At 70.0% G+C, this 114,733-nt stretch carries 101 protein-coding genes and 1 tRNA gene (2 of these 102 only partly in view); 38 read left to right on the top strand and 64 right to left on the bottom strand.

Annotated features, from left to right (window positions below; all coding sequences use genetic code 11):
• On the bottom strand, positions 1-303 hold the beginning of the coding sequence (locus Ate02nite_RS42055) for a hypothetical protein (protein ID WP_203813532.1). The gene continues 1,620 nt to the left of window position 1, outside the view; 303 of the gene's 1,923 nt are visible here — the first part of the coding sequence; it begins with the start codon at positions 301-303; the stop codon falls past the left edge of the window.
• Between the two features lie 230 nt (positions 304-533).
• On the opposite strand from Ate02nite_RS42055, the gene Ate02nite_RS42050 reads away from it, so the two are divergent.
• Positions 534-857: a hypothetical protein gene (locus Ate02nite_RS42050; RefSeq protein ID WP_203813531.1), complete on the top strand. Its 324-nt coding sequence runs from the start codon at positions 534-536 to the stop codon at positions 855-857.
• Positions 858-962: 105 nt separating this feature from the next.
• Here the strand turns inward: Ate02nite_RS42050 and Ate02nite_RS49905 are convergent, their stop codons facing one another.
• The 6 genes from Ate02nite_RS49905 to Ate02nite_RS42020 all read right to left on the bottom strand — a co-directional run bounded on the left by Ate02nite_RS49905 (position 963) and on the right by Ate02nite_RS42020 (position 6,899).
• Positions 963-1,067 carry a zinc-ribbon domain-containing protein gene (locus Ate02nite_RS49905; RefSeq protein WP_354264032.1) on the bottom strand — a complete coding sequence of 35 codons (105 nt, stop codon included), beginning with the start codon at positions 1,065-1,067 and terminating at the stop codon, positions 963-965.
• 101 nt (positions 1,068-1,168) lie between these two features.
• The gene (locus tag Ate02nite_RS42040) at positions 1,169-1,372 is read right to left on the bottom strand and encodes a hypothetical protein (protein ID WP_203813529.1); all 204 of its coding nucleotides are present in this window, start codon (positions 1,370-1,372) and stop codon (positions 1,169-1,171) included.
• A 540-nt stretch (positions 1,373-1,912) separates the two neighbouring features.
• Entirely contained in the window at positions 1,913-2,167 is a 255-nt protein-coding gene (locus Ate02nite_RS42035) for a hypothetical protein (RefSeq protein WP_203813528.1), read from the bottom strand.
• Between the two features lie 180 nt (positions 2,168-2,347).
• Entirely contained in the window at positions 2,348-4,849 is a 2,502-nt protein-coding gene (locus Ate02nite_RS42030; protein WP_203813527.1) for a phospholipase D-like domain-containing protein, read from the bottom strand.
• On the bottom strand, positions 4,846-6,375 hold the full coding sequence (locus tag Ate02nite_RS42025) for a hypothetical protein (RefSeq protein ID WP_203813526.1): 1,530 nt from the start codon (positions 6,373-6,375) through the stop codon (positions 4,846-4,848). Before Ate02nite_RS42025 ends, Ate02nite_RS42030 begins: the two co-directional genes overlap by 4 nt.
• Before the next feature lie 266 nt (positions 6,376-6,641).
• Positions 6,642-6,899, bottom strand: coding sequence for a hypothetical protein (locus tag Ate02nite_RS42020; protein WP_203813525.1), 258 nt, complete (start codon positions 6,897-6,899; stop codon positions 6,642-6,644).
• A gap of 994 nt (positions 6,900-7,893) precedes the next feature.
• Between Ate02nite_RS42020 and Ate02nite_RS42015 the strand changes: the two genes are divergently transcribed.
• Entirely contained in the window at positions 7,894-8,271 is a 378-nt protein-coding gene (locus tag Ate02nite_RS42015; RefSeq protein ID WP_203813524.1) for a hypothetical protein, read from the top strand.
• 325 nt (positions 8,272-8,596) lie between these two features.
• On the opposite strand, the gene Ate02nite_RS42010 is transcribed toward Ate02nite_RS42015, so the two are convergent.
• From Ate02nite_RS42010 to Ate02nite_RS41970, 9 genes are all read right to left on the bottom strand, one after another.
• Positions 8,597-9,124: a Uma2 family endonuclease gene (locus Ate02nite_RS42010; protein ID WP_203813523.1), complete on the bottom strand. Its 528-nt coding sequence runs from the start codon at positions 9,122-9,124 to the stop codon at positions 8,597-8,599.
• Positions 9,125-9,128: 4 nt separating this feature from the next.
• Positions 9,129-9,767: a recombinase family protein gene (locus Ate02nite_RS42005; RefSeq protein WP_239148111.1), complete on the bottom strand. Its 639-nt coding sequence runs from the start codon at positions 9,765-9,767 to the stop codon at positions 9,129-9,131.
• Positions 9,768-10,009: 242 nt separating this feature from the next.
• The gene (locus tag Ate02nite_RS42000; RefSeq protein WP_203813521.1) at positions 10,010-10,726 is read right to left on the bottom strand and encodes a hypothetical protein; all 717 of its coding nucleotides are present in this window, start codon (positions 10,724-10,726) and stop codon (positions 10,010-10,012) included.
• Positions 10,727-10,955: 229 nt separating this feature from the next.
• Positions 10,956-12,905, bottom strand: a complete 1,950-nt coding sequence (locus tag Ate02nite_RS41995) for a hypothetical protein (RefSeq protein WP_203813520.1) — start codon at positions 12,903-12,905, stop codon at positions 10,956-10,958.
• Positions 12,902-13,477, bottom strand: a complete 576-nt coding sequence (locus Ate02nite_RS49265) for a hypothetical protein (protein WP_239148110.1) — start codon at positions 13,475-13,477, stop codon at positions 12,902-12,904. The genes Ate02nite_RS41995 and Ate02nite_RS49265 overlap by 4 nt, the downstream gene beginning before the upstream one ends.
• Complete coding sequence (locus Ate02nite_RS41985; RefSeq protein ID WP_203813519.1) at positions 13,474-14,742, bottom strand: hypothetical protein; 1,269 nt, start codon at positions 14,740-14,742, stop codon at positions 13,474-13,476. Before Ate02nite_RS41985 ends, Ate02nite_RS49265 begins: the two co-directional genes overlap by 4 nt.
• A 407-nt stretch (positions 14,743-15,149) precedes the next feature.
• A complete protein-coding gene (locus tag Ate02nite_RS41980) occupies positions 15,150-18,257 on the bottom strand; it encodes a type I restriction endonuclease subunit R (RefSeq protein ID WP_203813518.1) in 3,108 nt (1,035 codons plus the stop codon).
• A gap of 10 nt (positions 18,258-18,267) precedes the next feature.
• Positions 18,268-19,362: a restriction endonuclease subunit S domain-containing protein gene (locus Ate02nite_RS41975; protein WP_203813517.1), complete on the bottom strand. Its 1,095-nt coding sequence runs from the start codon at positions 19,360-19,362 to the stop codon at positions 18,268-18,270.
• Positions 19,363-19,444: 82 nt separating this feature from the next.
• Positions 19,445-21,022: a type I restriction-modification system subunit M gene (locus Ate02nite_RS41970; protein WP_203813516.1), complete on the bottom strand. Its 1,578-nt coding sequence runs from the start codon at positions 21,020-21,022 to the stop codon at positions 19,445-19,447.
• Between the two features lie 1,140 nt (positions 21,023-22,162).
• Between Ate02nite_RS41970 and Ate02nite_RS41965 the strand changes: the two genes are divergently transcribed.
• The gene (locus Ate02nite_RS41965; RefSeq protein ID WP_203813515.1) at positions 22,163-22,495 is read left to right on the top strand and encodes a hypothetical protein; all 333 of its coding nucleotides are present in this window, start codon (positions 22,163-22,165) and stop codon (positions 22,493-22,495) included.
• 349 nt (positions 22,496-22,844) lie between these two features.
• Here the strand turns inward: Ate02nite_RS41965 and Ate02nite_RS41960 are convergent, their stop codons facing one another.
• The 5 genes from Ate02nite_RS41960 to Ate02nite_RS41940 all read right to left on the bottom strand — a co-directional run bounded on the left by Ate02nite_RS41960 (position 22,845) and on the right by Ate02nite_RS41940 (position 25,216).
• Entirely contained in the window at positions 22,845-23,198 is a 354-nt protein-coding gene (locus tag Ate02nite_RS41960) for a hypothetical protein (RefSeq protein ID WP_203813514.1), read from the bottom strand.
• A gap of 44 nt (positions 23,199-23,242) precedes the next feature.
• Entirely contained in the window at positions 23,243-23,752 is a 510-nt protein-coding gene (locus Ate02nite_RS41955; RefSeq protein ID WP_203813513.1) for a hypothetical protein, read from the bottom strand.
• Positions 23,753-23,913: 161 nt separating this feature from the next.
• On the bottom strand, positions 23,914-24,831 hold the full coding sequence (locus Ate02nite_RS41950) for a tyrosine-type recombinase/integrase (RefSeq protein ID WP_203813512.1): 918 nt from the start codon (positions 24,829-24,831) through the stop codon (positions 23,914-23,916).
• Positions 24,824-25,054 (bottom strand): hypothetical protein, encoded by a 231-nt coding sequence (locus tag Ate02nite_RS41945; RefSeq protein ID WP_203813511.1) that lies wholly within the window; start codon positions 25,052-25,054, stop codon positions 24,824-24,826. The genes Ate02nite_RS41950 and Ate02nite_RS41945 overlap by 8 nt, the downstream gene beginning before the upstream one ends.
• A 77-nt stretch (positions 25,055-25,131) precedes the next feature.
• Positions 25,132-25,216 (bottom strand) — tRNA-Leu (locus Ate02nite_RS41940).
• Between the two features lie 188 nt (positions 25,217-25,404).
• Between Ate02nite_RS41940 and Ate02nite_RS41935 the strand changes: the two genes are divergently transcribed.
• The 8 genes from Ate02nite_RS41935 (at position 25,405) to Ate02nite_RS41900 (ending at position 36,701) form a co-directional block, all read left to right on the top strand.
• Positions 25,405-26,868 carry a tetratricopeptide repeat protein gene (locus Ate02nite_RS41935; RefSeq protein ID WP_275422998.1) on the top strand — a complete coding sequence of 488 codons (1,464 nt, stop codon included), beginning with the start codon at positions 25,405-25,407 and terminating at the stop codon, positions 26,866-26,868.
• A 212-nt stretch (positions 26,869-27,080) separates the two neighbouring features.
• On the top strand, positions 27,081-29,648 hold the full coding sequence (locus Ate02nite_RS41930) for a fibronectin type III domain-containing protein (protein ID WP_203813576.1): 2,568 nt from the start codon (positions 27,081-27,083) through the stop codon (positions 29,646-29,648).
• 13 nt (positions 29,649-29,661) lie between these two features.
• Positions 29,662-30,651 carry an AAA family ATPase gene (locus Ate02nite_RS41925; protein WP_203813509.1) on the top strand — a complete coding sequence of 330 codons (990 nt, stop codon included), beginning with the start codon at positions 29,662-29,664 and terminating at the stop codon, positions 30,649-30,651.
• Between the two features lie 260 nt (positions 30,652-30,911).
• Positions 30,912-32,039, top strand: a complete 1,128-nt coding sequence (locus tag Ate02nite_RS41920; RefSeq protein ID WP_203813574.1) for a DUF58 domain-containing protein — start codon at positions 30,912-30,914, stop codon at positions 32,037-32,039.
• 61 nt (positions 32,040-32,100) lie between these two features.
• Positions 32,101-34,503 (top strand): transglutaminase TgpA family protein, encoded by a 2,403-nt coding sequence (locus tag Ate02nite_RS41915; RefSeq protein ID WP_239148108.1) that lies wholly within the window; start codon positions 32,101-32,103, stop codon positions 34,501-34,503.
• Positions 34,504-34,605: 102 nt separating this feature from the next.
• Positions 34,606-35,667, top strand: coding sequence for a M4 family metallopeptidase (locus Ate02nite_RS41910; RefSeq protein WP_203813508.1), 1,062 nt, complete (start codon positions 34,606-34,608; stop codon positions 35,665-35,667).
• Positions 35,667-35,963 (top strand): protealysin inhibitor emfourin, encoded by a 297-nt coding sequence (locus Ate02nite_RS41905; protein WP_203813507.1) that lies wholly within the window; start codon positions 35,667-35,669, stop codon positions 35,961-35,963. The genes Ate02nite_RS41910 and Ate02nite_RS41905 overlap by 1 nt, the downstream gene beginning before the upstream one ends.
• Before the next feature lie 129 nt (positions 35,964-36,092).
• The gene (locus Ate02nite_RS41900; RefSeq protein WP_203813506.1) at positions 36,093-36,701 is read left to right on the top strand and encodes a DUF3455 domain-containing protein; all 609 of its coding nucleotides are present in this window, start codon (positions 36,093-36,095) and stop codon (positions 36,699-36,701) included.
• Positions 36,702-36,745: 44 nt separating this feature from the next.
• On the opposite strand, the gene Ate02nite_RS41895 is transcribed toward Ate02nite_RS41900, so the two are convergent.
• From Ate02nite_RS41895 to Ate02nite_RS41865, 7 genes are all read right to left on the bottom strand, one after another.
• On the bottom strand, positions 36,746-37,579 hold the full coding sequence (locus Ate02nite_RS41895; protein ID WP_203813505.1) for an alpha/beta fold hydrolase: 834 nt from the start codon (positions 37,577-37,579) through the stop codon (positions 36,746-36,748).
• A 2-nt stretch (positions 37,580-37,581) separates the two neighbouring features.
• Positions 37,582-38,121, bottom strand: a complete 540-nt coding sequence (locus Ate02nite_RS41890) for a hypothetical protein (protein WP_203813504.1) — start codon at positions 38,119-38,121, stop codon at positions 37,582-37,584.
• Between the two features lie 105 nt (positions 38,122-38,226).
• Entirely contained in the window at positions 38,227-38,913 is a 687-nt protein-coding gene (locus Ate02nite_RS41885; protein ID WP_203813573.1) for a DivIVA domain-containing protein, read from the bottom strand.
• Between the two features lie 81 nt (positions 38,914-38,994).
• Positions 38,995-39,615, bottom strand: a complete 621-nt coding sequence (locus Ate02nite_RS41880) for a TetR/AcrR family transcriptional regulator (protein WP_203813503.1) — start codon at positions 39,613-39,615, stop codon at positions 38,995-38,997.
• Positions 39,608-41,704 (bottom strand): acetyl/propionyl/methylcrotonyl-CoA carboxylase subunit alpha, encoded by a 2,097-nt coding sequence (locus tag Ate02nite_RS41875; protein ID WP_203813502.1) that lies wholly within the window; start codon positions 41,702-41,704, stop codon positions 39,608-39,610. Before Ate02nite_RS41875 ends, Ate02nite_RS41880 begins: the two co-directional genes overlap by 8 nt.
• Before the next feature lie 5 nt (positions 41,705-41,709).
• Positions 41,710-43,305 carry an acyl-CoA carboxylase subunit beta gene (locus Ate02nite_RS41870; RefSeq protein ID WP_203813501.1) on the bottom strand — a complete coding sequence of 532 codons (1,596 nt, stop codon included), beginning with the start codon at positions 43,303-43,305 and terminating at the stop codon, positions 41,710-41,712.
• Positions 43,302-44,996, bottom strand: a complete 1,695-nt coding sequence (locus Ate02nite_RS41865; protein ID WP_275422997.1) for an acyclic terpene utilization AtuA family protein — start codon at positions 44,994-44,996, stop codon at positions 43,302-43,304. The genes Ate02nite_RS41870 and Ate02nite_RS41865 overlap by 4 nt, the downstream gene beginning before the upstream one ends.
• A gap of 77 nt (positions 44,997-45,073) precedes the next feature.
• On the opposite strand from Ate02nite_RS41865, the gene Ate02nite_RS41860 reads away from it, so the two are divergent.
• The gene (locus tag Ate02nite_RS41860) at positions 45,074-46,219 is read left to right on the top strand and encodes an acyl-CoA dehydrogenase family protein (protein ID WP_203813500.1); all 1,146 of its coding nucleotides are present in this window, start codon (positions 45,074-45,076) and stop codon (positions 46,217-46,219) included.
• 59 nt (positions 46,220-46,278) lie between these two features.
• Here the strand turns inward: Ate02nite_RS41860 and Ate02nite_RS41855 are convergent, their stop codons facing one another.
• The 6 genes from Ate02nite_RS41855 to Ate02nite_RS41830 all read right to left on the bottom strand — a co-directional run bounded on the left by Ate02nite_RS41855 (position 46,279) and on the right by Ate02nite_RS41830 (position 53,334).
• Complete coding sequence (locus Ate02nite_RS41855) at positions 46,279-49,146, bottom strand: glycoside hydrolase (protein WP_203813499.1); 2,868 nt, start codon at positions 49,144-49,146, stop codon at positions 46,279-46,281.
• A 106-nt stretch (positions 49,147-49,252) separates the two neighbouring features.
• Positions 49,253-50,233, bottom strand: a complete 981-nt coding sequence (locus Ate02nite_RS41850; RefSeq protein WP_203813498.1) for a permease prefix domain 1-containing protein — start codon at positions 50,231-50,233, stop codon at positions 49,253-49,255.
• Positions 50,230-50,577, bottom strand: coding sequence for a PadR family transcriptional regulator (locus Ate02nite_RS41845; RefSeq protein ID WP_203813497.1), 348 nt, complete (start codon positions 50,575-50,577; stop codon positions 50,230-50,232). The genes Ate02nite_RS41850 and Ate02nite_RS41845 overlap by 4 nt, the downstream gene beginning before the upstream one ends.
• Before the next feature lie 69 nt (positions 50,578-50,646).
• On the bottom strand, positions 50,647-51,279 hold the full coding sequence (locus Ate02nite_RS41840) for a DUF3632 domain-containing protein (protein ID WP_203813496.1): 633 nt from the start codon (positions 51,277-51,279) through the stop codon (positions 50,647-50,649).
• A 3-nt stretch (positions 51,280-51,282) separates the two neighbouring features.
• Complete coding sequence (locus Ate02nite_RS41835; protein ID WP_203813495.1) at positions 51,283-52,146, bottom strand: DUF6910 family protein; 864 nt, start codon at positions 52,144-52,146, stop codon at positions 51,283-51,285.
• A 36-nt stretch (positions 52,147-52,182) separates the two neighbouring features.
• Entirely contained in the window at positions 52,183-53,334 is a 1,152-nt protein-coding gene (locus Ate02nite_RS41830; protein ID WP_203813494.1) for an LCP family protein, read from the bottom strand.
• 245 nt (positions 53,335-53,579) lie between these two features.
• On the opposite strand from Ate02nite_RS41830, the gene Ate02nite_RS41825 reads away from it, so the two are divergent.
• Entirely contained in the window at positions 53,580-54,353 is a 774-nt protein-coding gene (locus tag Ate02nite_RS41825; RefSeq protein WP_203813493.1) for an NPP1 family protein, read from the top strand.
• A gap of 138 nt (positions 54,354-54,491) precedes the next feature.
• Here Ate02nite_RS41825 and Ate02nite_RS41820 read toward each other — a convergent pair whose 3' ends face one another.
• The 6 genes from Ate02nite_RS41820 to Ate02nite_RS41795 form a co-directional block, all read right to left on the bottom strand.
• The gene (locus tag Ate02nite_RS41820) at positions 54,492-54,824 is read right to left on the bottom strand and encodes a cupin domain-containing protein (protein WP_203813492.1); all 333 of its coding nucleotides are present in this window, start codon (positions 54,822-54,824) and stop codon (positions 54,492-54,494) included.
• Positions 54,821-55,543, bottom strand: a complete 723-nt coding sequence (gene narI / locus Ate02nite_RS41815; protein WP_203813491.1) for a respiratory nitrate reductase subunit gamma — start codon at positions 55,541-55,543, stop codon at positions 54,821-54,823. The genes Ate02nite_RS41820 and narI overlap by 4 nt, the downstream gene beginning before the upstream one ends.
• On the bottom strand, positions 55,540-56,145 hold the full coding sequence (gene narJ, locus Ate02nite_RS41810; protein ID WP_203813490.1) for a nitrate reductase molybdenum cofactor assembly chaperone: 606 nt from the start codon (positions 56,143-56,145) through the stop codon (positions 55,540-55,542). Before narJ ends, narI begins: the two co-directional genes overlap by 4 nt.
• Positions 56,142-57,800 (bottom strand): nitrate reductase subunit beta, encoded by a 1,659-nt coding sequence (gene narH, locus Ate02nite_RS41805; protein WP_203813489.1) that lies wholly within the window; start codon positions 57,798-57,800, stop codon positions 56,142-56,144. Before narH ends, narJ begins: the two co-directional genes overlap by 4 nt.
• Positions 57,800-61,471, bottom strand: coding sequence for a nitrate reductase subunit alpha (locus Ate02nite_RS41800; protein WP_203813488.1), 3,672 nt, complete (start codon positions 61,469-61,471; stop codon positions 57,800-57,802). Before Ate02nite_RS41800 ends, narH begins: the two co-directional genes overlap by 1 nt.
• Before the next feature lie 64 nt (positions 61,472-61,535).
• The gene (locus tag Ate02nite_RS41795) at positions 61,536-62,726 is read right to left on the bottom strand and encodes an MFS transporter (protein ID WP_239148107.1); all 1,191 of its coding nucleotides are present in this window, start codon (positions 62,724-62,726) and stop codon (positions 61,536-61,538) included.
• A 185-nt stretch (positions 62,727-62,911) separates the two neighbouring features.
• Here Ate02nite_RS41795 and Ate02nite_RS41790 point away from each other — a divergent pair, with 185 nt between their 5' ends.
• Both Ate02nite_RS41790 and Ate02nite_RS41785 read left to right on the top strand, forming a co-directional pair.
• Positions 62,912-63,382 carry a hypothetical protein gene (locus Ate02nite_RS41790; RefSeq protein WP_239148106.1) on the top strand — a complete coding sequence of 157 codons (471 nt, stop codon included), beginning with the start codon at positions 62,912-62,914 and terminating at the stop codon, positions 63,380-63,382.
• Positions 63,379-63,708 (top strand): winged helix-turn-helix domain-containing protein, encoded by a 330-nt coding sequence (locus Ate02nite_RS41785; RefSeq protein ID WP_203813486.1) that lies wholly within the window; start codon positions 63,379-63,381, stop codon positions 63,706-63,708. The genes Ate02nite_RS41790 and Ate02nite_RS41785 overlap by 4 nt, the downstream gene beginning before the upstream one ends.
• Here the strand turns inward: Ate02nite_RS41785 and Ate02nite_RS41780 are convergent.
• The 4 genes from Ate02nite_RS41780 to Ate02nite_RS41765 form a co-directional block, all read right to left on the bottom strand.
• The gene (locus Ate02nite_RS41780) at positions 63,667-65,487 is read right to left on the bottom strand and encodes a sensor domain-containing diguanylate cyclase (protein WP_203813485.1); all 1,821 of its coding nucleotides are present in this window, start codon (positions 65,485-65,487) and stop codon (positions 63,667-63,669) included. The genes Ate02nite_RS41785 and Ate02nite_RS41780 overlap by 42 nt on opposite strands.
• 286 nt (positions 65,488-65,773) lie before the next feature.
• Positions 65,774-66,811 carry a hypothetical protein gene (locus Ate02nite_RS41775; protein ID WP_203813484.1) on the bottom strand — a complete coding sequence of 346 codons (1,038 nt, stop codon included), beginning with the start codon at positions 66,809-66,811 and terminating at the stop codon, positions 65,774-65,776.
• Between the two features lie 153 nt (positions 66,812-66,964).
• The gene (locus Ate02nite_RS41770) at positions 66,965-67,975 is read right to left on the bottom strand and encodes an alpha/beta hydrolase (RefSeq protein WP_203813483.1); all 1,011 of its coding nucleotides are present in this window, start codon (positions 67,973-67,975) and stop codon (positions 66,965-66,967) included.
• 93 nt (positions 67,976-68,068) lie between these two features.
• Complete coding sequence (locus Ate02nite_RS41765) at positions 68,069-69,880, bottom strand: rhamnogalacturonan lyase (protein WP_203813482.1); 1,812 nt, start codon at positions 69,878-69,880, stop codon at positions 68,069-68,071.
• A gap of 145 nt (positions 69,881-70,025) precedes the next feature.
• On the opposite strand from Ate02nite_RS41765, the gene Ate02nite_RS41760 reads away from it, so the two are divergent.
• Both Ate02nite_RS41760 and Ate02nite_RS41755 read left to right on the top strand, forming a co-directional pair.
• Complete coding sequence (locus tag Ate02nite_RS41760) at positions 70,026-70,715, top strand: ThuA domain-containing protein (RefSeq protein ID WP_438871324.1); 690 nt, start codon at positions 70,026-70,028, stop codon at positions 70,713-70,715.
• Positions 70,685-71,782: a Gfo/Idh/MocA family protein gene (locus tag Ate02nite_RS41755; protein ID WP_203813480.1), complete on the top strand. Its 1,098-nt coding sequence runs from the start codon at positions 70,685-70,687 to the stop codon at positions 71,780-71,782. The genes Ate02nite_RS41760 and Ate02nite_RS41755 overlap by 31 nt, the downstream gene beginning before the upstream one ends.
• A 278-nt stretch (positions 71,783-72,060) precedes the next feature.
• Here the strand turns inward: Ate02nite_RS41755 and Ate02nite_RS41750 are convergent, their stop codons facing one another.
• The 4 genes from Ate02nite_RS41750 to Ate02nite_RS41735 all read right to left on the bottom strand — a co-directional run bounded on the left by Ate02nite_RS41750 (position 72,061) and on the right by Ate02nite_RS41735 (position 75,057).
• Complete coding sequence (locus tag Ate02nite_RS41750) at positions 72,061-72,999, bottom strand: SDR family NAD(P)-dependent oxidoreductase (protein ID WP_203813479.1); 939 nt, start codon at positions 72,997-72,999, stop codon at positions 72,061-72,063.
• A 204-nt stretch (positions 73,000-73,203) separates the two neighbouring features.
• Positions 73,204-73,665, bottom strand: coding sequence for a DUF1203 domain-containing protein (locus Ate02nite_RS41745; protein ID WP_203813478.1), 462 nt, complete (start codon positions 73,663-73,665; stop codon positions 73,204-73,206).
• Between the two features lie 150 nt (positions 73,666-73,815).
• Positions 73,816-73,980: an SDR family oxidoreductase gene (locus Ate02nite_RS41740; protein WP_203813477.1), complete on the bottom strand. Its 165-nt coding sequence runs from the start codon at positions 73,978-73,980 to the stop codon at positions 73,816-73,818.
• A gap of 129 nt (positions 73,981-74,109) precedes the next feature.
• Positions 74,110-75,057, bottom strand: coding sequence for an FAD-dependent oxidoreductase (locus Ate02nite_RS41735; protein ID WP_203813476.1), 948 nt, complete (start codon positions 75,055-75,057; stop codon positions 74,110-74,112).
• A gap of 81 nt (positions 75,058-75,138) precedes the next feature.
• Here Ate02nite_RS41735 and Ate02nite_RS41730 point away from each other — a divergent pair, with 81 nt between their 5' ends.
• Positions 75,139-76,059, top strand: coding sequence for a LysR family transcriptional regulator (locus Ate02nite_RS41730; RefSeq protein WP_203813475.1), 921 nt, complete (start codon positions 75,139-75,141; stop codon positions 76,057-76,059).
• Here Ate02nite_RS41730 and Ate02nite_RS41725 read toward each other — a convergent pair whose 3' ends face one another.
• The 6 genes from Ate02nite_RS41725 to Ate02nite_RS41700 form a co-directional block, all read right to left on the bottom strand.
• Positions 76,060-76,698 (bottom strand): class I SAM-dependent DNA methyltransferase, encoded by a 639-nt coding sequence (locus Ate02nite_RS41725; RefSeq protein WP_203813474.1) that lies wholly within the window; start codon positions 76,696-76,698, stop codon positions 76,060-76,062.
• A gap of 66 nt (positions 76,699-76,764) precedes the next feature.
• A complete protein-coding gene (locus Ate02nite_RS41720) occupies positions 76,765-78,960 on the bottom strand; it encodes a YehQ family protein (RefSeq protein ID WP_203813473.1) in 2,196 nt (731 codons plus the stop codon).
• Positions 78,957-80,081, bottom strand: coding sequence for a VWA domain-containing protein (locus tag Ate02nite_RS41715; protein ID WP_203813472.1), 1,125 nt, complete (start codon positions 80,079-80,081; stop codon positions 78,957-78,959). The genes Ate02nite_RS41720 and Ate02nite_RS41715 overlap by 4 nt, the downstream gene beginning before the upstream one ends.
• Positions 80,078-82,393 carry a DUF5682 family protein gene (locus Ate02nite_RS41710; protein ID WP_203813471.1) on the bottom strand — a complete coding sequence of 772 codons (2,316 nt, stop codon included), beginning with the start codon at positions 82,391-82,393 and terminating at the stop codon, positions 80,078-80,080. Before Ate02nite_RS41710 ends, Ate02nite_RS41715 begins: the two co-directional genes overlap by 4 nt.
• Before the next feature lie 3 nt (positions 82,394-82,396).
• Positions 82,397-83,503, bottom strand: coding sequence for an ATP-binding protein (locus Ate02nite_RS41705; protein WP_203813470.1), 1,107 nt, complete (start codon positions 83,501-83,503; stop codon positions 82,397-82,399).
• Between the two features lie 8 nt (positions 83,504-83,511).
• Positions 83,512-87,216: a DUF4132 domain-containing protein gene (locus Ate02nite_RS41700; RefSeq protein ID WP_203813469.1), complete on the bottom strand. Its 3,705-nt coding sequence runs from the start codon at positions 87,214-87,216 to the stop codon at positions 83,512-83,514.
• Between the two features lie 140 nt (positions 87,217-87,356).
• On the opposite strand from Ate02nite_RS41700, the gene Ate02nite_RS41695 reads away from it, so the two are divergent.
• The 11 genes from Ate02nite_RS41695 (at position 87,357) to Ate02nite_RS41645 (ending at position 100,162) form a co-directional block, all read left to right on the top strand.
• Entirely contained in the window at positions 87,357-87,980 is a 624-nt protein-coding gene (locus Ate02nite_RS41695) for a GntR family transcriptional regulator (protein ID WP_203813468.1), read from the top strand.
• Positions 87,977-89,155, top strand: a complete 1,179-nt coding sequence (locus Ate02nite_RS41690; RefSeq protein WP_203813467.1) for a CaiB/BaiF CoA transferase family protein — start codon at positions 87,977-87,979, stop codon at positions 89,153-89,155. The genes Ate02nite_RS41695 and Ate02nite_RS41690 overlap by 4 nt, the downstream gene beginning before the upstream one ends.
• 8 nt (positions 89,156-89,163) lie before the next feature.
• A complete protein-coding gene (locus Ate02nite_RS41685; RefSeq protein WP_239148105.1) occupies positions 89,164-91,203 on the top strand; it encodes a hydantoinase/oxoprolinase family protein in 2,040 nt (679 codons plus the stop codon).
• A 3-nt stretch (positions 91,204-91,206) separates the two neighbouring features.
• The gene (locus tag Ate02nite_RS41680) at positions 91,207-93,078 is read left to right on the top strand and encodes a hydantoinase B/oxoprolinase family protein (RefSeq protein ID WP_203813466.1); all 1,872 of its coding nucleotides are present in this window, start codon (positions 91,207-91,209) and stop codon (positions 93,076-93,078) included.
• A 93-nt stretch (positions 93,079-93,171) separates the two neighbouring features.
• A complete protein-coding gene (locus tag Ate02nite_RS41675; protein ID WP_203813465.1) occupies positions 93,172-94,368 on the top strand; it encodes a homogentisate 1,2-dioxygenase in 1,197 nt (398 codons plus the stop codon).
• Positions 94,365-95,183 (top strand): hypothetical protein, encoded by an 819-nt coding sequence (locus Ate02nite_RS41670; RefSeq protein WP_203813464.1) that lies wholly within the window; start codon positions 94,365-94,367, stop codon positions 95,181-95,183. Before Ate02nite_RS41675 ends, Ate02nite_RS41670 begins: the two co-directional genes overlap by 4 nt.
• Positions 95,184-95,219: 36 nt before the next feature.
• Positions 95,220-96,098 carry a sulfotransferase gene (locus tag Ate02nite_RS41665; protein ID WP_203813463.1) on the top strand — a complete coding sequence of 293 codons (879 nt, stop codon included), beginning with the start codon at positions 95,220-95,222 and terminating at the stop codon, positions 96,096-96,098.
• Positions 96,099-96,115: 17 nt separating this feature from the next.
• Positions 96,116-97,438 carry a serine hydrolase domain-containing protein gene (locus Ate02nite_RS41660; protein ID WP_203813462.1) on the top strand — a complete coding sequence of 441 codons (1,323 nt, stop codon included), beginning with the start codon at positions 96,116-96,118 and terminating at the stop codon, positions 97,436-97,438.
• Positions 97,439-97,474: 36 nt separating this feature from the next.
• Positions 97,475-98,107: a class I SAM-dependent methyltransferase gene (locus tag Ate02nite_RS41655; protein WP_203813461.1), complete on the top strand. Its 633-nt coding sequence runs from the start codon at positions 97,475-97,477 to the stop codon at positions 98,105-98,107.
• Positions 98,108-98,119: 12 nt separating this feature from the next.
• Positions 98,120-99,652 carry a bifunctional AfsR/SARP family transcriptional regulator/alpha/beta hydrolase gene (locus Ate02nite_RS41650; RefSeq protein ID WP_203813460.1) on the top strand — a complete coding sequence of 511 codons (1,533 nt, stop codon included), beginning with the start codon at positions 98,120-98,122 and terminating at the stop codon, positions 99,650-99,652.
• 129 nt (positions 99,653-99,781) lie between these two features.
• Positions 99,782-100,162 (top strand): VOC family protein, encoded by a 381-nt coding sequence (locus Ate02nite_RS41645; RefSeq protein ID WP_203813459.1) that lies wholly within the window; start codon positions 99,782-99,784, stop codon positions 100,160-100,162.
• Between the two features lies 1 nt (position 100,163).
• On the opposite strand, the gene Ate02nite_RS41640 is transcribed toward Ate02nite_RS41645, so the two are convergent.
• From Ate02nite_RS41640 to Ate02nite_RS41630, 3 genes are read right to left on the bottom strand one after another with little or no spacing between them, the layout of a single operon-like run.
• A complete protein-coding gene (locus tag Ate02nite_RS41640; protein WP_203813458.1) occupies positions 100,164-100,565 on the bottom strand; it encodes an SRPBCC family protein in 402 nt (133 codons plus the stop codon).
• A gap of 23 nt (positions 100,566-100,588) precedes the next feature.
• Positions 100,589-100,987, bottom strand: a complete 399-nt coding sequence (locus Ate02nite_RS41635; RefSeq protein WP_203813457.1) for a DoxX family protein — start codon at positions 100,985-100,987, stop codon at positions 100,589-100,591.
• A gap of 50 nt (positions 100,988-101,037) precedes the next feature.
• Positions 101,038-101,475 (bottom strand): nitroreductase/quinone reductase family protein, encoded by a 438-nt coding sequence (locus Ate02nite_RS41630; protein ID WP_203813456.1) that lies wholly within the window; start codon positions 101,473-101,475, stop codon positions 101,038-101,040.
• A gap of 74 nt (positions 101,476-101,549) precedes the next feature.
• On the opposite strand from Ate02nite_RS41630, the gene Ate02nite_RS41625 reads away from it, so the two are divergent.
• The gene (locus Ate02nite_RS41625; RefSeq protein WP_203813455.1) at positions 101,550-102,227 is read left to right on the top strand and encodes a TetR/AcrR family transcriptional regulator; all 678 of its coding nucleotides are present in this window, start codon (positions 101,550-101,552) and stop codon (positions 102,225-102,227) included.
• Positions 102,224-102,826 carry a 4a-hydroxytetrahydrobiopterin dehydratase family protein gene (locus Ate02nite_RS41620; protein ID WP_203813454.1) on the top strand — a complete coding sequence of 201 codons (603 nt, stop codon included), beginning with the start codon at positions 102,224-102,226 and terminating at the stop codon, positions 102,824-102,826. Before Ate02nite_RS41625 ends, Ate02nite_RS41620 begins: the two co-directional genes overlap by 4 nt.
• 11 nt (positions 102,827-102,837) lie before the next feature.
• Here the strand turns inward: Ate02nite_RS41620 and Ate02nite_RS41615 are convergent, their stop codons facing one another.
• Both Ate02nite_RS41615 and Ate02nite_RS41610 read right to left on the bottom strand, forming a co-directional pair.
• Positions 102,838-103,098, bottom strand: coding sequence for an excalibur calcium-binding domain-containing protein (locus Ate02nite_RS41615; protein WP_203813453.1), 261 nt, complete (start codon positions 103,096-103,098; stop codon positions 102,838-102,840).
• Positions 103,099-103,194: 96 nt separating this feature from the next.
• Positions 103,195-105,246 carry a glycoside hydrolase family 99 protein gene (locus Ate02nite_RS41610; protein WP_203813452.1) on the bottom strand — a complete coding sequence of 684 codons (2,052 nt, stop codon included), beginning with the start codon at positions 105,244-105,246 and terminating at the stop codon, positions 103,195-103,197.
• 126 nt (positions 105,247-105,372) lie between these two features.
• Here Ate02nite_RS41610 and Ate02nite_RS41605 point away from each other — a divergent pair, with 126 nt between their 5' ends.
• Entirely contained in the window at positions 105,373-106,143 is a 771-nt protein-coding gene (locus tag Ate02nite_RS41605; RefSeq protein WP_203813451.1) for a class I SAM-dependent methyltransferase, read from the top strand.
• A 21-nt stretch (positions 106,144-106,164) separates the two neighbouring features.
• On the opposite strand, the gene Ate02nite_RS41600 is transcribed toward Ate02nite_RS41605, so the two are convergent.
• Together Ate02nite_RS41600 and Ate02nite_RS41595 are read right to left on the bottom strand one after the other, a co-directional pair.
• The gene (locus Ate02nite_RS41600; protein ID WP_203813450.1) at positions 106,165-106,884 is read right to left on the bottom strand and encodes a P-loop NTPase; all 720 of its coding nucleotides are present in this window, start codon (positions 106,882-106,884) and stop codon (positions 106,165-106,167) included.
• A gap of 14 nt (positions 106,885-106,898) precedes the next feature.
• Entirely contained in the window at positions 106,899-107,435 is a 537-nt protein-coding gene (locus Ate02nite_RS41595) for an ArsR/SmtB family transcription factor (protein ID WP_239148104.1), read from the bottom strand.
• 53 nt (positions 107,436-107,488) lie between these two features.
• Between Ate02nite_RS41595 and Ate02nite_RS41590 the strand changes: the two genes are divergently transcribed.
• Positions 107,489-108,118: an O-methyltransferase gene (locus Ate02nite_RS41590; protein WP_239148103.1), complete on the top strand. Its 630-nt coding sequence runs from the start codon at positions 107,489-107,491 to the stop codon at positions 108,116-108,118.
• Here Ate02nite_RS41590 and Ate02nite_RS41585 read toward each other — a convergent pair.
• On the bottom strand, positions 108,105-108,752 hold the full coding sequence (locus Ate02nite_RS41585) for a TetR/AcrR family transcriptional regulator (protein ID WP_203813448.1): 648 nt from the start codon (positions 108,750-108,752) through the stop codon (positions 108,105-108,107). The two genes, Ate02nite_RS41590 and Ate02nite_RS41585, sit on opposite strands and share 14 nt — an antisense overlap.
• A gap of 66 nt (positions 108,753-108,818) precedes the next feature.
• On the opposite strand from Ate02nite_RS41585, the gene Ate02nite_RS41580 reads away from it, so the two are divergent.
• The 3 genes from Ate02nite_RS41580 to Ate02nite_RS41570 are packed head-to-tail and all read left to right on the top strand — an operon-like array spanning position 108,819 to position 110,406.
• A complete protein-coding gene (locus Ate02nite_RS41580) occupies positions 108,819-109,112 on the top strand; it encodes a hypothetical protein (protein ID WP_203813447.1) in 294 nt (97 codons plus the stop codon).
• Positions 109,112-110,008, top strand: coding sequence for a methyltransferase domain-containing protein (locus Ate02nite_RS41575; RefSeq protein WP_203813446.1), 897 nt, complete (start codon positions 109,112-109,114; stop codon positions 110,006-110,008). Before Ate02nite_RS41580 ends, Ate02nite_RS41575 begins: the two co-directional genes overlap by 1 nt.
• Entirely contained in the window at positions 110,005-110,406 is a 402-nt protein-coding gene (locus Ate02nite_RS41570) for a hypothetical protein (RefSeq protein ID WP_203813445.1), read from the top strand. Before Ate02nite_RS41575 ends, Ate02nite_RS41570 begins: the two co-directional genes overlap by 4 nt.
• Positions 110,407-110,416: 10 nt before the next feature.
• On the opposite strand, the gene Ate02nite_RS41565 is transcribed toward Ate02nite_RS41570, so the two are convergent.
• Complete coding sequence (locus Ate02nite_RS41565; protein ID WP_203813444.1) at positions 110,417-111,127, bottom strand: NYN domain-containing protein; 711 nt, start codon at positions 111,125-111,127, stop codon at positions 110,417-110,419.
• Positions 111,128-111,186: 59 nt separating this feature from the next.
• Between Ate02nite_RS41565 and Ate02nite_RS41560 the strand changes: the two genes are divergently transcribed.
• On the top strand, positions 111,187-111,960 hold the full coding sequence (locus tag Ate02nite_RS41560) for an SAM-dependent methyltransferase (protein WP_203813443.1): 774 nt from the start codon (positions 111,187-111,189) through the stop codon (positions 111,958-111,960).
• Between the two features lie 43 nt (positions 111,961-112,003).
• Positions 112,004-113,101, top strand: a complete 1,098-nt coding sequence (locus Ate02nite_RS41555) for a S8 family serine peptidase (protein WP_203813442.1) — start codon at positions 112,004-112,006, stop codon at positions 113,099-113,101.
• Here Ate02nite_RS41555 and eccCa read toward each other — a convergent pair.
• Positions 113,046-114,733, bottom strand: the end of a protein-coding gene (gene eccCa / locus Ate02nite_RS41550) for a type VII secretion protein EccCa (RefSeq protein ID WP_203813441.1). It continues 2,272 nt past the right edge of the window; 1,688 of the gene's 3,960 nt are visible here — the last part of the coding sequence; the start codon falls outside the window, past its right edge; the stop codon is at positions 113,046-113,048. The genes Ate02nite_RS41555 and eccCa overlap by 56 nt on opposite strands.

Here is a 114,733-nt window from a genome sequence, read left to right as displayed (position 1 = left end):
TCCTCGCCCGGACAGCGGAGCCCAGATGTGCATCCCGCCACGCCGAGACTCGTCCACGACCATTCGGCCGCCCGCCGCGGTGAGCAGTTGCCGAAGGCCCTCAGCGTCACGCCGGACAGCATCCGGGTCACGGCTGTGCGACGGATCAAGATCGATGGGTAGCGACCACGCGAAATCGGTCTGGTCGTAGATGTGCAGCGCGGCCGGCGCGGCGGGCAGCGTTTCCGTCAGTTGCTCAACCTGGAAATACTGCAAGCGCCCGCGGACATGGTGCCCCAACTTCATGGTCGGTGCGCCCGTCAAGTGACTAGTGAGGTGCCGCCAAGCATCTTCGGCGTCGCGGCGGTCTGAGGTGAATCGTTCCCGCATGGGGCGGGGCATCGGCAGACCGGCACGCCGACTGGACTTCCGGCACTGCCCGGTGACGGCAGAAGGTCACGCCGTAGGGCCCCGCAGATCCGTCATCCGGTCAGTGGTCCGGCCTGCCGATATCAGACCTGTCCTGAAAAAGCGACTACGGAAGGAAACCCACCATGACCGCCGCGATCACGCTCACCATGACCGACGCCGAAGCCGACAACCTGTGCGTCTGCTGGTATCCACTGGACTGGCTCCTGGACCGCCGCGACGATTTCGAGACCGTCGCCGGCATGACCGACTCGGACCGTGCCCTCCTCGGGCAGTTCCTTGATGCCGCAGCCGGCACCGTCCACGAGACCGCCGACCGCTACCTCGACGCCTTCGTCCTGCGCGCCGCCCTACGCCGCCGCGACGGATACGCCGAGATCATGTGGGACACCGACCGCTGCCAGTACGTCGTCGTATCGACCGCTGCCTGGCACCTACCGACTAAATGATCAACAACGCGCCCGGGAGCGCCGGTTCCCACCGGTGCACCCGGCCGTGTAAGAACGGCTCGGGCAGTCTGACTCGATTAGCCGCCCTCGGGTCACGGCCGTCGCTCAGCAGGTCGGGCAACCAGGATCGTCGGTTCGTGTCCGGGCCGGCACTGTCGCCTGCCACTGGTGGTCGTGCGCGCACCGCCACCAGAACGGCCGGCTGCACATGTCCGCCCCGCAGCGGTGCACCACGTGACCCTCGATGAGGTGGAGATGGTCCGGGTCGACGGGATAGCCGCACGCCAGATGACGCAGAGTCCTCCCGCATGTCACCGGGACTGATCCTGGGTGGTGGCCCACCAGCCGCCCCCGCGGTACTCCAGAGCGATGCTGATCACGGACCCGTCCTCTGCGGTGATAGTGATCGCGACAGTGCGTACCGCCACAACGCTGCCATCGGTGGTGACGATCGTCGAGCCCGAGGCGAACGGGATCGGGGGGAAGGTCAGGCTGTCGTCGCGGAGGTCGTTCATCGGGGCTGGCTCCTGTGGTCGGTGATCATTGACGCCTTCAGCATGACCGAGAAGTCCGACATGTCTACCCGTCCAACGCAGCGCTGCGTCGAGGCTGAACTCCGGGCCGCACCGTGTTCAGGCCCCGCTGCAACGCAAGGAATCCGGGCCGCCTGGCCTCATGCGCGTTGCCCCAACCGGACCGTCCAGCCGATTGAGCCCGACGGGCTACCCGCCGATGGCCCGCTTCCCCGGCGTCTCGGTATCAGCAGTCGGCGCGACCTCCGCCGCATACCTGGTGAACCGGTGAGCCTCGCTGGCCCGGCCTGGTCACCCACACGGACCAGCGTCCCGGCGTCAGGCCACCGAGTCGGCTCAACGGTCAGCCGGCACCTCGGGCGTGTCCGACTCCCGCGGATCTCGTGTCACGCGCTGCCACCACGCCAGAACCGGCTTGCCTGTGCCGCAGCCCCGAAGTCGCGGCCCACACCGAAATGAGCGCCGCACTCTGGCCGATGAACGCAATCCCGAGCAGAGTGTTACCGGTGATCAGCATGCTGATCACCGGAACAGCGAAGGCACCGCTGAGCCGAGGTTCGCGATCTTGGTCGGCGGAACCCCGAGCCGCAGGTCATTGACGGCTGACGCGAGGAGGGTCAGGCCACCGCAGAACCACCAAATCCCCGACACGGTCACGCCGTCACGTAGTGCGTGGACCGCTACCTCGACGAAACCCACACCGACACCGACAGTCGACGACGCCAGGAGCACCGCAACCGCCCGGCCAGGCTCGGTCATGATCAGAGTGACTGCCATCGTTGCCACCGCCGCAGCGACCGCCAGGTAATCCGCCCACGACCCGGGAGTCACCAATGACCCGGCTGCTGCAAGGAGCACACCGCCGAGCAGGATACGAGTGCTGTACCGAAGGAGTGGTGCCCTTGCTGCCCTCGCCGCCAGTCGCCGAGGGGCAGGGCGCGCACTCGTGGGCCGGTTTCAGTGCTTGCCCATCTTGGCCCACGCTTCAGCGGGGTTCGCGACGATCGTGGTTTCGCTGGGTGGTGGCAGTGCGCGGTTACTGCCGAGACCGGCGATGCCGGCCATGAGGTTGCGCCAGACCGTGGCGCGCCATCCGGCGGGGACCGGCTCGGCCAGGATCAGCCTCCGTTGTCGGCGGTCCCACCAGCCGTGCACTTCGGTCTGGGCGTATACGGCGACGTGGGTGTTCGGGAAGTCGCTCAGGCGATCGAGGACGCTGATCGCCATCCGCTTCGCGTCTTTGGTGGTACGGACGACCACAGCGCCGTCGGTGGCGCGTTCCACGGTGCCGGGGATGTCGTACAGGGCGTCGAGGGCGTCGTCGAGTTCGTTGCGGTCGAGCAGCCAGGCCATGTCGGAGCGGATATTCGCCGCGGTGAACCGCGGTCCGAGGGTGTAACCACTCAACTCGCGGGCGTAACTCTCGTATGCCTCGTTAGGGGCACCGAGAATCCATTCTCCGTACTCCCGGAACTCGGCGAGACGTTCGTCGAAGTTCGCAGCGAGTTCTGAGTCCGTTTCACCGGCGAGCACCCCGTGGCGCAGCGCGATCAATCCGACGGCGGACAGGGCGGCGTGCTCGTGGGCCAGCGTGTCCTCCTCCTCGGCGTACCAGAGGCTGGTCAGACCGTCGTAGACCAGCCATGTCCAATCCTGAGGATGGGTCCAGAGGCCGCCGCCGACTGCCATCAGGAGGCTGCGGAAGGACGCGAGTTGAGCAGCGAGCGACCATTGCGCTGACTGCTCGACGAGCCGCTGAAACCACTGGCGAGCGTAGGCGCGTTGACGCTCGTTCTGGGCCTGGATCGCGGCTGCTGCGCTGAGCGGCGGACCGCCCTGCTCACCGGCCGGTTGTTGCTTGTCGCCGGTCTCCGGCGCGTCGTCGCCTTGGAGTTCACCGCCGCTGTCGCCGCCGGGTGGTGCTGGTGTGCGGCTGCGGGCCAAAGCGAGGTCGAGCATCGCCGATCCGACCGCCCGGCGAATGTCCTCCTCCACCCTGGTGCGGCGGCGTTGACGAGCGACCGATGACTCGTCGTCGTCAGCACGCGGCGGCAGAACCTCCGCGAGCCTGTGCAGGGATTCGAGCAACGCCTGCATCTGTTCCTCGTCCCCGAGCAGCTCCGGGAACGAGTATTGCTCCAGCGGTGACGGATGCCGGGCGCGCGACAACGCGCTGTGCACGTCGATGACCAGCGCGGTTCCGAGAAGTCCACCGTCGTCGGCGCGCACCGTGATCGTGCGAGCCAGATCGCCGGGTTCGTGGGCGAGCCGGTAGGTGTGGATCAGCCCATCCGTGCCGACATGTACGGCGTTCACCGCTGTACCGGCTATGTCGATGATCAGATGGTCGGGCACCGGACCGGTGGCCACCAGGACGGCTATCTCGATCCGGTCCGGTTCGGTCAGGACGTGAGCGGCCAGCACACGCACAGCCGGCACCGCCTGCGCAGGGCGGTCCGGGACGCGTAGCGGTAACTCGTCGAGGTCGGCCTCGACGACCTCGACGGCGTCCAGTACCGACTCCGTGACCTGCTGCAGAAGTGCCAATTCGCAGTTGCCTCGCTCGTCGGCCATCGATCGAAGCAACGCGGCCCGGGTGCAGTTCGCGCTGCCGGTGACGAGGGTTCCGGACGGGCCGGACCACCATTCGAAGACCTTGCCGTGGTGGTAACGCGATGTGGTCGGCTGGGTGATCCGTACGGTGCCGACGCGGTCCAGAACGCTCTGAAGCCTGCTCGGATCGGCTTGCGCGTCACGGGTCAGGAGAATGTCAACCGCGTTGGGCATGATCTTGGTGAGCATCATGGCCAGGGCGTCTGCCGGCGGATCGAAAAACGGGGAGGCTATGCCCAGCCAGTCCACTGGGCCGTCCGGCCCCGGGATCTGGTCAAGGATGGGCTGCCGGTCGTTCGTCAGCAGCAGCGGTTCGTCGGGTTCCGGGCGTGTGGGGCGGGTGGTGAGCAGGTCGGCCACCCGGTGCAGTCGTTCCCGGCCGAGCGGGGTGATCCAGAGGTGGTCGGGTAGCCGGCGCAGCCACGCGGCCAAATCTTCGACGATGACGGGCACGGTCGGGCCGTCGATACGCAGGTGGGTCCAGACCTCGGCGCTGTGGTGCCAGCCCTGCGCGGTCGCGTTGCCCGAGCCGATCGAGATCATCGCGTCGGTCGGCGAGGCGATCACCACCAACTTGGGATGAAATGCTCCCCCGGAACGGCACACCACCGGGACCGGCACGTAGTCGGTGACCGGCCCTGCGCCGGAGGAGAACCCAGGCTCGACGCGGTCGGCGTCGTACACAATCGTGACCCGGGCACCGCGGGCCCGCGCCTGCCGAACGCACACGTCCTCGACGAACGGCAGATCGCTGGTGTAGGTGAGGACCAGGATTTCCTCCGGGTCCGTGATCGGCATGTCGTGCAGGACCCGCGGCGGAGGCGCACCGACCAGGTCCTCAGTCACGGGGTCACCGCGCCGTGGTGAGGACCCCGTCCCCACAGACTGCCGTCCTCGGATCGTTCCAGAACGCCCAACTGAAGCAGGACGGTGGCGAACGTCTCCAGACGCAGCGAGGCCGGCGCGCTTCCTTCCTGCCCCTCCAGGCGCAGCCGGTCACCGATCACCCGCAACCTCGTTGGCATCCGCAGCCCGGTGCGGGTCCACTGCATTTTGTCCCGGCTGATCTTCTCCGCCCGGCTGAACAGGCCCAGAGCCAGCGATCGTGCCGCGTCCGGCAACGGCACGTCGGCGTGCTCGTCGATCCAGCCGCGCATCCAGCCGGGCCCCATACTCGTCTGGTCGTAGCGGACGAACGCGTCCCGGGCCGGCCCGTCATCCAGTTCACCGGCCCGCCTCGCGCCGACCGCCAACAGACGCAGCAACTGCAGCACCGACCAGCCGCCGCCGCTCTCCTCGACTTCACCGGTGAGGTCATGCTCCGCCGGTAACAGCCCGCCGCCCGCGGCAACCGTCGGCGGCAACCCGTCGCGCAACGCTTGCCGCACCGAGACCACCGGCAGACCACCGGCAAAGCCGTCAGCCGCCTCCTCACGCGTTCCCGGGTTCGCCAGCGGCGCGACCAGTGAAGCCCAAAGCATCCGCCATGCCCACACCGACCAGTTACGCAGCAGCGCCCCACGCCACCGCAAGGCATGCTCCGTCAGGTCATCGCCACCGAGCACCCCGTCCAGATCGGGCGTGTAGCAGCACAACCCGTCCAGCAACATGTCGATGTTGCTGTCGAACGGCTGTCCGTCGACAGCCGCGGCCACCACAGCGGCGCTCGCCCGGTGCACCGCGGCCAGCCCGGGATCAGGGCCGCCGGCATCGAAGTACACCCGCCGAAGGCTACGGCCATCCGTCGTCCCGCCCACCCGGCATAGACACAGATCGGCAGCGTCAGCCAGATCCGCGACGGTCAGCACGTCCGAACCATCGGCGAGGTCGACGACCCGGTCCAACGCCCTCAACGCTTGGGCGTCGGCTACCGGCCCGGGCTCCGGGATCACCCCAGGGGTGATCAGCCCGAGCGTGGCCTCGATCCCGCCGTACGTGCCGTGGAAGCCATCGGCGACCGTGCTGTACCGGCGCGACACCTCATCAAGATCCACAGCCCCGGACTCGTCGAGGGCCCTGCCGATCGTGTTCACGCCGTGCGGCCGACGCAAGCCGGCACGGCGTTGATGCGACTGCCGGTCGTCGTCGCCGTGATGAACCGAGACTGCCGCCAGGACGACCTCGCAACGACGCAGAAGTCGCCGGAACTCCCACCGATCCTCGCCCGACCAGCCGCGCCGTCTCGCCTCGACGGCGACCCGCGCATGAAGCGACAGATACCGTGCGTGCGGCGTCGTGGTGATCACGCCAGGAACCAACTCGGACGCGTGAGCGGCCGTCACCGCCTCCACCGCCAAGGGCTGCCGGCCCACATCGGAAGGGGTTTCCCCGATAGCAGACCACGCCGCGCCGGCCACCAGCATGCCCGTCATTTCCTTTCCAGGGCCACTTCACACCAGTCCCGTGCCGTCGACATTGGCACCGACCTGTTCGAAAGGCGAGGGCGTGGCGCTGCGTCAACTGGCCGCCTCACCAACTCGTTGACCGCCATCACGATCGCCGGCCACAAGGTCGGGGATCGGCTCGTGATCTTTTGCTTTCCGCAGGCTCGCCGATGATCTGCGCTGCACCCATTCTAGATGAAATCGCCCCTTGCGGTCGGCTGTGCGCGTCGGGCGCGCCGCTGCCCGGGAGGCGGTCAGCGCCACCGGGCACGTGGTAATTCGGGGAGGCCGCAGAGACACTGCGGGTGCGACGCCCGCACCCGCAGGGTGGGATCGTCGGCCGCTTCAACTGCTGCTCGCAGCGCTTGCAGAGCATCGTGCCGGTCGGCGATCCGGGCCACCCGCGGATGCAAAATTCGATGTGCTCGCATCGCCAGGTCGACGGCGCATTCATCGGCGATCTGCTCGTCGTCGACGATCTGAGCAAGATCGTCGAGCAGTGTCGTGATCATTAGGGCGGCCTCCGCGGGGCGAACATGACGGAGGCCGTTGACCCGGCGGACGGTGCGGGAAAGGGAAACTGTCGTTGTCATGCGAGCGTCATCGGCAGGCGAAGAGCCGACGTTGACCAGAGGCTGCCCGATCGTGTCGGCGCACCCGGCCGGGACAGCGTCGTCGTGGCTCACTATCCCGCCGCAACCAACGCGCAGCCGACCTGTACAGCCCCGGCGGTGCAGGCCGGCCTGGGATCTACCGGCGCGGCGGGCAGTCCGGCCCGGCGGCCCTCGATCCAACTGCCGGTCGGCGAGCCTTACCGTAGTGATCCGGACCCGAACCGCCGCGCGAACCCCTCTCGCCGCGGCGATCTTCGAGTTCACGGGTCTCGCGCCCCACGGGTTGGCCCGCCGGTGATGGTCGAGTGAACGAGTCCCTGATCGTCGCGTCCTGGGCCGGGGGCTCCGGCGCGCCCGATCCTGCCGAAGGGGACTACGGGAACACTCAGTGAGGAGTCCTGGAGCCCACGGTGCACCGTCCGTTCTTCTGCCGAGATCCGGCTGAGATAACGGACGGAACCTGACAAATAACTCCTAAGTTTGGCTCACTGAATCCTCCGTGAGGGCTCACCGTGGGAAAGGAACATGGAAGGGAATGGAAGGGAAGGGAGAACTTCCCTTACGCCGTCGGCGCAAGGCCGAACAGCCCGACCCGCTACGTATCGACGTCGGCACAGTTCAGGCGTCCTGACGCTTCGGCTCACGAACAAGGCGCAACCCAGGCAAACCCGCGCCGGGTAGACGGGTCATGAGCCTCCGGGTGGCCGGTTCGCAGAGAACCCAAATCGTTCCGCATCTCGCTTCCGGCAGCAGCCGACGCAACCGAAGTAGGTACTTCGGTTCCCCCTGCAGCCGTTCGCGATCACCGGTGCACAGCCGGTCCGCTCCAGCAGTCGACCTGCCGATGACTTACCCAGATCAGACAGGTCCCCCACTGCGAAAGGCCACCACAATGTGCATCAGCGCTACCGCGACCGCCGAGACCGGCGTCACCCTCTCCATCCACCTCTCCCACGGCACGGTTTTCGTGGCACTCGACGAACGGTCCGTCGCTCGCCTGCTCACCTTCTTCGAGGCCCCGATAATCTTCACGGTCGGCACCATCCGCGTTGACGCCAGCGGTCACTACCCGGCTCTCGCCGGGCCTTGTTTGCACACGAAGCAGTTCCCGGTCACCGGCCTGACCCTCGAACGCTCCGCCGACGGTTACACGCTCCACGCCAACCTCGCCAAGGGGAACTTCGGCCGCCCGGATGGCCGGTCCCCGGCGCTGTACACCGTGCCCGCTAAGGAACTCCACCGGCTGCTGACCACAGCCGGCGGCCGGTGATCACCGGCGACACAATGGCCGCGGCCCGCCGGGAACCTGAATGTATCGGCCAGTGCTCGCTTCCAGGACATCTCGGCGCACGACGCCGTCCGGCTCGACGATCCACGTGGGTGGAATGCAGGCTTGCGGCATACTCGGCCAGCCGGTAGGCCGCCCGGGCATTCACGGCCATCACCTCGATGACGAGCACCAGGCGGTCGTCCACAGAGTCATACCCTGCCGACCTGGCGGACCTGCGCGGACCGTCCAGCGGCGCGGTCGGCCCCTACCGAATCGGCTGGCCTGGTCAGGACAGTTCGCCGCGGCGAGCCGCGGACCCCGGCATTCAGACACCGACGACGTCATCGAAGGCGTCCGGACCGCTGGACAGCAGATCGGCAAGCGGTAGCGGCCCCGCCGGGTCCGGCACGTACTGCCGACCACGGACGTCAAGAGCGTGTCGGAGCACGGTACCGTCCTCCTCGACGATCCAGTAGCGCAAAATCCCGGCTGCGGCGTACTCGCCCCTCCTGGCGACCTGGTCGAACGCTTCGGTCCCTGGAGCGACGACCTCCACGATCTGCAGCAACCCGTCCGTGGCCGCGTAACCGGACTGCACCGACCGCGGCGGCTTACCCTTCGCCCACACCGTCACGTCCGGCACCCGCGCACCGGCGGCGACCTTTATGGCGCAGGAAATGACGACCTGCTCGGGCGACAGCCCCTGGTCCATCAGCCAGCAGACCAGTCGGCTCACCGTCAGCGCGCGCTCGGGATCGCCCGCCGGCATGATCGACAACGCCCCGTCGGCGCTCAGTTCGTACCGGTGCGTTTCGTCAGCCGCCGCCATGGCGGCAAGGGCATCCAGGTCCACCGGCTTACATCCCGTCCGCCGCGGCCGATGCGGCTGCCTGGTTCAGGTACCGCTGCAGCGAGGTCTTCGGGACTCCAACCCGCTCGGCGACCTGCCGCACACTCAGCGCCGGGTCCTGCGCCAGCAGAACCTGCGCAACGGTGATCTTGTCCGCGCTGTGGGCCCTCTTCCGTCCAACTTGCTTGCCCCGCGCGCGGGCAGCCTCGCGTGCGCCGGCGGCCCGCTCGTTCAGGAAGATCCGCTCCCACTCCGCGAACAGGGAGATCAACGCGATGGTGATCGATCCCATTGCAGAGGTGTCCCGCGAATCAACCGGCACAGGGTCGGCGAGGCTGCGAATGTGGATGCCCCGCTCGCGGAGGTCATGAATCAAATTCAGACACTCACGCAAATTACGCCCGAGACGGTCCAGCGTATGTACGACAATGACATCTCCGGCACGGGCGAACGCCAGACAGGCTTTCAATCCTTCTCGATCCATCGTCCGACCCGACTTGCGGTCGACGAAGCACTGTTCGCCCGGAATGCCCTCACGGGCGGCAGCATCGAGCTGCCTGTCCAGACTCTGCTTTGTCGTGCTTATCCGGGCGTAAAAGAGCGAAAGTCCGGTTTGCGGCGCGGCCTGAGTCTCGGCGTTTGCCACAGGCACACTAGAGGGACGTACCAACGATCCTGTCACCATCAGACGCTACCGTCCCAGTTCCTTACGTTGCAACGACCGAGTGGGTCAGGCCGGTGGGCCAAGAAAGTGGGCCACTGCAACCTGCGGAAACGCAGCCCGCTGGTGCTCGCGCGACAGTGGCCCAATCCGTTGGAGATGGGCCAGTCGGAAACGGCGTGGCCGGCTCTCAGGCGCGATGAGCCGGCCACCCATTGCAGCCTCGATCAGTAGCAGTCGTCGCCGGGTGACGTGACCTCGATTCCGTCAACGTCGGTCTCGCCTTCGCATGGGTAGCCGGTGTCGTGCAACTCGCGGACGAACGTCTCGTACGCCTTGTCCGCCGAGTCGTAGTCGCGGTAACCGGTGAGTTCCTCCACAGGTCCTTGGTGCTCGACGGCGAACCACGTCGTCTCGTCGTATGGGTCGATGTACTCGACGAGACGGGTGAACTCGATGTAGTTCTCGTCGGCCGACCAGTCGGTTAGCCGGTACACGGAGTTCGCCTCCTCGATCGCCTCCGTGTAGAGGCGCAGTTGCTCAGCACCCAGGACATCAGACAGGCAGCGCTTGTCGAGCGTCGCCGCCAACATCTCCCGAAGGGTCTCGGCCGGCACGGTGTACAGCAGCGGGGTTTGTCCGTCGTCGCGGCCGTGGTAGTCCTGGTCGAGGTTCGCGTGCAGGTCGTAACCGGTCGGGGAACAGAAGACGGTCATGCCGGTGACCGTCGCGTTCTTTGAGCCCTGACGGCAGCTTTGTGCCAGGGGAAACGCGCCCTTCGCGCGCAGGACGGTGGCCGTACCGACATGAGCCTTGGGGTCGTCGATGAAGGAGAGCAACGCGAGCGCCTCCTTTCCGTCGAGCACCAGCGACGCGCTGTCCCCATCGAGGTGGACGAGGAAGGTGGTGCCGGAGGGGGCAGAGGTGGTGGCGGTGATACACATTTTGTTGACCTTTCGCAGTTCCGGACGGTTCTGAACTGCGCATGTCATCGGCAGGCCAACTGCTGGACCGAACCACGTGCTGATGTCGCACCTGCACGGCGGTGCGGCGCGGCGATGGTGGTCGGCGTTCACTCATCAGCGTGAATTCAGTGATTCGATGCACGGTAGGTCACCGGGCAGGCCGGCCTGGTCCAGCAGAGCGGCACCCAGGCGGCGAAGCCGGGGTCGGTTACCGCCCTCCCGGATCGGCCTGCTCCTGAGTGCTTTGCCCGAGGGTCTGCACTGCGTTGGGCCCTGGATGACTGACGGTCGCGACGGTCGGGTGTTCGTAGTCGAAGTCGAACTCGGCGAAGTCGCGCTCGACTTCGGCGGGCAACTCGTTGTCGGCGACGATCAGTTGCATCTTGCCGGGGAGGGCGGTCGCGAGGTCGTGCAGCCGCCGGTAGAGGGCGAGGGCAATTCCGGGGTTGCTGTTGAGAGCCATGCGTGGGCTGTCGATGAGCAGGAATGACGGGTAGTAGGTGTCGCCCCGGCTGACTACGACGTAGAGGATGGACGTCCAGTAGGCGATCTGGACGGCGGTGATGATGCCGCCGCCCCGGCTGATCTTGGTGTACGGCTCGCCGTTGAGGATCGGCAGGTAGTTGGTCGGGTGGATGTACGCGGTCTTGATGGCGGGTACGCCGATGGTGCTCAACGCCCTGTTGAACTCGGTGTTGAGGTCATCGATGATCGAGCGTCGTCGCTGTTCGAGGGCTTCCTCGTGACGTGCGATCTCGGCACGGACTCTGTCCCGCTCGGCCGTCAGGCGCTCTTCGGCGGTGGTGATGTCGTCGACGCGGTCCCATTGCCGGAGAACCTGTTCCAGTTCGCGCTGGCGTGCCCGCGCGTTGGCGAGGGTGGTGTAGGCGTCGGTGAATGCCTGCAGGCGGGGGGTCACCCGGGCGGACGTGCGCCGCTCGATGTCGAGGGTGAGGGTCTTGACCAGGTTTTCGCGTTCGGCGACGGCGTCGTTGACGGCGCTGAGTTGCTCGGTGATGGCCCGCAGTTGGTCGTCCATCTCGCGGAGTTGGTCAGCTAGTTGCCGCTGTTCGTAGAGATCCTCGGGGGGGTCGGCGGTGACGGGGTCGTGTTGCAGGCATACCCGGCAAGCGCCGTCGGGTACTGGCCGGCCGGTCAGCGACTGCAGGCATCGGGGGCAGGTGACGAACTCGATGTTGGCGATGCGGTCGCCGGCGTCGCGCATGCGGTTGAGTCGGGCGAGGTCGCCTTCGACGCGGCGTCTCTCGGTGGTCAGTTCTCTGGACTGCCGGATCAGGGAGGTGACGGCTGCTTTGGCTTCCGCGCGCCTGTCCTCGGCGTCGTTGAGCAGGTCACGCATTACCTGGGTCTCGCGGTCGGTGACCGGGTTGATCTCGTCGCGGAGCAGCCGTAGCGCGGCCTCGGCTGCGATCTGTTCGTTGGCGGCGTCGCCGACGGCGTTGAGCGCTTCCTCTTTGCTGGTGGTGTTGGTGGTCGCCAGGAATTCCCGGATCGTCGCGGTCGCACGTTTCGCCCCGTCGACCTTGCCGTTGAGGATGGTGGCTTCCGAGCGCAGGGCTTGCAGGTTCTCGTCGGTCAGGCCGAACAGCAACTCGAAGACGGCCTTCCGTTTCGGCGCGAGGTACTGGTCCTGGCTTCTGGCGATCTCACGGTTCATGTCCGACTGTGGGACGTAGAGGTAGGAGAAGATGTCGGCGAAGGTGATCCGTGAGCCGGGTTTCGTGCTGTTGGTGGTTCTGGCGGCGGCGCGCATGTCGTCGGCGAAGCCGAGCGCTTGCATGAGCAGCGCGGACAGGTTGGGGCTCCGATCAAGGTCGGTGCTGTGGTCCGGTAGCCGTTCCTGACTCTTGAGATCGGTGACCCTGACGTTGCGGCGTTTGCCGGGGTCGATGCTGCGGACGAGCAGGTAGCGAGCGTCGCCGATAGTGACGTCGACGCTGACGTCGTGCACGGATTCGGTGAATACGGAGGCAAGCATCCCGTCGCAGCCGAAGCCGTATTTGACTGCCTCCAGCAGGCTTGTCTTCCCGACGCCGGTCGGGCCGGCCAGGATGGTCAGGTCCGCGGGGAAGGCGTACCGGGTCGGTCCGTCGACGGTGTCGAGGGTGACGGAGTTGAGCCGAAACGTCGTGGTCACCGGATCACCTGTCGATGCGGTCGGTCCATGAGGTCAGCGAGCCTCTGGTAGATCAGATCCTTCAATGTGTTACCGGTTAGGCCGCTCGACGCTTCGGCGATGGCCTGGCTGCGATCGGCGACGTCCGCCCATTGGTCACTGGCGGCCATCTCGGCGGCGAGCGTCTTGCCTGCGGGGGTGGGGACGAGCGCGACGCTGCTTCTGACCCCGCGGGTGTAGCGCAGCAGGCCGCGGCCGACGAGCGCGCCGATGATCGCGTAGTACCGGTCGTCCCAGGGGCCGTACTTGTACCGGGTCATCGGTGCTTCCACCGCGGTCGGGTCGTGGATGTCCTCGTCGGCGAGGTGCAGCCGCTGATCGTGCGGGTCGAGCGGGTCGAGGACCACGCTGGCTAGGGCTGGGTAGCGCAGCAGGAAGTCCAGTTTTGCCAGTTTGGTCAGGCCGTCGAGTTTGCGCTTGTGTCCTTGCTCGGCGGCCACCGCGGTGACCAGCAGCAGGACGCGGGCTTGGTGGTAGGCGAGGTCCTCGCGCAGCAGAGCCAGTTCGAGGGCGTCCGGATCTTCCGTGATCACGAGCCTGCTCCTTCCGCTGGCCGTCGGCGCGCCTGCTCGGAGGCGATGTCGAAACTGTCGCTGAACCAAACCTTGCAACGATTGGACAGTTCGCAGAGCCCGCCGAGGGCCAGGTCGGCGTCCATGTCGACCGGGAGCGTGTCCTGGTGCTGGTCGAGGTCGGCTTCGAGTTGCCGCCACAGGTCAGCACCCCACCGGCCGGCCGGCTTCTTCACCCGGTCGGTGGCGGCGTCGCTGATCCGCAGCAGCAGACGGTGCAGCCGCTGTTGCCGGGTACGCGCGCTCGGGTCGGCAGCCAGCGGATCACGCCAGAAGTCCGTGTAATCGGCACGTAACTGCTCGGCGCGTTCCACGGTGTTGTCGGTACAGCCTCCGACCTCCATCTTGATCGCCAGCCGGCTGGTGCGCATCAGGCGCGGCAGCGGGGCAAAGCCGGTCGGGTTGGCGATCGCGGTCCGGATGGCCAGGTCGATGTCGGTGAGCGTGACGATGCGGCTGGCCAAGTCTGCCTCGAACACGGCGGGTGTCGGCGATGCAGCACCCACAGGGTCGGCGAGGACTGGCGGGAGTCCGCCGATCGGGGTTGGTCCGGCGGCGCGCATGCGCGCCCGGAACACGGCGAGTACGGCCTCCCACACCGAGCCAGCGGGAGCGGTGCTGCCGAGCCGGTCGAGAACCGGCTGCGCGAACATCGCCGGCGCGGCGTACGGCGCGTACTTGCGGGGCACGCTGTCCTGGAACGTGAAGATCGACAGGAAGCGGATGATCTGCTGCCGGTGGTCGGCTGTCGGAATCGACTCCGGCGGGCCGCCGTTAGGTGATGTCCAGCGCTGCGGGAGGCCGTCGCAGTGCTTCAACAGCGCGCGACCGAAGCCGGTAAGGAGTTCCTCCTGCTCGGGATCGGGCAGGAACGGTTCGCCGTCGAGACGGCGCTGCCGCGCGGTCACGGCGATCTCCACCAGTTTGTGGGCGCGGTCGGAGGCTCCGGCGGTGGTGACCAGCCGGCAGGTGGGCTTCTCGCCCATCGTGAGCCACCGGTTGAACAGGTGCGCCACGCCGCCGTCGTCCGCGAGGGAGTTCAGGGTGCTGTAGGCACCGAACGGAAGACCGGGATGCTTGGCTGAGACGAGTTCCGCGTCCTCGTCGCGGAGGGCGACCCAGTCCTCGTGGTGCTCGCAAACGACCCGGGTCGTCCCGGAGGAGTTGAAGTTGCCGCCGGGGTCGAGTGCATCGAGATATAGGCGGAGCCCGTCGGCGGTGGCCATGACCGCCTGCCACTCGTACTGGTCAGCGGTCCGCGCACCGGCGTCATCCGGTGGTGTCTTCGTCAGGACGAGGTCAGCCGCCGAAGGCTCATCGTCACCAGCGCGCAATGGCCACCTGCACAGCATGGAGTAGTTGTCGCCGCACTCACCGTTTGATGATTGCTCGGCAGAGTTTGCCCGATCACAGCGCGTCGATCAGCGAACTGTCGCCTAGGCGACAGAACCGTCCACGAAGGACCCCTGCGAAGACCCGGTCGCCGTCGGGGGCGGCGTTCCTGGGTGCTGGCGAATGCAAGCGGTTCAACTCAGACGCGTCTGGCGAGGCCACCCACGTGCGCTCGCCCTGCCCGTAGCGAATCGCTGAACCACACCTTCGGCCAACCGGACCACCGGAACCCGGCGATTCGTCAGTCAACGAGGTAGTGGGCCTCGATGTAGGCGACGGTGGAGTCGTACGGCTCCCCGACCGGCTTCAACAGGTACTTGCGGAAGACCGCGGCGGTGGCGCGGCGAACCCCTCGGTTGCGGGCGTCCGCGTTGTCCCACGACTGGGCCAGGGTCCGGGTGACCACCTGGTCGATCTCCTCCGCCAGATTCCGCTCCGTGATGCTCAGGCCCGGCGGGGCGTGGTCACGGATGATCCGCGACAGCACGCCTACGTGGTCGTCGTCCAGCACGACGACGGCTTCATCGGGGTTCTTGCCGGCGTTCACGATCGCCTTCGCGATCCGGAGCGCTTCCGCCAGGAACTCCAGGGCATCCTGGGCATTCTGGATGATCCGGTCCCGCAGCATCCGGATGCGTTCCGCGAGCGCGGTGTACTTCGCGGACCCCTGCTCGACGTCCTTGTCGAGAGCGGCCTTGATCTGGTCAAGGATCTCCCGCGGCGACGGCGGCGTCTTGTCCTCGCCGCCACCTTTGCCGGTCCTGGGGCGGACGAGCGCCATCAACTCCTTGAGCACAGCGATGCCCTGAGCATCCAGAACGAGGGCTTCCTCCTGGGTAGCGACCACGGAGAAGGAATGCACGTGCGCGTTGATGATCTCCAGGACCATCGGCCCCAACAGACTCAGCCGTTCCCTGCGCTCCTCGTCGGAGGACTTCTTGAACAAGGTGGTGTACACGGAGCCGAACAGTGCGAAGCCGTCCTGGTACTTGGTGATCCGTCTGTCGGTGCTGATCAGCGGGTACAGCCGGGCCAGGAGCCGATAGTCCCGCGAGAACACCTCCGCCGCACCGGGGTTGGCGTCCAGGAACGTGTTGATCGCCCGTACGGACTCGTATCCGTGAACGGTGAGGTCGAGGTCGTCCACGTCCGCGAGTTGGTCCTCGATGCGGGCGAAGGTGGAGCGGAACTCCGCGACGAACTCGGTCACATCGGTGACGAACCCGCCGCCGCCCTCGCCGGCGTCGTCCGCGGTGGGGTCGACGATGGCCCGCTGGACCTCCTCGGCCAAACCGATGTAGTCGACCACCACCCCGCACGTCTTCACGAACCCGGCCGGGGACACCCAGGTACGGTTCGGCCGGGTAATCGCCTGGAACAACGAGTGGGCCTTCATCGGCTTGTCCAGGTACAAAGCACCCTCGTTCGGGGCATCGAAACCAGTCATCAGTTTCGCGGTCACCACCAGGAAGCACAGCGGGTCGTCCGGGGAAAGGAACCGCCGCTTCTGCTCCTCCTCGTCGGCCTCCGAGAGGCGGTAGGGCCGCATAGCCGGGTCCTCGTCCTTGGCGTCGGAGACCGAGATGTTCACCTCGGCGGTGATCCGCTCGTGCCTGCCGACCTCGGCGAGCACCTGTGACGCCTCGAACCCCGCCAGCAACTCGTTGATCTTGTCCGTGTACGCCACCGCCAACTCGCGGTTATAGGCGACGACCTGCGCCTTGAGACCATTGCGGTATGCACCGGCCAGGTAGTGATCGACGATGTCCTGACACACCGCCTCGATGCGATCGGGGTTGGAGAACACGGAGGTGAGCCGGCCGAACTTACGAGACAGGGCCTCGCGGTCCGGGTCGTCGATGTCGAAGTCGTCACCGAACTGGTCGAACTCGGCCTGCAGTTCCTCATCGTCCATCTCGAACGAGACCGGGTGAGGGTCAAGCATGACTGGCACCGTTGCCTCGTCCTGCAGCGACCGGGTCACCGAATACCGGTGCAACACCCGGCCCGGGTCGCGCTCGTCGCCGAACAGCGCGAAGGTGTCGGTCGAGAGATTCCGTACCGGCGTACCCGTCATACCGAAGAACTTCGCATTCGGCAGCGCTGCGCGCATCTGACCGGCCAGCGAGTCCGCCTTGACGATGACCTTTCCACCTTCACGGACGGCGGACTGCGTCCGGTGCGCTTCGTCGACCATCACGATGATGTTCCGGCGCGTCGACAGGTTCTTGCCGGCATCAGCGAACTTGTGGACCGTCGTCGAGATCACGCCACGCACGTCGTCGGCCAGCAGCGAACGCAACTCCTGGCTGGTAGCCGGCTGATGGAAGTAGGCGTGCCCCATCGCGGAGGTGAACACCCCGGAGGTCTGCCGGACGAGCTGCGTCCGATCCGACAGCAGAATGATCGTCGGCGAGTCGGTGCGGGTGTCGGCCAGCAACAGCGACGCGGCGAACACCATCAACAGGGTCTTCCCGGAGCCCTGGTGATGCCAGATCAGGCCCTTCGACCCCTCGTCCAGAACCCGCTGGTGGATCAGGTGCGCGGCCTCCATCTGGGGATAGCGAGGCAGGTACTTCTTGTCCGCCCCGCCACCGGAGGTGTCGAACAGCGCGAAGTTCGCCAGCATGTCCAGGACCGTCGCCGGTCGCAGCAACAATTCAACTGAGCGCTGCACGTCGTCCTGACCTGACAGGGACTCGTCGTCTGCCGTTGACCGGAACGGCTGCCACTCGTTTGTGGGCGCACCGGCAGCCCCGAACCGCAGTTTCAGCCCGTCGGTCGCGACGGCGAAGACGTTCGGGGTGAAGAACCACGGATATTCGGTGGCATACACGTTGTTGATATCCCGGGCGGCCTCCGCCCACCCGGACTTCGAGGTCGGCGACTTCACCTCGACCACCACCAGCGGCAGCCCGTTGACCCAGTACACCAGGTCAAACCGGCGAGGAGTCTTGCCCGGGACGGTGATCGTGACCTCGTCCGACACGACCAGCGAGTTGTCGTTCGGACACTCGAAGTCGATGACCTTCAGAGCCTGCCACGCCCCGTCGGCGTCCCGGAACTCCTGAAGCCCGCGCAGCAGGTGCATGACCTGCTCATTGGCGCGCACCAGCCCGCCCTCGACCGCGTTCACCGCGGCGACGATCTCCCCGACAACCGCGTCGACGTCGAACGCGTCGATCACACCCGGGTTGAGACGCACGATCGCGTCACGCAACTCGCTGACAAGCACCGTCTGCGTCGTCTCCCGCGGCAGCGCCCTGCCCGCAGTGAAGGTCCAGCCCATCGGCAGAGACCACTGGATCAACAGGTTCTGAAACTCACGCTCCCGAATGCCCTTCGCCACGGCCCAGACCTTACCCGGCGGACTCAATCTCGATGGTCCGGTCCAACAGCCCTGAGAGCAGTCCCAGGCGCAGGGAGCGGAGGCGCAAAGCCTCGGCTCGGGCCGCGACCACGACGTCGCTCACGGCGTCAAGTTGATCTGCGATCTGCTCCTGCGTCGCGACGTCCGGAAGTTGCACCGGCATCCTGACCGCTCGCATAGCAGTGATGTGCTTGATGTTGGTTCCTCCCGCGATATCGAGGAACGTTCCCGACTCGTAGGCCCACTGACACCAGTGATTCACGAACGCCGGGATGCTGACTCCTCGGATAGCCCGAAACCGCATGAGAGTCTTCTGGAAACAGATCGGTTCAGGTAGTTCTCCGCGCCACATCGCCGACATTCCAACTGCGGAGTGGCTTGCACTCCCTTCGGACACGAGCACATCGCCGGGCACTAAGCCGAAGACCTCGCGTTCGGTCGGATCGAAATTCATTTCCAAGACGTCGGACAGATTGAGTGCTCCGTAACCCACGTTCGCGGAGCGCAGGTACGGCGTCATGTAAGGCCCCGCAGCGTACTTCGGCGCACGCTGCCGCCCCATAGTGATCTCGAAAGCCTGGTCAGCGCGGACAACCGGAGTGTCCAGGCCGGTAATCAGGTGGGCGCGAAAACACCGCAGAACCGCCGTCAGCGCCGTCGCCTCAGCGTCCAGCGCAGCGATCTGCTTATCGACGGCTCGCACGACCTCAATGATGCGCGCTTGAACATCGAGCGGCGGTACGGGAACCGTCCATGCCTCGAAGTCGTCTTCCTTCCATCGAGCGCGCCCCTCGGAACCTGCACGCACCGCCCCGATCCGGCGCAGCACGTCCGGCTGTTGGAAGTGAAGGATCAGGAAGTTGGCGTCCATCTGCTCCGGATCTACTTCGTAGAGCGGGAACTCATTTGTCGCCAACGCACCATCTAGCCCGGCGGCAACGACATCGAACGCGCCCTTCTGGGTGTCGATCCGGTTGAACGTGAAATCTCCTTGGCGAGCCCTATACAGGACTTTTGCCTTGACAGTTTCAGTCGTTGCGACGCCTCTGTCGTACGCCCCCTTGCCGTACCACCGCACGCCCATCGTGCGATATTGAACGCCGGACTCTAGGCGAACTACCTCCCGCCGCTGGCGGGCGATCTTCCCGGCGGGGAGGTACCGCCATTCATTCATCGAAGCCCTCGATCCCGGCCTCGGCGAGAACAACAAGCATGCGCTGTTCACTCTTCTGACGCTCGGCTCGGGCGATGTTGTAGGCGTCGATGAGGGTACCGAGATCTTGCTGCTCGGCGGCGGCCTGCTTAATGTAGCGGCCGATGTTGAGGTCGTACCCGTTGGCAACGATTTCCGCGGTAGGTGCGAGACGTACCGCTAGGCCGCCATCACCGTCGGGGTCAACTGGCCTGCCGTCGGCGTCGAACTTCGAGTGGTAAGCCGTCACCGTGTCGGCGATGTCCGCCTCGGTGAGAATGTTGCGGTTCCTGCCTTTGGCGAACCTCTTGGAGGCGTCGATGAACAGCACGCCATGCTGCCGCTCAGGGGCCTTGGTGCCGGCCGCCCGGAACACCAGGATCGCCGTCGGGATGCTGGTGTTGTAGAACAGGTTGGCGGGCAGGCCGATGACGGCTTCGAGCAGGTCGTCATCCAGGACGCGTTGGCGGATGATCGCTTCTTGGCCGCCGCGGAAGAGGACGCCGTGGGGTAGGACAACGCCGGCGCGGCCCTTCTTCGGGTCCATCGAGGCGATCATGTGCTGAACGAATGCCCAGTCCGCTGACGCCTGCGGTGCGACCGCACCGATGGCGCGTGGGTCCTTGGTCCAAGGCTTCCACTTTAGGCTGTAAGGCGGGTTGGCGACGATCACGTCAAACTGTGCGATGGACCCGTCCGGCTTCTTGAGACGCGGGTCCTTCAGGGTGTCGCCGACCTCGACCTGGAACTGGGTGAGGTTGTGCATGAACAGGTTCATGCGGGCCACACCGGCGGTGTCTGCAACGGCTTCCTGCCCATACAGTTTCAGGGTGTAGCCACGCTTGCCCCGGGCCTTCAACAGATTCGCGGACGCGATGAGCATGCCGCCCGACCCGCAGGCCGGGTCGTACACCGACTCGAAGTTGTTGGGGTCCAGGACCTCGACGATCAGTTCGACGACCTCGCGCGGGGTGAAGAATTGGCCAGCGCGGGTGCCGGACCCGTCCGAGAATCGCTTCAGCAGGTACTCGTAGGCCCCGCCGAGCACGTCGTGGCTCATGTTGCCCTCGTGCATCTTCGGGACGCGGTCCATCGCCTGCATGACCGCCGCGAGCACTTCCCCCGAGAGCACCTCTTCGGCGGTCCAGGTCATGGACCCGAAGATGCGGGAGAACTTGTCCGGGTTGGCCGTCTCGATGGCCTGCAGCGATGCGCGGACGCGCTTGCCGAGCCCGGGCTGGGTGATGGTGGCGAGGATGGACGACCACGAGGCTCGCCGCTCCTGGACAGTGCCGCGGTAGATGACCGGGATCTCGAAACTCTGGTAGTCGCGGTACTCGATCTCGCGGGCTTCCTCGACGGAGAGGCCGCCCAGAAGGTCGTCGTTCTCGGCAAGAAACTGCTGGTGCTGGTACTCACCCTGGTCTGAAAGCCACTTCCAGAACATCAACGGAAAGACCACCGTCGAGTACTGCGCTTCAGGCATCGCCACGCGCAGTTCGTCGGCGGCGTCCCACAGCCTGCTCTCGATCTCCTGCTGGGTCACTGCCATAAGTCGGGACGTCCTTGCTCGTCGGAGGGGAGAGACCCGAGGGCCGCAGCGTTCCTGCTGATCGCCCTGATCAGGTCGTGCTGGCGCGGATACGCAGCGCGCGTCTTCCCGGGCGAACACATGCGCGGCAGTTTAGTTCCCGCGCTGCACGGCGGCGTCATCGGCGCGCGGTCCATTGAGTCGGCCAACGTGCGACGCACTCACGAGACGCCTTGGATCAGGCGCTCGATCGGCCTGTCTGCATCCAAGAAAGTCGTCGCCGCAACGCCCTCGTCGAACAGCGGTTGCCGAGCGACTTGTCGAACACTTCGAAGCCGACGCCGGGCTCCGGACCGCCCCGGCGGGCGGGGTGTTCAGCACCGAAGGAAAGTCGAGCACCCGAAGCAGATGTAGCGGCCCGACCACCTTGGGTGATCGGGCCGCTACATCTGCTATGTCATGTCGCGCCACCCCCGACCTGCGGGTCGGCGGCGCTGCTCACGGCCGGTTGCGGCGGGGCCGCATCAATTGGGCCGGGCTGAGCCGGTGCGGGAGCCTCGACTGGGTCGGGGTCTCCTCCTTTGGACGAGATCTTGATTCGGACCGCAAAAGGTTTCCAGTCGATCTCGACGTCTCGCAGATCCTTCCCCATCCGCCGTACGCAGAGGTACGCGAGAAGAACAAGGAGCGTCAGGACCGTGAGGGAGGCAACCGTCGCGATCGCGCCGGCGTCTCCCACTCTTGCGTCCTAGCGGGCGGTACTGGGCTTCATATAGAGGCCCCTTCGGTTGCAGGGACGGAATAGCAGCGATGATCGTGCCCAGACTCAGGGTCACATCAAGCCACTGGCAACTTCGTTGGTGACGAGCAAGGTATGCCCCAACAAAGTTGGGCGGTCCGCGGACGGGGCCGCCCCAAAAGGCGGGCCGTTGCTCGTCACCTCACCCTCTACCGGGGCGTTGCGCCCATTCGGCATACAGGGTGATCCGAGTGCTAACTCCGCACCCGGTCGGTCGCCGGCGGGACGTTGCGTACCGCTCGGCTTCGGCGGCTCCATCCCCCGTTGCGGCGTCAGGAGTGCCATGACCATGATGCCCGATCCATGCCCAAGATCGGAAATTCAACGCGACCCATGGAGGAGTGCGATCTAGGCTCCTTTCCATGGATCAACACGTCGCCGACGCCGCGGCGGCCGACGGTAATGCGGCGACCGCGCCGACGGCCGATCTCGCCGCGATCCGCGCCGCAGCCCGCACTCTTGGCCTTACGCCGCTCGCCGTCGAGACGCTGATCGAGGGAGCCCGGCGTGCCGGCGTGCCGTGCGGTGCCTGGGCGAGTACGGCGGTCCTTATTCATGACCAGATGGAACGAGAGGCCGACCGGGCCTGGCCGGAGGCCGAAGCAAGCCACATTGCTGCCGCGGCCAGGTGGCACGCGAGCCTCGACTCCGCGGACGCCGCCGCCCTCCGAGCGTTCGACGCACACTGGCCCTGACCTACCGCTGCTCGGGCACCACAGCCCTGCGGGCACGCACGGAGCGCCGAGTACAGCCCGGAACTCCGGCCGCAGGGTGCTGGTCTCATCGACTACCCACTCCATCAGCCTGGTCAGGCCCGACGTTGTGACACCCGTGACCTTGGCAGCCAGGTAGAGCCACTCGGCTGCCGGCCACTCGAATGTTGGCTTGGGCCGCCAGTTCTTACCGCTACCGACCTGGTACTGCGACCCTTGCCTGCATGCCACTGGCCGATCGCCGGTCCCCGAAGTCTCATGACGATCATGGGAGCACTTCGTATGGACAAAAAGTAATACAACCTGGCAGATCAGGCGTGTCGATGAACAGTTAGCCCAGATGCGGGTGAGCGTCGCGCCACCGCTCCGCGATCGGTCCGGGCAGGAGCGGCATGAAATCGTCCGCAGCGAGTTCGAGGATTTCGGCTGAAAGGTAATCGGCCAGATCCGCGGGCTGTCGAGCGTGCCGGATCACGGCGAGGCAGTAGTCGCGTCGGTCCACCCGGCTTGCCAGGTCGTAGACGCGCCACGGTGCCGCCGGGTCAACGACAGGCTGTTCGAGCTGGCGCTTACCCACGGCTGACCCACCATGCAGGTCGTCCAAACTCGCCGGGGGCGGCACCGTGAATCCGCCACCCGGAGCCCCTATCCACCTCACCATGGTCACGCCCTCCTTCGTGATCATGGACGGAACCACGAAGGAGGCGTATCGCACAAGCGTTCGATGGATCAGGTCTCCGAAGTCGTGTCGATCTCACCGTCGGGCTTGACGAGCCCGGCGATCCGCTCGGTCGCCTCGTCCGCGTCTGCCTGCGGCGGCTGATCCGTAACCCGGTCCGCAGCCTCGGTCAGGTCGTCCGGGTGCGTCAGCCCGACCTTCGGTGGCCTCGGCGTCCCCTCGGTCTCTAACCCGTCCAGCATCATCTTCGCCCGCTGAAGCATCTGCGTCGCCAGCATGATGAGGTCTCGCGCCACCCGGGCCGTTTCGTCAGTGTCCTTGGGCGGCTCCTGGACCGGCCGGGTGCACCGGCTACACCAGCAATAGTCTCCGTGACCTGGTAACCCGGTCTCCGGATCGTCCCCGGGAGCAGCCTGTGCGCCACGCTGCTCCCGGTTGACATGCTGTTCGAGCCAGTAACCGGCGAGCGTCTCCGGACTTACGTCGCGACGGCGGGCGGCGGCACGGACGGTCGCGAAGACCTCGTCCGGGAGGTCGATCTGGATGATGGTGCGAGCCAACGCGTGCTCCTCAAGATCGGCAGGAAGATGGCTGACCGGATCATTGCTCGCGGGTACGACAACAAGCCGAGAAACAGCCTGGCCGACGCCCCGGGGAGAGGGGTGCCGGCCAGCCGCCTACCTCGATAGTCATCGGCAGGTTCTGCCTGCCGTCGTACCTGTTACCGGCCTCCGTACTGGCCCGGTTCGCTCCAGTCGATGCCGATCGGCACGAAACCGTCCGGAACCAGCGGATGCGGCAGCCCGAACGTCACGGTGAACGCCCAGCACACGTCCTTGAGGTTGTACCTGCCGGCGTACGTGGCAGTGGCCCCGATGCCGCTCAGTTTGTGGCCGGCAAACGCCGCCGTCAGGCCCATCGACTTCGTGACCCGCTCGACCTTCGACAGGGTCGTATGCCGCAGCCAGTGTGCCGAGACACCTAACTCGTTGGCCCAGTCCAGGTCCCGCTTGATTCGGTTGAACAGGCCGTCGTTCTTGCGGCGAGTCCACGTGTAGAGGATGCAGTTGTCGGACAGTAGCCAGTCCAGCATCATGCTGCTGATGGGCTGCTCTCTGATCTTCGACCCCTTCTCATCGAGGATCACCACCTGGGTTGCCCGCTTGACCTTCTGCGGCGTCATGTTAAGCAGGCCCTCACGCCGACACCCGGTCTCCTGGTAGAAGCGGAGGATGCCGGTCTCGTCATCAGTGACGACCTGGTACATCTCCTCGACGTGCAACTCGTCGATCGGCCGCCGCTTGCTCTCCTGCCTGGGCGGCTTCTCCAACTCCTTCGCCGTGTTCCTGGTGATCAAGCCGTTCTTGATCGCGATGTCGAACATGCGGCGGACCGCAGACACCGCGTGCTCGCCTGCGCTGGCCCCGTTGACCGAGGTGCGCCGGCGGACTGCCGTAGTCATCGCCCACTGGCGGTACTCGACCAGATCGTCGTAGGAGAGCAGGTCCAGCGGGGTGTCGCCCCAACGTGAGGCGAGCAGTTCGAGCGGATGCCGGTACAACTGCTCGGTGGTCGGGGCGAGCCCTCGTAATGTCGGCTCGACGCGTTCACGGACGGTCGGGACTCTGCGCCTAGGCATCGTCAGCCGCCTGCAGGTTGCCGGTCACCGTGATCGTGATCAGGGTGCCCGGAGGCCACGGCAGCGGCTCGCTCAGAGCGCCGCCATCGACGACCATCCGCTTGACTGCGAGGCCGCGGATCGCTGGCAACGGTTGCGACTCGGGTACAACGCCGCGTTGCAACTGTCCGTGATCGACGGCCTTTTTTGGGGTCGGCTGACCGGCCGGTGAGAAACGGGGCATGCCCACTCCTTCGGGCGATTTCTCGCCCGTCTTAGGGGTTCATGCCGTCGCTAAGACACTTTGAAACGGTTTAACTGTGTCCGGAGGGGGACTTGAACCCCCACGCCCGATAAAGGGCACTAGCACCTCAAGCTAGCGCGTCTGCCATTCCGCCACCCGGACCTGCACTGCAACCCTACCGGCGGAAACACCCGGTTTTCCACCGGGTATCGCCGGCCCGGCGGGCCGCACAGGAGAGAACTGTACACGGCCCTCACCGGGGGTCGCAGGGAGGGTGGGGGTGCGACATTCCGGGGCATACAACCGCCCATTCGCCCCCGGTCTGGCGCCCAAGGGACGTACCGGGCAGCATGGCGGGCGTGTCTCAGCCCTCTCCGCTCCTGCCCGCTCGGCAGCGTGCGCAAGCCCTTGCCGACTCAGGGGATCTTGCGGGTGCGCGGGCTGTGCTCGAGCGGGCGGTCGAGTTGGGGAAGGCCAATCTCTCCGAGGACGATCCGGACGTTCTTCGCACCGCCTATCAGCTTGGCGCGGTCCTGCAGCAGGCTGATGACCCGACCGCCGCTCGGCGGGTCCTCGAGGAGGCCTATGCGGCGGGGCTCTGGCGGCTCGGTGACTCCGATGCGCTGATGCTGGAGATCTCGCACGACATCGGGGTGGTCGCCGAGGAGCTCGGCAATCGCCATGAGGCGCGCAAGGCCTTCGCCCGGGTGGCTGAGCTGGGACCCGCCACGCTGGGTGGGGGGCATTGGGCGGTCGCGCGGGCGCGGGCTTATCTCGGTCAAGATCCGCAAGCAGATGTACGCGGTCTCGACGCCGAACAAACGCAACCGGCACCGTCCCTGCCGGTGGATCCCCATGTCGCCCCGTGGCAGCCCCGGTTCAGCTCCAGCAACCCGGAGCCGGCGCCCACCGAGGAGCCGACCACCGCCCTGCACCTCAACCCCGAAAACCCCGAACCACCCCCGTTCCAGGCCGCGAACGACCCGACCACCACCTTCCCGGCGATCAACCCGAACGTCCCCGCACCCCGCCGGCCCCACCCGGCCGACGACCGGGACGCGACCGGCGACACGGGTGCGGGCGGCGAAACCAGAGCTGGCAGCGACCCCGACGCAAACCGCGGCGCAGGCACGGGCGCAAACGCCGCGAACGCCGGCACCCTTCAGCCCTCCGACGGGGAGAACCGGCAGGTCTGGACCGGCCGTGACCTTCAGCCGCTCCACCCGGTAGAGGAGGCGACCGCCCTCCACTCGACCATTACGCCCCGGAGCGATCCGCCGGCCCCGGTGCCTCAGCAACGCTACGACCTTCAGCCGGCGATTATCTACCCCGACTCGCCCGGACCAGGGTGGGGACACAACGGACCAACCCCGGCGTACATCCTGGATCCGGCGAGCGCTCCACCGTCGTACCAAAAGCGGGGTTTGGGGATCTTTGCGGCTATTGCCGCGGTTCTGGCGGCGGTCATTGCGGTGGCCGCGCTGGTTTTTGTTCTTGCCAATCGGTCGAGTGACGACGGTGACAACCCGGATGTGCCAACTCTCGGGGGATCGCCACCCACCGCAGTGGTGCTCAAGGACAGTGGCGCGCGCATCGTGGTCAGCTGGAAGGACCCGACCCAGGGGTCCGTTTCGTTCCTGGTGGCGATGGGGCATCCGGGGGAGCAGCTCAAGCCGGTCACCACGCTCGGACCTGGGCAGACGTCCTATGAGATCAGTTCGCTGAACCCGACGCTGAACTACTGCTTCGCGGTGGTCGCGGTCTACCGGAACAACCAGTTCGCGACTTCGCAGCAGGCTTGTACCAACCGGTGATGATCACGCTCGGCAATCAGAGTTATCCACAACCGTGACTGCCGGGTATCCCCGCGCATCCACGGCCCCCTATAGTGGCCTTCGTCCTTGCGGAGGGGGTCCTTCAAAGGGGGAGGATTGGGTTAGTGACCAGCGCAGATAGCGCCAGTACGGAGGGTGTGCGGGTGACCGCGCAGCGACGCCGGTGGCGCAGTCGCGGATACCTCGTCACGATGGGGACCGTCCTAAGTCTCGCTGCTGGTCTCGGGCTTACCGTGCTCGGGCTCGGCTCGGCCGATCAGGCCGTGGCCAGCTTCGACGCGGCTTCCTGGGTGTGGTCTCGCTCCAAGGGCGAGGTCGCGCGCATCAACGGGGTGACCGCCAAGGTGGACACCCGCGTCGATGTGCCCAACGCCCGCGGGCACGCGCTCGAGATCAGTCAGACCGACCGGTTCGTGCTGTTCCGGGATGTGAACACCGGCGCGATCGGCTCGATGGATCTGACCACTCTGCAGGAATTCTGGAACTCGTCGTCCAGTCCGGGCTTCGGCGTGCGGGTGGCGCTCTCCGAGGACTCCGCGTTCGTGGTGGACACCGTGCAGGGTCAGGTGCAGCAGCTCGACCCGCGGTCGCTCGGGCCGATCGGGCAACCCCTGCGGTTCCCGCCGGGCATCACCGGCGGCGTCTACGACGGCACGGGCAAGCTGTGGATCGCGGCGCCCAGCGAGGGCACGGTGACGGCGATCGCGCCTGCGGCGCTCCCGTCCGACTCGCCCGGGGGTGATTCCGCGGCGGGTCCTTCGATTGTACGGACGGAGGCCGTTGCCGCCGCGAGTCATGACCTGACCCTGTCCACGCTGGACGACGGTGTCGCCGTGCTGGACCGCACCACCAACGCCCTGTCGACCGTGCGTGCCCAGGCCGCGCCGGTGAAGCAGACGCTTCCGCTGCCTGGCCCCGGGTCGCTGGCTCCGCGCACCGACGGGAAGTCCGTGCCGGTCACCGTCACCGACTCCCGGCACGTCTATGTGGTCGGTGAGCAGGGTGTCCGGGCCGACTTCACGGTTCCGGGCAGCGGTGACGAACTGCAGCCGGCGGTGGCGTGGGAGGGCTTCTTCTACGTGGCCGACTCGGAGACCGGCAAGGTGCACGTCTTCGACTCCATCGGCAAGGCACAGAAGGACATCACGTTCCAGAAACCGGGCGGCTCGCTCGAACTGGACGTGCGCGAGGGCTACCTGTTCATCAACGCACCGGGCTCGTCCACCGCCCGGGTCGTCGACAACAACCACGCGGTGCGCACCGTCGACAAGTACGCCGACGACGTGCTCGGTGGTGACCCGCCGCCGGTCAAATCCGACGACCCGCCGCCTCCGCCGCCGAAACCGAAGAAGCCCGTGCAGGCCAAGCCGGGTGCGCCGCGCAACGTGCGGGCCGCGGCCGGCAACGCCGAGGCCCGGGTCACCTGGCAGGCGGCCGAGGACAACAACGCCCCCATCACGCGATATGTCGTGGAGGGCGCCGGCAAGGTGTTCCAGGTCGGCGCCGACCAGCGGTCGCTGACCGTCACCGAGCTGACCAACGGCGAGACCTACCAGTTCGCGGTGCACGCGGTGAACAAGAAGGGCGACGGCCCGACGCGGACGAGTAACGCCGTCAAGCCGACCTCCGAAGTCCCGGACGCACCGACCGCGGCCACCGCCGAGGCGAAACCGGACGGCACCGTGGTGGTCACCTGGCCGGCCGCCAACGGGCAGGGCCTGGAGATCAAGCGCTACACGGTCACCGCGATCTCCGAGGGCGGCAGCGCGCCGATCGGCGACGCCACCGAGACGTCCCTGACGATCCCGGCCGGCCAACTGGAGTACGGCAAGCAGTACGCGTTCACCGTCGTCGCGATCAACGAGCGTGGTGCCGGGTCGGCGGCGTCGCCGGTCAGCGGCAGCGTCACGCCGTTCACCAGCCCGGCCAAGCCCGACGGCGTCGAGGCGGCAACGGTGACCGAGACGGCCGGCGCGGTCACGGTCGCCTGGCAGGCACCGGCCGACAACGGACGGCCCATCAGCAAATATGTGGTGACGGCCGGTGGCAAGACCACCGACGTCACCGGCGGCACGGCGGTGACGCTGACCGGGTTCGGGGCCGGCGAGACCGTCGCGGTCGAGGTGCGGGCGGTCAACGAGGCCGGCGAGAGCGAGCCGGGCACCGCCACCGCCAAGACCGTCTCCGCACCCAAGGTGACGATCACCGGAGTGGACCCGGGCATCGACACCGCGAAGATCTCGTTCACGGTCGACCAGGGCGGCGGCAAGGCCGCCTGCTCGGTTGCCTCCTCGGACGGCGGCGGCTCGGCGTCCGGCAGTTGCACCAGCCTGTCGGTGGCGAAGCTGACCGCCGGCACGGCCTACACGTTCACGATCACCGCCAAGAACGCGGCCGGCTCGGTCACCGCCACCAACAAGAGCACGACCGACTACCGGTACGGCATCGCCACCTGCAACAACGGCGAGAACGGCGACACCGCGACGTACTGCGACAAGGACGTGACGGGCCGGAACGGCAACGAGATCTTCAGCGTCACCCAGCAGGACAACGACAAGCAGACCGGCTGGGCGAAACCGGGCACCCGCCTGCAGGCGTACTGCAAGAAGTCCGGCGAAGAGGTCTACGCCTACATCTACAACAGCGACAAGAAGAGCACCTGGTGGATCCAGGTCAACTACAGCGGCAAGAACTACATCCCGTGGGCGTGGCTCAACCTCGAGGGCGGGGACGACCTGGCCGACCTACCGGCCTGCTGAGGTAACGAGACTCGTGTACAACGAACCACTGCCACCGCAGCACATCCAAGGTTTCGCCCAGGTCGCCGAACAACTCGCCGACCGGATCGGGACGGTCGTGCTGGGCAAGCCCGAAGTGGTGCGCCTCGCGCTCACCGCCCTGTTCGCGCAGGGGCACGTCCTCCTCGAGGACGTGCCCGGCGTGGGCAAGACGACCCTGGCCCGCGCCCTCGCCGCCTCCGTGCAGGGGGTGTGGCGGCGCATCCAGTTCACCCCCGACCTGCTGCCCTCCGACGTGTCCGGCGTGACGATCTTCAACCAGGCCAGCCGCGGCTTCGAGTTCCACCCCGGCCCGGTCTTCGCCAACATCGTCATCGCCGACGAGATCAACCGGGCCTCGCCGAAGACCCAGTCGGCGCTGCTCGAGGTCATGGAGGAACGGCGGGTCACGGTGGACGGCGTGCCGCACCCGGTGCCGCAGCCGTTCCTGGTCGTGGCCACCCAGAACCCGGTCGAGATGGACGGCACCTACCGGCTGCCGGAAGCCCAGCTCGACCGCTTCCTGGTGAAACTCTCCGTCGGGTACCCCAGCGAGGAGGTCGAGATCGAGGTGCTGCGCGGGGCGGCGCTGCGTTCGCCCGACGCCCTCGACCCGATCACCGACACGGCCACCGTCGGCGAGATGGTGAAGATGGCCATGCGCGTGCACATCGCCGACCCCCTCTACGCGTACGCCGTCCGGCTCGCCGCCGCGACCCGAAACCATCCGCAGGTACGGGTCGGGGTCAGCCCCCGGGGCGTGATCGCGCTGACCCGCGCCGCCTGCGCCTTCGCGCTGATCAACGCGCGGGGTTACGTCCTGCCCGAAGACATGAAGGAGCTGATCGGCCCGGTCTTCGCGCACCGCGTGCTGCTGTCGGCCGACGCACAACTGCGTGGCGTGACCGCGGCCGAGGTGCTCGACGACGCGATCCGCTCGGTCCCGGTCCCACTCCCCGACAACCGCGTCACGGCCGGGGCGTGACCGGGGGAGAGGGCGTGGCCGGGGCGTCGCGCGAGGCGAACGACGTTACGTCGTCGCGCGCGGCGGGAACTGCACAGACGTATCGCGCGGGGGAAAGCGCGGGGGCGGTCGCCCAGACGCCGTCGCCGGCCGGCAGCGCTCCGCCGGCCGGCGACGGTCCCACCAGGCCCGCCCCGGACGGCCGCCGCGGTGCCGGGCTGAGCGGCGCCGCGCTGCGTGGCGTTCGTCGGCTCGCCGGGCGGGGGCGTGGGAACGGTGGGGTGACCGCTCGCGGGATCGGGCTGGCGATCGGTGGCGTCCTGCTGCTGGCTGCCGGGTTCCGGCTTGGGTACCCGGATCTCGCGCTGCTCGGGGCGGTCGCGCTCGTCGCGGTCGGGTGCGGGGTGGCGTTCGCGCTCTGGCGGCCGCGGCTCGGCGTCGAGCGGATCGCCGACCCGGATCGGGTCGCGCGCGGGGAACCGGCGCGGATGACGCTCACCGTGCGCAACACCAGCCGGCTTCGGGCGGCCAACCTGGTCGCGAGTGACCGCTGCGGCGGGGAAGCCGTGCCCGTTCCGCTGCTGCGCCTGCGGCCGGGGAAGGACACCACCGTCGACTATCCGGTGCCGACCAGCCGGCGCGGAGTGGTGCCGATCGGGCCGCTGCGGGTCACCCGGGGGGATCCGCTCGGGCTGATCACGCTGGCCCGTACGTACGGCGGGGTGGCTTCGGTGTGGGTGCATCCGCGCATTCACCTGCTGCGAGCGGTGCCGGCCGGGATGGCGCGCAGTCTCGACGGGCGGATCGACAAGGTGCCGCACGGGACGATCACCTTCGACTCGCTGCGCGAATACGTGGTGGGGGACGAACTGCGGCGGGTGCACTGGCGCAGCTCGGCCAAGGTCGGCGAACTGATGGTGCGGGAGCAGCTGGACACCTCGGAACCGACCATCGTGGTGCTGCTCGACGACCGGGCCGCCGCCCACCCGCGGGGCCGCGACGGGATCGCCGAGTCGTTCGAGGCGGCCTGCGAGGCGGCCGCGTCGATCGTGGCGGCGGCCGTCCGCGAGGACCTGCCGGTCAGCCTGCACCTGGTCACGGCCGTGCCGAGCGGCCCCTACCTGGACGTGCTCACCGAGGCCGCGCTGCGCCCCGGCGACCTGGACGCCACCCTGCGCCGGATGCGGGCCGGCCGCCTCGGCGACACCCTGGTGTTCCTCACCGGCCCGGGCGGCCGTCCCGACCTGGGCGCGGTGAGCGCGTTGCGCGGCCCCTACCCGGTGGTGATGGCGGGCCTGTTCGGCGACCGCGACGCGGCCCCGGTCTCAGCAAGCGACGGCCTGATAGTCATCGAAGCCGAGAACGGCGAGGAATTCGCCGCCGCCTGGGACGGCGTCCGCGGATGGTGACCGGAGGCGGGCGGTTGGGGGACGGGTTAGGGGCTCGCCCCGATGCTGGGCGGGCGCTCGCATGATGAAGTGGATTCGGTCGTTAGTGGTGGGCGGCGCGCTCGCTGGGATGATCGCGCTGGCCGGGGTCGTGCTGGGCGGGATCTTTGCCGACTCTCTGCTGGCGGAGCTGGTCGGTGGGGCGGCGGTCGGTTCCGTCGGGCTCAGTCTGGCGGCGAGGCGGCTGCCCAACTGGGTGGTGGCACCGCTGTCGGCGGTGCTGCTGGGGGCGTACACCCTGCTGGTCCTCTGGATCAGTGCGGGACGCGCGGAGATCAGCGCGCCCCTCGCTCAGACCGCGCGGGATTCGCTGGTCAACGGGATTCCGCGGCTGCTGACCGCGATGATTCCGGTGGAACCGACGCCGGACACCATCGTGGTGCCGGTCATCGCCGCCTGGCTGGCAGGGCTGGCCGGCGGCGAGATCGCCGTGCGGGCCGGACGGGTGCTGCTCGGGATGGTCCCGGTGGCGGGCTTGTACGCGGGTGCGCTCTACGTGGTCGGGCCCAACGCGTCGGTGGCCGGGTGGACGACGCTGGCGTTTGCGGGGCTCGCGGTGGTGGCGCTCGCCGCTACCGCGCGGCCGAAGAGCGACGAGCTGGCGGGCGTGCCGGCGGCTACCCGGGTCAAGGTGCGCGGGCGCGCGCTGGCCGGAGCCGCGGCCGGGCTGGCGGCGGTGCTGGTGCTGGCCGTGGCGGTCGGGCCCTGGGTGGGCGACCGGGTGGCGGCCACGCCGGTCGACCCCCGGCAATACGTCGAACCGCCGCAGGTGGACACCCTCGACGAGAGCCCGCTCAATCGCATCTCGGGTTGGGCCCTGAGCCCCAAACAGAGGCTCCTCGAGGTAAGCCCGATCAACGGAGGCGGCGCGACGGACGCAGCTCCGGGCAGCGGCGCGCCGGGGGCGACCCCGGGCAGCGGCGCGACCGGCGCGACCTCGGGCAGCGATGCGACGGGCTCAAACCCGAGCGCGGCGTCCCAAAGCGGCGCGGCGTCCCAAAGCGGCGCGGCGTCCCAAAGCGGCGCGGCGTCCCAAAGCGGCGCGGCGCCGGTGCGGAAAGCCAAGACGATCCGGCTTCGGCTGGCGGTGCTGCCTGACTACGACGGGATCACCTGGCGGGTGGGGGCCACCTACCGCAACGCGGGGCGGGTTCTTCCGGCGCAACCGGCCATCCCGGACGCCACCGTCACCGACGTGCGTCAGGAGATCACCGTGGACGGGCTCACCGGGCGGCTGCTGCCGGCGGTGCCGGCGCCCAGCCGGATCACCGGGGCCCGGGTCGCCTACGACGCCGGGACCGGCACGCTGATCCGGTCCGAGCAGCTCACCGCCGGCACCAAGTACACCGTCGAATCCCGGGTGCAGACCCCGGACTACAACCTGCTGCCGGCCGCCGACGTGCCCTCCGGTGACGCGGTCGCCCGCTACCTGGCGGTCGGCGACGGCGTGCCCGAGCAGATCACCCGGCTCGCCGAGGAGCTGTCCGACGGCAACGGCGCCGCCTACGACCGGGCCGCGAGCATCGAGGGGTTCATCGCCGAGCACTATCGCAAGGTGGCCGACGCGCCGAGCGGTCACGCGTACCCGAACCTGGCCTTTTTCCTTTTTGGTCCGCGTGATCAGGGTGGGCAGGTCGGCACGTCGGAGCAGTTCGCGGCGTCGTTCGCGCTGCTGGCCCGGCTGACCGGGCTGCCGTCGCGGGTGGTGGTGGGGTTCGACGCGCCGGCCGCGGGTGGCGCGGTGACCGGGGCCGACGCGATCGCCTGGCCGGAGGTGTTGTTCGACGGGCTGGGCTGGGTGCCGTTCGATCCGATGCCCAAGTCCAAGAATCCGCGCCCGGTCGAGGAGGACTTCACCCCGAAGCCCACCAAGCCGCCGACCCCGCCGTCCGAGGCGCCGACCGTCAGCCCGTCGGCCGAGGCGTCCGCGCCGCCTGCGGTGCTCGCGGCCGGCGATGGCCGTGGTCCGGGCGCGGTGGTTGTCGCCGGCGGAGCGTCCGGATCGGTGCTGCTGGTGCTCCTCGCGGCCGCGGCGGCGACCATCACGATGCGGCGCGGCCTGCGCCGCCGCCGGCTCGCGGCCGGCACGCCCGACGACCGGATCACCGGCGCCTGGCAGGAGCTGAGCGACACGTTGCGCTTGGCGGGCCGCCCACTCCCACCGCACCTTTCAGCTTCCGAGGCGGAGGAGTACGCGGCCACAAGAATCACAGCGCCCGATGCCCGGTTGCCGCCGCTCGACGAGGTCGTCGCCGGGATCAACACGGTCGGGTTCGCGCCCGGTGCCGCCGACAGTGGCCGGGCCGACCGGGCCGGTCGGCAGGTGGTCGCCTACGCCGACGCGGTGCGGGGGCGCCGGTCCTGGTGGCGGCGGATCTGGTGGAGCGTTCACCCGGGCCCGCTGCGATGGCACCGCAACGGGTGATGTGACTGTCTGAATAGGGACTGGGCCCTCGACCGCTCGTTTGATCACTGAGAGTATCGAAATTCTCACAGAACGAGCTGTACGAGTCCACCGGAGAGACCCATGTTCAACTGCATCACTCCGCCGTTCATCCTGAACAAACTTCTCGACAGCAGCGACGCGACGATCCGCGGAGCCGCCATGGATACCCTGATCACCACCGCCCGGCTGCGCGGCCAGCGCGAGGTGCGCGGGCTCATCGCCGGCGCCCTGGTCAGCCCGGCCGCCGGCCGCCGCAGCGTCTTCGACTGCGCCAACAGCACCTTCCTGCCGTTCGCCAAGCTGATGCGCTCGGAGGACGACGGGCCGGTCGCCGACAAGTCGGTCAACCAGGCCTTCGAGGGTCTCGGAGTGACCCGCGCCTTCTACCGCGACGTCTTCCAGCGCGACTCCATCGACGGCCACGGCATGCGGCTGCAGGGCTTCGTGCACCGCGGCCGGCGCTACAACAACGCGTTCTGGGACGGTCAGCAGATGGTCTTCGGGGACGGCGACGGCAAGGTGTTCGCCGACTTCACCGGTTCCCTCGACGTGATCGCCCACGAGCTCGGGCACGGCGTCACCGAGCACACCGCCAACCTGGAGTACCGCTTCCAGCCGGGCGCGCTCAACGAGTCGCTGTCCGACGTGGCCGGCTCGATGGTGAAGCAGTGGCACCTCGGGCAGACCGCCGACAAGGCCGACTGGCTGATCGGGTCGGACATCTTCACCCCGAAGATCGAGGCCGACGCGCTGCGGTCGATGAAGGCGCCCGGCACCGCGTTCAACAACGACCTGTTCGGCGAGGACCCGCAGCCCGACCACATGGACCGCTACGTCGAGCTGCCGGATACCGACGAGGGCGACAACGGCGGCGTGCACATCAACTCGGGCATCCCGAACAAGGCGTTCTACCTGGTGGCGATCGGCATCGGCGGCAACTCGTGGGAGGCCCCCGGCCACATCTGGTACGAGTCGCTGCGCGCCTCGACCTCGACCACCAACTTCCAGCAGTTCGCCGACACCACCTTCAGCAAGGCCGGCGAGCTGTACGGGGCGAGCAGCCCTCAGCAGCAGGCCGTGCGGGCGGCGTGGGACGAGGTCGGCATCCGGGTCGGCTCCGAGCCGACCCTGTCGCGCCGCTGATGCGGGTGTCCCTGACCACCCACGGCGGGCTGGCCGCCCCGATCAACTCGCGGCGGCCGCCCCGCACCCTGGACACCGACCGGATGCCGGCGGCCACCGCCGGGCAACTGCGGCGGCTGGTGGCGGCGGTGCTCGCCGAGGGTGGCGGGGGCCGCCCCGACCGGGGGCGGGACGCGATGACCTACACCATCACGATCGACGACGACGGCCGCGCGGCCACCGTCACCGGCTCCGACACGAGCATGTCGGCGGCCTTCGGTGCCCTGCTCAGCCTCATCGAGAGACAGACGGATTAGCCCGAACGGGCAGTCCACTGTGAACAAATGGTTAACAGACAAGTCGATCTTCATCCGTCGATGGCGGTGTTCCGTAAAGCGGGGGGTGGGTAGGGGCCCACATACACCTTCATCAGGGGGAACAACTACATGCTGAACACACGTCGCTCCCGTGTCCGCGCTCTCGGTGGGGTCGCCATGGCCGCCGTCGTAGCGGGAATCGGTGCCGTCACGTTCAACGCGTCGGCCGCCACGGTCGCGTCGCCGGCCGCGCCGGCACCGTTCGGGCCCGAAGCCCGGAGCGTCAAGATCCCGCTGATCGCCGAGGCCATCCGGCCGCCGGCCGGCTCCCGGCCGATCGGCGCCTACGTGGTCGTCAACGGCACCCAGAACTACACCTGCGTCGTCCCCGACGGAGCCACCGTCGGCGCGTTCACCGGCAAGTCGACGCCGGAGGCGCAGCTGCTCGGCACCGGCGGCCGCATCCACCACTTCGCCGGCCCGAGCTGGCAGTCGACGCGCGACCAGTCGCTGGTCACCGCCGGCTCGCCGATCACCTCGGCGCGCGAAGGCACGATCCCGGAGCTGCGGCTGACCGTGCTCACCCACACCGGCAAGGGCATCCTCGACAAGGCCGACTACATCAACCGCCTGCTCACCTCGGGCGGCGTCGCCCCGACCACGTCCTGCGCCAAGGACGAGGTCAAGAAGGTTCCCTACGGCGCGGTCTACGTCTTCTGGGACGCCCCGGCCGTCTGATCCGGCTCGCTGCCGTGCGCCTTGGTGCGCACGGCAGCGCCCGGTCAGGGACGGCTGCGGATCCGGGCGAGGGCGGCCTCGGCCAGGGCGATCGGCGCCTGGTCGGGAATCCAATGGCTGACGCCGGTCAGCTCGACGAAGCGGTAGTCGGCGGTCACCCACGCGCCGCAGGATTCGGCCGCGATGCGACCCATGGCCAGATCAAGATCACTCCAGATGTACGTCGTGGGCACCGTGACCGGGCAAGCGGCGACGTAATCCTTCTCGGTCATGGCGGCGTACCACCGCAGTGCCGCAAGCAACGCACCCGGCTCGCGCATCGGGCCCACGTAGCGTTCGATGCCCGCCTCGCTCAGCCCGGCCCCGGCGAACATCCGGCGCAGCCGGCGTTCGTCATCGGCCAGCAGCAACGCCGCGGCCCGCGGCCCGTCCCGGAACAGATTCGCGTAGGAGAACCGCTCGCGCTGGTCGGGATCGGTGTCGAGCGCCCGCCACAGCGCCGCCGGATGCGCGACCGACACGGCGGTGAGCGTGCGCACCCGCTCCGGCCGGTCGATGGCCAGCTGCCAGGCCACGAGCGAACCCCAGTCGTGCCCGAGCACGTGCACGTCGGCCAGCCCCAGCACGTCGAGAACCGCGGCGGCGTCGGCGGCCGCCTCACCCACGCGATAGGCCTCGACACCGTCGGGACGCGCGCCCGGCGAGTAGCCCCGCTGGTCGATCGCGATGGTCCGCAGCCCGGCGTTCCACAGGGCCGGCTGCACACCCGCCCAGCTCCGGCTGTTCTGCGGAAAGCCGTGCAGCAGCAGAACCGTGCCGCCGCCGCCCGGCCCGCCCGCGAAGACGTCGAAGGTGAGACCGCGCGCCCGGACCCGCATCGTCAGCTCGTGACGTCCTGCACCAGGCTGATGATCTCCTTGGTCACCACGGGCGGTTCACCGGCGCTCGGGCAGGCCGCGTACTTGATCATCTGGTAGTTCACGATCAGCAGGTACGTGAAGGTGTCGTTGCAGGTGATCCGGGTCGGCCACGGACGGGCGCCCTCGGCCTTGAGCTGCGGGTTCTCGGCCAGCTTGGTGATCTTGGCCAGGTCGGTGGCGCTCAGCTTGCCGGAGCGGTCCGAACCCTTGTCGCTGCCGGCCGTCCAGGTGCCGTCGCGCTTGATCGTGGTGGTCTCGGTGATGCCCGCGATGCCACCCGACTTGACCAGCTGAATGCCCTGGAAATCGGCGGAGCCGCCGCCGGTCGGGGCGGCCGTTGCGGTGGTGCCCGCGGGCGGGCGGTTGCTCGTGCCCGGTGTGCCGGGCGCCGACGGGGTCACGGGTGGCGCCGACGTGACCACCGGGGCGGACGACGCCGACGTGGTCGCGGGCGTGGCGGTGGTGGCCGGGTCTTCCGAGCAACCCGCCAGTGCCACCATCAGAACAGCCGCGCCCACACCCAGGCGAACGAACGTATTGATCACCATCACCCCCGTCGACGGCCGAACCTATGCGGCGGGGATCGATGCTGTCAATGCGGCCGGTCAGCCGATCGAGCTGTCCGGGGCGCCGTTGAGCTCCTGCAGCTGCTGGTTGACGTGGTTGTTGAGCGCCGTCTGGTAGCTCAACGCGAGCTGACCGAGCCGGTCGATCTCGTCGAGCATGGCGTCCCGCTTGACGCCGATGCTGCTCAGCGCCTCGGAGTGGTTGCGCCGGGCGTCGCTCTCGATGGTGGCCGCGTTGAGCTGCGCCTCGCTGGTGAGCTGCTCGGCCTTGGTGCTGGCGCTGGTGATCAGCTGCTCCGACTCGACCTGGGCGTCGCGCATGTGGTCGTCGGCGGTGCGCTGGGCCATCATCAGCACCCGGGCGTTGCGGTCGTCGTCGACCGGCGCGACCGGGACGATCGCCGAGTTGCGGGTGCGCTCCAGCTCGGCCTGCACGCTGCGGGCGTTCTGCTCGGCGCGGGCGCGCGCCTCCTGCAGCCGGTCGAGCTGGTTGACCAGCTGGTTGAGCTCGGCGCCGAGCTGCATGTTGGACGACGTCGACGAGGGGGAACCGCCGCCGTCGCGCTGCAGCTGGTCCTGCAGGACGTTGTTCTCCTCGAGGAGCCGGATCAGCTCCTGCTCGACCTCGTCGAGGAAGGCGTCGACCTCTTCCTCGTCATATCCACGCTTGCCCATGGGCGGCTTCTTGAACGCCATGTTGTGGATGTCTGCTGGCGTGAGCGGCATCATGGTCCTCGGTTCGGCGGTGGCGGAGGGGTGCGGCCCGAAATCCTACGCGACGCCGCTGAGAGGTCCACGTGGGCGTGATCACGTGTCTTGCGAATCGGGAGAAATACCCTCGAAAGCGTCAGCTAATTGGGTCGACCAGGCACGCACCACCCGGGCGCGGCGCCGCGAGTCGTCGGTGAGCACGTCGGCCAGGGCCAGGCCACGGGCCAGGTCGAGGGTGGCCTGGATCAGGGCGCGGATCTCCGGGTCGGCGTCGTCGACCCGCAGCAGCCGTACGGCCCGGTCGTGCACCCCGCGCGCGAAGTGACGTTCCAGCGGCAGGACGGCGGCCCGCAGCTCCGGATCGGCGGCCGCGACCGTCCAGACCTGCAGGGCGGCCCGGAACAACTCGCCGCCGATCGTCTCGACCAACCCCGCGACGACCGTGTGCACCCGGTCGAGGCCGGTCCCGGTCGGCTCGGGCAGCGCGTCGAGCAGGGCGGCCCGCTCGTCGAACATGAACTCCAGCGCACCCAGGATCAGCGCCTCCCGGGTGCGGTAGTGGTGCTGCACCGCGCCGCGGCTGATCCCGGCCTCGGCCGCGATGAAGCCGACCGTGGAGGCTTCCCAGCCGTGCGTGGCGAGGCAGCGGATGGTGGTCTCCAGCAGGCGTTGCCGGGTGGCGCGGCTGCGGTCCTGCTTGGGCTGCAGGTCAGTCATCCGACACCACGGCCAGGGGCGTGCCCTGGGTGACCTGCCGGCCGACGCTGACCGGCAGCTCGGTGACCGTGCCGGCGGCCGGGGCTCGCACGGCGTGCTCCATCTTCATCGCCTCGAGCCAGACCAGCGGCTGGCCGGCGGTCACCGCGTCGCCGACCTCGACCCCGATCCGGACGACAGTGCCCGGCATCGGCGCGACCAGCGCACCGGCCGGCATCCGGTCGGCCGGGTCGGCGAAGCGGGGCAGTTTCCGCAGCTCGATCGACCCGGCAGGGCCGTCGATGACGACCCGGTCCCCGAACCGCCCTACGGCGAACGTCCGCCACACCCCGTCCAGATCCAGGGTGACCTCGTCGCCGCTGGCCCGGACCAGAGCCACCCCCGGCAGGCCGTCAACGGTCAGCCCGTCCCGGTCGAATCGGTATTTAACCGTTATTTCGGAGTCGCCAAGGGCGTAGACCCGGCTGCGGAAGCCAACCGGGATGTTCCGGAATCCGGCGGTCAGTCCGGGCAGTAGCGGCCCACGCTCGGCCGCCGCGTCCGCGACGGCCGCGATCAGCGCCCCGACCGCGGCGCCGGAAGGACCGGCCACCGCGCCAACCGCGCCAACCGCGCCGGCCGCGCTGCCCGCGCCAACCGCGCTGCCCGCGCCAACCGCGCTGCCCGCGCCAACCGCGCTGCCCGCGCTAACCGCGCCGGCTCTCTCGGCGAATGCGCCGAGCCCGCCGCGACCCCCACCCTCCAGCAAGCCGGAAATGTCGTCGTAAAAGGTGGTGTTGGCGGTGCCGGCCAAGAACGTGGGGTGCAGCAGGCTTGCCACCAGTAGGTCGCGGTTCGTGGTTACGCCGTGCACGCGGGCTCGGCGCAGCGCATCGGCAAGTTGCCGGGCCGCCGACTCGCGGTCAGCCGCGTATGCGATGACCTTGGCGAGCATCGCGTCGTAGTGGATGCCGACCACGCTGCCGTCGGTGACGCCCGAGTCGACCCGGATTCCGCCGCTAGCCGGAATGTCGAACTGCCGGTCCGCGGCCGGGACGTCGAAGCGCACCACCGTGCCGGTCTGCGGCCGCCAGTCCGCGGCCGGGTCCTCGGCGTACAGGCGGGCCTCGATCGCATATCCGGTCATGCCCGGCTCCGGGCCGGTCAGCGGGCGGCCGTTGGCCACGTCGAGCTGCAGGCCGACCAGGTCGACGCCGGTGACGCACTCGGTGACCGGGTGTTCGACCTGCAGGCGGGTGTTCATCTCCAGGAACCAGAACTCGCCGGCCTCGTCGGCCAGGAACTCGACCGTCCCGGCCCCCCGGTAGCCGACCGCGGCCGCCGCCGCCCGCCCGGCCGCCAGCAGCCGTTTGCGCAGGTCCCCGCCGAGCCGTTCGACAAGCGGCGACGGCGCCTCCTCGATGACCTTCTGGTGCCGGCGCTGCAGCGAGCACTCCCGCTCGCCGAGCGCCCAGATCCGGCCGTGCTCGTCGGCCATCACCTGCACCTCGACGTGATGCCCGGCTTCGAGATAGCGCTCGCAGAACACTGTCGGATCGCCGAACGCCGACGCCGCCTCCCGGGCCGCCGACGCGATCGCCTCCGGAAGGTCGGCCAATGTCCGTACGATCCGCATCCCCCGACCGCCGCCGCCGGCCGACGCCTTGACCAGCACCGGCAGGTCTTTCTCGCCGAGCGTGGCGACGTCCAGCCGGTCGAGCACCGGCACCCCCGCCACGGCCATCCGGCGCTTCGACTCGATCTTGGAGCCCATCACCTCGATCGCCTCGGGGGAGGGGCCGATCCAGATCAGACCCGCCGCCCGTACGGCTCGGGCGAAGTCGGCATTCTCGCTGAGGAACCCGTACCCCGGGTGAATGGCGTCGGCACCGGCCCGGCGGGCCGCCTCGATGATCAGATCGCCGCGCAGATAGGTCTCGGCCGGCGTGTCGCCGGGCAGCCGGACGGCGCTGTCCGCCTCGCGGACATGCGGCGACGCCGCGTCGGCGTCGGCGAACACCGCCACCGTGGCCAGGCCGCGGCGGCGGCAGGTGGCGAAGACCCGCCGGGCGATCTCGCCGCGGTTGGCAACCAGCACGCTAGTGATCATGCGACTCACATCCGGAAGACGCCGAAGGCGTGGGTGCCCTGGACCGGCGCGGAGTGGATGGCGGACAGGGCGACGCCGAGGACGTCCCGGGTGTCGCGGGGGTCGATGATGCCGTCGTCGTAGACCATTCCGGACAGTACGAGGGGCATCGACTCGGCGGTGATCTGCTGCTCGACCATCATCCGCACCACCTGGGCACCGTCCTCGTCGAACGGTTTGCCGCGGGCCAGCGCCGAGGCTCTGGAGACCATGTAGGTGACGTCGGCCAGCTGCGCGGCGCCCATCACGGCGGAGCGGGCGCTGGGCCAGGAGAACACGAACCGGGGTTCGTAGGCCCGCCCGCACATGCCGTAGTGCCCAGCTCCGTACGAGTTGCCGATCAGCACCGAGATGTGCGGCACCGTCGAGTTCGACACCGCGTTGATCATCATGGCGCCGTGCTTGATGATCCCGCCCTGCTCATACTCCTTGCCGACCATGTAGCCGGTGGTGTTGTGCAGGAACAACAGCGGCGTGTGCGACCGGTTGGCCAGCTGGATGAACTGGGCGGCCTTCTGCGCCTCTTCGCTGAACAGCACGCCTTGAGCGTTCGCGAGAATCCCCACCGGATAGCCGTGCACCCGAGCCCACCCGGTCACGAGTGAGGTCCCGTAAAGCGGTTTCACCTCGTCGAAGTCGCTGTCGTCGACGATCCGGGCGATGACCTCCCGCGGATCGAACGGCGACTTGAGCCCCGGCGGCACGATCGACAACAGGTCCTCGGCCGGGAAGCGCGGCGGCTGCGTCCCGCCCGGTGACGGGCCGTTCTTCTTCCAGTTGAGCCGGGCCACGATCCGCCGCCCGATCCGGATCGCATCCTGCTCATCGACCGCATAGTGGTCGGCCAGCCCCGACACCCGGGCGTGCATCTCGGCCCCACCGAGCGACTCGTCGTCGGACTCCTCGCCGGTGGCCGCCTTGACCAGCGGCGGCCCCGCCAGGAACACCTTGGACCGCTTCTCGATCATCACCACGTGGTCGCTCATCCCCGGCAGGTAGGCCCCACCGGCGGTCGAGTTCCCGAAGACCAGCGCGATCGTCGGAATCCCTTTTGCTGACAGCCGGGTGAGATCCCGGAAGACCGCCCCGCCCGGAATGAAAACGTCCTTCTGGGTAGGCAGATCGGCCCCACCCGACTCGACCAGCGCGATCAGCGGAAGCCGATTGGCCAGCGCGATCTCATGCATCCGCAGCGTCTTCCGCAGCGAGCAGGGATTGCTGGCCCCACCCTTGACGGTCGGATCGTTGGCCACCAGCAGGCATTCCACCCCACTGACCACCCCGATCCCCGCGACCACACTGCCGCCGACGGCGAACTGCGACCCATAGCCAGCGAGCGCAGCCAGCTCAAGGAACGGCGAGTCAAGGTCGAGCAACAGCTCGATGCGTTCCCGAGCGGTCATCTTCCCGCGCGCCTGATGCCGGGCAACGGCCTGCTCACCGCCGCCCGCAACGGCTTTTGCGGTCTCCGCCGCGATCTCGTCAAGCGCCGCGAGCATGGCTTCTCGCGCGGCGTCAGCCTCGGCACCGGCCGCATCAAGCGTGGATCGCAGGACGGTCATGATTCCTCCAGCAGCGATTCCGGAATGTCCACCAGCCGCGATCGCAGCCATTCCCCAAGCCCTTTGGCCTGCGGATCAAACCGCCCGTGGTAGGCGACCCCAGCCCCAAGCAGCCCCTCAACCACAATGTTGACCGCAAGCAGGTTGGGCAGCCGAGTGATCCGAATCGGCCGTCCCACTGTCTCCGGCAGAAGCCCACGAACAACATCTTCAGTCAAAAGCCCAACCAGCCAGCTGTACGCCTCCGTACGACGCACCCAGACCCCGACATTCGCGTCCCCGCCTTTGTCCCCAGACCGAGCCCCCGCAACCGTCCCAAGCGGCAGCCGCCTCGTCGGGCCGACGCCGGCGCCTGGGATGGCTGGGCCTGGGATGGCTGGGCCTGGCAGCGGTTCGAGAGGCTGGTGCACGCGCGGCGGGTCTATCGGCTCCACGGTGCCGTCGTCGTGCACTACCTCGTGCGGGGCGATCTCCTGGGGCACGTAGCCGGCGGTGAAGACGCCGTAGGGGTGGGCGCGGCCGGGTGGGGTGGTGGCGAAGAAGCCGGGGTAGGAGGCCAGCGCCACCTCTACCGCGGCGTTGGCGAAGGCTCGGCCGGCCTTCTTCTCGTCGGGGTCGCGGGCCACGACCGTGAGCAGCGCGGACGCCTGCTGCTGGGTCGGTGCGTCGGGGGAGTCGACCCGGGACAGGGTCCAGGTCAGCTCGGCCGGGCGGACCGGCAGGCCGGCCTCGAACTGGCGGCGGAACAGGTCGGCCTTCGCCTCGATGTCCAGGCCGGTCAGGACCACGGTCATCTCGTTGCGGAAGCCGCCGATCGAGGTCAGGCACACCTTCAGATCGGGCGGGGGAGCCTCGCCCCGGACGCCCTCGATCGCCACCCGGTCCGGGCCGTCCGGGCGCAGGGACACCGTGTCCAGGCGGGTGGTGACGTCCGGTCCGGCGTAGCGGGCGTCCTGCACCTCGTACACCAACTGCGCGGTCACCGTGCCGATCGTGACGGCTCCGCCCGTACCCGGATGTTTGGTAATGACCGACGAGCCGTCGGCGGAGATCTCGGCGATGGGGAAACCGGGGTGCCGGAGATCTTCGATCTCCGTGAAGAACGGGTAGTTGCCGCCGGTGGCCTGGGTGCCGCATTCCAGCACGTGCCCGGCGACGGTGGCCCCGGCCAGCCGGTCGTAGTCGGTGCGCTGCCAGCCGAAGTGGGCGATGGCCGGCCCGATGACCAGCGACGCGTCGGTGACCCGCCCGGTGACCACGATGTCGGCGCCGGCTTCCAGGGCCCGCGCGATGCCGAACGCGCCGAGGTAGGCGTGCGCCCCCAGCGGCCGCCCGAGGCCCAGTTCGGCGGCGCGGGCGGTTAAGTCGTCGCCGCGGACCAGGGCGATCTTGGCGGGTAGGCCCAGCTCGCGGATCGCGGCTACCAGGGCGGTGGGGTTGGCGCCGCCGGCGTTGGTGACGATGCGTACTCGGCGGTCCAGGGCCAGGGCCAGGCAGTCGCGCAGCTGGGTGAGGAAGGTGCGGGCGTAGCCGGTGGACGGGTCGGTGGCGCGGTCGCGGCCGAGGATGAGCATGGTCAGCTCGGCCAGGTAGTCGCCGGTCAGGACGTCCAGCTCGCCGCCCTCCAGCATCTCGCGCATCGCCGGCAGGCGATCCCCGTAGAAGCCGGAGCAGTTGCCGATGCGGATCACCCGCCGAGGCTCGCACAGCTCAGAAAAACAAGCAAGCGTGCTTGTTTTCTCGCGGGTCGGCTCGCTACCGTTCGGTAATGCGGCTCAACGAGGACCATGCAGCGTTCCGGGACAGCGTCCGCCGGTTCGTCGACACCGAGGTCAACCCGCACGTCGACGGGTGGGAAGCGGCCGGCCGGGCGCCGTTGCACGACCTGTTCCCCAAGGCGGCGGCGCTGGGTTTGCTCGGTCTCGAATACGACGAGGCCTACGGCGGCGAGGGCGCCGACCACAGCTTCCAGCTGGTCGCCGCCGAGGAGTACGGGCGGATGCACGCCGGCGGCGTCGGCATGGCGATGGGCGTGCAGGCGATGATGGCCACCCCGTCGCTGCACGCGTTCGGCACCCCGGCGCTGAAGGAGCAGTACCTGCGGCCCGCGATCGCCGGCACCGCCGTCACCGCGATCGCCGTGACCGAGCCGGACACCGGCTCGGACGTCTCCCGGCTGCGCACCCGGGCGGTCCGTGACGGCGACGACTGGGTGATCACCGGCCGGAAGGTCTACATCACCAACGGCGCCCAGGCCGACTGGCTGTGCCTGCTGGCCCGCACCTCGGACGAGGGCGGCTACCGCGGCATGTCGCAGATCGTGGTGCCCACCGATCTTCCCGGCTTCAGCGTGGTGCGCACCTTCGACAAGCTCGGCAACCGCTGCTCCGACACCGCCGAACTGTCCCTCGACGAGGTGCGGGTCCCGGTGGCCAACACGATCGGCGAGGTCGGCCGCGGTTTCCAGCAGCAGATGCGCCAGTTCGTCACCGAGCGCGTCTTCGCCGCCTACACCACGGCGGGTCAGTGCCAGTACGCGCTGGACCGCACCCGGGCCTTCGTGCACGACCGCTCGGTGTTCGGCCGCCCGCTGGCCGACCGGCAGTACGTGGCGTTCCGCCTGACCGAACTCCAGGCCGAGGTAGACCTGCTGCGCAGCCACAACCTGCAGACCGCCGAGGCGCTCATGGCCGGCGACGACATCACCCGGATGGCCACGGTGGCAAAGCTGAAGGCGGGCCGCCTGATCCGCGAGGTGGCCGACTGGTGCCTGCAGTTCCACGGCGGCATGGGCTACCTGGAGGAGACCTGGACGGCCCGCATGCTGCGAGACGTCCGCCTGACCTCGATCGGAGCCGGCGCCGACGAGGTAATGCTTCAGGTCCTGGCCCGCCTGGACGGCCTACCCGCCTGACCCGACCCGCCGCAGCGCTGGTGGGCTGCGGCGGCGGGCTGGGGCGGCGCTGTCTGACGCTACGGGACGGCCTTCGCGTACACCTCGATTTCGCTTGCTGTGATGTAGCCGGCCGGGCGAGCCGTCATCACCAGCCGGACCGCGGCGGTTCGGGCGGTCAGCGGGACGTCCACCTGGGTGGGACCCTCGGGGTTCACGGTCAGCTCGGTGCTGGCGTCCTGCCAGGTGCCGTCGGTGGCCAGGATCTGGGCGCGCAGGCCGGCCGGGAAGCTGGCGTTGGTGCCGTCTCGGTAGAAGTAGACGCTGACTCGGGTCAGGTCGCGCTCGGCCGGCAGGGTCGCGGTGATCGTGTCGGCGGGGTTCTTGGTGCCGGAACGCCAGTTTGACCAGGCCTTCTCCGTGCGGTCGCCGTTGCGCAGGCCGACGGGGGAGTAGCCGCTCTCGGTGTAGGTCGCGGTCATCGTCACGCCCTCGTCCAGGGCGGCGTTGACCTCGATCGGCTCGACCACGGTCACGATCGCCGTCGCGGGCAGGGTGCTGCCGTCCACTACGGTCGCGGTTCCGGTCACGGTGAACGTGCCTACCTCGTCGAAGGCCGGCGGGGTCGCCCACGCGACCGGGAGGGCGGCTTTGCCGCCGTGACGACCGATTCCGGTCACGGTGGGCGGGAGTGTCGGGCTTCCTGAGGTGTACGTCGTAAGCCGGGCCGGCGTCGTCGCGATGAACGTGTCCACCGTGACCTTGGCGGTTGCCGGATGGCGGCGGCCGAGCGGGTCGGTCGCCACACCGGTCACCTTTACCGTTCCGGGGTGGCGCCAGGCCGAGGCCGGCGGCATCGTCCAGGTGACCGGGAGACTGCCGCGGGCACCGTCCCGGTAGACCGGGGTGACGGTGGCCGGCAGAACCGGAGCCAGGCCCGGAACCGTGTAGGTGACGGCCGGCGTCGTGCGCAGCACGGTCTCGTCGATCAGGGTCCAGCGCTGGTTGGCCCCGGAGGTCGGGGTGTAGGTGCCGACCGGACTGCCATCGGCGGTCGCCTGCCCGGACACGTCGACCAGGCCCCCGGTGCCGACGTTGATCAATGTCCAGCTCCCGTCGCCGGTGGTCGACACCATCCACTCGGCCGAGATCCCGTCGGCCGCCGTCCCGTCGGTCACCAGCGCCCCGCCGCGCACGGCCAGCCGCCGCTGATCGTCGGCGGCGCTGATTACGGCGTACCGGGCGCGGTTGCTCCTGGGGTTGGTCAAGGGGTTGATTTTCCAGAGCTGGGTGGGGCTGGTCGGGTCGGTGGTGCGCAGGACAGCGCCGGTTTCGGTGGGGGTCAGGGAGCGGGCGCTGGCTGTGCCCTGCAAGCGGTAGACGTGGCCGGGCTGGATGGTGGCGGCGTCGTGGGCTACGCCGGAGACGCCCTCGATCTGGAACGTGGTCACCGAGCCGGCGGGGGCGGTCAGCGTTGCTGAGCGGGCGCTGATCCGGATCGGTGTGCCCTTTACCAACGGGCCGGCCGCGCTCGAGACGATCGGGGTGACCCTTGCGCCGGGGTGGAACTTGGCGAAGCCGGACAGGTCCAGGGTTACCGCCTCGTCCTCGGTGCCGGCGTTGACGTGGACGACTGTGGCGGACGATGGGCGTACGGCGGCGATGGTTTTGGGGTCGTTGACTTTGACCATGTGGTCGCCGGGGCGGATGAAGTGGGTGAAGTTCCGGATCGTGTCGAACTTGGTGTTCGTCTGGATGGGACATGACGATGGGGTGGCGTCGGGGGTGCAGTTGAACGGGATGTGGATCTCGCCCCAGTTGCCGCCGCCGGCCTGCTGGGGGATCGCGTCCTCGATCGGCTGCCACAGCACCCAGGCCGAGGGTTCCAGCTCGCGCAGGTCGTCGATGATCCGGCCGGCTATGCCCAGGCCGGGGCCCATGCCGGTGTAGTCCGTGGTGCCGGTGCCGAAGTCGCCCTCTACCTCGCTCATCCACAGTGGCTTGCCGGCCGCCTTGGCCGCGTCGCGCACGCTGGTTCGCCGGCCGGTTCCGTAGGTGTGGACGTTCAGCTGGTCCACCGCGGCGCGCGCCTCGGGGCTGTAACCGGCCCAGTCGGTCATGAAGATGCCGGGGTTGGTCTCGTCGGGGGCCGAGATCTTCGTGGAGGTGGCCCGCCGCAACGCCTGGATTACCGCGGACTGCAGGGCGGGACTCGCGTGTGCACCCTCCTGGCGGCCGCCGGTGGGCTGGCCGTCGGCGCCCAGCGTCGTACCCCAGTAGTTGGTGTTTGGTTCGTTCAGCGGGTTGATGGTGTCGAAGTGGATGCCGTGCGCCTGCTCCAGGTGGGTGGCGACGCGCGTCAGGTAGGTGGCGAAGTCGTCCAGCCGGTCGGGGCGGATCTGGTCGGTGGTGGAGTTGAAGCCGCCGGAGACATAACCGCTGACCGTCTGGAAGTACGGCGGGGAGTTGCTGAACGCCTCCCACTTGGTGATCCGGTCCTTGATCTGGTCGACCCACCAGCGCTGGTTGGCGTCGGCGTCCAGGTTCCAGTCGGCCGGATCGTCCGGATCCCACCAGTCGGTGTCGGTGTGCGTGGTGCCGGCCGGCGCCTGCCAGAAGCCGGGCATGGTGGCGCCGGTCTTCATGTAGTCGGTGCGCACGTCCGGCGCGTTGCCGCCGCCGATGTTGTAGCGGGCGATGTTCAGGTTGAGGCCGTCCGCCCCGAAGACCAGGTCGACCAGCTTCTGCCGGATCGGTTCGGGGTAGCCGCCGGTCGCGTTGGCGAACCAGACCAGGCTCGTCCCCCAGCCCTCGAAGGCGGGCTGCTGATAGGACGGATCAATGTGAACGCTCACGTCTTTGCCGGCGGCGACTTCCGCAGCCGACGCCGGCGCGGACGTAAAGGCGGTCACGAGAGTGGCGGCAGCGATCAAGGAGACGGCTCTCATCGCGACAGCATAGATGGAAACCTATGGATGTCCCGAGCCTCGGCGTGAACGTTAACAACGAAACGGACCGCCTGCGGTGAGCCGCAGGCGGTCTGATCGTGCTGGCTTAGCCGAAGTTGTAGTTCCCGGTGCCGGGGACCTTCGACGGGAGGCCTCGGCGCTCCTGCTCGCCGCGCAGGATGACCTTGATGATGTCGTAGCCCGTGCCCAGCGCCACCAGCGCGATCACCGACACCGTGAACCAGTGCTTGACGTCGCCGCCGCCCAGGTCGATGAAGTCGTGGTACTCCGGGTTGAAGAAGTGGTCGGTGGCCAGCAGCCAGATCAGCGGGACCGCGCTGATCAGTTGCTGCACCGCGTTGACCACCGAGACCGTGCGGTCGTAGGAACGGCGACGGTACAGCCAGACCTGATAGCCGGCCCCGAGGACAAAGGCGACGATCATGTACGGCCACCAGAAGGACCAGTTCGCCGGGTCGAGCACGGGCACCCGGTCGAGTCCGACCTGTTGCCACACCAGTGCCCCGATCAGCAGGATCGGCCACACCACCCCGGCCACGACCTCGGTCAGCGGAACCGTGCTCGGCTCGAACTTCGGCAGGTCCTTCGGCGTCCAGTTGAGCGTCAGGCCCTTGCGGACCGGGCCGGCGCCGGTGCGTTCGAGCACCACGAACACGGCGGTCGTCCAGAACGCCATCTGGATGCCCACGTTCAGGATCGCGGTGACCGCGCCGCCGATCACCTTGCCGATGTCGGGGTCGTCGATCAGCTGGACCACCACGCCGATGATCACCACGATCGGCAGCACGGTGCTCAGCAGCAGGGTCAGCAGACGCCGCCAGGCCGGGTAGTAATCCGGGCCGATCAGGACGTTGGAGCGTCCCGCGTACTGATCGGCCAGCTTGTCGGGGTCGCCCAGCTCGATCAGCGCGCCCTCGACGGCGGTGTCCCGCTCCTCGCCGGAGTCGACCCGGGCGTCCACCGCGTCCTCGATGCTGGCGCGCAGCTCCCGGTCGATGTCGCCGCGCTGCTGCTCCGGGACGCGGCGCAGGGCGGTGTAGACGTAGCGGTCGATCAGGCTGGTCATTCTTCGCTCCCCGATTTGACTGAAAGGTCGCCGATGGCGGTGTCGATGCGGGACCACTCGCCGCGCAGGGTCTCGGCGAGTGCGTCACCCTGCTCGGTGGTCCGGTAGAACTTGCGCGGGCGGGCCTCGTCGGTGTTCCACTCGCTGGTCAGCAGCCCCTGCGCCTCGAGCCGGCGCAGCAGCGGATAGAGGGTGTTGGCCTCGACCTCGAAGCCGGCCCGGCTCAGCGTCTCGAGCAGCGAATATCCGTAGCCCGGCGCACGCAGAGCGATGAGGCTGGCGACGACGACGGTGCCGCGGCGCAACTCCTGCAAGTGCCCCGCTAGCGTCGCATCCATTGTCATGCTCAACACGATACTGTGCGACACACACTATGGCAACAGGAAACACCAATGTGCCGTCGATGTTCTTCGCTAGATGCCGGCCGCGATGCGCTTGTCGTAGCGCTTGACCTGCTTGAATCCCTCCCGGGAGAGGGCCTCCAGGCGGCTGCGCCAGAACGCCCAGCGCGGCACCCCGAACCCGACCCCCGCCTGCTCGGCCAGCTCGCCGAGCCGGGCCGCGTAGGTGCGGCCGTGGATCGTGGCGCCGGCCAGCTGCTCGCCGGCGTGCCGGAACCACTCGATCGCGGCGTCCAGGTTCTCGGCCGGGCCGTCGAAGGTCTCCAGGGCAGCGCTGATCGTCCACAGGCCCAGCAGCAGGCCGTCGTGCGTGCCGGCCGCGGTGAGCCGGGCCGCGAACGAGTTCAGGGCGGTCCATTCGGCGGCGCTACGGCCGCCGTTCCATTCCTCGCGCAGCTGGGCGCCGAAAACCGGCAAATCCAGAAAGACCCGGAGCTTCCATACCCGTACGCCGGGAAGCTCCTGTCGCTGCACGGCCGTGACCAGGTCGACCAGCCGGACCAGCTCCTGGTCGTCGGCTTTGGCGGCGGCGTCGGTAACCGCGTGCCAGGCCGCCCAGAGGAGTGCCTCAGGGTCCTCGGCGCCGGCCAGGGGCGCGACGAACGCGTCCACGTCGCCGGCCGCCAGTGCTTCCTCGAAGGTCATCGGTCACCACCACAGGCGCAGGGTCAGCCGCTCCGACGGTACGGCGGGATCGTCGGCGTCGACGACCGCGATCAGCTCCAGCCCGTCGGTCGTCGTCGCGCTGATCGCCAGTCCCTCGACCTTGTGCGAGCCGGGCAGCGCGCAGATCGCCACCACCCCGTCGTCGTCCAGCAGGGCCAGCGCCGCCCCGGCCACCGGCCCGTCGTCGACCGCGTTCGGTGTGTCCTCGGCGGCGGCGCTGACCAGCACCCTCCCATCCGCCAGCGCAACCGCGTCGGTGACGCCCAGGGCAACACCGCCGACCCGCCCGAGGTCATAGCGGTGCACCGGACCGACCTTGACGCTCTCGGCCGCGGCGATCAGTGCCGCCGCGTCGACGTCGACGCCGGCGGTCGGGGCGCCGGCCGCCGGGTTGCCGCGCTGGAACCAGCGCAGGCGGTCGCCGAGCAGGCAGGCGCCCTCGAGGTTCAGCGCCTCGACGGCGATCCCGAGCGCGGCGGCGACGTCGTGATAGACCGGCGTCAGATCCGTCGCGGTGAAACCGGTGGCGGACACCAGCGACGCGCGCATCCGGGCCGCGGTGGAGCCGGAGCCGAGCAGCAGCACGCCCGCGGGCACGGCGCACGCCGCCTCGAAGTCCGGCTTGAGGTGTTTGGTCCCGGCGGCCTCGCTGAACACCTCGAGCCCGTCGACCGGCTCGACCACCCGCACGGCCGTCACGCTGCCGCCGCGCCACCAGGCCGCGTGCGTCGCGTCGTCCTGCGCGATCAGCCACCCGTCCCCGAACGCGGCGATCGCCGACGCGGCCCGCACCGGCGCCCCGTCGTCGAAGACCAGCGACGCCGCCCCCGTCACCTCAACCCGCATGCCCGCATCCAACCAGAGCCGGGGGTCGGGGTGGGGTCAGGAGGCGGCCTTGGTGGCGTCGCCGTCGCTGATCAGCAGCTCCGGGTGGCGGCCCAGGTAGGCCGGGAGTTTGTCGGCGGCGGTGGCCGCGAAGAGTTCCTGGGTGGCCTCGTTGATGCCCTCGGCCTGGCCTCCGTTGACCGAGGCGAAGGTGCCGCCGTTGGTCTTGATCGGGATCAGGTCGGCGGCGGCCAGGCTCTTCAGGCCGAAGAGGAAGTCGGTGACCTTGACGCCGTGGGTGTCCATCTTCAGCGACGAACCGGCCGCGGCCAGCACGTCGGCCACCTTGGCCGGGTTGGTCAGGATGCCGCCGCTGGTGGCCTTCTTCGCCATCGCGCGCAGCAGCTGCTGCTGGTGGCGCTGGCGGTCGTAGTCGCCGTTGGTCGAGTGGCGGATGCGGGAGAACTCGAGAGCCTCCCACGGGGCCATGTTGCGGCAGCCCTTCTTGAACCACAGGGCGTTCTTCGGGGCGTTCTCGGGGTTGGCGCCCTCGGCGTACTTCACCTTGCCGTCGACGATGATGTAGTGGCTCGACCAGGAGTCCTTGTCGACGCACATGTAGACGCCGCCGAGCGCCTCCAGGATGCCCTTGAAGCCGTCGAAGTCGATGACCACGACGCCGTCGAAGCTGATGCCGGTCAGCTCCTTGACGGCCTTGGTGGCCAGCTTCGCGCCGCCGGTCCAGCCGCGGCCGTTCATCGACCCGTACGCGTAGGCGGAGTTGATCTTCTCGGTGGCCCCGCCGAAGTTCATCGACTTGTCGGCCGGGATGTGCGCCATCGTGTCGCGGGGGATCGAGATCATGTACGCCTGGTCGTGCGCGGCGTTGATGTGCAGGATCAGCATCGTGTCGGAGCGGGACTGCTCGCCCTTCTCCTCCCAGCCCTGCCGGGTGTCGAGGCCGAGCATCAGCAGGTTCATCGCGCCGTCGGGCAGCTTGCCGGACTCGACGCTGCCGGTGGAGTCGTCCAGGACGCTGGACGTGGTCTGGATGTTGTTGGTCAGCTGCCCCAGAAAGTACCGAGAGGCGACCAGCCCGCTGACGCTGAGTAAGGCCAGGACGACGCCGAAGGTCAGCAGCACCTTGGTCCAGGCGGGCGCCTTGGACTTCTTGGCCTTCTTCGACTTCGGGGCGGTCTGACCCGGCATCCGTCGACTCCTCCTGACACGCGCGTGTTCCAAGCCTCGAATCGCGAGACCGCCCGCGCCGGGCCCAACACCGCAGGAAATGGATATATCTTCGCGTTCACATAGTCAATCGGCCGCAAGGGTCTATAACTGGCAGTGATTTAACGGCGACTTCACGTCCATCATTGACTCCGTTCTATTGCGCGGGCCAAGATTTCCGAGCCATTACCGCAATGCGTAAAACGCGACGAAGGGCCCCCATCCCCATGCGCCGTGACCATCCCCGCCGTATCGGCATCGCCGCCGGCCTCGCTGTGTTGCTGATTGTGATCCCCGCCACCCCCGCCTTCGCCGACCCGCCCCACGGCCTCCCGCAGAACGCCAACGGGTACGAACAATCCTTCTCGCCGGCCTACGACTACGACACCGACGGCTGCTACGCGGTCCCGGCGATCGGGCCGGACGGCACGCTCAACGGCGGCCTCAAGACCAGCGGTGCCGTCAACGGCAGCTGCCGCGACCAGTCCGACCTGGACAACTCCCAGACGTACTCCCGCTCGAAGTGCAACAACGGCTGGTGCGCCATCGTCTACGCCAGCTATTTCGAAAAGGATCAAGCGGTGGCCGGCAGTGGTCTCGGTGGCCACCGGCACGACTGGGAACACGTCATCTCGTGGGTCGAGCAGTCCGCCAACCAGGTGCAATACGTGACCACCACGCAGCACTCGAGCCAGGTCACCTACGCCCGTTCCGCGGTGCGATTCGAGGGCACCCACCCGAAGGTCGTCTACCACAAGGACGGCGCGTCGACCCACTTCTTCCGGCTCGCCAACAGCAACGACGAGCCGCCGGAGAACCACTACCACGACTGGCGGTACCCGCCGCTTGTCGGCTGGGACGGTTACCCGACGGTCGCGCTGCGCGACAAGCTGATGGCGGCCGATTTCGGCTCGGCCACCCAGAAGATCAGCGACGGCCGTTTCGAGTCGCTGCTGAACGCCGGCAAGCCGGCCGGAATCCCGTTTGACCCGTACGCGTAGTTAACGGCCGCAGAGCTCCGGGGGTGTTCGGCCCTCGGAGCGAGCGGCCGGCACCGCCCCGGCGCCGGGGCGGTGCCGGCCGTGGAAGAACAGCGCGCGCCCGGACAGTCCACTGTGTCCGCCCTCGGCACGGAGCGGTCAGGCGATGAGCTTGGCCACCGTCAGGAGGATCACCGAGTCGGCCAGGGCGTGCAGGCTGTGCCGGCTGGCCGGGATGATCAGCAACTCGCCCGCCTCGGCCTCGATGGTCTCGTCGGCGGACTGCACCCGCACCCGGCCCCGCAGGACCTGCAGGGTGGCCTCGCCGGGACTCTCGTGCTCGTCCAGCCGGCGGTCCTCGAGCAGGGCGATCACGGTCTGCCGGAGGGTCTTGTTGTGGCCGCCCTGGAGGGTTTCGGCGCCTCGGCCGGCCGGGGCCGACCGGGCGGTGGCCAGCAGGCGCTCGGCCACGTCGTGGAGGGAAGTCTTCACTGCACGCGCTCCCAACCCCGCTTGGCCGGGCGGTTGCCCAGCCGCGGGTCACGGCTTCGGTAGACGATGTACGGACGGGTCAGGTAGCCCAGCGGCGCCGAGAAGACGTGGACCAGGCGGCTGAACGGCCAGAACGCGAACAGGATGAACGCGGCGGTGGCGTGCAGGCGGAAGCCGATCGGCGCGGCCTGGATCAGGTCGGGGTCGGGCTGGAAGTAGAAGATCGAGCGGAACCAGGGCGAGACGGTCAGGCGGTAGTCGTGCGGGTGGCCGGTCAGGTTGCCCAGGATCGTGGTGCCGAGGCCGAGCAGGATGGTGCCGATCAGCAGGACGTACATGACTTTGTCGTTCCTGGTGGTGGCCGAGAAGACCGGGCCGACCGTGCGCCGGCGGTAGATCAGGATGGCGGCGCCGGCCAGGGTGCAGAAGCCGGCCACCGTGCCCAGGCTGACCGCGACCGCGTGGTAGGCGGTCTCGCTGACGCCGATCGCCTCGGTCCACGATTCGGGGATCAGCAGGCCGCCGATGTGGCCTGCGGCGACCAGCAGGATGCCGAAGTGGAACAGCGGGCTGCCGATGCGCAACAGCCGGCGCTCGTAGAGCTGGGACGACCTCGTGGTCCAGCCGAACTTGTCGTAGCGGTAACGCCAGACATGGCCCAGGACGAAGATCGCCAAGCAGACGTACGGGAGGACGACGAAAAACAGCGTCCCGGTCATCGCCCGAGTCCTTCCAGTAGAGGGGCGAACGGCGCCAGCCCGACCTTTTCGGCGGGTGGGCCCTGAGCGGCGAGTTTGGCCACCGCGGTGCGCTGGTCCCCGACCAGGGGCGGCAGGGTCGCCGACACCGAGTCGAGGACGTCGGCCCAGGGGGAGTGGGCGTCGTGCAGGGACAGCCGGAGAAGCTCCAGGCCGGCGCGGTGGGCGGTCAGCAGGGCGGCGCCTTCGGCCGGGCAGATCGCGCTGTACTCCAGCATCACCGACAGGTGGTCGGGCAGTTCCTCGTCGGTCAGCGACAGGCCGGCCGCGGCGTACTGCTGCTTCAGCTCCAGCAGGGCCATGCCGCGCCGCCGGGTGTCACCGTGCCCGTAGTAGGTGAGGAAGAGACAGCATCGCTTGCGGTGATCGAAGGTGGCGACGTAGTCGGCCGTCAGCCGGCCGGGCGGGGTGGCCCGCAGGTGGTCGAGGAACCGCAGGAGCGGACCGCCGACCGGCGTCGGCAGCGTGGACGCCGCCGAGGTGAGCAGCGCGGCGCGCTCCACCAGGGCGGCGTCGGGGTAACCGATCAGCAGCGACTGGCACTGCCAGGCGCGGGCGCTCACGACTCGTCCTTACGGGGCGGAAACAGGCCCTCGGGCTTGCCCTTGCCGTCCCAGTTGAGCAGGTTGACCCGCAGCTCCTTGTCGCCCGGGTCGACGATGGTGTCGCTGGTCTGCCGCTCCACAAGCATGTGGAAGTTCTCCACCGCGATCGGCACGCTGCCGCCGGACGACTCGCCGAACGGGCCGGAGCCGCCCATCCCCGGGCCGCCCTCGTAGTCGAGGCTGCACTCGGTGGCCAGTTCCTCCAGGCTGTGCGCCTGCTCGGCGTGCGCGGGCGGGATGACGTACCGCTCGTCGTACTTGGCCAGGGCCAGTAGGCGGTACATGTCGTAGATCTGCTCGCCGGTCATCCCGACCGCGGCCGGGATTGCCTCGTCCGGGTCACGGCCGAGGTTGATGTCGCGCATGTAGGAGCGCATCGCCGCGAGGCGCCGCAGCGTGGCGTCGACCGGCCCGGCATCGCCGGCGGTGAACAGCTGGGCGAGATAGTCGATCGGGATGCGCAGCGCCTCGATGGCGGCGAACAGGTTGCCCCGGTCCTCGGCGTCGTAGCCGGTGTCGCGGACGATGTCGACCACCGGCGACAGCGGCGGGATGTACCAGACCATCGGCATGGTGCGGTATTCCGGGTGCAGCGGCAGCGCCACCTTGAACTTGTTGATCAGGGCATAGACCGGGGACCGCTGAGCCGCCTCGATCCAGTCGCGCGGGATGCCGGCCTTCTCGGCGGCCGCGACCACGGCCGGGTCGGCGGGGTCGAGGAAGACCTTCCGCTGGGCCTCGTAGAGATCCTGGTCGGCCGGGACGGACGCGGCTTCCAGGACGCGGTCCGCGTCGTACAGCATCAGGCCGATGTAGCGCAGGCGGCCCACGCAGGTCTCCGAGCACACCGTCGGGATGCCCACCTCGATGCGCGGGAAGCAGAACGTGCACTTCTCGGCCTTGCCGGTGCGGTGGTTGAAGTAGACCTTCTTGTAAGGGCAGCCCGACACGCACATCCGCCAGCCGCGGCAGCGGTCCTGGTCGACGAGCACGATGCCGTCCTCGGCCCGCTTGTAGATCGCCCCGGACGGGCAGGACGCGGCGCACGACGGGTTGAGGCAGTGTTCGCAGATCCTCGGCAGGTAGAACATGAAGGTCTGCTCGAACTCGAACTTCACCTTGTCGGCGATCGACTTGAGCAGGACGTCCTTGTCGCCGTGGTCGGGCGAGCCACCCAGGTTGTCGTCCCAGTTCGCCGACCAGGTGATCTTCGTGTTCTCGCCGGTCAGCAGGGACTTGGGCCGGGCCACCGGGGTGTGCTCCTGCAGCGGCGCATTGGTGAGCGTCTCGTAGTCGTACGTCCATGGCTCGTAGTAGTCGGCGATAGCCGGCAGTTTGGGGTTGGAGAAGATGCTGAACAGCTTCTTGAGGCGGCCGCCGCCCTTGAGCGCGAGGCGGCCGCGCCGGTTGAGCGTCCAGCCGCCCTTCCATTGCTCCTGGTCCTCGTAGCGGCGCGGGTAGCCCTGGCCGGGCCGGGTCTCGACGTTGTTGAACCAGACGTACTCGACGCCGCTGCGGTTGGTCCACGCCTGTTTGCAGGTGACCGAGCAGGTGTGGCAGCCGATGCACTTGTCGAGGTTCATCACCATCGCCATCTGGGCCATCACGCGCATCAGTACTCAACCTCCTGGGAGCGGCGGCGGATGACCGTCACCTCGTCGCGCTGATTGCCGGTCGGGCCGAGGTAGTTGAAGGCGAACGACAGCTGCGCGTAGCCGCCGATCAGGTGCGACGGTTTGATGAGCAGCCGGGTGAGCGAGTTGTGGATGCCGCCGCGCCGGCCGTTGGTCTCGGTGCGCGGCACGTCGATCAGCCGGTCCTGGGCGTGGTGCATGTAGACGGTGCCCTCGGGCATCCGGTGCGACACGACCGCGCGGGCCACCACGACGCCGTTGCGGTTGACCGCCTCGATCCAGTCGTTGTCGTGGACGCCGATCTTCGCGGCGTCCTCCTTGGACATCCAGATCGTCTGGCCGCCGCGGGAGAGCGACAGCATGAACAGGTTGTCCTGGTACTCCGAGTGGATGGACCACTTGTTGTGCGGGGTCAGGTAGCGCACGGTGATGCCGAGTTCGCCCTTGTCGCCGACCGCGGGCTCGCCGAACAGGGCGTGCATGTTAAGCGGCGGCCGATAGGTCGGCATCCACTCGCCGAGCTCGGCCATCCAGTCGTGATCGAGGTAGAAGCTCTGCCGCCCGCTCAGCGTGTGCCACGGTTTGAGCCGCTCCACGTTGATCACGAAGGGGGAGTAGCGGCGCCCGCCCGACTCCGAGCCGGACCACTCCGGCGAGGTGATCACCGGGGTGGGCCGGGACTGGGTGTCCGCGAAGGTGATCTGCTTGCCCTCGTGCTCGGCGGACAGGTCGGCCAGCTGCACCCCGGTGCGTTTTTCGAGCTGGCGGAAGCCCTGGGTGGCGAGGTGGCCGTTGGTGGTGCCGGACATCGCGAGGATCGCCTCGCAGGCGTCGACGTCGCGGGCGATCGAGGGCCGGCCGTTGGCGTGTACGCCGTTCTTGCGCCGCAGGTATTCAAGTTCCCGGTCGACCTGGAAGGTGACGCCCTTGGTGGTGGCGCCGAGCGTGTCGAGCAGCGGCCCGAGCGACGCCATCTTGTCGGCGACCGCCGCGTAGTCCCGCTCGACCGGCACCAGCTTCGGCATGGTCCTGCCGGGGATCGGTTCGCACTCACCGCGTTTCCAGTCGGCGACCCGGCCGTACGGGTTGGCCATCTCGTCGGGGGTGTCGTGCAGCAGGGGAGCGGCGACGACATCCATCCGGGTCCCCAGGTGCGAGGCGGCCATGGCCGAGAACGCCCGCGCGATCGTCATGAACGTGTCCCAGTCGGTGCGGGTCTGCCAGGGCGGCGCGATCGCCGGGTTGAACGAGTGCACGAACGGATGCATGTCGGTGGTGTTCAGGTCGTGCTTCTCGTACCAGGTGGCGGCGGGCAGCACGATGTCCGAGTAGACGGTCGTCGAGGTCATCCGGAAATCGAGCGTGAGCAGCAGATCGAGCTTCCCGGTGGGCGCCTGCTCGTGCCACTCCAGGTCGGTGGGGCGAGCGCCGGCGGGCGCTTCCGTTGCCCGTACGCCGTGGTCGGTGCCCAGCAGATGCCGCAGGAAGTACTCGTTGCCCTTGGCCGACGAGCCCAGCAGGTTGGCCCGCCAGATGGTCAGCACCCGGGGGAAGTTCTCCGGCGCGTCCGGGTCCTCGCAGGCGAAGCGAAGATCGCCGCTCTTCAGTTGGCCGACCACGTGCTCGGCGACCGGCACGCCCGCCGCGGCCGCCTCGTCGGCCAGATCGAGGGGGTTGCGGTTGAAGTGCGGCACCGACGGCATCCAGCCCATCCGGGCCGAGGACGCGATCAGGTCGGCGGTGGACCGCCCGGCGAACGTGCCGCCGTCCTGGCCGGCGGTGAGCGTGGCGGCCGAGAACGGGTCGTAGCGGTACTGGTCGGTGTGCAGGTACCAGTACGCGGTCTGGATCATCTGCCGGCCCGGCCGGGACCAGTCGGCGGCGGTGCCGAGCACGCTGTAGCCGGTGATCGGCCGGACCTTCTCCTGCCCGACGTAGTGGCCCCAGCCACCGCCGTTGACCCCCTGGCAACCGGTGATGGTGGTGAGCGTCAGGAACGACCGGTAGATCGTGTCGGAGTGGAACCAGTGGTTGGTCCCGGCCCCCATGATGATCATCGACCGGCCGCGGGATTCCTCGGCGTTGGCCGCGAACTCGCGGGCGATCCGGGCGGCGGCCTGGCCGGGGACCCCGGTGATGGTCTCCTGCCAGGCCGGGGTGTACGGCTCGGCCGCGTCGTCGTACCCACTCGGCCAGGTGCCGGGCAGCCCGTCGCGGGCCACGCCGTACTGAGCGAGCAGCAGGTCGTACACCGTGGTGACCAGGTGATCGCCGATGTGCCGGACCGGGACGCCGCGCCGCATGCCGGCGGCCGCGCCGGACGCGGTGTCGAAGCGGGGCAGCACGACGGTGACCGGCGCGTCCGGTCCGCCGTCGGCCGACAACCGGGGGTGGACGTCGCCGAGATCGAGGTTCCACTTGCCGACCCCGGCGTCGCCGTAGCGGAAGCCGAGCGAGCCGTTCGGCACCACCGGCATGCCGTCGTCGTCGAGCAGGACGGTCTTGAAGGCGGCATTCTCGCTGTCGGCGAGCGCGCCGGGCAGCTGTGCCGCGGTCAGCATCTTGCCGGGCCGGAACGTGCCGTCGCCGGCGTCGTCCAGGGTCACCAGGAACGGCAGGTCGGTGAACTTCGTGACGTAGTCGCGGAAGTAGCTCGTCGTCCGCTCGACGAAGAACTCCTTGAGGACGACGTGGCCCATCGCCATGGCCAGGGCGCCGTCGGTGCCCGGCGCCGGGGCCAGCCACTCGTCGGCGAACTTCACGTTGTCGGCGTAGTCGGGGGCGACCGCGATGACCTTCTGGCCGCGGTAACGGGCCTCGGCCATCCAGTGCGCGTCGGGCGTGCGGGTCACCGGGAGGTTGGAGCCCCACATGATCAGGTAGCCGGCGTCCCACCAGTCGCCCGACTCCGGCACGTCGGTCTGGTCGCCGAACACCTGCGGCGAGGCCACCGGCAGATCGGCGTACCAGTCGTAGAACGACAGCATCGCGCCGCCGACCAGGTTGTAGAAGCGGGCGCCGGCCGCGTGCGACACCATCGACATGGCCGGGATCGGCGAGAACCCGGCGAGCCGGTCCGGACCGTACGCCTTGATGGTGTGCACGTGGGCCGCGGCGATCATCTCGGTCGCCTCGTCCCAGGTGGCCCGGACCAGGCCGCCCTTGCCGCGGGCCGACTTGTATTTCTTGGCCTTGGCCGGATCGCCGGTGATCTCGGCCCAGGCGGCGACCGGGTCTTTCAGCCGGGCGCGGGCCTCGCGGTAGAGCTCCAGGAGCACGCCGCGGACATAGGGATAGCGGACCCGGGTCGGGGAGTAGGTGTACCAGGAGAAGGCCGCACCGCGCGGGCAGCCGCGCGGTTCGTACTCCGGGCGGTCGGGGCCGACACTCGGGTAGTCGGTCTGCTGCGCCTCCCAGGTGATGATCCCGTCCTTGACGTAGACCTTCCAGGAGCACGAACCGGTGCAGTTGACGCCGTGCGTGGAGCGAACGACCTTGTCGTGCGACCAGCGGTCGCGGTAGAAGACGTCGGCCTCGCGACCACCGATCTGAAAGAGCGTGCGGTGGTCCGGCGACACCTCCGCGCGGGTGAAGAAACGCCTGGTGCCGATGAGCGCGTCGGTCAACGGATCATCGAGTCCACTGCTCATGTGAAGCCTCCCTTCAGACTATCCAAGGTTCGTGGCACTGTGCAGTAATTGCTTATAGCAACTATCAGGCGCGGGCCGTGCGATCCGAGCGGCGTCCCACCGAGAAGATGTCCAGCAGGAGCGCGGCCAGGGCGACCAGGGCGAGCAGGACCAGGCCCAGCGCGTAGTCGTTGAACTGGCCGTAGATGACACCCATGACCAGCGGCGGCACGAACCCGCCGAGGCCGCCGGCCGCGCCCACCACGCCGGTGACCGAGCCGACCTGGTTGGCCGGTGCCTTCTGCGCGACCAGGGCGAACGTGGCGCCGCTGCCGCAGCCGAGGGCGGCCGCCATGGCCAGGAACGCGAGGGTGCCGAGCGGGGCCAGCGGCGGCGTGAACGACTGGACGACCGCCCCGGCGACCACCACGGCGAGGGCGTAGCCGAGGACCCGGGTCGCCGGCACCCGGTCGGAGAGCCAGCCGCCCACCGGCCGCATGATCACGGCGAGGACCACGAAACCGGCCATCCGGTTGGCGGCGTCGGACTGGGTCAGGCCGTAGGCGGTCTTCAGGTAGGACGGCAGGTAGACCGAGAACGCGACGTAGCCGCCGAAGGCCACCGCGTACAGCGCCGACGCCTGCCAGGTGATCTTCAACCGCAGGGTCGACGCGAGCCGCTCCGACAGCGAGGCGGTGGGCACCGGCCGGCCGGGGGCGTCCCGCAGCACCAGGTAGGACACCACGGCGTAGACGGCGAGGACGATCGCGGTCAGCACGAACGGGGTGGCGGTGGTGCCCGCGTCGACCAGCTTCACCGTGGTGAGCGCGCTGATCGCGGTGCCGCCCATGCCGGCGCCGAAGATGCCGACCGCGGTGCCGCGCTTCTCCGGCGGGAACCAGGCGTTGACGAACGGGACGCCGACCGCGAACGCGGTGCCGCCGATGCCGAGGAAGAAGCCGCCGATCAGCAGCGCGGCCAGCGAGCCGTGCCCGACCAGACCGAGGAACAGCACCGGGACGATGGTCGCGACCGACACCAGCGGGAACATCACACGGCCGCCGAACTTGTCGGTCAGCGCGCCGACCGGAATGCGGCCCACGGAGCCGACCACGACCGGCACGGCCACCAGCAGGGCCTGCTGGAACGAACTCAGATGCAGGGCCGCCGTGAACTTCACGGCGAGCGGGCTGAGCAGCGCCCAGGCCCAGAAGTTAACGGCGAACCCGACCGTTGCCAAGGTCAACATCAGGCCGCGCTGCTGTGTTGTGCTCATCGCGCACATCCCCATGTGGTCGTGGCTCGGCGGTGGATCGAGCCCTCGAAGAGAGTCCCCCGCCCGGATCGGCGGCAGTAGGGACTTTGTACCCCTGAAAAGGGGTCCACTGAGCCAGTACTTGCCTAATGGGAAAGTGAACTGGTACTTTCCTAGCGGGAAAGTACAGTCCTGAGGGGGAAGTAATGACCATTCCACCCATCGACGCCGAACTGGCCCTGGCCGAGATCCGCATCCGCCGCGAGCAGGTGGTCGGCGCCAACCTCGTACCCGCATGGTTCTGGGTCGCCATCGGCGGCCTGATGGTGATGTTCGTGGCCGCCGTCGAAAGCGCCCGCCCGGTGTTCGTCGCCGTCGGCAGCGTCGTCTACGCGCTCGGCCTGGCCGGCCTGATCCTGGCCGTGGTGCGCCGGGGCCGGGTGCAGGTCCGGCCGTCGCTGATCGGCGCTCGCGGTGCCCTGGCCATCGCCGGGTTCACCCTGGTGCTGGTGGCCGCCGGGGTCGGGCTCGGCCTGCTGCTGGAGGCGGCCGGGGCGGGCTGGCCGGCCACCATCGGCTGCGTGCCGGTCGCGATCGGGCTGGCCGCCGGCGGTCCGCTGCTGATGTCCTACCTGCGCCGCGTCATGCTCTCCCGGCCGCTGGCGGGCTCCCGGTGACCGCCCAGTTCGACGACCTGATCCACGCGCCGACGCGGCTGTCGCTGGTCAGCCTGCTGGCCGCCACCGACTGGGCCGATTTCAAATATCTGCGCGACACCGTCGGCCTGTCCGACTCGGCCCTGTCCAAGCAGCTGACCACCCTCGAGGAGGCCGGTTATGTCGGCATCCGCAAGGCGTTCGTCGGCAAGCGGCCGCGCACCTCGGTGCGGCTCACCCCGGCCGGTCAGGCCGCGTTCGCCGCGCATGTCGCCGCACTGCAGGAGATCGTCGCCCGGTCCGGCCTAACGGTGGTGCCCGACCAGCCCGCGACGGGCCTGCTTTGACCGGTACATGGCGTCGTCGGCCTCCCGGAGCATGCGTTCGGTGTCGGCCGGCGTACCCGTCGAGGCCCCCACGCTCGCACCCACGGTGACCACCGCCCCGGTCACCGGGATCGGTTCCGCCACGATCCGGCCGATCGTCTCGGCGAGCGTCGCGGCCTGCGCGGGGGAGGCGTCCGGCAGCACCACGGCGAACTCGTCGCCGCCCAGCCGGGCCACGGTCCCGGAGTCGCCGACCAGGTCGGTGAGCCGGTCGGCCACGGTGATCAGCACCTGGTCCCCGGCGTGGTGGCCGTGCACGTCGTTGACCTGTTTGAACCCGTCCAGGTCGATGACCAGGAAGCTGATCGGCCGGCCGGTGTCGGCGGTCAGCACCCGCTGCTGGAGCAGGAAGCGGTTGGCCAGCCCGGTGAGCACGTCGTGGGTGGCCTGGTGGCGCAGCTCGTCCTGCAGGCGGCGGGCGTCGGTGACGTCCCGGCCGTTCCAGACCAGGCCGCGGATGTTCGGGTTGGCCAGCAGGTCGGTGCCGATCAGGTGGGTCCAGTGGTAACTGCCGTCGGTGTGCAGCATCCGCATCTCGGCACTGGCGGTGCCGGCCGTTGACGTCATCTCGGCCAGCAGCTGGGCGGCGACCGCCATGTCCTCCGGGTGCAGGCGCCCGCCCAGGTCCAGCCCGGTCTCGTCGCCCTCCTTCAGCCCGAGCAGCCGCACCGCGGACGGGCTTGCGTACAGCACCCGCTGGCTGCCGTCGGTGACGATGGTGGTGTCGGAGGCGTGCTGAGCGAGGGCGTTCTGCCACTCGTCCCGTCGGCTGATCTCGGCGAGCAGGCGCTCGTTGTCCTGGAACGCGGCCTGCTGCCGGGCCAGCACCAGACCGGTGCTGAGCAGCACGCCGACCGCGACGCCCCAGATCTTCAGGTCGGCGTGCACCGCCGGCAGAGCCAGCACCAGCAGAAGCTGGGTGCCGGCCACCGCCGCGTACGGCACCCGGCTGAAGCGTTTCTCCCGGGCCGCGACCGGCACGTCGATGTTGCGCCGGTTGAAGATCTCCTGCAGGCGCAGGCTGATCGGAATGAGCAGGCACGGCAGCAGCTGCGCCAGGTACATGATCCGATCGTCGGACCGCTCCATCACCAGGGCGGCCAGCGGTGCCGCGATCGCGGTGCCGGTCACCCCGAGCGCCCCGATCACCCCCGGCAGCTGCTGAAATGGGGCGTTGGCGCTGAACAGCAGCTTGATCAGGGCAAACGTGACAAGCATCATCACCGCGGTGGTAGCGGCCGCCGACAGCCGGTCGGCGGTGCGCCCGTCCCGGAACTGCCCCGCGAGCAGGAAATACCAGAGGAACACGGCAACCGCGGTGAGCACGGTGGCCGCGTCCAGCCACAGCCGAAGCCGCTGCCGCCCCACCCCGCCAACCCCGCCGATCGGATGACACAGCATCGTGATCACCACGATGACCATGCCGAGAATCACGAAGCAGGTCTGCACCACGCTGATGTCACTGGGCGACCGCCCACCGGCGACCAGCACGGTCTGAAAGGTGTCGGCGACAGCACTGCTGCCCATCCCGGCGACCACCGCCGCCCAGAACCGCCGGGCATACCGATTGACCCCCGGAAGCCGATAGAGCCGCCAGGCGAGATAAACGGTGAACAGGTCGATACCGGTCTGAATGACCCACAAGGCGGTGCCGACGCCCGGCGCCAGCAGAAACCACGGCACCAGAAGCAGGCCGAGGCCGACCAGCGCGACGAGGACAGGATCGAGCTGCGAACGCACGCCCCGATCCACCCGCATCCAACAAGTACAGGCGGCCCCGGTTGCGAGCCGGGTGCAATCCCGGCGCGGCCCGGTGGTTCCCTTGCGCTTCTTTTTTCCGTACGCGGCGCGACCAGTCCCGGCCACTCGGTATCGCTGGGCGGGACTCACCCTCCGCGCGCCCCCGCCGGGCGGGCCTGCCCGGCACGCCCGCTCCCGGCGGGGTCACCCTCCGTGCCGCGCCTTACGGCACCGGGCGGATGCTGCCGCCCTCCCCGGGGTGAGGAGGGCGGCAGCCGGCGGGAGCTCAGGCGAGGGCGGGCTCGGGGATGGCCTCAGGCTCGGGGGCCGGCGAGGTGGAGCGACGGCGGGACGGGCGCAGGGCGCTGGCGGCGCAGAGCAGCAGGCCGAAGGTCAGCCAGCTCAGCAGGACGATCAGCGGGCGGGTCGCGCCGGCGCCGTCGAAGAACGCGGCCGAGCGGAGCAGGTTGAAGGCCGCGCCCGGGGGCAACAGCTGGCCCAGCTCGCCGGACCAGCCGGGCAGCATCTCGGGGGCGCTCGCGGCGCCGCTCAGCGGGTTGCCGAGCAGGAAGATCACGGCGGCGCCCAGGCCGAAGCCGGCGAAGCCCAGCAGGGACTCCAGGCCCAGCAGGGTCAATGAGGTCGCGGCCAGGGACAGGGCCATCACGCCGGCGTTCAGGGCGTAGGTGCCGTCGATCGAGCCCAGCCCGAACTGCAGGATCGCGGCCATCGCCGAACCGCCGATCACGGCGTAGACCGCGGCGCCGGTCACCCGCCGCAGGGTGCCGCGGATGCGCAGGGTCAGCACCACTGCGGCGATCATGCCGCCGATCACCAGCGGTAGCGCTCCGGCGGCCAGGCCGGCGCCGCGCGGGTCGTCGGCGGGGAGTGGGGCCAGGTCGCGGACCAGCACGGCGGCCTCGGTGCCGGACGACGCCTGGGACAGCGCGGTGGCGATGCCCTGCAGGGTCTGGGCGACCACGGGGCTTGCCGCGGAGGCGGTCAGGACCTGGGGTTTGCCGGTGGAGAGGTCGATCGCGCCGTACACCTCGCGGTTGTTGATCGCTGCTTCGGCGGCGGCCGTGTCGGCGACCGGGGTGATGTCGAAGCCGCCGGGGAGGCGCTGTTCGAGGGCGGCGGTGACCTGGGCGGTGGCGGCGGCGGGGCCGGCCACGGCGATCGGGATGTCGTGCACCGCGGAACGCGCGGCGGGCCAGGCGAAGGCCGTGACCAGGAGGCTGATGACGATGGACAGGAGGGCGACGACACCCGCGACGTGGGTCCACGGCGAGGTTGACGCCTTGGCGGCGGTGGCCGATGACATGGCGACTCCTAAAAGAGAATGAGCGTTCGTTTTGAACGATAGGGCGAGGGGTGCGGCCTGTCAAGAACGAACGTTCGCTTTAGAAATAGTGAACTAGCCTCCTAGGACGCCAAGTGAGATGCGACGGCCGTAACCAGCCGCGCGGCGGGGCGATCAGCGGTGGGCGAGGGCGTGGTGCAGGAAAGCCCGGATCGTCTTCAGCGTGGGGCGGGTTCCGGGGCGAGAGGCGCCGGGCGTGTGCCGGACGATCGCTACGGGCTGGGACGGGGAGACGATGCGCTTGTCGTGGCCGGCTCCCGGCACCAAGTAATACGTCGCCGGGGCGCCCGCGGCGCTCAGGGCCGCGAACAAACGGTCGCTCTGGTCGATCGGGACCAGGCCGTCGTGCTCACCCTGGGCGATCAAAAAGGGCGGGGAGTGCTTTGACGCGTACGGGATGGGGCTTGCGAATTTGACCAGGTCCGGTCGGGTTTTGATGGGACTTCCGAGCAGTGCCGACTCCGGCGAGCGTGGGTCGGCGTGGCACTCGGTCAGGCCGAACGAGCGGTTGAAGCCGTCACACGCCCCGGGCAGCATGTGCGCGTCCATCTGCAGGAAGTCGGTGGGGCCGTAGAGGTCGACCACCGCCTGCACGTCGCTGGGCGGGCCGGTCACCCCGACGTTGCCCTCCAGCGCGGGGTCGTGGCCGGTCACCCCGGCCATCGCGGCGGTCCAGCCGCCGGAGGAGTCGCCCATCACGGCGATCCGGCGGGGGTCCATGCCGTAGGTCGCGGCGTTCGCCCGCAGCCAGCGGATCGCCGCCTTCACGTCGTAGAGCTGGGCCGGGAACTTCGCCTGGGAGCTCGATCGGGTGGAGACGCCGGCGACCACGTAGTCGGCTCGGGTGAAGAAGGGGGCGAGCTGGGCCGCGTACGCCTTGCCGTCGTCGCCGTGCCAGCCGCTGCCGCCCATCGCGATGAGGACCGGCCTTCGTTTCGGGCCGGGCTGGCGCGGGATGTAGAGGTCGAGCAGGTGGCCGTGGCTGCCGGCGGGGGACGCCGGCGCGTAGGCGATGTTGGCGTGCAGGTCGTAGCCCGGACCCTCGACCGCGTCGGCGGTGGGTTCGGCGGCGAACATCACGGTGGCCACGGTGAGTACCAACCCGAGAATGCGCCGCCGTTTCACGTCCTGATAGTCGCCTACGGATGCGAATCCGATGAATGCCGCAAACAGGGGATACCGCCACGGACGGGTGGCGGCATCCCCTCATCCGATCGGCTATCCGAGGGCGAAGCTCGGGTGCGGCGGCTGGTTGTAGGCGGTGTTCTGCCAGGCCACCGCCTCCCGGTACATCCGGTCCTGCATCAGCGACACGTGCGAGATGCTCGTCGCATCGGTCGTCGAGTAGATCCGCAGGGCGGTGTTGTTGGTGGTCGGCCAGATGACCTCCTCGCGCCAGTCGCCGAGGATGTCGGCCTGCAGCGACGGGGTCGCCTTGGTGCTGTTGTTCGAGTGCACGTCGCTGGCCGTGAGCAGCCGGGTGTCGGCGCTGGTGCCGTACTTGTCGATGTGGGTGGCGTCGAGCAGCTCGCGCTGGGCGTCACCGTCCCACCAGATCACGAAGTTGGTGCTGGACGGCTTGCGGCCGATGTTCGCGCCGGTCGAGCTGAACAGGCCGGACACGCCGGACGACCAGGACTCGGCGCCGGGGCTGCCGGCGTAGATGTCGTCCGAGACGCCGCGGCCGTTGTCGCAGCCGCAGGACGCGTTGGACCAGATGATCGCGCCGGTGCGGGCGTCGGCCATCCAGGCGGCCAGCTTGGTGGTGCCCTCGTCGACCTTGAAGATCTCCAGGCCGGCGCGGCTCGGGATCAGGTTGCCGACGTGGTACGCGTCGCCGTGACCCTGACCGTTCACCCACAGGCCGGCGCCGTTGTCGTCGATGGCCATCGCCCCGTACAGGATCTCGTCCTTGCCGTCGGAATCGACGTCGGCGATGGAGAGCTGGTGGTTGCCCTGGCCGGTCCAGGCCGACCCGTTGGTGGACGAGTTGCTGTCGAAGGTCCACTTGCGGGTGAGGGCGCCGTTGCGGAAGTCCCAGGCCACGATCGTGCTTCTCGTGTAATAACCGCGCGCGGTTATCAGCGACGGATAGGACCCGTTGATGTACGCCGTGCCGGCCAGGAAGCGGTCGACCCGGTTGCCGTAGGAGTCGCCCCACGCGCTGACCGTGCCGCGCGCGACCACGTAGTCGACGGTGGCCGCCGCCTTGCCGGTCTGGCCGTTGAACACGGTCAGGTACTCGGGGCCGGACAGGACGTAGCCCGACGAGTTGCGGTAGTCGGCGGTCGAGCTGCCGATGACCACGCCGGTGCCGTCCTTGGTGCCGTCGGCGGTCTTCGTGGCGACCTCGGCCTTGCCGTCGCCGTCGTAGTCGAACACCTGGAACTGGGTGTAGTGCGCGCCGGCCCGGATGTTGCGGCCGAGGTCGATGCGCCACAGCCGGGTGCCGTTGAGCTTGTACGCGTCGATGAACACGTTGCCGGTGTAGCCGGACTGCGAGTTGTCCTTGGCGTTGGACGGATCCCACTTGAGGACGATCTCGTAGGAGCCGTCGCCGTCGAGGTCGCCCACGGAGGCGTCGTTGGCGGAGTACGTGTAGGCGACGCCGTCCGGGGTGGTGCCACCGGCCGGAATCTGGATCGGCACGTCCTGGTAGGCGGCCGCGAGCGCCACGGTCGGGGCCGCCGCTGCGAGAGTGGAGGCGCCGGTCGGCCGAACCGTGTAGGCCGCGCCTTTCTTTGCCCCGGCGTCGGTGAAGTTCGTTTCACCGGTCGTGGTGATCTTGGTGTTGTCGCGGTAGACGTCGAACGTCACGCCGGCCGGGTCGGACTTCAGCAACCGCCAGGACAGGAAGTTGCCGGCGCCGGCCCGGAGGCTGATCAGGCCGCGGTCGAGGTTCTCGGTGGTGCTTGTCGCGTCGGCGGCGGTGGGCGCCGCGGCCGGCTCGGTGGCCGCCCTCGCCACGGCGGCGGTGGAGCCGACCAGGACGAGGGCGGCGACGGCGGTCAGAGTTTTGGCACGTTTCATTAGGGTGTCTCTCCTACTCGGTGGAGGGTAGGCAAGCGCTTTCCTCGGGAAGCTAGTCCTGAAATCGAGGCTTGTCTATGTCTTCGCGCCTTTTGGTGGGCGTGGGGCGTCCCGATCTGATAGGCCTAACGGGATGAAGGCTTTGGTGGTTCGCGGGGGATGGGAAGGGCACCGGCCGGTCGAGGCGACCGACCTGTTCGTGCCGTTCCTCGGCAAGAGCGGCTTCGAGGTGCGCGTCGAGGAGTCGACCTCGGTCTACGCCGACGCCGCGGTCATGTCGGAGACCGACCTGATCGTGCAGTGCGTGACCATGTCGAAGATCGAGCGCGACGAGGTCGCCGGGCTGCGGGCGGCGGTCGCGGCCGGCACCGGTTTCGCCGGCTGGCACGGCGGCATCGCCGACTCGTTCCGCGACTCCGCCGACTATCTGCAGCTGGTCGGCGGCCAGTTCGCGACGCACCCCAGCAAGGAGCCGGGGGAGTGCGGCGGGGATGAAACGGACAATTTTCTGTCCCACGCGGTTACCATGACCTCGCTGGGCCGCGAACACCCGATCACGACCGGCATCGACGACTTCGAGCTGACCACCGAGCAGTACTGGGTGCTGCACGACGACCTGATCGACGTGCTCGCCACCACCACCCACCCGGTGCGACCGTGGCATCCGTGGCATCGACCGATCGTCTCCCCGGCCGTCTGGACCAGGCAGTGGGGCGACGGCCGGATCGTGGTGACCACCCCCGGGCACAGCCTCGACGTCCTCGAGAACCTGAACGTGCGGACCATCGTCGAGAGGGGCATGCTGTGGGCCGCCCGCACCGCATCGGCGTCGTAGGAGCCGGTTACATCTCCGGGGCGTACCTCTCGACGCTGACCGACCATCCGGCCGTGACCATCGCGGCGGTCGCCGACATCGACGCCGCGCGGGCGGCGTCGGTCGCCGCCGGCATTGCCGGCTGTCGCGCCCTGCCGGTCGACGAACTGCTGCAGGACCCCCAGGTCGACACCATTCTCAACCTGACGGTGCCCGCGGCCCATGCTCCGGTCGCGCTGGCCGCCATCGCCAATCACAAGCGGGTGTACGGCGAGAAGCCGCTCGCCGCCGACCTGCCCGCCGCGCGTGCCCTGCTCGCGCAAGCTTCCGCCTTCGAGGTGACCGTCGGCTGCGCGCCCGACACCGTGCTCGGCACCGGCCTGCAGACCGCCCGTGCGGCCGTCGACGCGGGCCTGATCGGGCGCCCGATCTCCGCGGTGGCGGTGATGGCCACCCCCGGTCACGAGCGCTGGCACCCGAACCCCGACTTCTACTACCTGCCCGGCGGCGGCCCACTGCTGGACATGGGGCCCTATTACCTGTCCGCCCTGGTCCACCTGCTCGGCCCGATCACCGCGGTGACCGGCGCCGCCTCCCGTCTGCGCGACACCCGGGTGATCGGTTCCGGCCCGCGCGCGGGCAGCACGGTCCCGGTCGAGGTCGACACCCACGTCACCGGCGTGCTGCACCACGCGAACGGCGCGCTGTCCACCATCACCACCAGCTTCGACGCGGTCCGCACCACGGCCGCCCCGATCGAGGTGCACGGCGAGACCGGCACCCTCGCGGTCCCCGACCCCAACCGCTTCGACGGCGACGTCCGCCTGTTCGAGCTGGGCGCCGACGACTGGCGCACCCTCGACCCGATGGCCGGTTACGTGGACGCGGCCCGAGGCATCGGCGTGCTCGACATGGTCCTGTCCCCTGAGCCCCGCGCCTCCGGCGAGCTGGCGTTGCACGTCCTGGAGGCGATGACGTCCCTGCTGCGCTCCGCCGCCGAGGGCCGCCGCATCGAGCTGACCACGACCGCGGAGCGCCCGGCGCCGGTACACCTGACGCCCGCCGCCCAGTGGCGGGAGACCGCGTAGCTCACCTCGATCGGGCCCGGCGCTCGTGGCCGGGTTGTTTTGTTGTTTTGTGGGCCCGGCCGGGTGCTCCTCGGATGAGGTGGGCCGCTTAGCTCACTGCGGCTGCGGCTGCGGCTGCGGCTTGGGCTTGGGCTGGGGCCGCGGCTGGGCCCGGGGCTGCGGCTGGGTTGGGGCTGCGGCTGGGTTGGGGCTGCGGCTGGGTTGGGGCTGCGGCTGGGTTGGGGCTGCGGGCTGCCGCGCCGGCGCTGCTGCCGCTTCCGCTGAGGGCAGCTGCGGGCTCACCTCTGCTGCGGGCTGGTGCTTCCGGTCAGCAGTTCCGCGGTGGCCGCCCACAGGCGGCGTTCGCGGTCGCGGTCGTGGGCTACCGGCTGGACCTCGACCACCTTGTCGCGCACCACGAACGCGCCGTCGCGCAGGTGCGCCCACCGGTCGTCGAGGGCGACCGAGGCCAGGACCGGCCCGGACCGCTCCGGCGTGGCCACCCCGGGCAGCCGGCCCAGGCCGCGGCCCATCGCCTGGGCGAACGCCGGGGCGCCCCGGCTGAGCGCGGTGCCCGGCATCCAGCCCGGCTCGTACACCGACACGTTGAGCCCGGCGCCGACCTGACGCTGCAGCTCGTGGGCGTAGTACAGGATCGCCAGCTTCGCGGTGGAGTAGGCGATCCCGCTGGACTTGAAGCCCGGGTTCTCCGCGCCGGTCGCCGGCCGGGCGATCTCCACCGGGTCGCGCCACTGTGCCTCGGGCACGCTCAGCAGCCGCCGCCAGAAGTTGGCGCTGTAGGTGTTGGAGCCGAGCAGCACGATCCGGCCGGGCGAGGTGAACGCCCCGAGCAGATCCCCGATGAGCTGGGCGTGCGCCATATAGTTGACCGCGAAGGTCATCTCGTAGCCGTCGGCCGACGCGGTGCGGGTGTCGGTCGACATCGCCCCGGCGTTGGCGACCAGGGCCCCGAGCGGCCGCACCGCCCCGCTGTCGAGCAGTTCCCGCACGGCGACCGCGGCGGCCCGCACGTCGGCGAGCCGGGCCAGGTCGGCGCCGACCTCGTGCACCGTCGCGCCGCGTGCACGCGCTTCGGCGGCGACCTCGGTCAGCGCTTTCCCGGCCCGGCCGACCAGCAGCAGGTCGGGGCGTTCGGCCGGCGGCCGGCCCGCCATCGCGAGGGTGGCGGCGCGGCCCAGGCCCCGGGTCGGCCCGGTGATCAGAACGGTGTTTGTCATGCTCCGATCGTGCGCGGCGGACGGCCGCTCAGGCAGTCGACCGGTTTTCGTAGGACTGCCAGGGCCAGGCTAAGCGCGGCCAGGCTAGGCGCGGCCAGGCTAGGCGCGGCCAGGCTAGGCGCGGCCAGGCTAGGCGCGGCCAGGCTAGGCGCGGCCAGGCTGCGCGCGGCCAGGCTGCGCGCGGCCAGGCTGCGCGCGGCCAGGTTAAGCGCGGTCGATCGCGAAGCTGAAGCAGCCGTACAGGACGGCGCGGCTGTGCACGGTGGCCACCTCCGGGCGCTCCAGCAACTGCCGGATGCCGGCCTCCGCACCGGGCCCCTCGACCATGATCGCGTCGGCGATCCGCCCGGCCTCGTCGTAGGCGCGCAGCACCTGCTTGCGCTCGCGGAACCCGGCCGGGTACTGGCCGGGTTCCCGGTAGCCGTCGCAGGGATCGGCGTGCACGAAGACCGGGCCGATCTCCCGGTAGGCGCCGGCCGTCCCGGCCGGCCGGTAGGCGACCAGGGCCAGGCGTTCCCCGGTCTCGGCGTTGCGCAGGCAGCACCGCAGCTGCGCGCCGCCCTCTTCGGCGATGAAAGGTTCGAACCGGTCCCCGGCGTCGTCGACGAGATCCCGGCGCACGGTCGCCAGCCAGGCGGCGGAGATGGGTGAGACAACAAAATTCATACCCTCGATGCTCGCGCCCGCGCCGCGCGAAGTCTGGCGGGAATCGGCCGCCGCGTTTCAGCGCCGCGTTTGGCGCCGGGTTCAGCGACGCGGCACCGGGTTCAGCGCCGCGTTTGGTGCCGGGTTCAGCGCCGCGTTTGGCGCCGCGTTCTAGCGCCGCGCGAGGCCGCCGGATGCCGTCACGCCGCCGTTGACCAGCAGGTCGGTGCCGGTGATGTAGGAGGCGTCCGGGCCGAGCAGGAAGGCCGCGGCGGCCGCGATGTCGGCCGGGGTGCCGATCCGCCCAGCCGCGGACATCGCCAGGGCGGTGCGCATGTGGTCGCCGCTCGGGCCGTCCAGCTCGGCCGACCGCCGCCGCGCTGGCCGCGCGGCTGCCCGGCGGCGAGGTGGTGGCCGAGACGCTGCTCGGCGCCATGATCTACCGGATCCTGACCCGGCAGCCGATCACCGCCCGGTACGTCGACGACCTGCTGGCGGCAGTGCTGCGCTGACCAGGTCGGCGACCTCGTCGGCGCAACCCCACGACAGCGTCATCCCGGCGCCGCCATGCCCGTACGCGTGAATGATCTTGCCGGAGACCTCGACCCGCGGCCCACCGTGACGGGAAGGCCGCAGGCCGATCCGCTCGCCGAGGATCTGCGCCCCGGCCAGCTCCGGCACCAGCGCGACGCAGCGTTCGACGATCGCCGCCGCCTGCGCCGGATCCGGCGCGAAATCGCCGCGCCCCACCTCGAACGTGCCACCCAGCACCACGTCCGCCGACCGCGGATGCACGTAGGCGCCGCCCGCCGAATCCCGCACCGCCTCGCTGATGCCCGGGTTCTCGACCAGCACGATGTGCCCGCGTGCCGGATGCACCGCCGGATCCCCGGCCAGCTCCCGGGCGGCCAGCCCGGTCGCGTTGACCACCACCTCCGCGTCCGCGTCGGCCAGGCTGGTCACCCGCCGCCGCTCGATCCGGCCTCCGGCCTCCTCGATCCGGCGGGCCAGCCAGGGCAGATAGATGCCCATCTCGGCGAGGGGCGCCAGGAAGTGCAATTCTTGCGCGTACGGGTGGGAGCCGTCCCGCAGCCGTACGCCGTCGGCCGCCCCCGCCCACCAGGGCAGTTCCGCGATCGGGTCGCGAAGCAGGTTGCGGGTCGGCCGCAGCAGCAGCCCCGGCACGCCGTCGTCGAGCTGCCGCCGGAACTCCCGGTAGGTAGCCACCGACCACCGCGCGACCTGCGGATTCCCATCGATGCGGGTCGGGTACCAGGCGGCCGCCGCCACCGCCGACACGGTGTCCAGCGGGTCGTCGGCCGACCACACGGTCACGGTGTGGCCGCGTTCCAGCAGCCGGATGGCCGCGGTCAGCCCGATCACCCCGCCGCCCACCACGATCACGTCCGTCATGCCCTCGATCCTGCCGGGGTGTTCATTGGCCGGCCAATTGGTCTTCCGTGCCCGGCGATAAGCCACGCTTATGATGCGGGGATGGAACGGTTGCGGCCCGCGTTCGCGACGACGGCCCGGTCGGAGGGGGCGCGGCTGGCGGGAATCGACCTGGACCGGCTGAGGTCGTTCCAGGTGCTGGTGGCCGAGCTGCACTTCACCCGGGCCGCCGCCCGGCTGCACCTGACCCAGCCCGCGCTGAGCCAGCAGATCCAGGCCCTGGAACGGCAGTTGGGCACGCCCCTGGTCGAGCGGCACCCTCGCGGTTGCACCCTCACCCCGGTCGGCGCGCGGGTGGCCGCCGAGACCGACCGCCTGCTGGCCGAGGTGGACGCCGCGGCCGCCCGGATCGCCGCCGCCGCGCAGGGCACGCTGCGCCTGGCCTACACCCGCTCGGCCCGAGGCGGCCGGGTGGACGCGTTGGTGGCCCGGTTCCGGGCGGCGTATCCCCAGGTGGAGGTCCTGCCGTCCACGGGCTGGACCACCCCCAACGTGGAGGCCCTGCGCGCCGGCGCGGTAGACGCCGCGTTCATCCGCCCACCGGTCGACGAGCCGACCCTGACCTGCCTGCACGTGGACAGCGAGGAGCTCTTGCTGGCCGTACCCGCCGCGCATCCGCTGGCCACCCGCCGCCGCATCCCCCGCCCGGCGATAGCCGGCCTGCCGGCCGTGATGTGGCCCCGAGAGAACGGCCCCGGCATGTTCGACCGAACCATCGCCCAGATCTGGCCGGCCGGCGGCTTCACCCTGTCCCGCCACGAGCCCGACGACGAACAGCTACTGCGCGCGGTGGCGGAGGGCACCCTGATAGCAGCGGTCCCAGCAGGCCGAGCCCGGTCGTTAAAGGTCCCCGGAGTCCGCCTGCGCCGCTTCACCGACCCCATCCCCACGGTAGACATAGCCCTGGCCTACCCCACCGCCACCACCAACCCAGCGGTGCATCGCCTGGCCGCCCTCCTCTGACTACCGGTGGGCGAAAACGAAGCCACCTTCTACGTCCGGGGCCGGGTGGTGGGCCATCTCGGCCTCCACGGTGAAGCCGGCCTCTTGCAGCCAGCTCGCCACCCGAGCGGGCGAGCGGCGGTGGACGTAGACGTTCATCTGGTGTCCGCCGTAGCCCTCGGTTTTGAGCTTGCTGCCCTCGCCGGCGTGGAAGCCGGCCAGGAGCACTCCGCCCGGCTGCAGGACCCGGAAGAACTCGGCGAGCACGGTCGGCACGTCCTCATCCGGCACGTGGATCAGCGAGAACCAGGCGAGCAGCCCGGTCAGGCTGCCATCGGCCAGGTCGAGAGCCGTCATCGACCCGACCTCGAACCGCAAGCCCGGATGATCGCGCCGCGCCACCTCGATCATCGCGGGCGAGAGGTCGACGCCGAACGCGTCCAGGCCGATGCCGTGCAGGTAACCGGTGAGCCGGCCTGGCCCGCAGCCCACGTCGGCGACCGGCCCGTTCCCCGCGCCGCGAACCCACTCGGCGAACAGCGCCAGGATCCCGCGCTGGAACGGCTCGCCCGCCAGCGAGTCCCGCAGCAGATCGGCGTAACTGACCGCCACGGTGTCGTACGAGGTCCGCGTGTCATCAAGCCAACCCGGAACGCGCATGCCGAGCAGAGTATCTCCCGGCGAATCGGTGACAACGCCATGCTGGCCCGGCGCCGCCCCTTCGTCCTAGGGGCGGAGCTCGGACGTGACGGAGACCCGCAGGTAGGCATCGACCCAGGCGTTTGCCGCCTCATCGCCGGGGTCGGGCCCGAGCCGGTCGGCCAGGACCTTCGTGGACTCGGCAGCGCGGCGCAGGCCGGCGCGGCCGAGGTGGTCGGCGGCGGCCCGCAACCGGCCGGGCATGGTCGGCGGGGTGTGCAGCAGGCCGCGGTGGGCCACCTCGGCCAGCAGGGTCAGCGCCTCGTCCAGCGCGTGGCCGAGCGGGTCGGCCGCCGCGTCCGCCGGCCGCGGCGGGCCCGTGCCGTGCCCGGCCGGGGCCAGATCGGGCACCAGTACGCCGTCGCCCACCGCGAAGCCGATCGGGTCGATGAGCACGCCCCCGCCACCCCGGCGGACGCTGCCCGCGACATACCGGGCCTCCCCGCTCAGCGCCTCGGCCACCGCGTCCAGCCGGCCAGGGGCGCAGGCCGCGTGGGTAGCGGTGATCGTCGCCGTGGTGCCCTGGGCGTCGGCGACGACGGCGTCGAGCCGCTGCGCCCCCGGCGCGTAGCTGAGTGACAGCACCTCGGCGATCGGCACCACGCGCACCAACTCGGCCTCCACCCGGGCGCGGATCGGCCGCGGTGGCAGGGCGTCCAGCTCGGCGGCGAGAACGGCCAGATCGCTCGCGATCAGCGTGCGCGGCAGGTGCTGCCACGACCCACGGGACGCCATCGCCTCGGTGCGGCTCAGCCGCCGGGCACCCAGCCGCACGGTGCGGCTGGCGCTGCGCGACGCCGACTCGGTGACCACGGCCCCGGACGCGAGCGCCCGGATGGTCACCCCGGCGACGCGGCGTTCGCCCAGACGAGGCCCGACATCCTCGGTCTCGTACGCCCGTCGCAGCACCAGCACGGTCGCACTGTCCGCATGCGCCAGGAACACCTCGACAACCCGCTCCTCACCAACCACCGAAACCCGAGCCCCAAGCCCGTCCAGCCGAGCCCGCCGTAGCGGAGTCTCCGACGCCTCATCAGTGCCCAGCACCCGCGAAACCAGACTGGCCCCGCCCCCGCGGCCGCTGCCGTCGTTGCCGCCTGGTTCGCGGCCGCTGCTGCCGGTCACCGCTCGGTGCCGGGCGAAGAGTTCGGCGACGTGGTCGGCCAAGGCGTCCGGGCGGTAGCGGGCGCTTCGGTCCCGATAGGCGTCGAGCTGGCCGATCAGGTCGTCCACGGCGAGCAGCGGCCAACGCATCCGCCCGGCCTCGAGTTCCCGCCGCACCGAGGCGACCTCGGCGCCGATGCCTGCTCCCAGGTGGACGGCACCCTCCCGGAGGACCAGCCCGGCGAGCGCGACGGCCCGGTCCAGACCTGGCCCGCCCGAAACCGTGGCCCGGCCGCCGACCTGCACCTGAACGTCGGGCCGGCCGGGTGCCTGCTCGTCGGCGGCCCGGAACGCCCACACCGCCAGCGCGATGACGTCGTCCCGGACGCCCGCGACCGCGTCGGTCCGGGCGAAGCCCAGGTCGCGCGGCACCAGGAACCGCACGGTGGCGGTAGGCAACTCGACGGTCGGCACCGGGTCGCCGGGCCGGCCGCGATGCACCCGGGCCACATAGCCGGCCCGCTCGACCCGCCGGGCCGCGGTGACCCCGCGTTCCCCGATCCGTGCGGCGAGCTGCACGTCGCTGAACTCCCCGGGCGACCACCCGGCCTCGGGCGATCTTGTCGAATTGGCATCCGGGCCGGGTGCGGATTCAAGGCCGGCGGAGGTCGCGCGCTGAGGATCGGCTGCGGCTTCGCCCGCGCCGCCCCCGACGGCGTGCGGGCCGGCTTCCGGCTCCGTCTCGTCTTCCGGTGATCCGGCCGCCTCCGCCTCGCCCGCCGGGTGCAGCGATCTGCTCGTTCCGGCCGCTTCGGACCGTTCGGCCTGTCCGGCCGCCGTGGCGGAGGCGGCATTGTGCTGCTGCTGGTAGGCGAGGACCAGCGCGATCACGTGCCGGCAGACGCCGGGGGCCGCGCAGCTGCACTTTCCGGCCTCCAGGCCGCCGGTGGGCAGGGACGTCGTGGTGCCGTCGGGGGCGGTGGCGTGGACCGTGCCGTCGGGGTCCTCGGACAGGGCCGGAGGCTCTCGATCGGCCTCGCGGGTGGCCCGCTTGACCAGGCCACGGTTGGTTAGTTCGGCCAGGGTCTCGGGGGTCAGGGCCAGCAGGTCGGGTCTCATCGGGTCACCTGCTCGGCTACGAACTCGGCCAACTGGCCGGGGGTCATCGCGCCTACCGCGGCGCCCACGTCGGCCAGGCGCTGGGCCATCTCGCGGTCGTAGGAGGGGTTGGCCTGTTCGTCCAGGGCGGCCAGGCCCAGCACCTTGGTGCCCTGCTCGACCAGGTCGCGGACCGCGCGGACCAGCGCCGACTCCGAACCGCCCTCGTAGAAGTCGCTGACCACCGCGACGATGGCGCGGCGTGGCTGCTCGATCAGGCCGGCGGCGTAGCGGACCGCCCGGCCGATGTCGGTGCCGCCGCCCAGCTGGACCTTCATCAGCAGTTCCACCGGGTCGTCCACGTCGCGGGTCAGGTCGACCACGGCCGTGTCGAAGGCGACCAGGTGGGTGCGCACTCCGGGCAGGCCCCACAGGCAGGCCGCGGTCACCGCGGAATGGATGACCGAGTCGACCATCGAGCCGGACTGGTCGACCAGCAGGATCAGCTGCCACTGCTCGACGTGTTTGCGGCTGCGGGAGAAGAAATGCGGTGTCTCGATGTAGAGCCGCTGCTCGTCGGGGCGGTAGTGGCCGAGGTTGCCGCGCAGGGTGCGTTTCACGTCGAAGTCGCGGGCCTGCTTCCAGCGGCTCGGCTTGCGGGCCCGGGTGCCGGTGAACGCGGCCCGCACCTCGGTGGCCATCCGTGCCATCAGGTCGCGCACCACGGCCTCGACGATGCGCCGGGCCAGGCGCAGCACCTCGGGGTTCATCAGGTGCTTGGTCTGCAGGACCGCGCGCAGCAGGGCCGGGTTGGGCTCGACGGTGCGCAGCACCTCGGGGTCGGTGACGATGTCGGTGATCTCGTACCGTTCGATGGCATCGCGCTGCAACCGCTCGACCGTCTCCTTCGGGAAGAGCTGGTTGATGTCGTCGAGCCAGTCGACCGTGGTCAGCGCGGACGGGCCGTCCCCGCCGGACCGCCCGCCGCCGCGCCGCACGTCGCGCCGGTCATGCTCGCCGTCGCGGCCGTACAGCCAGTCGAGGGCGGCGTCCCGCCGGGCCGCCTCGGGGCTGAGTTGCCCGGCCGCCGACGCCGGTTCGCCGAGCACGAGCCGCCAGCGCTCCAGGTCCGGATCCGTCACGCGATCAGCCCTTCCCGCCGCAGGGCGGCGTCCACCAGGTCGTCCAGCAGCATCCCGGCGGCCACCACGGCCGGGTCGAGCCCGCCGCGCAGCAGCTGCCGCCCGGTCCCGCCGAGCCCGCGCCGGGCCAGCACCCGCCCCGCGATGGTCTCCCGCTCCCGGGGCGGGAAGTACTCGAACGCCTGCCGCAGCGCCGGCAGCGCCACCAGGAAGTCCTCGGCGGACAGCCCCGACATCAGCTCGTCGAGCAGCCCCACCACCTCGGCGTGGTGCAGCACCTCTTCCCGCGCGAGCGCGAACAGCCCAGCCAGCCAGTCCCCGGCCGACCGAGGCACGAACGCCCCACGAACCGCCCGCACCGGATCAAGCGTGCCCTCGGACCGCCCCCGGTCGCCGGCATCGCCGGGCAGGCCGTTGTCCGACGGGGCCAAGGCCCAGCGGAAGCCGAAGGCGGCTCCGCGCAGGTCGGGTGGGACGTCGTCGTCGGCCGCGAGGCGGGCGGCGACCTCGAGGGCAGCCGGGCGGTCCAGGGCGAGCTGGTGTTCGGCGTGGTGCAGGGCGTCTCGGCAGGCGGCCAGGGCGGCTATGCGGCCGGGGTCGGCGGGGGCGTCGCCGCCGCGGATGCCCTCGGCCAGCCAGAGCACTCGCCGGACCGCGGCGGCTATCACCGTGCCCAGGGTGGTGCTGTGGGTGGTGTCGAAGAGGTGGCCGTGCCGCCACATGGTCAGGACCACGGCCAGCATGCGGCCCAGCGGGCCCAGGTCGGGCGCGGAACCCACGGACGCCTCGATGTCGGACAGCGTGCGCGCCGAGATGTCGGTGATGCCGGCCTGGGCGGCGTCGAACAGCACCGTGGCCAGGGCGTCCACGTCGCGGCCGGCCTGAGTGGCGCGGTCGGCCAGGACGGCCGCGGCGGCGTCGAGGAGCGTGGCACCGTAGGCGCCGGCCTCGATCACCGCGGTCAGCCGTTCCGCGGTGGGGCGCAGGGTCCAGCGTTCGCGTAGCACCGGTTCCAGGCCGGTGGCCGGGCCGGAGTCGCGCCGGAAACCGGGCACGCCCAGCAACCGCACCCGGTGCAGCACCCGGCTGCGCCGCCGGTCCGGCTGGCGGGTCAGGTCGAGGTCGAGATCGGCACTGCCGTCCAGATCGGCCCGGGCCAGCTCGGCGTCGAGGTCGTGCACGAGCGGGGGCGCGGGCGTCGCGGGATGCAGGCGCCCGACGCGCGTGCCGCTGAGCGCGGCGACCATCTCGACCACGACCGGATGGCTTCCGGCCCCGAGCATCCCCCGCGACGACCACGGCAGGGGTACGTCGAGAGCCTCGTTCACCAGCGCCGACGCCAGCCCGTCGAGTACGTCGGTGCGGCCCGGCCGGAGATGCCCGCGCACGGCGGCCAACCCGTCGGCGGTGGCGTGCGCGGCGATCAGGTCGGCCGTCGACACCGGCTGCTTGCGCTCGCGCAGCCGGGTGGCCACGGCTTCGACCAGATGCCGGGCCGCCCCGTCCACCCCGGATTCCCAGAGTTCCTGGTAGTAGCCGGGCGACGGCATGCCGGACTGGTAGCCGTCGAACGCGTCGAGCCGCCGGAACGAATAGGGAACGAGGAAGCTCCCGCCGATCGCCCCGTCCGGCATGGCCGGCACCGCCGGCCACACCACATCGCCGATAGCGGAGACGTTGTGGGCGGCGACCAGGGCGGGGCGGTGGAAGCCGCCGGTCACCACGACGACCGGGCGGTCGCCGGCCGCTGCTTCGGCGGCGGCCACCCAGGAGGCCATGTACGACTCGCGGGCCTGGTCGGTCTCGCCGGGGTCGGCGTCGCCGCGGACCAGGTCGAAGTAGGTGTTCAGGCGGATGGGCAGGTCATCCGTGGGGGCTATCTCGAACAGGTGGTCCCACAGGGCGTCCACGTTGTCTACGCCGAACGACCGGCACAGGCGGGTCATCACGTCGGCGTAGCGCAGTTCGGCGTCGGCATAACGGTTGGTGCGGCCGGCGAAGGCCGGATGCCAGGCCGGCAGGTCGATGAAGCGGGACTCGGCGCCGACCCTGGCCGCCTGGGTCAGGGCCGTCCACTCGGGGGAGTAGTCGCACAGCGGGGCCCACGACGCGTGCCGGCGGTCGTCGTCGCGGTAGCTGCTGAAGATGGCCACCGGCAGGTCGTGGCCCAGCCGCAGCTCGTCCAGCCGGGGGTTGAAGTCGGCCGGGCCCTCGATCAGGACGTAGGCGGGCCGCAGGGTGTCGATGGTGTCCGCCACCAGGCGGGCGCAGGCGGGGCTGTGGTGGCGGACCCCGATGAACGTGACCGGCATGGCTCAGCCGGGGAGCAGGTGCCGGGCCCGGTGCAGGGCCTGCCACTGGTCGCCGTCCCGCCAGGTGACCTGCTGGGCCAGGTAGCGGCGCAGCTTGGCGAGATCTTCGGGGCTGTCCTTGGCGGCGGTGCCGGCCAGGCAGGCCACCACGTCCTCGGCGGTGCCGGCCTCGCCGCGCAGGAACCAGCCGCGCAGGCCGACCGCGTGCGCCACCGACACCGCCTCGGCCGTGCTCATCACCGCCGACAACCGGTCCATCGAGTCGCCCCGCGCGGTTTCGCCGGTGCGCAGCTCGCGGAACGTGGTGACCAGCACCTCCAGGACGTCCCGGCGTGGCTCGGCGGTCACCCCGGAGCGGCGCAGCAGCTTGGCCGCCTCGTCGGTCACCAGGGCCAGCTCGGTGCGCAGGTCGGCGATCGGGAAGACCGTCTCGAAGTTGAACCGGCGCTTGAGGGCCGAGCTCATGTCGTTGACGCCCCGGTCGCGGGTGTTCGCGGTGGCGATGATGTTGAAGCCGTCCCGGGCGAACACCATCGCTTCGGCGCCGGTCAGCTCGGGGATGGTCAGGACCCGGTCGGACAGCGGGGACAGCAGGCAGTCCTGCACCTCCAGCGGGCAGCGGGTGATCTCCTCGAAGCGGACCGTGCGGCCCTCACCCATGCCGCGCAGCAGCGGGGCCGGGACCAGCGAACGCGTCGACGGGCCCTCGGCCACCAGCAGCGCGTAGTTCCACGAGTAGCGGATCTGGTCTTCCGTGGTGGCGGCGCCGCCCTGGATGGTCAGCGTGGAGTCGCCGCTGACCGCGGCCGCGAGCAGCTCCGACAGCAGGGACTTCGCGGTGCCGGGCTCGCCGACCAGCATCAGGCCGCGGCTGGTGGCCAGGGTGATCAGGGCGCGGTCGATCAGCGACGGGTCGCCGACGAACTTCTGGCTCACGCCGAGCGCCGGGTCGCCGACCACGAAACGGCGGGCGGCCTGGACGCTCAGGTGCCAGCCCGGTGGGCGGGCCGCGGTGTCGGCCGCGCGCAGCCGGGCCAGCTCGTCGGCGAACCGGACCTCGGCCGGCGGCCGCTGAACGGAGTCGGCAGGTTCGGTGACATCAACAATCATGGGAGGCCTCACGCCGTGATTTCGGTCAGGTCGCGGATGATTTCCGAGGCGGCCACCGGGTCGAGTTTGCCCAGCGGGACCAGGCCGCTGTCGGAGCGGCCCCAGACGCTGTAGCTGCCGTCGTGCAGGTAGACGCCGGTCAGCTTCTGTTCGGGGAACTCGGTGGGCATGCCGACCACGATGCCGGGGTCGAGTTCGACCGTCACCTCCAGGCTCGGGCCCAGTTTCAGCTCGATGGCGCCCTGCACGCCGCCGTCCATCGGGTCGTCCCGCCGCCAGCCGCGCCGTTCCAGGCCCAGCACCTTGGTGGTGGCCAGCTCGATGCCCTCGAAGCGGGTCAGCCGGCTCGCGGTGGCCTCGGCCGGGGTGAGCGCGAACGTCTCCCGGCTCAGTTGGGGGAACGGCTGCAGGATCTCGTAGTCGGCGAACAGCTCCGACCAGGTGGCGAGCTCGCCGGCCAGCTGCAGCGGGTGGGCGACCCCGATCACGGCGTCGTCGGCGATGGTGGTCTCGTCGTCGTCCACGGTGGAGAAGGTGCGGTCCTCGGCGACCCGGATCGCGCCGACCAGGTTTCCGGTTTCGTCGTAGCCGCCCCAGACCAGGCGGCGGACGATGTGCCAGAGCAGCGGGTGGCCCACGAACAGCTGGCGGAACTCGGTGCCGGACCAGCGGCGGCCGGTGACCATGGCTCGTTCGAGGCGGCGGATCTGGTCGGCGGCGACCGTGCGGACGTCCTTCTTCAACGCCGCGAACTGCTTGTAGGCGGCCTCACCGAGCGCGGCGTCGTCGCGGGCACCCGGCTTGGGCAGCGCCTTCAGGTGCTTGCCGGCCGCGTCCGTCACATAGGGACGCAGCTGCTCGTCGAAGCCGACCACGAACTGGCGGGGGCCGTAGTCGAGGCGCAGGCTGCCGTCGGCGTCCAGGCCGAAGTCGGGCACCAGCCGGTCGGCCAGCTGCTCGGCGCTCAGCCCCAGCGCGGCCGCGACCTCGTCCATCTTCTGGTTGGCGGCCGCCTTGAGGCCCTTGAACTTGGCCCGCTGGGCGATGCCGTGCAGGTGCATCAGGGCCACGTCGCTGCCGATGGCGGCCAGCACGTTGACGCCGGTGACCGCCTTGGCGTGCCCGCCCTCGCCGGGCCAGGCCAGGATCAGCGGGGTGAGCCGGCGGACCGTCTCGTCGTCGCCGATCAGGCCGAGCGCGTCGAGCACCCAGCTCTCCTTGGAGTTGGAACCGGCGGCCTGCCAGCGCTGGAACACCCCCCACGCGAACTCGGCCAGCCCGGCCGGGTCGAACGCCGGCTTGACCACCTCGACGCCCGCATAGGGATCGTCGAGCTTGGACAGGGCCAGGACGGTCAGCAGGTTGGCGACCGCGTCGCCCGGCAGGCTGCCGCCGTTGTCGCGCAGTGGAACCGGGGGCAGCAGCCCGGGAACAGCCCAGGACGGCGCGGGTGGGAGCTTGGCCGGCAGAACCGTGAGCGGGTCGGTGGCCAGGAGGGTCTCGATCGCGGCTTCGACCGTGGGGCCGTAGGAGGCGGCCGCGGCCCGGACCGCCTCGGAGTGGCCGTTGGTGTGCAGGATCAGCAGCGCGCGTTCGGCCTGGCGGCGGGCCGGGCCGGCCTTGTCGAGCGCGGGCGGGATCAGCGCCCGGGACGCCGAGGTGGCGTGCCGCAGCAGCCAGGTCATCGCGGTGCGGCGCACGCTCTTGAGCCGGGACAGCCAGTCGGCCATGTGCACCGCGATCGCGGGCGACGAGTAGGGCAGGAAAGCCGCGGCGATCTCGGTGGGTGTCTTGCCGGCCATGTAGAGCATGGGTTTCAGGGCGTCCAGCTCGAAGCGGGCGGTGATCACCCGCATCCAGGTGCCGGAGTCGTAGATCTGGGTGGGTTTCCAGTAGCCGAGGGCCGGGCGGGCGATCAGCTCGGGTGCCTGGGCGAAGAAGCGGACCGGCTCGTACCAGTTCGCGCGGCCGGTCACGATCCGCTTGGCCAGTTGCACCCAGTCCTCGTCGTCGCGGCCGTAGCGCTCGACCGGGGTCTGCGCCCAGGTGTCCCGCTCGCCCGGCAGCCACTCGATCGTCGCCGGGTCGGAGCAGGTCAGGCCGGGGATGACGATCGGCTTGGCGGCCTTGGTGCGCCGCTCCCACGGCGGGCTGGCCAGCAGCGGCGGCACGGCGGCCGGGTCGGCGACCGCGAGGCTGGACGCGCGGGCGGCGATCGCGTCGATGCGGGCCGCCGCGTCGGGGCTCAGCTCGGGGCGGACCGTGTCGAGCAGGTCGAGGTGCGCGAGGACGTGCGCGCGCAGCAGGTCGGCCACGTCGCGCTTGTCGCCGGCCTCGGCCAGCAGGCGCAGGCCACGCGCCGGGAAGCGGTCGACGGCCTCCAGCAGGGCGGGCATCACGTATTTCACGTCGACCCGCTCGATCAGGCCGGTCATCACCTCGTCGCCGGGGAGCGCGGCGAGCACCGCGAGCAACCGGCGCTGGCCGTCGGCGCCGCGGTCGTCGTCGAACCAGTGGAACAGGGCCGGGGCGCAGGCCGGGCCGACCCCCTCGGCGAGCGTGTTGAGCAGGGTGCGCTGGCTGACCACCGAATAGGTGTGCACCAGCGACGCGAGGGTAACCGCCTGCGCCCGGGTGGTGGCCGCGGTGACCAGAGCCACGCCACGGTAGCCGCTGGCGGCGGCCTCGGCGTCGGCCAGGTCGGCCGCCACCCACTCGGCCTGGTCGGGGGCGAGGACCGAGGTGGCGAGCCGCAGGTAGGGGTGGGCGGCGCGGTAGTCGGCCAGGAACGTGACCGCCGCGGCGTAGTCGTCGTCGGAGGCGGCCGCCAGTGCCTCGCGGACCTGCAGCGCGATGACCAGCGGCACGTCGGGTCGCCAGCCCTGCCGCTCCTCGCCCAGACGCATCGGCCGGACCATGAAATCGGGGTTGTTGGGGCGGTGGAAGGAGCCGTGCTCGGTGATCTTCAGGGCCATCACCTCGACGGCGGCCTCGACCGCGAACGGCAGGCCGCGCTCGGCGATCCACACGTCGGCGAACGCGGTCATCCGATTCTCGTCGTTCCACCGGCCGAGCGCCGAGGCGATCGCCGCCGCGGCCGCGCCGACCGGCGCGGCGGTGGGGTCGCCGGCGAGCCAGGCCAGCCCGGCCTGGCGGATCAGCGGGTCGGTGCCGGCCGACTCGAGGACGCGTTTCACCTGGTTGGGGACCCGCTTGAGCTCCTCGTCGACGATCGCGCGGGCCTTGGCGTCGGGCTTGAACTTCCCGAGGCCGACGCTGCCCCGGCGGGCGCACCGATAGCGATACCAGGCGGTGGGGACGACGAACGTGTCCTCATCGGCCGGCGGCGAAGCGACCGGCACCGAAGCGACGGGCGCGGGAGCAGCGGGAGCGGCGGGAGGCGCGGGAGCGGCGGCCGACGCCGGGGCCGGCGGCGCGGCAACCGGCGCGGGTGTCGTGAGAGCCGGCGCCGGCGACGAAGGCGGGACGGGGACGGCTGCGGTTGTGGGACTGACCTCCGCGTACCCCTTCTTGGTCTTCTCGGCGATCAGCTTGCCCTCGTGCACCGCCGCAAGCCCGTCGTCGGCGAAGGTTTTGGTCTTGGTCTGGCCGGTCGTGCCGACCCGGCCGAATCGGACCGTCACCTCGACGCCGTCGCGCCAGATTTCCCAGAATTTCGCCGATGTGCCCTCGACGAACTCGAAGCTCCGCATGGGCCGGAACGTTAGCGGGGGCGTACGACAAAAATCTTGACGGGCGGGTTGTATGCAAACTTGCTGAGAACCTCGCGAGGATCTTGCGGAAACGACGGGGGCGGGGCAAGGATTGCATGCAATCGGCGCGAGGAGGCCCCGTGCGACCGGCAGCGGAGCAGGTCACCCAGTCCCTACGGGACGAGATCATGTCTGGTGCCATCGCGTCCGGCACCCGCCTCGGCGAGGCCGAGCTGGCCGTCCGGTTGTCGGTCAGCCGAACGCCGGTTCGGGAGGCTTTGTCCAGACTTGCCGCCGAGGGTCTCGTCGAGCTGACGCCGCATCGCGGCGCCCGCGTCGCGACCTGGAGCGAGGAGCAGCTGCGCGAGATCTTCGAGCTGAGGTTGCGGCTGGAGCCCTATGCGGTGCGTCAGGCGGTGCCCCGGCTGCACTCCGACCAACTGGACCAACTGGACGAACTGGCGGAGGCGATGATCCAGAATCGGAGCCTGGATCGGCTGGTCGACCTCAACCGGCGGTTTCACGGGATGTTCATCGACGCGGCCGGGTCGTTGCCGCTGGCCGGCGCCCTGAAAGCCGTCACCCACGCGGCGGTGGTGCACCAGAACTTCGCCGACTACACGCCCGACGCGATGCACCGCAGCCTCAACCATCACGTGGAGATGGTGGCGGCCGCGCGAGCCGGTGACGGCGACTGGGCGGAAGCGGTCATGCGCGCACACCTCTACAACGCGCGGGCCACCATGATCGGAGGTCCGCTGTGACCCTTCCCCTGGACGACCTGCGGGTGGTCGAGTTCGGTCAGCTGCTGGCCGGGCCGTTCTGCGGGCAACTGCTCGGCGACTTCGGCGCCGAGGTGATCAAGGTGGAAGACCCTGGTCGCGGCGATCCGATGCGGCAGTGGGGGCGGGAGAAACCGCACGGCAAATCGCTGTGGTGGCCGGTTGTCGCCCGCAACAAGAAGTCGGTGACCTGCGATCTGCGGCAGCCCGAGGGGCAGGCGCTGATCCGCAAGCTGATCGACACCGCCGACATCGTGGTGGAGAACTTCCGGCCCGGCACCCTGGAGCGCTGGGGGATAGGCCCGGCCGAGCTGTGGGAGACCAACCCGGGGCTGATCGTCACCCGGGTGACCGGTTACGGGCAGACCGGGCCGTATGCCAGCCGGGCCGGGTTCGGCTCGATCGGCGAGGCGATGGGCGGGATCCGCTACGTGATGGGGGATCCGGATCGGGCACCGGTGCGAGCGGGGATCTCGCTGGGCGACTCGCTCGCGGCCACCTACGCCACCATCGGGACGCTTGTCGCGGTGCACAACCGCACCCGGACCGGGCGTGGGCAGGTGGTCGACTCGGCGATCTACGAGGCCGTCCTGGCGATGATGGAATCGCTGCTGCCGGAGTGGGCGGTGGCCGGTTACCAGCGCGAACGCACCGGGGCGGTGCTGCCGAACGTGTCGCCCAGCAACGTCTATCCGACCGGCGACGGGGATCTGATCCTGATCGCCGCCAATCAGGACAGCGTTTTCGGGCGGCTGGCCACCGCAATGGGCGAGCCAGAATTGTCCAGCGATGCCCGATATGCAACGCACGAAGCTCGCGGCGCCGCGATGGAGGAGCTCGACGGTCTGATCGCCAAATGGACGGTTAAAAAGTCCGCCGAGGAGCTTTTGTCCATTCTGCACCAGGCGGGCGTCCCGGCCGGGCGGATCTTCCGGGCCAAGGACATGTTCGCCGACCCGCACTTCCAGGCGCGGGAAGCGATCGTCACGGTGGACGAGATCCCGATGCAGAACGCCACCCCCCGGCTCAGCGAGACCCCGGGCGCGGTGCGGACCGCCGGCCCCGAGCTGGGGCAGCACAACGACGAGATCTACGGCGGCCTTCTCGGCCTCGACGAAACGGAGCGCGCGCGTCTGCGCCAAACCAAGATCATCTAAGGAGTGAGATGTCCTATCGACTCGGCGTGGATGTGGGCGGCACGTTTACCGACGTGCTGCTGGTCGACGAGGAAACCGGTTCGACGTGGCGGGCCAAGACCGCCTCGACGCCGAGCGATCAGTCAGTGGGCGTGCTGCACGGCATCGACAAGGTGTGCGCCGAGGCCGGCATCGACCGCTCGGCCGTCGCCCACGTGCTGCACGGCACCACGGTCGCCACCAACGCGATCCTCGAGGGCAAGGGCGCCACGGTCGGCCTGGTGACCACCGAGGGTTTCCGGCAGGTCTTGCAGATCGCCCGCTCGTTCGTCCCGGGCGGCCTGGCCGGCTGGATCATCTGGCCCAAGCCGGAACCTCTGGCCGACTTGGAAGATACGGTCGAGGTGCCGGAGCGGATCGGCAGCGACGGCACGGTGATCACACCGCTGGACGAGGAGAAGGCCCGGCAGGCCCTGCGAAAACTCCACGGCGTCGAGGCTCTCGCCATCTCGTTGATCAACGCCTTCGCGAACGACAAACACGAGCGGCGCCTCCTGGAGCTGGCGCGGGAGGAACTGCCCGGTGTCGAGGTCTCGTTGTCCTCCGTCGTTCTGCCGGAAATGCGGGAGTATGAACGCGCGCTGACCACCGTTGCCAACGGTTACGTCCAGCCCCAGGTCGCCCGCTACGTCGCCAACCTGAGCGCCAAGCTGAAGGCGGAGGGGGTTCCGGCCGGACTGTCCATCCTGCGCAGCGACGGCGGCCTCGCCAGCGCCGACGCGGCCATCGCGGCCCCGGTCACCATGCTGCTGTCCGGACCGGCCGGCGGGGTCACCGGCGCGGTCTGGGTGGCCGAGCAGTCCGGCCACACCGAGCTGTTGACCTTCGACATGGGCGGCACCTCGACCGACGTCGCGCTGGTGCAGGGCGGGCAGGCGCGCATCGGCCGGGAGACCAAGGTCGGTGACCTCACGGTCCGGGCCTCCGCGGTGGACGTCCGCACGGTCGGCGCCGGCGGCGGGTCGATCGCCCACGTGCCCGAGCTGACCCGCGCGTTGCGGGTCGGCCCGCAGTCGGCGGGCGCCGAGCCGGGCCCGGCCGCCTACGGCAAGGGCGGCACCGCACCCACCGTGACCGACGCCAACGTGGTGCTCGGCTACCTCCCGTCCGCCCTGGCCGGCGGCGAGATCACCCTGGACCGGGACGCCGCCCGCGCCGCGGTGCAGACGATCGCCGACGCGATGGGCCTGGAGAGCGCCGAGAAGGCGGCCGCCGGCATCATCGACATCGTCAACGAGAACATGCTCGGCGGCCTGCGGCTGGTCAGCGTGCAGCAGGGGTTCGACCCGCGCGACTTCGCCCTGGTCGCCTTCGGCGGCGCCGGCCCGTTGCACGCCAACGCGCTCGGCCGGCTGACCGGCGCCTGGCCGGTGATCGTCCCGCCGTCGCCGGGTGTGCTGTGCGCGCTCGGCGACGCGACCACCTCCGCTCGCGACGAGTCGGCCCGGACCGTTTTGCGCAAGCTGGGTGATTTGTCGGACACGGAACTGGCGACGATCTTCGAGGAGCTGGCGACGGCCGCCTCCGACCGTCTGAAAGCGCAGGGCATCACCCCTGAGCATATCGCCTATTCCGCTGATATCCGATTTGTCGGCCAAGGCAACGAGCTGCCCGTGACCTTCGAGCTGAGCGAGGGTCTCACCGGCCTGGCAACCCGCTTCGACACCGAGCACGAGCGACTGTTCTCCTTCACCCTCAACGTGGACCACGAGCTGGTAAACGCCCGTGCCACGGTGACCGGCCCCCGGCCGCGCGTGGCTCCGATCCATCTGGAAAAGGGCGACCCGGACCCACAACCCGCCCGCACCGGCGAAACCCCCATCTACGTCGACGGCCACTACGTCGACGCCGCCCTCTACGACCGGCTCAAGCTCAAAGCCGGCAACGTCATCACCGGCCCCGCGATCGTCACCGAGATGGACTCGACCACCCTGATCCTCCCCGGCCACGCCGCGACCACGGACGACGGCGGCAGCCTCCTCATCCGCCCGACGTCGAAGGAGGCCTGACCGATGGCCCGCATCGTCGAACCCAACACCACCCCGCTGGAGCCGGTCGACGTCGACCCGGTAACCCTGGACCTGGTCGAGAACGGCCTGCGCAACGCCCGCTACGAGATGGACGAGGTGCTCTTCCGCACCGCGCTCAGCCCCGGCATCCGCGAGCAGCACGACGAGTTCCCGCTGATCGCCGACCCGAGCGGCAAGATGGTGGTCGGCCAGTTCGGCCTGTCCATCCCCGACTTCCTGGCCGGTTTCGAGGGCGACATCGGCGAGGGCGACGTCCTGCTGACCTCCGACCCGTACTCCTGCGGTGCCGCGATCAGCCACGCCAACGACTGGCTGGTGGTGCTGCCGATCTTCACCGAAGGACGAGTGGTCGGCTGGGCGTCGATGTTCGGCCACATGTCCGACGTCGGCGGCAAAACCCCGTCGTCGATGCCGACCGACGCCAAGACCATCTACGAGGAGGGCGTGGTCATTCCGCCCTTCAAGCTGTACGCCGGGGGCAAGCTCAACGAGGACGCGCTGCGCATCATCCTCAACCAGGTGCGGGTGCCCGACTGGAACCGGGCCGACCTCAACGGCCTGGTCGCCGCCTGCCGCACCGCCGCGAAACGGGTCACCGAGATGTGCGCCCGGTTCGGCGTCGACACCTACCTGTCGGCGCTGGACGCCCTGCTGCAGCGCAACTACGACGCGATGAAGACGCTGCTGCACGTGGTCTTCGCCGAGGGCCGCACGCTTTCGTTCACCGATTACATCTGCGACGACGGGGTGGGCTACGGCCCGTACGAGTTGAAGCTGTCGCTGACCCGCACCGGCGACCGGGTGCACCTGGACTTCACCGGGTCGTCGCCGCAGGCGATCGGCCCGGTCAACTACTACCTGAACGAGAACCTGGCCCGGATGTTCTTCGGCATCTACATGATCACCGTGGCCGACCCGCAGATCCTCTGGAACGACGGCTTCTACCCGCTTGTCGACGTGACCATCCCGGACGGCTCGTACTGGAAACCGAAGCACCCGGCCGCCCTCAACGCCCGCAACCACGGCATCGGCCGGGTTTTCGACCTGTTCGGCGGCCTGCTCGGGCAGACCAACCCGGCCCTGCTCAACGCGGCCGGCTTCTCCTCGTCACCGCACTTCATGTACTCGGGGAACTACTCCGGCGGCGACCGCAAGGGCGAGTGGTTCCAGCTCTACTCGATCGGCTTCGGCGGCATCCCGGGCCGGCCACTCGGCGACGGCCCCGACGGTCACTCGCTGTGGCCGAGCTTCGTCAACATTCCGTGCGAGTTCCTCGAGTCCTACTACCCGCTGCGGATCGAGAAGTGGGAGACGGTCGCCGACACCGGCGGTGCCGGCCTGCACCGCGGCGGCAACGGCGTCGACGTCGCCTACCGCTTCCTGGAACCGGGCACCATCGCGATCCACGACGACCGCTGGCTGATGTACCCGTGGGGAGTCAACGGCGGCACGCCCGGCGCCCGCGGCCGTAAGTGGATCGACCGGGCCTCGGGGGAGCGGGAGGTGCTGCCCAGCAAGTGCCACGACGTGCCGGTCCACCCCGGCGACGTGCTGCACTTCGTCACCTGGGGTGGCGGCGGCTGGGGTGACCCGCTGGAGCGGGACCCGGAGCTGGTCGCGAAGGAGGTCCGGCGCGGCCTGGTCACGGCGGAAGGGGCGCTGAGGTACGGCGTCCGGGTGACCGAAAAGGGCGAAGTCCAGGAGCAGGAGACCACGGCGCTGCGTGATCAGCAGCGATCAAGAAGAGACGGGGCGTTGCCGGTCTTCGACATGGGCCCGGGCATCGAGGAGATCCTGGCCCGCTGCGAGGAGGAGACCGGTCTACCCGCCCCGATACGCCCGGTATGGCGGTGATTCTTGTGTGTCACGAAACGGGCTTGTAACGTCCGGGTCCGGCGGCCGTTCCGCTCACGAGGCGGAGCGGCCACGTTCCCGGGAGGCACCGCGATGACGTTCTACCGGCAGGTCGGCTCGATCCCACCCAAGCGGCACACCCAGCACCGCCGCCCCGACGGCGGCCTCTACGCCGAGGAACTGGTCGGCGAGGAGGGCTTCTCGTCGGACTCGTCGCTGGTCTACCACCGGGGGATCCCGTCGGCGCTTGTCGATGCCCGCCCGTGGGAGCTGCCCGACCAGACCGTCACCGCGAACTCCCCGCTGATTCCCCGGCACCTGAAGCTGCACGACCTGTTCACCGGTGAGGAGTGGAAGGCGGTCGACGCGGTCACCGGACGGCGGCTCGTCCTGGGCAATGCGGATGTGCGCATCTCGTACGCGGTCTCGGGTCTGCCCTCGCCGTTGTACCGCAATGCCGTCGGCGACGAATGTGTCTTTGTGGAGCGCGGCAGCGCGACCGTCGAAACGACCTTCGGCGCCCTGGAGGTCGGCCCCGGCGACTACGTGATCATCCCGCGCATGACGACACATCGCTGGCTGCCGCAAGAAGGCGAGCCACTGCGCACCTACGCGATCGAGGCCAACTCGCACATCGCCCCGCCGAAGCGCTACCTCTCCCGGTACGGCCAGTTCCTGGAGCACAGCCCCTACTGCGAGCGTGATCTTCGAGGCCCACAAAAAACGCTGCTCGCAGAGGGAACGGACGTCGAGATCTACGTGAAGCACCGCGGCGAGAACGGCCTCGCCGGCACGATCCACGTCGTCCCCGAGCACCCGTTCGACGTGGTCGGCTGGGACGGCTGCCTCTACCCGTACGCGTTCAACCTCAAGGACTTCGAGCCGATCACCGGGCGCGTCCACCAACCACCGCCGGTCCACCAGGTCTTCGAGGGCGCCAACTTCGTCATCTGCAACTTCCTGCCCCGCAAGGTCGACTACCATCCCCTCGCCATCCCGGTGCCCTACTACCACTCGAACGTCGACTCCGACGAGGTCATGTTCTACGTCGACGGCGACTACGAGGCCCGCAAGGGCTCCGGCATCGGCAAGGGCTCGATCTCGCTGCACCCGGGCGGGCACTCGCACGGCCCGCAGCCGGGCGCGGTCGAACGCTCCCTGGGCGCCGAATTCTTCGACGAGACCGCGGTCATGGTCGACACATTCCGCCCGCTCGGCCTCGGCGAGGCCGGCCTCGCCTCCGACGACGGCCGCTATGCCTGGTCCTGGTCCGGCCGGGGCCCAGCATGATCTTCGACCGCCTCTTCGACGACGCCGCGCTCTTCCCGCCCGGCAACGCGCCGATGGCCGAGGCCGTCCCGGCTCATCGGTCGCTGCGCTCCCGCTTCGCGGACCTGGTCGGACCCTTCGTCATCCCGGCGACCAGGCTTACGCAGCTTTTCCCGTACGCGTCGGAGCAGTCCCCGATCGACGTGTCGGTCATCGTCGCCCCCAACGGAATCGCGGGCATCCCCGACCATCCCGGCGTACGCCTCGCGGCGGTCGAGATCCCGGTCGTGACCACCGCCCCCGACGCCCGCGACGCCGTGAAGATCCTCGACGACGTGCTGCCCCCGCACCTGCCGGCCTTCATCGAGATCGGCTGGGACACCCGGCACGTCCTGGATGTGCTGGCCGGCACCCGCTACCGGGCCAAGCTGCGCACCGGCGGCCTGCGCGCCGACCTGTTCCCGACCGCGGTCGAACTGGCCGACACGATGGCCGCCTGCGTCCACCGGAACATCGCGCTCAAGTGCACGGCCGGCCTGCACCACGCCATCCGGCATCTCGACCCGGTCACCGGCTTCGAGCACCACGGCTTCCTCAACGTGCTGCTGGCCGCGTCCGCCCTGGCCGACGGCGAATCGGTGATCGTCGCCGAGGGCCACCTCGAAGCCGGTTACGGCCCGGGCCTGGCCGCCGCCGTCCGCGCCCTGACCCCGGACCAGGCCGAGGCGACCCGCCGGGTCTTCACCTCGTTCGGCACGTGCAGCGTGCTGGAACCGGTCGACGACCTGGTCCAACTCGGCCTGCTGCCTTCAAAGCCTCTGGACAGCCCGCTCTGAGCCGATACTTAACCTTGTTGGTCAACATGCTCGCCTATGGTGAAGATCTTGTATATCGCCGGGTGGGGACGCAGCGGGACCACGATCGTCGACAACATCTTCAACTCGTACAAGAACGTCTTCTCCACCGGAGAGCTGTTCTACCTGTGGCACCGCGGCCTGATCGTCGGCCGCAAGTGCGGCTGTGGCGTGAAGTTCACCCAGTGCACCACCTGGAAGAACATCCTGTCGCTGGCCTTCGCCGACCGGCTGCCCGACCCGGCCCACGTCGTCGAACTGCAGAAGAAGGCCATCCGGGTACGCCACACCCAGCACCTCGCCGACGGCACCCTCACCGCCGAGGCCGAGGAGTACCTGGAGATCTATGCGAAGCTCTACCAGGCGATCGCCGACGTCACCGGCGCCGAACTGATCGTCGACTCGTCCAAGGTGCCGTCCGGGGCCGCCCTGCTCACCCGGATGCCCGGCACCGTGCCCTACCTGCTGCACATGGTCCGCGACCCGCGCGCGGTGACCCACTCCTGGATGCGGGCCGACTCCGGACTGCGGCCCACCGCCAGCACCATGCACTGGCTGGTCCGCAACGCCATCACCGAGCGGCTCACCCGGGCCTTCCCGGACCGGCACACCCGGCTGCGCTACGAGGACTTCGCCGGCCGCCCGCAGGACACCATCGAGGAAGTCCTCGCCATGACCGGCGTGGAGCCGGCCGACGGCCCGTTCGTCAGCGAGAACACCGTGCTGCTCAAGCCCAACCACACCATCGCCGGCAACCCGAGCCGCTTTCGCAGCGGTGAGATCGCGGTGCGGCCGGACAACCGCTGGCGCGCCGAACAGCAGCTCCGCCCCCGGCTGACCGCGACCGCGCTGGCGCTGCCGATGCTGCACAAATATGGATACAGCGCCCGGGTCTGAGCCGATAGGTTGCCGGAATGGCTGAACTGCTCCCGGAAACCCGCCGTGCCCTCCTGTACCGCCTCGCCACCGCCCAGGTCCAGGGCCGGGCCCCGTCGATCGTCGCCGCGGTGGTGCGCGACGGCGGGTCGGTGTGGCTGGACAGCCGGGGGAGCGACACCGGCCGCGACGTGCAGTACCGGATCGGCTCGATCAGCAAGACCTTCGTGACCGTGCTGGTGCTGCGCCTGCGCGACGAGGGCTTGATCTCCCTCGATGACCCCATCGGCGCCCACCTGCCCGGCGACGGCGACGCGAAGATCCGCGACCTGCTCGCGCACACCGCCGGACTGGCTTCCGAGCCGCCCGGCCCGTGGTGGGAACGCACCGACGGCACCGCCCGCACCGAACTCCTCGGCACCGACGTGCCGTCCATGCGCGGGCTGCACCACTACTCCAATCCCGGGTTCGCGCTGCTCGGCGCCCTGGTCGCGCACCTGCGCGGCGCGGACTGGGGCACGGTGCTGCGCCGCGAGATCCTCGAACCGCTCGGCCTGCATCGCACCACGCTGTTGCCGACCGCCCCGCACGCGCTCGGCTGGTCGGTGCACCCGTGGGCCGACGTGCTGCTGCCCGAGCCGCTCACCGACACCGGCCCGATGGGACCGGCCGGCCAGATCTGGTCCACCGCCGACGACCTGGCGCGCTTCGCCCAGTTCCTGCTGCACGGCGACGACCGGGTGCTCGGCGCCGATTCCCTGGCCCAGATGCGTACGCCGTACGGCGCCCCCGAAGCCGACGGCTGGAACAGCAGCTACGGCCTGGGCATGCAGCTCCTGCGGCGCGGCGACCGGCTGCTGTCCGGCCACACCGGCGGCATGCCCGGCTTCGCCGCCACCGTCTGGACCAGCCCCGGCGACGACGTGGCCGCGGTGCTGCTGACCAACACCACGGCCGGCGTGCCGGTCGGCGGGGTGGCCGCCGACCTGCTGACCATCGTCGCCGACCGCGAGCCGCGCATCCCGGCCCCGTGGACCCCACTGCCCGATCTGGATCCGGCCCTGCTCGACCTGGCCGGCCCCTGGTACTGGGGTCCGGCACCCTATTCGCTTAGGCCCGCCGCCGGTGGCTGGCTGGAACTGGCCTCGCTCTCCAGCACCCGCCGGGTCCGGCTGCGCCCGGCCGGCGACGGCGAGTGGATCGGCACCGGCGACTACTTCAACGGCGAACGCCTGCGCCTGGTTCGCGACGACTCCGGCCAGGTGACCCACTTCGACCTGGGCACCTTCGTCTTCACCCGGCAGCCCTACGCACCCGCCTCGGCCATCCCGGGCGGCGTGGACCCCGGCGGCTGGCGATGACAGTGGGATGACAGCGGCCGCGCGCACGCTTCCGGCATGACGACTATGAAGGGCAACCCCGTGCGGGGCAGGATCAACGCCGTCGTGCTGCGCGGCCTCGACAACTACGGCGGGCGGCTGCTCGGCCCGCGCAAGCGGGAACTGTTCGCCGACCTGCCGCCCACGGTGGTCGAGATCGGGCCGGGCACCGGTGCCAACCTTCGGTTCTACAAGCCCGGGACCCGGTTGGTGGCGATCGAGCCCAACCCGTACATGCATGGGCCTTTGAAAGCGGAAGCCCGCCGCCGGGATATCGAATTGGATCTCCGGGCCGAAGGCGCGGAGCGGATGGACTTCCCGAACGCGAGCGTGGACGCGGTGGTCAGCACGCTGGTGCTGTGCAGCGTGCCGGACCCGGTGGCGGCGATCCGGGAGATCGGCCGGATCCTCCGGCCGGGTGGGCGGCTGATCTTCCTGGAGCACGTCCGGGCCGGCGACCATGCCGGGTACTCCGCGGTCCAGCGCCTGGTGGCCCGGCCCTGGAAGTGGCTCTTCGAGGGCTGCGACGTCGGCCGGGACACCGAGACCATGCTGCGGGCCTGCGGTTTCGAGGTCGAGGTGGATCGCTACCGGATGGCCTCGGTGCTGCTGCCGATCAACCCGCAGATCGCCGGGGTCGCCCGGCGGTGACACGATGGACCGATGCGGTTGCGGGTGCTGGGCGCGGTGCGGGCGGAGACCGCCGACGGCACCCCGATCCCGCTCGGCGACCGGCAGCGGTCCCTGCTCGCCGCGCTGCTGGCCCGGGCCGGTCGGGTCGTCCCGGCCGACCTGCTGGCCGAGCTGATCTGGGGCGACGCGCAGCCGGCCGATCCCGTTGCGGCCCTGCACAGCCAGGTTTCCCGGCTGCGGCGCACGCTGCCCGGCCTCGCGCTGATCACCGAACCGCCCGGTTACGTGCTGCGCGCGGAAACCGACGCGGACCGTTTCGACCAGCTCGTCGCTTCAGCTTTTAAAGACGACCCGGCAACCCGGGAACGGCTGCTCGGCGAGGCCCTCGCCCTGTGGCACGGCCCCGCCTACGCCGGCCCCGCCGACACCGAGATCGCCCGGCTGGAGGCGATCCGGCTCGACGAGGCCCGGCTGCAGGCCACCGAGCAGTGGCACGAGGCCCTGCTCGAAACCGGTCAGGCGGCCCGCTCGCTGCCCCGGCTCGAGGCCTTCGTGGCCGAACACCCGCTCCGCGAGGCGGCCCGCGACCTTCTGTTGCGCACCCTCTTCGCGCTGGGCCGGCAGGCCGACGCGCTGGACGCTTACCGGCAATATGTCCGCCTGCTCGCCGAGGAGCTGGGGCTGGAACCGTCGGCCGCCATCCGCGAGACCCAGCTGCGGATCCTGCGCCAGGAGCCGGTCCACCACGCGCCTCCGCTGGCCGGCCTCAAGACCTTTTCGGTGAAGGCCGGCGATCGGACCATCGCGACGGCAAGCCTGGGTTCCGGACCGCCGCTGGTCGCGCTGCCCGGCTGGGTGACCTCGATCGACGTGGTCGCGGCCGGCCGCGACCCCCGCTCCAGCCTGCTGCAACGCCTGGTGGCCGGGCACAAGATCACCATCTACGACCGGCAGGGCACCGGCCTGTCCCGCGGCCCGGTGACCGATTTCGGTCTGGCCGCAGCGGTGACCGAACTGCACGCGGTGCTCTCCGGGATGGACACGCCGGTGAACCTGCTGGCCATGTCGGAGGCCGGTCCGGTCGCGGTCGCCCTGGCCGCCGCCCACCCTTCGCTGGTCGACCGGCTGGTCTTCGTCGGCACCTACGCCGACGGCCCGGCGACCTTCCGCCGCCCCGACCTGAACGCCGCCCTGGTCGCCATGGTCCGCACGCACTGGGGCCTGGGCTCGAAGCTGTTCGCCGACCTCTTCCGCCCCGGCGCCGGCGAGGCCGCCGCCCGCCACCTGGCCGAGGTGCTGCGCGACTCCGCCGACCGCGACATCGCGGCCGGCTACCTGGAGGCGGCCTACGACGTGGACACCGCCGGTTTGCTCCCGAAGATCACCGCACCCGCGCTGGTCCTGCATTACCGCGGCGACCGGGTGATCCCGTTCGACGGCGGCCGGCAACTGGCGGGCGGCCTCCCCAACGCCCGCCTGGTGCCGCTGGACGGCCGCTACCACCTGCCGGATGCCGCCGACCTGGACCGCGTAGTCGACCTGATCACGGAATTCCTCAGCTGAAGATCAAGATCAGGATGTCGTGCCTGGGTGGGTGGTTGCGCGCCGCAGCTCCCGCCGGGGGCGGGCCGGGGCCCAGCTAACGCTGGCCCTGGCCCTTCATTCTGCGTGCGTGGCAAATACCCTGTGTTGATGCATCGGAGCCGGTTGTCCACTCTGCTGATCGACGTCCCCACCGACGAGGCCAAGAAAGCGGCGGCCTTCTGGTCGGCCGCGCTGGGCGTGCCCGCCAATCCGGTGCCCGGCGAGGAACAATTCACCTCCCTGCCCGGCATCCTGACCGGCCTGACGGTCGGCGTGCAGGCGGTGGACGACCAGGCCCGCTACCACCTGGACCTGGAAACCGACGACGTGGACGCCGAAACGGCCCGTCTGCTGGCGCTGGGCGCGGTGGAGCTCAACCGCTGGCTGGACTGCCGCATCCTGCGTGTGCCCGGCGGCCACATCGTGTGTGTGATCCCGCTGCACAGCGACCCGGAGATCTTCGCGGCCAACGCCAAGACCTGGGAGTGATTCAGCCGGCTTCGAGAACCTGGCGCATCTCGGCGATGCCCCGCTCGGTCCGGGCCAGCACGCCCGGCGCCATGGAGTGCGGAAGCACATCGGTCACCCAGACGAGCCGACTGCCGTCCCCGTCCTCGAACACCTGAAACGAGGCGTGGTGAAAGGTGATCGCCATCTTCGGCCCACTGACCACCGCATAGGACAGCCGCCGCAGCCCATCGTCGACGGAAACGATGAGCTCCCGAACCTCCGACCCGTCCGGCATGGTCAGAATCCGGGTGTCACCCTCGATCCGAGCGTCCGCCACCCGCCCCGGCAGCAGCCGGACGTGAACCGCCCCGACGTCGGCGACAGCTTCCCAGACCAGCCCCGCGGAAAGCTGCACGAACGTCTCAACCCGAACCGTGGCCACCCGCAGATGATGCCACCACCCCGTCAGTGCGGGCGGGTGGCGGCCAGGGCCCAGGCCACCAGGGCGGGCTGGCCGAGCAGGCGCAGTGCGCGCTTGCGGTCGGTGTCGAGGCCGAAGCCGTCCTTGCGTTCGAGGAACTGGGCGATGTTGCCCGGGAAGACCCCGACGAAGAATCCGGCGACCGCGTTCCCGAGGAGCCGGCGGGCCGGCTGCCGCCAGGTGGCCAGCAGCGCCGCCCCCAGCGCGAGCTCGGCGAACCCGGACACGACCACCACCTTGTCCGGGTCGACCGGGAACCACGAGGGCACCTGCGCCTGGAATTCCTTGCGCTGGGTGGTCAGGTGCCCGGCGCCGGCGGTGAGCAGGACGCCGCCGAGCGCGGCCTGCCCGATCGCCCGCAAGGCAATTTCGGATCGGCTCATCCCCACCTGATCTCCAATTTCGCCCGCCCTAATCCTCATTCGCCGAGGTGTCAGGGGCGGGCAAGGACGACGACCGGGGTCTCGCGCCCGCGCTGGGTGGCGAACGCGTCCAGGTCGCCGTAGCCGGTGTAGTCGTGCAGGGCCGACCACAGCCGGGCTCGCTCGGGGCCGGTGGCCTCGTGGGCGGTCACCGGGTGGGAGCCGCCGGTCAGGTCGACGGTGGCGCGCGGGTCGGCTTGGAGGTTGAGCCACCAGGCCGGGTCGGCCCGGTCCCAGCCGTTCATGGCCAGGGTCACCAGGGCGTCGCCGTCCTCGATGTAGCCGAGGATCACCGCCCGGGGCTGGCCGGAGCGCCGGCCGGTCGTGTGCAGACGGAGGTAGCCGAATTTGCCGCCGGGCTTCGGATCGGCGAGGCCGGTCACCCGGATCAGACCTCGGTGGGCCTTCCAGGCGCCGCGGATAAACCATCGGGGTGGGAGCTTGGGCATCGCTTCCTCCTACGGTGTAGGTCTACGCCGTAGGTTAGACCCTACGGCGTAGGGCAGCAAGTAGGATTTCGCTCGTGCCCCGACGCTCCGACGAACGCTCCGCGGTCCGCCCCAACAGCCGCCTAAGCCGGGAAGGCATCGTGGCCGCCGCCATCGACCTGGCCGACCGGGACGGCCTGGCCGGCTTCAGCATGCGGCGGCTGGCCCAGCACCTGGGCGTGGACGCAATGTCGATCTACTACCACGTCCGAGACAAGGACACCCTGCTGGCCGCCATGACCGACGCGGTAGCCACCGAGATCGCCGCCGGCGACCAGCCGGCGGCCGCGGGGCCGTGGACCGAACAGTTGCGGGCCCTGATCATGCGGGCGCGGGGGACGATGCTGCGGCATCCCTGGGCGGCGCGGGTCATCGAGGAGCGGGACAACCCGACGCCGGCGGTGCTGCTGCACATCGAGCGGGTTCTCGCGATCATGCGCGGCGGCGGCTGCTCGGTCGATCTCGGGCATCATGCGATTCACCTGCTGGGCAGCCGGATTCTCGGCTTCAGCCAGGACCTTTTCGATGACAACGGGGACGGAGCGCCGGTGCCGGACGAATGGGCGAAGGCCATGCCGCACGTGGCCGAACTGGCCGCGGCGGCCTCGCACACCGGGGCACTCGGCCCGTGTGACGACGACGCCGAGTTCGCGTTCGCCCTGGACCTGCTGCTCGACGGACTCGAGCGGCGCAGGATAGGTGCCGTCGCATGACGCGGGTGCTGAGCCGGCGAGAGGCGTCGGTGGCGGTCTTCGATCTGGGGTGGCGGTTCCTGCTGGGCACGTTGCGCACCTCGGTGCGGGTCACGTCGTGGGCCGAGGCGGTCCGGGTGGTGGCGGCGTGCGGGGACGATGTCGACGGGCACCTGCAGGCCGACGTACGCCCGGACCGGGTCGTGCTCGCCCTGCGCTCGCGGGACATCGCGGCGGTGACCGACCGCGATGTCGAACTGGCCTACCGGATCACCGTCGCGGTGCGCGAACTCGGGCTACGGACCGAGCCGCGGCCGCTCCAGGCCGTCGAGCTGGCCATCGACGCGATGGACATCCCGGCGGTGCGGCCGTTCTGGGAGGCCCTCCTCGACGAGCCGACCTTGCCGGTCTGGTTCCAGCAGATGGGCCACCCACGCCCGCAGCGCAACCGCATCCACCTGGACATCTGCGTGCCCCACGACGAGGCCCCCGGCCGCATCCTGGCCGCCCTGGCCGCCGGCGGCCGAATCGTCTCCGACGCACACTCGCCCGCCTTCTGGGTCCTGGCCGACCCCGAGGGCAACGAGGCGTGCATAACCACCTGGCAGGGCCGCGACTAGCGCGGCGGGCTCTACTTCTTTTCGCAGGCCACGCCGTCCTTGTCCCGGTCCAGGTGGGTGTTCTTCGCGTAGGTGTCGGGGTAGACCAGGAACGTGGTCACCGGCTTGCCGCTGCTTACCTTGTCGGCCGCACCGGCCTTGGCCACGCCGTGTTTGTAGACGGCGTTCAGGGCGGCGCAGTTCTGGTACTTGGCCGGCTTCGGCAGGGCAGCCTGGGCCGGGGCGGCGATCAGAGCGGCGGCGACCGTGACGGCGGCGGTGGTGCGGAGCATCGAGGTCCGTTCGTGGTTGGTGGTGGGGCCGCCATCACCTTCGCCTGGGTGGACACCGGTTGGCGCGGCAACCGGGCACGATCATGCGGACGGGTGTCAGCCCGGGTAGAACTCCAGCGTGGATAGCTGGGCGGCCGGCCAGGCCGTGTTTGCGGTGACGGTGACTCGCACGTAACGGGTCTGGGTGGGGGTTACGGAGATAACCGCCGCGTTGCCGGATCCTGGGTCGAAGGTGCGGGTGGCGGCGGCGGCCAGCGTGGTGAAGGTGGAACCGTTCGTGCTTGCGGTTATTGCCAGGGTCTGGGTTCGGGCGCCCCAGGACGGCGGGATGCGCAGGACCAGACGGCCGACCGTGACCGTGGCGCCCAGGTCCACCTGGACCCACTGGGGGAACGCGTTGTTCGTGCTTTCCCAGTAGGAGGCGGGGTCGCCGTCCACCACGTTGCCGGGGGCGTAGGACTGCACATAACCGCTGGCTGTCGTGGATTTGGCGCGGGCCTGGTCGGTAACCGGGGGCGTGCTTTCGGCGTACGCCTGGAGTTGGGCCAGCTGGGCAGCCGGCCAGCCGGTGTTGGCCGCGAACGCCAGCCGGAGATTTCGGACCGGAGTGCCGGGGAGGGTGACGGTCACCGCGTTGCTTGCGCTGGGATCGAAGACCAGGCCGACGGCGCCGGCGAGGGTGGCCAGGGTGGTGCCGTCCTGGACGCTGATGGTTTGGGTACGCCGTTCCCAGCCGGACGGCAAGCGCAGGACCAGGCGGTTCACCGGGTACGCGGCGCCCAGGTCCACCTGGAACCACTGCGGTAGCGCGCCGCTGGACTCCCAGTAGGTCGCGGTGCTGCTGTCGACGGCGTTGGAGGCGGGGTAGGGGCCGTTGGCGCTGGACGCGGTTGCCGTGCGGCCGCCGGCCAGGTCACCGGTGGGGGTGCCAACGGTCGGCTGCGTTGGGCGTACGGCCGAAAGGGGAATTTGACCTTTGAGCATCCGGCCGCCGTCGGTGGTCAGGCGCAGATAATAGTCGGCGGAGCAGGCCGTGCCGTCCTCGTCCAGGGCGCGGATGCCGGTGCCGGCCGGGACCGCGGCGGACGTCTCGGCGGTCTTGGCTATCTGGTTGCCCTCGTTGAACTCGTCGAACATGGACACGTAGAGGCCTTGGGCGCCCAGCCGGACCATGTTGTAGAGGCTGCGCCAATAGAAGTCGCCGTGCCTCCGGTGGCCGGCCGACAGGTCGCCGGGAAGTACGCATGGCTGGTAATCGATGCCGTGGGTGTTGCAGTCGGCCTGGTCGGGGGTGTTGACGTTGGTGTAGAACCAGTCGAGGCCGTCCAGGTCGCCGGTGCGGCCGACCATCCACGGCGAGATCATGTTGAATGCGTGGTAGACGTCGAGGTAGCCGGTTCGGCTGTCGTTCTTGCCCTCCCGCCAGTAGGTGGGCACTCCGCCGATCACGTAGCAGCCCTGGGCCTTCAGCCAGGTGATGACGTCGAGGCAGGCGGCCGCGGTGAAGGCGTGGTTGTCGTCGTTGAAGCCGAAACCCCACACGCAGACGACCGGCTTGCCGTTCTGCCGGGCGTAGGCGGACGACGCGGTGTGCGCGGACATTTTCGTGGTCCAGTCCGTCTTCAGCTCGGACTGCATGTTCGTCCAGCCGCTCACGTCGTACATCACGTAGAACTTGCGGCCGGTCGCCTCGGCGGCCGTTCTTACCTTCTGCGCCATCGCGTCGCGGGTCGGGCCCTCGTCGCCGACCGGGTTGAAGCGCTGCAGCGCGGCGGTGTCGATGCCGTAGGTGCGCATCCAGCCGAAGTGGGTGTCCACGGTCTGCTGGTCGTAGGAGGAGAACAGATTGGCCGGGCGGCCGTCGCCGAGGTTGGGGTAGGCGGTGGGGTAGATGTGCGTGTAGTCGCTGGTGTCCGGCCAGGACACGATCGTGGTGTTGGCCGGGGAGGGCGGCTGGAAGCGGTCGCGGCTCCAGTGCCACCAGCCGCCGATCGGGGCGCTGTCGCCGGGGCAGGCGAACCAGCCCTGATAGCCGACGCTGATCTTGCCGACGACGTCGCCGGCGGGGGATGCGGCGGCGGCTTTTCCGGCTGTGGCAAGCGGCGAGAGGGCGGCCGCGGCCAGCAGGGTACGACGAGTGAGGGGCATGGGGACTCCTGTCGATCCGGTGGGGGATTCGGGGATCGGATCGACGGTCATCGTGACAAGAATCGTCACAGGAACGCAATAGTTGGACAACACATTGGAAATCTCCGTCCGTGGCAGGATGTCGGGATGACCGAACTCGGCCGGGTGTTCAACGAGGTGCCGGAGCTCTACGACCGGGTCCGGCCGGGATACCCGCCCGAGCTCTTCGCCGACCTGGCTTCCCTTGCCGGCCTGCGTGCCGGGTCGTCGGTGCTGGAGGTCGGCTGTGGAACGGGACAGGCCACCCGCTCGCTGCTCGGCCTCGGCTACGCGGTGACCGCCGTCGAACCGGGCGCCGAGATGGCCGCGGTCGCCCGCCGGCGACTGCCCGGCGTGCCGATCGAGAACGCCACCTTCGAGGAGTGGGACGACCGTGGCCGCCGCTTCGACGCGCTCGTCGCCGCCTCGTCGTGGCACTGGGTCGACCCCGCGGTCGGCTGGCAGCGAGCCGGTGACGTGCTGAAACCCGGCGGCTGGATGGCCTTGTTAAACCACATCGTCTATCGACGACCGAACGAGCCCGAGATGTACGCCGCCACGGCCGACCTGCACGAACGCTTCTCCCCGGGCAATCCGGACTGGGGGCACCCGCCGCTGGAGGAGGAAGCGCGGGCGGAGAGCGTCGAAGGGCTGGGCGGCCCGTTCAAGGACACGGTGGTGCGCTGGTATTCGACGGTTCAGTGGTTCGACGGCGCCGGCGTCGCCGATCATCTGCGCTCGACGTCGATCTATCGGCGGCTCGATCCCTCGGTGCGCGAGCCCCTGCTCGACGCGGTCGCCGAGCGTGTCCGCACCCGCGAGGGTGACCGGGTGGCCCGCCGCTACCTCACCGTGCTCCGCGCGGCGCCGGTGTCATAGGGGCTCCGCGCGGCGCCGGTGTCATAGGGCGAGGTGTGCGGTCACCGCCGCGAGCACCGGGGCGAGGTCGGCCGCGGCGATCTCCGCGCCGGGGCGGAACGGGAGCCGGGCCAGGCGCTCGACGCCGTCCGCCCAGATGGTGCGATCGTCCGGCGCCGGCTCGTGCAGTTCGGTCCGCTCGCCGCAGCAGGGGCACTCGAAGTACGCCATGTTCTCCACCCCGCCCAGTACCGGCGTCCGCACCTGGCGCAGGGTGCTCAGCGCGCGGCCGGTGTCCAGGTGGGAGACCTCGGCCGGGGTCACCACCAGGATCGTCGTCACCCGGCCGGCGCCGGAGAGCACGCCCTGCTGGGTGAAGTTGATGCCGGGCGGAAGGTCCACGATCAGGGCTTCGACATCGCCCCACTTCGTCTCCCGGATCAGCCGGCCGAGCATCAGGTCGCCCAGATCGGACCCGAGGGCGAGGCCCTGGCGGCCGGCCATCAGGAAGCCCGCGGACGCCACCTTGAGGCCGTCCACCTCCATCGCCTCCAGCTTCGGACCGCCCCAGGAGGCCAGGGTGATCGTCTTGGCCGGGACGTCGCGGCGCAGGCCCAGCATGCGCGGCACGTCGGGGCCGGAGATGTCGGCGTCGACCAGGCCGATGCGGCGGCCGGCCCGGGCCAGCTCGCGGCCGATCGCGACGGCGACGCTCGTCTTACCCACGCCGCCCTTGCCGCTGCCGACGGCGATGATGTCCATGCCGCCGACCGTACTCAATCCGCGGGCAGGGCGGGGATGTCGGCCCGATAGAGGCTGAGCAGTACGCCGTACGGCCGGCCGGCCGGGTGGTCGGGGACCTCGTCGCCCAGCTCTTCCAGCCTCGCGACCAGGGCACTGGCCTGGGCGGTGGTCAGCCGTACGTGCCGCAGGACGGTCGTTTCGGGCTCCCCCTCCTCGGGCGGGAGCATCTCGTTCAGCGCGGCCTTGACCAGGAACTCGCCCCCGACCGGAGCGTCGCCGGCGATCCGCAGCCGCGGGCTGGTCGGCTCGTAGTACTGCTCGGTGCCGCCCCGGACCCGCCGGACGTAGGCCACCCGGAGCAGACCGGCCTGCTCCAGGATCTTGACGTGGTAGCCGATGGTGCCCTTGGTCGCGCCGAGCGCCGCCGCGAGCTGGGCGAACGTCGCCGGCCGCTGCCGCAGCGCCACCAGCATGCGGTGCCGCAGCGGATGACCGAGCGCCTTGAACTGGCTGGTCTCGCTGAGCACCTGTTCGTCGCGCATCGGCCAACTGTCGAGGATCGTCGTCACTTTTTCAAGTAAAAGGGGTTGCCCAAGCGTCGAGAATGGTCGACGCTTGGGGCGTGACAGACATTGACAGTTATCTTCAAGCCCACTGCACGCCCGCCGACGACATCCTGCGCGACCTCGCGGCCGAGACGACCGCCCTGTTCCCCGACGCCGCCGGCATGCAGGTGTCGGCCGACGAGGGCCGGCTGCTGACCATGCTGGTGCAGCTCACCGGCGCGGCGTACGCGGTCGAGGTGGGCGTCTTCACCGGCTACTCGGCCCTCTGCATCGCCCGGGGCCTGACCGGCGGCGGCCGGTTGCTCGCGTGCGACGTGTCCGAGGAGTGGACCGCACTGGCCTGTAAGTATTGGCAGCGGGCCGGCGTCGACGAGCGCATCGACCTGCGGATCGCCCCCGCCATCGAAACCCTGCAGGCGCTGCCCGCCGACCCGGTCATCGACTTCGCGTTCCTCGACGCCGACAAGGTCGGCTACCCGCAGTACTACGAAGCCCTGGTCCCGCGCCTGCGCCCGGGCGGACTGCTGGTCATCGACAACGTCCTGCAGGACGGCCACGTGCTCAACCCCGAACGACCGGGCCACTTCGCCGTCGTAGAGCTCAACGAAACCGTCGTCCACGACGACCGGGTCGAGTCGGTAATGCTCGCGGTCCGCGACGGGGTGACGCTGATCAGGAAGCGTTGAGGTCGGGGGCGCCGAGAACCGCCGCGACGCTGTCCACGTACCACTGTTGGAACTGCTCGGCCGACCAGCCCTGCTGGACGACCAGCCAGTCGTAGTTGCGGATGTCCTGGGCGAGCCACAGCGCGTCGGCCGCCCGGCCCGCACTCACCCGCACCTCACCGGTCGCCGCCAGGTCGGCGGCGAACATCAGCATGCCGCGCCGGCGTTCCTCGAGATTCTTGCGCCAGATCGCCGCCGCGTCGGCGTCGGCGGTCGCCGCCCCGGCGAGCGCCAGCATCACGTGGACCTGCCGGGCATGCGTCTCGGTGAGATGCCGGGCGAATCGGGCGAGCTTCGCCCGCAGGCCGGTCAGCGCCCGGATCTCGGCCACGAACGCCCGGTCCGGCAGCGCGACCGGCTCGTCGTCCCCGGCCAGGGTGACATCGACGAGGTCGGAGAGCAGCTGGCGCTTGTTGCCGAACACCGCGTACACCGTCTGCACGGCGACGCCGGCCTCGGCGGCCACGGCGGTGAGCGGGGTGGCGGCGTAACCGGGGTCCACGAACAGTTTGGCCGCGGCGTCGAGGATCGCTCGCCGGGTCTGCCGAGCCTGTTCCTGGCGCCGCGGCGAGACGTACCGCCGATTGACAGTCACCCGGGCAGCGTAGTGCAATATTAGATAGAGCTTTACTCTATCGAATTTGCGCGAGAGGTGGCCGCCATGCCGTTCGGCGTCGTTCAGGACATGCCCGCAGTCAGCGAGCGGGAGTACCGCCAGGTCGAGAAACACCTCGGCCCGGACCGGCCGCCGGGCCTGCTGGCGCACGTGGCCGGCCCGTCGGAGGAGGGCTGGCGGATCATCAACATCTGGGCGGACGAGGCGGCGTTCCGCCGGTTCCAGTCAGAACGCCTGGTCCGGGCGGCCGGCCTGGCCGCCCAGGAGGAAGGCTTCGACCCGGCCAAGGCCGCCTCGTTCCGGTCGGCAAGCGTCGACGGCGCGGAAATGCCGTTCTGATGCCCGGCAACCTCGCTCTGCGCGCCCGCGGTGCCGCCTTCTGGGCGCGGGCGGCGCCGGGGTGGGCCCGGCACGCCGACCGCCAGGACGAGATCGGCCGGCCGCTCGGCGCCGTGGCGCTCGACCGGCTGCGGCCGCGACCGGGGGAGTGGGTGCTCGACGTCGGCTGCGGCTGCGGCGGCACCACCGCCGAGATCGCGAGGGTGGTGGCGCCGTCCGGCCGCGCCGTGGGGCTCGACCTCGCCGCGGCGATGGTGGCGGCGGCGCAGGCCCGGTTCGCCGCGGCGGCCGGCCCGGGGCTGCGGTTCGTGGTCGGCGACATCGAGGTCCTCGACCGCGTGCCCGGGGCTCCGTTCGACGCCGCCTACTCCCGGATGACCCTGATGCTGCTCGCCGATCCGGCGGCCGGACTGGCAACGATCCGGCGCTCGCTACGCCCGGGCGGACGACTGGCCGCGACCGTGTTCCGGGACGGTGCGGTGAACCCGTGGCTGCCCGCAGCCATGCTCGGCGCGGCGCCCCACCTGGGACCGATGCCGCCGTTGCCGATCGGCGACGAGCCGGGGCCGTTCGCCTTCGCCGATCCGGCCCGGGTGACCCGCCTGTTCGCCGCGGCCGGCTTCACCGACGTCGCCGTCCACCCGCACGACGTCGTGCTCGCGGCACCGGACGACCCCGGCGGCATTGCCGAGTGGCTGATCGAGGTGGGCCCGGCCGGTGCGGCTTATCGGGACTCCGGGCCGGCCGCCCGGGCCTCGGCCCGCGCCGGGGCGGCCCGCCTGCTCGAGCGGTTCCGCGAGGCCGGTACGGGCTATCGGTTGCCCGCCGGGCTCTGGCTGATCACCGCTGAAACTCCCGTATCGCACCGCCCCTCTGATCGGAGCCGAACGCCGTGACCTCTCGCCCTCGCACCATGCCGAAACTCGCGCTGATCCTCGCGGTCGCCGTGCTGTCCGGATGTTCCGGCGCCGCCCCTGAGACAAAACACTCCGCCCCTGAGGGAAACCCCGCCGCCCCCGAGGCGAGTTCCGGCATCGCCGGCTGCGATGACGCGGCGGCGACGGTCCAGAAGCACCTGACCAGCTCCGACGTGCGCACTGTCACGGTGAACGGGCAGTGCACCAACGTCACGGTCGACACGGGCCTGGGCGACGACGACACCGTCGGCGGCCGGCGGATCTGCGAGACCGCGGCCGAGGTGGCCTACACCGGCGACATCAACTCGGTCACGGTGCTGAGCGGCTCGGGGGCCGAGCTCTCGGTCGGCATCCCCGGCATGAAATGCCTGCCGTGAGCCGGTGTACTCAGCTGGCCCGGACGTACAGGACGTTCGGCTTGCCGTCGCCGACGGCGCGGCGCTCGGTCGTGAACAACGCTGTTGCCTTCACCAGGTCGGAGAGCTTGTTGTAGCCGTACGTGCGGGGGTCGAAGTCGGGGCGCTGCTTCACGATGATGTTGCCTACGTAGGCCAGGGGGGCCCAGCCGTCGTCGTCGGAGGCGGCCTGGACGGCGTCTCGGAGCATTGTCGTCACCGAGGCCAGGGACTTTGGCTCGGCGGCCGGTGGGACGGTGGGGCTCTGCAGGTTTTCGGTGTAGATGAACTTGTCGCAGGCCGAGACGAACGGCTTGGGGGTCTTGCGTTCGCCGAAGCCGTAGACGATCAGGCCGGACTCGCGGATGCGGGCCGCCAGCCGGGTGAAGTCGCTGTCGCTGGAGACCAGGCAGAAACCGTCGAACCTGGTGGTGTAAAGCAGGTCCATGGCGTCGATGATCAGCGCCGAGTCGGTGGCGTTCTTGCCGGTGGTGTAGGCGAACTGCTGGATCGGCTGGATCGACTGGGCCAGCAGCTGTTCCTTCCAGCCGCGCAGCGACGTGCCGGTCCAGTCGCCGTAGGCGCGTTTCACGTTCGCCGTGCCGTACTTGGCGATCTCGGCCAGGAGCGCGGGCGCGATGCCGGGCGGCGCGTTGTCGGCGTCGATGAGAACTGCCAGCCTGGCGGTGGTGTCGCCGTCCATGACGATCACCGTACAGCGTGCAAGGCTAAGGTGAAGAAATTCCACAATGGAGGTAGGGGATGACGGTGGACAACGGCGTGCCGCTTACCGCGCGGATCTGGAACTACCTGCTCGGTGGCACCGACAACTTCGCGGCCGATCGGGCGGTGGGGGACCAGATTCTGCAATCGCTGCCGGCCCTGGCGGTCAGTGCCCGGCTGTCCCGGGACTACCTGGTGCGGGTTGTCCGGTTTCTCGCCGCTGAGCAAGGCATCCGGCAGTTCCTGGACATCGGGACCGGGCTTCCGACGGCCGGCAATACGCACGAGGTGGCCCAGGCGGCGGCGCCAAATGCCCGGATTGTCTACGTGGACAACGACCCGCTGGTCCAGGAGCACGCCCAGCAGCTGCTGACCAGCACTCCCGAGGGTGCGACTACTTATCTGCACGCCGACCTGCACGAGCCGGAAAAGATCTTGCAGGAGGCCGGCAAGACGCTCGATCTCGACGAGCCCACCGCGGTTCTGGTCATGGGCGTGCTCGGCCACGTCGAGAGCGACGAGGAAGCCAAAGAGCTGATCGACCGGCTCCTGGCCCCGCTTCCCAGCGGCAGCTACTTCGCGATGTACGACGGTGGCGACACCACCGAGGACAACCGCGAGGCCACCCGCATCTGGAACCTCTCCGCCGAACCGAAGTACCACCTGCGCAGCCCGGAACGCATCGCCAAGCTGTTCGCCGGCCTGGAACTGATCGACCCGGGCGTGGTGTCGGTGACGCAGTGGCGGCCAGAAAAGCCGGAAAAGGACGAAGCGATCATCGACCAGTACTGCGCGGTCGGCCGCAAGCCCTGAACAAACCGGGCCCCACCCCCGTAGACCAGGTGTGTGGAAGACGATGCTCGCGCTCTCGCTGCTGGCCGCCGCCGGTAACGAGCCACCATCCCTGCCGACCTCGGAATGCGCCGGCCCGTCCCCGGTGACGGCGGAAAACGCGTCCTGGGGTCAGCTACGGATGGACGCCCGGTCGGTCTGGACCCAGAGCAACGGCGGCGGCGTGCTGGTCGCGGTGCTGGACACCGGGGTCAGCGCGGCCGCCCCGGCGCTGTCCGGCGCGGTGCACACCGGGGACGACACCGACTGCCGAGGCCGGGGAACCGCGCTGGCCGGGCTGATCGCGGCCCGCCCGGTGGACGGTTCGCCGGTGGTCGGGATCGCTCCGGCCGCCGGGATCCTGCCGGTGCGGATCGTCGGCGACGACGGCAAGCCGACCGCCCAGGGCCTGGCCGCCGGCATCCAGACCGCGCTGGCCGGAAACGCGAAGATCATCATGCTGGGTACCGGGGTCACCACCCCGGACGACGAGTTGCGCGACGCGGTCCAGGCGGCCGAGGCCGCCGACGCCGTGGTGATCGCCCCGATCTCGGCCGACAAGGAGAACCCGGTCTGGTACCCGGCCGCCTACGAGAGCGTGCTCGCGGTCAACGGCGAGGCCCCGGACGGCAAGGCCACCGTGGCCGCCCCCGCCACCGCCGGGGTCGACCTGCTAGCCCCGGCCGCCGGTTTCGGCATCGCCCCGGTCGGCAGCGGTCACTATCAGGTCGGTGGGACGGCGGTGGCGGCCGCGTACACGGCCGGCACCGCAGCGCTGCTGCGGTCCGCCCGGCCCCAACTCTCGGCGGATCAGGTGCGGCACCGGTTGGAGACCACGGCGGAGCATCCGGTACGGGCATCCGACGCGGCCACCCACGGCTTCGGGGCAGTTGACCCGTACGCCGCGGTGGCCACGACCGCCGGCGAGCCCAGCCCCGTACCCATGCAGCGGGAGAGACTGGCTCTGCCGGCGGAACCGGAAACCCCGGCCGCACCGAGGATCGCGGCCCTGGTCGCGGCCGGTGCCGTGGCGGCGGCCGCCGTAGCGGTCGCCGCCCTCGCCTGGATCAGACAGTCGCGGCGGCGTCGAGCCGGCTGGCCACCGGCGCCGAAGGGTCGCTGAACGCGGTCTGGATCAGCCGGGCCCCGCGGCGAGTGCACAGCAGCGCCCGCCCCGGCGGCAGATGCCGGCCGCGCACCCCGCCCAGCAGGCTGCCCTCCGAGGGCGGGCAGGACAGCGCCACATCGGGGCTGTTGGTCTCCTGCAGGCGCCGGATCAGCGGGTCGGACGACATCCGCATCACGTTCGCCGCGCCCCGGGTGAGCACCAGGTGGAAGCCGATGTCGGCGCCCTGCGCGAGGTACGGGATGAGCGGCTGCAGCGGGCTGTCCAGCCCGGCCAGCAGGTCGTAGTCGTCGACAAGCACGAACAGCCGCGGCCCGGTCCACCAGTCCCGGGCCCGCAGCTGCTCGGGCGTGATGTCCGGCCCGGGGATCCGGGTCTTGAGCCCGGCCAGCGCGTCCGCGACGGTGGCCTTGGCCGCGTCCACCGACACCGAGTAGCCGAGCCGGTATTCGGCCGGTACCGAGTCGAACAGCTGCCGGCGGAAGTCCACGATCATGATGCGGGCCTCCTTCGGCGTGTACCGGGCGGTGATCTGCCGGGCCAGGTGGCGCAGCAGGTTGGACTTGCCGCTCTCGCTGTCGCCGAGCGCGGTCAGGTGCGGCACCTCGGCGAAGTTGTGCCAGACCGGCAGCATCCGCTCCTCGTCGATGCCGAGCGCGATCTGCACGTCGTCCTTCGCGGCCGGAAGTTCGGCGGCCGGCAGCACCGGCGGCAGGGTGCGCACGGCCGGAGCGGGCGGGCCGGTCCAGAAGTCGGCGGCCATCGCGGCCAGTTCCCGGGCGGCCTCGGAGATGGTGGTGTCGTCGGAGAACCCGTCGATCCGCGGCAGCCCGGCCAGGAAGTGCAGCTTGGCCGGGGTGAGCCCCCGGCCGGGCTGCTCCGGCACGGTGGCCGCGGCCCGCAGGTCGATGGCCGAGTCGATCGCGTCGCCGAGCCGCAGCTCCAGCTTGGCGCCGATCTGGTCGCGCATGCCGTGGTGCACCTCGGCCCACCGGTTCGCGGTGAGCAGCACGTGCACGCCGAAGTTGAGGCCACGGGCGGTGATGGTGCGGACGACCGCGTCGACCGCCTCGAACTCCTGGCGCAGCGTGAACCAGCCGTCGACGACCAGGAACACGTCGCCGTACGGGTCGTCGTCGACCACCCCGTCGGCCCGCAGCCGCCGGTACGCGGCCATCGAATCGACGCCGAGCGCCGCGAACTTGCGCTCCCGCACCGCGATCAGCGCGTTGATCTCGGCGATCGTCCGGCTCACCTTGTCGGTGTCGAGCCGGCCGGCCACGCTGCCGACGTGCGGCAGCCCGGCGATCGAGGCGAGCGTGCCGCCACCGAAGTCGAGGCAGTAGAACTGCACCTCGGCCGGGCTGTGGGTGAGCGCGAGCGAGCAGATCACGGTGCGCAGCAGGGTGCTCTTGCCGCTCTGCGGGCGACCGGCGATGCCGAGGTGCCCGCCGACCCCGGACAGGTCCACCGTGAGCAGGTCGCGGGCCTGGTCGAACGGCTTGTCGACGTAACCGAGCGGCACGGTCAGCTTCCCGCTGCCGAGCCAGCCGTCGGCGGACAGGCCGCGGACCGGGTCGGGCTGCAGCGCGGGCAGCAGCTGGTCGAGGGTGGGGGAGTCCTCCAGCG

It is taken from the genome of Paractinoplanes tereljensis (assembly GCF_016862435.1).
In the GTDB taxonomy this organism is placed as follows: Bacteria; Actinomycetota; Actinomycetes; order Mycobacteriales; family Micromonosporaceae; genus Actinoplanes; species Actinoplanes tereljensis.
The sequence above is the reverse complement of the archived record's forward strand: the minus strand, read 5'-3'. Positions and strand labels throughout refer to the sequence as shown.

Coding starts and splice junctions, on each gene's coding strand:
- Ate02nite_RS42050 (WP_203813531.1), top strand. CDS start 534: ATGACCGCCGCGATCACGCTCACCATGACCGACGCCGAAGCCGACAAC.
- Ate02nite_RS49905 (WP_354264032.1), bottom strand. CDS start 1,067: ATGTGCAGCCGGCCGTTCTGGTGGCGGTGCGCGCACGACCACCAGTGG.
- Ate02nite_RS42040 (WP_203813529.1), bottom strand. CDS start 1,372: ATGAACGACCTCCGCGACGACAGCCTGACCTTCCCCCCGATCCCGTTC.
- Ate02nite_RS42035 (WP_203813528.1), bottom strand. CDS start 2,167: ATGGCAGTCACTCTGATCATGACCGAGCCTGGCCGGGCGGTTGCGGTG.
- Ate02nite_RS42025 (WP_203813526.1), bottom strand. CDS start 6,375: ATGACGGGCATGCTGGTGGCCGGCGCGGCGTGGTCTGCTATCGGGGAA.
- Ate02nite_RS42020 (WP_203813525.1), bottom strand. CDS start 6,899: ATGATCACGACACTGCTCGACGATCTTGCTCAGATCGTCGACGACGAG.
- Ate02nite_RS42015 (WP_203813524.1), top strand. CDS start 7,894: ATGTGCATCAGCGCTACCGCGACCGCCGAGACCGGCGTCACCCTCTCC.
- Ate02nite_RS42000 (WP_203813521.1), bottom strand. CDS start 10,726: ATGTGTATCACCGCCACCACCTCTGCCCCCTCCGGCACCACCTTCCTC.
- Ate02nite_RS41985 (WP_203813519.1), bottom strand. CDS start 14,742: ATGGCCACCGCCGACGGGCTCCGCCTATATCTCGATGCACTCGACCCC.
- Ate02nite_RS41975 (WP_203813517.1), bottom strand. CDS start 19,362: ATGGGCGTGCGGTGGTACGGCAAGGGGGCGTACGACAGAGGCGTCGCA.
- Ate02nite_RS41970 (WP_203813516.1), bottom strand. CDS start 21,022: ATGGCAGTGACCCAGCAGGAGATCGAGAGCAGGCTGTGGGACGCCGCC.
- Ate02nite_RS41965 (WP_203813515.1), top strand. CDS start 22,163: ATGGATCAACACGTCGCCGACGCCGCGGCGGCCGACGGTAATGCGGCG.
- Ate02nite_RS41960 (WP_203813514.1), bottom strand. CDS start 23,198: ATGATCACGAAGGAGGGCGTGACCATGGTGAGGTGGATAGGGGCTCCG.
- Ate02nite_RS41950 (WP_203813512.1), bottom strand. CDS start 24,831: ATGCCTAGGCGCAGAGTCCCGACCGTCCGTGAACGCGTCGAGCCGACA.
- Ate02nite_RS41945 (WP_203813511.1), bottom strand. CDS start 25,054: ATGCCCCGTTTCTCACCGGCCGGTCAGCCGACCCCAAAAAAGGCCGTC.
- Ate02nite_RS41935 (WP_275422998.1), top strand. CDS start 25,405: ATGGCGGGCGTGTCTCAGCCCTCTCCGCTCCTGCCCGCTCGGCAGCGT.
- Ate02nite_RS41930 (WP_203813576.1), top strand. CDS start 27,081: ATGGGGACCGTCCTAAGTCTCGCTGCTGGTCTCGGGCTTACCGTGCTC.
- Ate02nite_RS41915 (WP_239148108.1), top strand. CDS start 32,101: ATGATGAAGTGGATTCGGTCGTTAGTGGTGGGCGGCGCGCTCGCTGGG.
- Ate02nite_RS41910 (WP_203813508.1), top strand. CDS start 34,606: ATGTTCAACTGCATCACTCCGCCGTTCATCCTGAACAAACTTCTCGAC.
- Ate02nite_RS41905 (WP_203813507.1), top strand. CDS start 35,667: ATGCGGGTGTCCCTGACCACCCACGGCGGGCTGGCCGCCCCGATCAAC.
- Ate02nite_RS41900 (WP_203813506.1), top strand. CDS start 36,093: ATGCTGAACACACGTCGCTCCCGTGTCCGCGCTCTCGGTGGGGTCGCC.
- Ate02nite_RS41895 (WP_203813505.1), bottom strand. CDS start 37,579: ATGCGGGTCCGGGCGCGCGGTCTCACCTTCGACGTCTTCGCGGGCGGG.
- Ate02nite_RS41890 (WP_203813504.1), bottom strand. CDS start 38,121: ATGGTGGCACTGGCGGGTTGCTCGGAAGACCCGGCCACCACCGCCACG.
- Ate02nite_RS41885 (WP_203813573.1), bottom strand. CDS start 38,913: ATGCCGCTCACGCCAGCAGACATCCACAACATGGCGTTCAAGAAGCCG.
- Ate02nite_RS41880 (WP_203813503.1), bottom strand. CDS start 39,615: ATGACTGACCTGCAGCCCAAGCAGGACCGCAGCCGCGCCACCCGGCAA.
- Ate02nite_RS41875 (WP_203813502.1), bottom strand. CDS start 41,704: ATGATCACTAGCGTGCTGGTTGCCAACCGCGGCGAGATCGCCCGGCGG.
- Ate02nite_RS41870 (WP_203813501.1), bottom strand. CDS start 43,305: ATGACCGTCCTGCGATCCACGCTTGATGCGGCCGGTGCCGAGGCTGAC.
- Ate02nite_RS41860 (WP_203813500.1), top strand. CDS start 45,074: ATGCGGCTCAACGAGGACCATGCAGCGTTCCGGGACAGCGTCCGCCGG.
- Ate02nite_RS41855 (WP_203813499.1), bottom strand. CDS start 49,146: ATGAGAGCCGTCTCCTTGATCGCTGCCGCCACTCTCGTGACCGCCTTT.
- Ate02nite_RS41850 (WP_203813498.1), bottom strand. CDS start 50,233: ATGACCAGCCTGATCGACCGCTACGTCTACACCGCCCTGCGCCGCGTC.
- Ate02nite_RS41845 (WP_203813497.1), bottom strand. CDS start 50,577: ATGACAATGGATGCGACGCTAGCGGGGCACTTGCAGGAGTTGCGCCGC.
- Ate02nite_RS41840 (WP_203813496.1), bottom strand. CDS start 51,279: ATGACCTTCGAGGAAGCACTGGCGGCCGGCGACGTGGACGCGTTCGTC.
- Ate02nite_RS41835 (WP_203813495.1), bottom strand. CDS start 52,146: ATGCGGGTTGAGGTGACGGGGGCGGCGTCGCTGGTCTTCGACGACGGG.
- Ate02nite_RS41830 (WP_203813494.1), bottom strand. CDS start 53,334: ATGCCGGGTCAGACCGCCCCGAAGTCGAAGAAGGCCAAGAAGTCCAAG.
- Ate02nite_RS41825 (WP_203813493.1), top strand. CDS start 53,580: ATGCGCCGTGACCATCCCCGCCGTATCGGCATCGCCGCCGGCCTCGCT.
- narI (WP_203813491.1), bottom strand. CDS start 55,543: ATGACCGGGACGCTGTTTTTCGTCGTCCTCCCGTACGTCTGCTTGGCG.
- narH (WP_203813489.1), bottom strand. CDS start 57,800: ATGCGCGTGATGGCCCAGATGGCGATGGTGATGAACCTCGACAAGTGC.
- Ate02nite_RS41800 (WP_203813488.1), bottom strand. CDS start 61,471: ATGAGCAGTGGACTCGATGATCCGTTGACCGACGCGCTCATCGGCACC.
- Ate02nite_RS41795 (WP_239148107.1), bottom strand. CDS start 62,726: ATGAGCACAACACAGCAGCGCGGCCTGATGTTGACCTTGGCAACGGTC.
- Ate02nite_RS41790 (WP_239148106.1), top strand. CDS start 62,912: ATGACCATTCCACCCATCGACGCCGAACTGGCCCTGGCCGAGATCCGC.
- Ate02nite_RS41775 (WP_203813484.1), bottom strand. CDS start 66,811: ATGTCATCGGCCACCGCCGCCAAGGCGTCAACCTCGCCGTGGACCCAC.
- Ate02nite_RS41765 (WP_203813482.1), bottom strand. CDS start 69,880: ATGAAACGTGCCAAAACTCTGACCGCCGTCGCCGCCCTCGTCCTGGTC.
- Ate02nite_RS41750 (WP_203813479.1), bottom strand. CDS start 72,999: ATGACAAACACCGTTCTGATCACCGGGCCGACCCGGGGCCTGGGCCGC.
- Ate02nite_RS41745 (WP_203813478.1), bottom strand. CDS start 73,665: ATGAATTTTGTTGTCTCACCCATCTCCGCCGCCTGGCTGGCGACCGTG.
- Ate02nite_RS41740 (WP_203813477.1), bottom strand. CDS start 73,980: ATGCGCACCGCCCTGGCGATGTCCGCGGCTGGGCGGATCGGCACCCCG.
- Ate02nite_RS41735 (WP_203813476.1), bottom strand. CDS start 75,057: ATGACGGACGTGATCGTGGTGGGCGGCGGGGTGATCGGGCTGACCGCG.
- Ate02nite_RS41730 (WP_203813475.1), top strand. CDS start 75,139: ATGGAACGGTTGCGGCCCGCGTTCGCGACGACGGCCCGGTCGGAGGGG.
- Ate02nite_RS41725 (WP_203813474.1), bottom strand. CDS start 76,698: ATGCGCGTTCCGGGTTGGCTTGATGACACGCGGACCTCGTACGACACC.
- Ate02nite_RS41720 (WP_203813473.1), bottom strand. CDS start 78,960: ATGAGACCCGACCTGCTGGCCCTGACCCCCGAGACCCTGGCCGAACTA.
- Ate02nite_RS41710 (WP_203813471.1), bottom strand. CDS start 82,393: ATGCCGGTCACGTTCATCGGGGTCCGCCACCACAGCCCCGCCTGCGCC.
- Ate02nite_RS41705 (WP_203813470.1), bottom strand. CDS start 83,503: ATGATTGTTGATGTCACCGAACCTGCCGACTCCGTTCAGCGGCCGCCG.
- Ate02nite_RS41700 (WP_203813469.1), bottom strand. CDS start 87,216: ATGCGGAGCTTCGAGTTCGTCGAGGGCACATCGGCGAAATTCTGGGAA.
- Ate02nite_RS41685 (WP_239148105.1), top strand. CDS start 89,164: ATGTCCTATCGACTCGGCGTGGATGTGGGCGGCACGTTTACCGACGTG.
- Ate02nite_RS41680 (WP_203813466.1), top strand. CDS start 91,207: ATGGCCCGCATCGTCGAACCCAACACCACCCCGCTGGAGCCGGTCGAC.
- Ate02nite_RS41675 (WP_203813465.1), top strand. CDS start 93,172: ATGACGTTCTACCGGCAGGTCGGCTCGATCCCACCCAAGCGGCACACC.
- Ate02nite_RS41670 (WP_203813464.1), top strand. CDS start 94,365: ATGATCTTCGACCGCCTCTTCGACGACGCCGCGCTCTTCCCGCCCGGC.
- Ate02nite_RS41665 (WP_203813463.1), top strand. CDS start 95,220: ATGGTGAAGATCTTGTATATCGCCGGGTGGGGACGCAGCGGGACCACG.
- Ate02nite_RS41660 (WP_203813462.1), top strand. CDS start 96,116: ATGGCTGAACTGCTCCCGGAAACCCGCCGTGCCCTCCTGTACCGCCTC.
- Ate02nite_RS41655 (WP_203813461.1), top strand. CDS start 97,475: ATGACGACTATGAAGGGCAACCCCGTGCGGGGCAGGATCAACGCCGTC.
- Ate02nite_RS41650 (WP_203813460.1), top strand. CDS start 98,120: ATGCGGTTGCGGGTGCTGGGCGCGGTGCGGGCGGAGACCGCCGACGGC.
- Ate02nite_RS41645 (WP_203813459.1), top strand. CDS start 99,782: ATGCATCGGAGCCGGTTGTCCACTCTGCTGATCGACGTCCCCACCGAC.
- Ate02nite_RS41635 (WP_203813457.1), bottom strand. CDS start 100,987: ATGAGCCGATCCGAAATTGCCTTGCGGGCGATCGGGCAGGCCGCGCTC.
- Ate02nite_RS41630 (WP_203813456.1), bottom strand. CDS start 101,475: ATGCCCAAGCTCCCACCCCGATGGTTTATCCGCGGCGCCTGGAAGGCC.
- Ate02nite_RS41620 (WP_203813454.1), top strand. CDS start 102,224: ATGACGCGGGTGCTGAGCCGGCGAGAGGCGTCGGTGGCGGTCTTCGAT.
- Ate02nite_RS41615 (WP_203813453.1), bottom strand. CDS start 103,098: ATGCTCCGCACCACCGCCGCCGTCACGGTCGCCGCCGCTCTGATCGCC.
- Ate02nite_RS41610 (WP_203813452.1), bottom strand. CDS start 105,246: ATGCCCCTCACTCGTCGTACCCTGCTGGCCGCGGCCGCCCTCTCGCCG.
- Ate02nite_RS41605 (WP_203813451.1), top strand. CDS start 105,373: ATGACCGAACTCGGCCGGGTGTTCAACGAGGTGCCGGAGCTCTACGAC.
- Ate02nite_RS41600 (WP_203813450.1), bottom strand. CDS start 106,884: ATGGACATCATCGCCGTCGGCAGCGGCAAGGGCGGCGTGGGTAAGACG.
- Ate02nite_RS41580 (WP_203813447.1), top strand. CDS start 108,819: ATGCCGTTCGGCGTCGTTCAGGACATGCCCGCAGTCAGCGAGCGGGAG.
- Ate02nite_RS41575 (WP_203813446.1), top strand. CDS start 109,112: ATGCCCGGCAACCTCGCTCTGCGCGCCCGCGGTGCCGCCTTCTGGGCG.
- Ate02nite_RS41565 (WP_203813444.1), bottom strand. CDS start 111,127: ATGGACGGCGACACCACCGCCAGGCTGGCAGTTCTCATCGACGCCGAC.
- Ate02nite_RS41560 (WP_203813443.1), top strand. CDS start 111,187: ATGACGGTGGACAACGGCGTGCCGCTTACCGCGCGGATCTGGAACTAC.
- Ate02nite_RS41555 (WP_203813442.1), top strand. CDS start 112,004: ATGCTCGCGCTCTCGCTGCTGGCCGCCGCCGGTAACGAGCCACCATCC.